The following is a 112,166-nucleotide window of genomic DNA, read 5'->3' as shown; positions in this document are numbered from 1 at the left end:
CAGGTCGCCGAGTTCCTTCTCCAGCCGAACCAGCCGGTCGCGGGAGGCGGAATCGGTCTCCTTCTTGAGCGCCTCGCCCTCGATCTTCAGCCGGACGATCTCGCGGTCGATGTTGTCGAGCTCCTCGGGCTTCGAATCGACCTGCATGCGCAGGCGCGAGCCGGCCTCGTCCACGAGGTCGATCGCCTTGTCGGGAAGGAACCGGTCGGTGATGTAGCGGTTCGACAGCGTCGCGGCCGCGACCAGGGCCGAATCCTGGATGCGCACGCCGTGGTGCTGCTCGTACTTCTCCTTCAAGCCGCGCAGGATCGAGACCGTGTCCTCCACGGTCGGCTCCGACACGAAGACCGGCTGAAAGCGACGGGCGAGCGCCGCGTCCTTCTCGACGTGCTTGCGGTACTCGTCGAGCGTAGTCGCGCCGACGCAGTGCAACTCGCCGCGGGCGAGCGCGGGCTTCAGGAGATTCGAGGCGTCCATGGCGCCGTCCGCCTTCCCGGCGCCGACCAGCGTGTGCATCTCGTCGATGAACAGGATGATGCCGCCCTCGGCCGCCGTGACCTCGGAGAGCACGCCCTTCAGCCGCTCCTCGAACTCGCCGCGATACTTCGCGCCGGCGATCAGCGCACCCATGTCGAGGGCGAGGAGGCTCTTGTCCCGCAGGGATTCGGGCACGTCGCCGTTGACGATGCGCAGGGCCAGACCCTCGACGATCGCGGTCTTGCCGACGCCGGGCTCGCCGATGAGGACCGGGTTGTTCTTGGTCCGCCGGGACAGGACCTGGATGGTCCGCCGGATCTCCTCGTCGCGGCCGATGACCGGGTCGAGCTTGCCCTCTCGGGCGGCCTCGGTGAGGTCGCGGGCATACTTCTTCAGCGCGTCATAGGCGTTCTCGGCCGAGGCATTGTCGGCGGTGCGGCCCTTGCGCAGGGCGTTGATCGCGGCGTTGAGCGAAGCCGGGGTGACGCCTGCCGCCTGGAGCGCGCGGCCGGCCTCGGAATCCTTCTCCACCGCCAGGGCAAGGAGCAGCCGCTCCACCGTCACGTAGGAATCGCCCGCCTTCTCGGCGGCCTTCTCGGCGGTGTCGAACAGGCGCATCAGCTCGCGTGTCGCCTGCGGGGCGGACGCGTTGCCGGAGACCTTCGGCTGCTTGGCGAGCCACTGCTCGGTCTGAGCCAGCGCGACGCGCGACTGGCCGCCCGCGCGGTCGATCAGGCCGGCGCAGAGGCCCTCCGGATCGTCGAGCAGCACCTTGAGCAGGTGGCCCGGCTGAAGCTGGGGATGTCCCTCGCGCATCGCGAGGTTCTGAGCCGCCTGCACGAAGCCGCGGGCGCGCTCGGTGTACTTCTCGAAGTTCATGCACAACCCTCCCGTACCGGCATCCGCCGCCCGATGAGAGGCGCGGCGCCACCGAAACGTCGCCCTCCGGCTATCCGCCGCGCGAGGGCCCCGGCGCCGTGGTGGCCGCCGGTAGACCCGATGTGGTGTTGCAATTGAGCACCACAAGGGGCCGCGAAGCTCTTGCGCGCCGGATCATTTCAGGGCCACGCTCCGCGCATGACCGCATTGATTCATGTCAGCGCCCTGTATCGCTACCCGGTGAAGGGCCTGAGCCCCGAACCCGTCGAGCGGGCGGAGCTCGAGACCAGCGGCCACTTCCCGGGCGACCGGCTCTACGCCATCGAGAACGGTCCGTCGGGCTTCAACGCGGTTGCGCCCCGCCACCAGCCCAAGACCAAGTACCTGATGCTCATGCGCGACGAGGCGCTCGCCCGCCTGCGCACCCGCTACGACGATGCCACGGCGACGCTGACCGTGGAGGGGTACGGCGACCCGCAGGCCTTCCGGCTCGACACCGAGGCGGGTCGCGAGGGCCTCGCGGAGCTGATGCGGCGCTACGTCCCCGAGAGCCTCCGGGGCGAGCCGAAGGTCCTCGCCGCGCCGCCGCAGTACCGGTTCACCGACTCCCCGACCGGCTACGTGTCGCTCATCAACCGAGCGAGCGTGGCCGCGGTGGAGGACTACCTCGGCGCGCCCGTGGACCCGCTGCGCTTCCGCGGCAACCTGCTGGTCGAGGGGCTCGAACCCTTCGCCGAGCTCGAGATGGTTGGGCAGGTGGTCGAGGCGCCGAGCGGGTTGCGGCTCAAGATCACCAAGCGGACCGTGCGCTGCGCCGCCACCAACGTCGACCCGGTCAGTGGCATGCGCGACTGCGACATCCCCTGGACCCTCGACGCGCGCCTCGGGCACCGCGACCTCGGCGTCTACGCGGAGGTGATCGCCGGCGGGCCGCTGGCGCGGGGCGACGCGCTGCGCGTGGTGGGGTGACGCGCGACGGGTGATCCCAGCGCTGCCGTTGTTGCGAGAGCAGCGAAGCGAGCCAGGCAGCGCCACGCTGACAAGCCGCGCGCCGCCCTGGGTCACTTCGCTGCGCTCGTGATGACGGGTGGACGCGGCCAGAGAGACGTCGTGTCAGAGCCGCGACACGTAGGCCGCGAGATCCTTGATATCCGCCTCGCTCAGGCCCTGCGCGACTTCGTTCATGGCGGGATCGTAGCCGGGCCGGGCGTTCGACTTGTAGCCGGCGAGCGCCTTGGCGAGATACTCCTCCCGCTGCGCCCGGATCCGCGGGATCGCGTCCCGGCCCGCGAGATCCGGCCCGTGGCAGGAATTGCACTGGTGCTTCGCCACTAGCGCCTGCGCGCGCGCCGCCAGGGCCGCGTCGGCCGGCGGCCCGGACCAGGCGGGCGGCGGCAGCGTCGCCACCGCGTCGGCGTAGGCGCGCAGGTCGTCGTCGGAGAATCCGGCAGCGACCTCGTTCATCGGCGGCGCCTCCCGCTGCTTCTCCCGGAACTGGAAGAGCTGCGTGACCACGTAGTCCGGGAGCTGCCCGCCGAGCGAGGGCACGCCCTCCGTCGCCGACGTGCCGGCCCCGTGGCAGCCGATGCAGGGGGCGAGGCGCTCCTGCATCGCCGCGTCCGGGGCGGCGAGCGCCGCGCCCGCCAGCAGCAGCCCGCCGAGGGCGGGGACCAGCCCGCGGGCTGCCCGGGTGGGGCGGCGCATCACCGGCCGTAGCTGACGCGGTAGATCGCGCCGTTGTAGTCGTCGGAGACGAGCAGCGATCCGTCCTTGGCGACCAGCACGTCGACGGGCCGGCCGACATACTTGTTGTCCTGGAGGAAGCCGGTCAGGAACGGCTCAACCGCGGCCGTCTTGCCGTCCGGTCCGGGCTTGGCCACGACGACGTCGCCGCCGAGCTTGGTGGTGCGGTTCCACGAGCCGTGCCGGGCGACGAACATCGCGTTCCGGTAGGCCTCCGGGAACTGCGTGCCGGTGTAGAACCGCAGGCCGAGGGAGGCCGTGTGCGGGCCGAGGAGCGCCGCCGGCGCGGTGAATTCCGAGCAGGCATGGCCCCAGCCGTATTCCGGATCCGTGAACGTGCCCTGGTGGCAGTACGGATAGCCGAAATGCTGCTTGCCCGGCTCCGTGAGCACGTTCAGCTCGTCGTTCGGGATGTCCTCCGAGACCCAGTCGCGGCCGTTATCGGTGAACCACAGCTGCTTGGTCTTCGGGTTCCAGTCGAACCCGACGGTGTTGCGCACGCCGCGGGCGATGACCTCGGCGTTCTTGCCGTCGAGGTCCATGCGCCGGATCTGCGCGTGGGTGTCCGGCGGCATCACGATGTTGCCCGGCGCGCCGACCGGGACGTAGAGCTTGTTGTCCGGACCGATGGCGATGAATTTCCAGCCGTGGGCCTCGTCCTTCGGCAGGTCGTCGTAGACCAGGGTCGGCTTCGCCGCGCCGTCGAGATGGTTCGCGATGTCGTCGTAGCGCCAGATCTTCGAGAGTTCGGCGACATAGAGGGCGCCGTCGTGGTACGCGACGCCATTCGGCCGGTGCAGGCCCGTCGCGATGGTCTTCACCTCGCGCTTCCCGTCGCCGTCCGCCTTCGGCAGCACCGCGTAGACCTTCCCCACCGTCCGGGTGCCCACGTACAGCGTGCCGTCCGGCGCCTGGGTCATCTCGCGGGCGTTGGCGAGGCCGCTGGCGTAGACCTCGATCTTGAAACCATCCGGGACCTTCAGCTTGTCGAGCGGCAGCTTGGCGGCCGCGGTCGCCAGAGGCGGTCCGGCCACCGGCGCGAGCTTGGCCGCGGCGCCGCCCTCGGGCCGGCCGTAGAGCGCCGAGCCGCGATCGACCTGGACGCTGGCCGGCGGGGCGGCGGTCGCGGGCGTCTCCTGCGCGACGACCGGGCCGGATCCCATCAGGCCGAGACTGAGTCCGGCGAGGGCGGCGGCGAGGCCGCGGGTCAGGATCGGCTGGCTGATCGGCGTCATGATGTCTCCCGGTGGCGGCGGCCTCGCGGACCGCCCGCTCGCTCTGCACTCTTTATTCAACGGTCTGCCGGGGAGTGCGACCGGCCCGGGCGGCAGGGAGGCGACACTCCGCGGCCGCCGTAACGTCGGCCGGGATTCGGTGCGCCGCCGCGTCCTCCGGGGCCATCTTCGGCTGTCGCGTCGGCTCACCTTGCGTTTTGGGCAATGATCTCCGAAAACGCCCCCCGTCCGGGAAGCTTAGGCTTGGCCGGGGCTGCCGGCCGTCCGCTGGAGCCCGGCCGACGCGGCGTTCCGATCCGGTTCGAGGACACGTATCGATGATCGATTACGCGCAGGCGCGGCGGATGATGGTCGACTGCCAGTTGCGGACCTTCGACGTGAACGACAACACGGTGCTCGACGCGTTCGACACCGTGCCGCGCGAGGCCTTCGTGCCGAAGGGCCGCGAGCCCTTCGCGTATATCGACCAGACCCTGAACCTGGGCGAGGCCGGCGGCGACACCCGCTGCATGCCGGCCCCGATGGTCGTAGCCCGGATGATCCAGGCCCTGCGGATCCGGCCGGGCGTCGCCGCCCTCGACGTCGCCACCGGCTACGGCTACGCCGCCGTCGTCATGGCGGAACTCGGCGCGCAGGTGACGGCGCTGGAATCGGTGCCCGATCTCGCCGCGGCGGCGCGCACCCGGCTCGGCGCCGCCGCCCAGGTGATCGAAGGCCCGATCGCCGACGGTGCGCCCAAGCAGGGCCCCTTCGACGTCATCCTGATCAACGGCCGGGTCGAGGTCCGGCCGCAGGCGCTGCTGAACCAGCTCAAGGACGACGGTCGCCTGGTCTGCGTGTTCGGTCCGCACCGCAACGCCAAGGTCACGCTCTTCGTGCGTGCCGGCGACGCGTTCGGCGCTCGGCCGCTGTTCGACGCGTCGCTGCCCGGTCTCGAGGCCTTCGCGGCGGAGGCCGGCTTCGCGTTCTGACAGCGCGCGCCGGATCGCGTCCGCCCCCGTCGGCGCGGGCGGATCCGTGACTGCGCCGCAGGCCCCGATCAGCCGAGCCTGTAATCCCCCAGCCGGGCCCGGCGGGCGCTCCGGCGATAGGCCATCACCGAGTCGGGCCAGAGGGTGTTGTTGCGCCCGGTCGCGTCGAGGTACCAGCTGCGGCAACCGCCGGCCTGCCAGATGCTGTCGGCCATGCGGCTGTGGATCCGGTCCACGAACCGGGCCTGGGCCTCCGGCCGGACCTCGATGGTCTGCCTCCCGCGGCGCAGCGCCTTCAGGCAGTCGAGGACGTGCTGCACCTGGATCTCGATCATCGAGATGACCGAGTTGTGGCCCAGCCCGGTATTGGGCCCGAGCAGCAGGAAGAAATTGGGGAATCCCGCGACCGTGATGCCCTGGTAGGCGCCCACGCCGCCGGCCCAGGCCTCGGTCAGGCTCCGGCCGTCGCGGCCGACGAGGTGCATCCGCGCGAAGGTCGCGGCCACGTCGAAGCCCGTGGCGTAGACGATCACGTCGAGGTCGTGATGCTGCCCGGCCTCGGTGGTCACGCCGGTCTCGGTGACCCGGGCGATGCCGTCCGTCTCCAGGGTGACGTTCGGACGCTGGAGCGCGGGGTAGTACTCGTCGGAGATCAGCACCCGCTTGCAGCCGAGGCGGTAATTCGGCGTCAGCTTCGCCCGCAGGGCCTTGTCGGGGACCGCCTTGGCGAGATGGTGCCGCGCCAGGGACTCGGCCTGGCCGGTGAGCTTCGAGACCTTGGTGAAGCCGAGCAGCGCCCGCACCTCGTGCAGCCAGAACAGCCGCGCCCGCTCGAGCCGCCGGCTGAGCGGCAGGCGCCGGTAGCGCTCCCGGGCCCGCTCCGTGATGGCGTGGTCGTTCTTGGGCATGATCCAGGGCGGGGTGCGCTGGAACAGCGTCAGGTGCGACGCGACGGCGGCGAGTTCCGGCACCACCTGGATCGCGCTGGCGCCGGTGCCGATCACCCCGACTCGCTTGCCGGCCAGCACCGCGGAGTGGTCCCAGGCCGCCGTGTGGAAGGCGGGGCCGGCGAACGCGTCGCGGCCGGGGATATCCGGGTAGGCCGGATGGTGGAGCCCGCCCATGCCCGCGACGATCGCGCGCGCCGTGATCGGGCCCCGGTCGGTCTCCACGTGCCACAGGGCGCGCGCCGCGTCCCAGGTGGCGCCGGTGAAGGTCGTCCCGAGCTGGATCAGGGGCGTCAGGCCGTTCCGCTCGGCGGTGTCCCGGAGATAGGCCAGGATCTCCGGCTGCGGCGCGTACATCCGGCTCCAGTCGGCCTTCGGCGCGAAGGACAGCGAGTAGAGGTGGGATGGGACGTCGCAGGCCGCCCCCGGGTAGGTGTTGTCGTGCCACGTGCCGCCGATGCCGTCGGCCTTCTCGATCACCCGCAGCGGGCCGATGCCCGCCTGCCGGCAGCGGATCGCCATCGCGAGCCCCGAGAATCCGGCGCCGACGATCAGGACGGCCAGGGTCTCGTCCGCGAGCTCGGTCATCGCTGGGTGCTCCCGGACGGGGCGTGCGGCGCGTGCGCCGTCAGGAAGGCCGCGGCCTCGTCGAGGGAGGTCCGCGCCTCCGGCAGCATGCTGGCAGCGAACTGCCAGGCGTGGGACACGACCGGGAACAGCTTGAGCTCCGTCTCGACGCCGGCCCTGCGGGCCCGCTCCGCCATGCGCACGGAATCGTCGCGCAGGACCTCGCGGGCGCCGACATGGAACAGCAGCGGCGGGAAGCCGGTCGGGTCGCCGTAGAGCGGCGAGACTCGCGGATCGGCCGGATCGGCGGCGCCCAGATACATCGGCCGGATCGCCGCGAGCGCCTGCGGGTCGAACATGGCGTCGCGCCACGCATTGGTCACCCGCGACCCGTCCTCGGACATGAAGTCCGTGGCCGGCGAGAACAGGGCCGCCGCCCAGGGCATCGGCAGGCCGCGGGCGCGGGCCTCGCCCATCAGCACGAGGGCGAGGTTGCCGCCGGCCGACTCGCCAGCCACGCAGGCGGCGCCCTCGGCGCTGAACGCCGCCCAGACGGCGGTCAAGTCGTCGACCGCCGCGGGGAAAGGGTGCTCGGGGGCGAGGCGGTACTCGGGCGCGAAGATCGTGAAGCCCCGGTTCGCCAGCGCGCCGGTGACGGGACGGTGCGTACGGGGCGAGCAGGCGATGAAGCCGCCGCCGTGAATGTAGAGCATCCGCCGGCCGGGGCCCGCTTTCGGCCGGACCCACTCGCCCTTCACGCCACCGACGATGCCCGGCTCGTAGGTGACGCCCTTGGGGTCGGGGAAGGTCGGTGCCTCGAAGATCCGGCGGAACGCGGCCGCGTCCCGCGCCCGGGACAGGGGCCCTCGGACCCGGCTGCGGACCATGTAGGCCCCGAGATACGCGCGCAGGCTCGCCATCTCAGAGCGTCCCGCCGGACAGGCGCACGATCGTCTTCCAGTAGCCCACCGGCATCAGCCGCTGGATCAGCGCGGCGTTCTTCGCGTCCTTGCCGATCACGATCCGGGGCGCCCGGGCCTCGATGCCGCGGATGATGGCGGCGGCCGCGTCGGCGGGCGCCAGGGTCAGGAGCTTGCCGAACGCCTCCCGCGCCTCCTCGTCCTCTACGGCCGCGCGCTTCGCAGCCTCCGGATCGCTCGGCGGCCGCCGGCCGCGGGCGTTGCGGGAGATGGCGGTGGCGACGCCGCCCGGGTGGACCACCGTCACCCCGAGGCCGGTGCCGGCGTACTCGTGCCGCAGCGCCTCCGAGAAGCCGCGCACGCCGAACTTGCTGGTGCAGTAGGCGACCTGGCCCGGCGGCGCGATCAGACCGAACAGGCTCGACAGGTTGACGATCTGCGCCGCCGGCCGGGCGCGGAGCATCGGCAGGAAGGCGTGGCACATCCGCACGACGGCGCGCAGGTTGATGTCGAGCAGCCACTCGAAATCGTCGAGATGCGTCTCGTCGAACCGGCCGCCGAGGGCGACGCCGGCATTGTTGATGAGGAGGTCGAGATGCCCGGACCGCTCCGCGACCCAGGCGGGCAGCGCGCGGATCCCCGCGGCATCCGTGAGGTCGAGGACGCGCGTCTCCACCGTGACGCCGCGGATCTTCGCGGCGACGGAAGCGAGGCCGGTCTCGTCTCGGTCCACCAGGAGAAGGGTGCAGCCCTTCGCGGCGAGGCCCTCGGCCAGCGCCGCGCCGATGCCGCTCGCCGCCCCGGTGATCAGGGCCACCGCGCCCGCGAGTTGGAACCGCTGTGCCAAACCGCGCCCCCCGTGCCGCCGATCTGGATCGGAACGTCCACGGGGGATAGGCCCCGCCGGCCGGATTGTCTAGGGTGGGCACCCTAGACGGGGACGGGATCATGTCGCGGGGCGAGGGTCGGAGGGTCGAGCGCGAGCTGGAGGTCGGCCTGGAGCCCGGTCCCGCGGCCGCGTCGCCCGACACGCGCACCCGGATCCTCGCCGTCAGCCTCGCGCTGTTCAACGTCCGCGGTCTCGGCCACGTCACGACGGCGGAGATCGCGGCCGCGGCGGGGATCCGCGAGGGCAATCTGCAGTACCATTTCCCGCGCAAGCGCGGCCTCGTCGAAGCCCTGTTCGCGGCCTTCGAGACCGAGGCCGTGGCGGTGGCGGGCCGGATGCCCGACGATCCCGCGGCGCCGGAGGCGCTGCTCGCCTACCAGAGGGCATGGTTCGACCTGATATGGCGCTACCGCTGCGTCTACCGCGACGGTATCGCCATGGTGGAGATCGCGCCGGCCCTGCGCGCCCGGGTGCACGCGCTGCGGGCCGAGACCCAGGCGCTGGCCCGCGGGGTCTTCGAGGCGGCCGTGCGGGCGGGACGGCTGCGCGTTTCCCCGGACGCGCTCGGGCGACTCATCGACAACGCCTGGATCGTGTCGAGCCACTGGACGAGCCACCGTCTCCAGGGCGGCACCGCCCTGACGGAAGCGGATCGGGACTGGGGCTTCGCGCAGGTCCGCGACCTCTTCGCGCCCTATCTCGCGCCCGAGAGCCCTACTTGACGGCCACTGGCCCGATCCTTCCATGCGCTCCGGCCAAGCTCGGACCCGAAGGACGCGATGCTCGACCGCCTGACCCATGCCGGCCTCAGCCTGCTCGTGCTGCTCGCGGTCGCGTTCCTGTTCTCGACCAACCGGCGGGCGATCAGTCCCCGCGTGGTCCTCACGGGACTGGCTTTGCAGGTCGGCCTCGGCGCGCTGGTCCTGTTCCTGCCCGCCGGGCAGGCCGCGCTGCGCGCCGCCGCGGACGCGGTCGTGACCGTGCTGTCCTACGGCGACCGCGGCACGGCCTTCCTGTTCGGCGGCCTCGTCGAGCCGAAGATGTTCGAGCTGTTCGGCGGCTCAGGCTTCATCCTGGCGCTGCGGGTCCTGCCGCAGATCCTCTACGTCTCCGCGCTGATCGGCGTGCTCTACCACCTCGGCGTGATGCAGGCGCTCGCCCGCGGGCTCGGCGCCGTGCTCCGGCGGATCCTCGGCACCTCGCCGATCGAGTCGTTCTCGGCGGTGATCACGATCGCTATCGGCCAGAGCGAGATCGCCGTCGCCCTGCGCCCGTTCCTCGCCCTGCTGACCGGCGCCGAGCTGTTCGCCGTCATGTCGAGCGGCGCCGCGTCGACGGCGGGCTCGATCCTGGCCGGCTACGCGGCGCTCGGCGTGCCCATGACCTACCTGCTCGCGGCCTCCGTGATGGCGATCCCGGGGGGCCTCGTCTACGCCAAGATCCTGATGCCCTCGACGGAGCCGACCCGGATCGCCACCACCCGGGTAGAGTTCGGCGAGACACGGGCGGCCAACATCATCGAGGCGGCGGCCGACGGCACTCAGAAGGGGCTCGCGGTGGCGGTCTCGGTGGGGGCCATGCTGATCGCCTTCGTCGGGCTGATCGCGCTGGCGGACGGCCTGTTCGGCACCCTCGGCGGCTGGATCGGCTACCCGTCTGCCTCGTTCGAGGGCGTGCTCGGCTGGGCGCTCGCCCCGCTGGCGTGGCTGCTCGGCGTGCCCTGGGGCCAGGCGACCCTGGTCGGCGGGGCGATCGGCCAGAAGCTCGCCTTCAACGAGTTCCTGGCCTACGCCAACCTGTCGCCGGTCCTGAAAGCCGGAACCCTCGAGCCGCGGGCGCAGGCCATCGTCTGCTTCGCCCTGTGCGGCTTCGCGAATCTCGCGTCGATCGCGATCCAGCTCGCGAGCTTCTCCAGCCTCGTCCCGGAGCGGCGCTCGGAGGTCGCCCGGTACGGCCTGCGGGCCATCCTCGCGGGGACGCTGTCGAACCTCACGAGCGCGGCGATCGCGGGGCTGTTCGTGGCGTGACGGGGCAGGCCGCCTTGCGCGCCGCGAGCAGTAGCGCGTTCGGGCGGGTCCGCTTCGGCACCGGCAGGACGCGGTCGAGGACGGCGCCGACGCCGTACGCGAAGGCGAGCGCCGCCGCCCAGGACCACGTCCGCCGGAAGAAGCGGTCGCGGCAGCGGACGGGGCTGACCTTGGCCATCCAGTGGATCAGCGAATCGTGCCGGTCCATGCCGATGGCGTGGACGGCCTCGGGCGTGCAGCCGAGCGTCCCGGCCAGCGCCTCCAGGGCTCTGGGCGTCCACCACGTCAGGTGGTGGGGCGGCGCGTTGATGACGAAATTCGGGACCGTGGTGTTGGGCGAGGGCCATAGCGGCGTGCCGATCAGGACCACGCCACCCGGCTTGACGCAGGCCGCGAGCGCCCGGGCGAAACCCAGCGGGTCCGCCACGTGCTCGATCACCTGGAACGCGCAGGCGACGTCGTAGACCGGCCCGACGCGCGCCGCGTGCGCCTCCACGGTCTCGTCGAGGATCGCGCCGGTCGGGTCCTCGGCGGAGAAGTTCGGATCGAGGCCGGTATAGGTGGCGTCCGGCACGTAGGCGCGGAACCCGCCGTGGCCGCAACCGACATCGAGCACCCGGGCTCCGGACGGGACGTGCGCGGCGGCCTGGCGGAATTCCAGGCGCTCCGTCTCCGGGCCGGCGAGCTTATCGTGCGCGGCGATCCGGCCGTAAAACGCCCGGTAGAAGGCCGCGTCGCCGGCCACCGGCGGATCGAAGAAGATCAGTCCCGTAGGAGATTCCCAGAGCCGGAACGTGCCGGCGGGGCGGAGCAGCGGCCCGACATCGACGCCGCCGGAATAGTGCCAGAGGAGCGTCAGGAAGCCGGCGTCCAGGCGCTCGACGCAGCGCAGAGCGGGGGCACCGGTGATCGGGCAGGGGGGGATCGACCGATCGGCCGTGTGCGCGCTGTCCGCCAAACTGGTCCTCGCTCGCTCCGCAGGCCCGGCTGGTCCGGGGCGCCGCAGCGGCACAGGTTTGGTGCGGCCCGTCAAGCCGAGGCGCGGCTCGTGTCGAGCGCGCAAAGAAAAAGGCGCCGCTTCGGATGAAGCAGCGCCCGGAAACGTCAGAACGACGTCTTAGTGGAAGGTGTCGATCTCAGCGGACTCGTAGCTGGTGACTTCCATGCCGACGCAGATCTCGGAGACGACGGGGGCGGACCAAGCCATGATTTCCTCCAGGTAAGTTGATGCGATGGATAGAGAGGCCACGAAGGCCGGAGCGAACCGCGCTCCGGACCGCGCGCGACTTAGTTGAACGTGTCGATCTCGGCGGACTCGTAGCTGGTGACTTCCATGCCGACGCAGATCTCGGACACGATCGGGGCAGACCAAGCCATGGCGTTTCTCCTCGCTGTTGCTGCGATCCATATAGGCAATATCTTGGACGCAATACAAGCGAGCACAACACTTATATTTCTCATAGGGAGCCTGGCCGTGGGCGGCGCGGGGTCGTTCCGTGGCCGCGCGGCCACCCGCCGGAGCCCTGTTCGGCATCGGCTGCGGATGGGCGCGGTTTCGGCTTGACGGGCCCCGCGCCCGGGCGCACGACGCACCCGCGCGACGGTGTCCTCGACGGTGTCGCGCTCCCATTCCAGCAGCGACCCGCGAAGCGACGTGCCCGACCGATCGTGCCTGCCGTGCCCGGCCCCGTGCCGTCGTTCCGCCTGAGCCGCTGAGAGGCCCGGCCGCGGGGCGACCGACGCGGCGGCCGGCCACGGCCCAGACCCAGGATGACCGGCGCCGCGTCGCCTCGTAACCCACGAGGCGAGGCCATGAACGAGATCGCCCCCTTCGATACGCGCGTCGATCCCTCCGTGCTGGCCGCCCGCCTGTCGGACGAACGGGCGCCCGACATCGTCGAGGCCCTGAACGACGAGGCACCCGAGGTCGCCGCCGCCATCCTGCTCGGCCTGCCGCTGGAGCGGGCGATCGAGGTGCTGGACCAGCCGGAACTCGACTGCGCCGCCGACATCATCGAGATGCTGCCGCGGGACCGGGTCGCGGGCTACCTGTCGGGCATGTCGGCCGACCGGGTCACGGACGTGTTCCGCGAGATCGAGGAGCCGGGCCGCTCCGACCTGCGTGCCCGCCTCGACGCCGAGACCCGCGGCGCTGTCGATCGCCTGTCGGCCTACGGCGAGGAGACCGTGGGCTCGCTGATGACCACCGAGTTCGTCACCGTGCCGGGGACCTGGACGGTGGGCCAGACGCTGGAGCACATCCGCCACGTCGAGAAGACCCGGGAGACGATCTACGCGATCTTCGTGCTCGACCCGCGCACCCGCGCGCTCACCAAGGCGGTGCCCCTGCGGCGCCTGATCTCGGGGGACCCGGGCGACAACGTGCTCAGCGTCGCGCCGGGACGCCGGCCGCTCGCGGTCTCGCCCACGGCGAGCCGCGAGGAGGCGGCCCGGCTCATCTCCAAGTACGACCTCCTGGCGCTGCCGGTCGTCGACGCGGTCGGCCACGTGATCGGCATCGTCACCGTCGACGACATGATCGACGCGATGATCGAGAAGCAGACGCAGGACGTGCAGCGCTTCGGCGGCATGGAGGCGCTGCCCGAGCCCTACATGGATATCGGCTTCTTCACGATGATCCGGAAGCGGGCCGGCTGGCTGTGCGCGCTGTTCCTGTCGGAGATGCTCACCGCCTCGGCCATGCAGGGCTTCGAGGGCGAGCTGGAGAAGGCGATCGTCCTGACCCTGTTCATCCCGCTCATCATGAGCTCCGGCGGCAATTCCGGCTCGCAGGCGACCTCGCTGCTGATCCGGGCGTTGGCGCTCCACCAGATCCGCCTGCGCGACTGGTGGCGGGTGGCGCTGCGCGAATTGCCGACCGGGATCTTCCTCGGCGCGATCCTCGGCGTGATCGCGGTGATCCGGATCGTCGCGTGGCAGAAGCTCGGCCTCTACGATTACGGCGCGCACTGGCCGCTGGTTGCCGCCACGGTCGGCGCGGCGCTGGTCGGGATCGTGACCTTCGGTTCGCTCGCCGGCTCGATGCTGCCGTTCCTGCTCCAGCGGATCGGCTTCGATCCGGCCACCGCCTCGGCGCCCTTCGTGGCGACGCTGGTCGATGTCACCGGCCTCGTCATCTACTTCTCGGTGGCGCTGCTCATCCTGCGCGGGACGCTGCTGTAGGAAGACCTCCGCGCATCATCCCGTAACCGCCTCGGCCAGCCGCTTCCTCTGGACCTTTCCGTTCGCCGTACGCGGCAGGGCGTCGAGGAAGCGGATCTCCCGCGGGCGCTTATAGGCGGCGAGCCGCTCGGCGCACCACGCGAGCAGGGCCTCCGCGTCGGGCTCGGCGCCCGCCTGCAGCACCACGAAGCCGCAGATGACCGAGACGTCCGCCCGGACCGGCAGCTCGGCGACGCCCACTTCCGCCACGGACGGGTGGGTCGACAGCACCGCCTCCACCTCGTTCGGCGAGACCCGGTAGCCCATCGCCTTCATCAGGTCGTTGTTGCGGCCCTCGAACCAGAGGTAGCCGTCGGCGTCGAGGCGGGCGAGATCGCCGCCGACGAACCAGTCGCCGCGCATGACCTCCGCCTCTTCCTCCGGCCGGTTCCAGTAGCCGAGCATCAGCGCCGGCTCGGTCCGGTGGACGGCGAGGAGCCCGCTCTCTCCGGCCGGGAGCGGCACGGGCTCGCCCGCCACGGGCAGGATCGCCACCCGCCGGCCCGGCTGCGGCTTGCCGGGCGAGCCGGGGCGCACCGGGATGGTCGGGCCGCTGGAGATGTAGGTCGAGATCTCGCTCATCCCCAGCGCCTCGTAGAGGGGCTTGCCGGTGGCCTGCCGCCAAGCCTCCAGCAGCTCCACCGCGAGGGGCTCGCCGGCCGTGCAGCCGTGGCGGAGGCTCGACAGGTCGTGGGCGCCGAGGTCGCCGTATTTGAGGATCTGGCGGTAGAGCGTCGGGACGGCGGCGAACAGGGTCGCGCCGTACGCCGCGATCAGGCGCGGCCAGACCCCGGGATCGCGCGGGCCGTTGTAGAGCACCGCGGTCGCGCCCACCGACCAGGGATCGCTCAGGCCGACGCCCAGCGTGTAGGTCCAGTTCATGGTGCCGGCGTGGAGCATCACGTCGGATTCGGTGAGCCCGAGCCAGTGGTCGAGCATGGGGCGGCGGCCATAGGCGGCGCGGTGGGCGTGCAGCACCCCCTTGGGCCGGCTCGTCGTGCCGGAGGTGTAGATCAGCATCGCCGGGTCGTCGGCGGCGGTGTCGGCGTAGTCGGGCAGGGGCGGGCCAGCCTTCAGGGCAGAGACCGCGGCGGCGTCGAGCAGGAGGCGCCCGCCCAGGGCCTCGGGCGCGACCGTGCAGCCGCTTCCGATCACCACGGCGGCGGCACTGGAATTGTCCATGAGGAACGCCGCCTCGCTCTCGGTGAGCTGTGGCGAGGACGGCAGCGCCACGAGGCCGGCCGCCAGGGCGCCGAAGTAGACGAGGACGTAGTCGGCCTCGTTGCCCATCCGGATCATCACCCGGTCGCCGGGCCTCAGGCCGAGGCCGAGGAGACCCGCCGCGATGCCGCGCACCGCCCGCTCGACTTCGCCGAAGCTGAGGCGGTCCGCGGTGCCGTCGCCGACCATCACCAGGGCGGTCTTGTCGGGACGCAGGCGCGCGTTCTCGGCGAGGCAGTACCGCGCCGCGTTGAAGCGGGCCGGCGGACGGCGGTCATCGTGCTGGCTGTCAGACACCGGGCGCTCCCCGCGGGCGGCTTTTCGCCGGGTGTCCCGCCTGGGCGCGCCTGCGTCAACTGGGGCCGTCGCTCCGCTGGCGAGCGCGGCCCCCGGGCAGTCTGGCCCTCAGGTCCGCCGCTGCGCCTGGCCCTCCTGCTCCTCGAAGCCCTTGAGCATCTTGTCGAGGGTCATCGGGTAGTCGCGGACCCGGATCCCGGTGGCGTTGTAGATCGCGTTGGCGAGCGAGGCGCCGGCGCCGCAGATGCCGAGCTCACCGAGCCCCTTGCTCTTCAGCGGGTTCGCCTTGTCGTCGAGCTCCGGCAGGAACACCGCGTCGATCTCCGGAAGGTCGGCGTGGACCGGCACGTGGTACTCGGCCATGTCGTGGTTGACGAAGTAGCTGTAGCGCGGATCGACCACCGCATCCTCCATCAGAGCCGCGCCGACGCCGAAGGTCATGCCGCCGATCGCCTGGCTGCGCGCGGTCTTGGCGTTGAGGATGCGCCCGCCGGTGAACACGCCGAGCATCCGCCGGAGCCGGATCTCGCCGGTATCGACGTCGACCCCGACCTCGGCGAAGTGCGCTCCGTACGAGTACTGCGAGAACTTCTGCTTCATCTCGCCGGGCTTGATCTCGCCGGAGGCCTCCAGCCCGGACTTGGCGAGATCGGTAAGCGACTCGGTGCGGTTGCCGGATGTGACCGCGCCGTCGCGGAAGGTGGCGCCGTCCGGGTTGAGGTCGCCGGCCTTGAGCAGGGCCTGCCGGAGGTTGTCGCAGGCGACGTAGAGCGCCGAGCCCGCAGAGCCGGCGCCGAAGGATCCCCCGGAGCCGGCCGCGAACGGGAAGTCGGTGTCGCCCATCTCGACCCGCACGCGCTCGGGCGGCAGCCCCAGCATCTCGCCGGCGATCTGGGTCAGGATCGTGTAGGTGCCGGTGCCGGGATCGGTCATCGCCATCCGCACCACCAGCACGCCGTCCGGCCCGAGGCGGACCTTCGCGGCGGACGGCATCAGCGGGTTGAGGCGCGCGGCCGCCGACATGCCCATGCCGACGAGCCAGTTGCCCTCGCGCCGGGAGCCCGCGGCCTGCCGCTTGTCCCAGCCGAACAGGCGCGCGCCCTCGCGCATGCAGGGCACCAGCTTGCGGGTCGAGAACGGGACCTTCTTCTCGGGATCCTCGGCCGGCTCGTTGCGCACCCGGAGTTCGATCGGGTCGATCTTCAGCTGCTCGGCGAGCTCGTCCATGGCGCACTCGAAGGCGAGCTGGCCTACGGCCTCCCCGGGAGCGCGCATCGCCGAGGCGATCGGCATGTTGAGGTTGACCAGCCGATGGCGCGTCACGCGGTTCTGCGCGGCGTACAGAGAGCGGGTGACATTGGCCGAGGTCTCGAAGAACCCGTCGCCCTCGGCGGTGTCGGACCAGGATTCGTGGCTGATCGCGGAGAGCCGGCCGTCGCGGTCGGCGCCGAGTCGGATCCGCTGGATCGTGTCAGTCCGGTGGGTCGCGACGTGGAACTCCTGCTGCCGGGTGAGCGCGACCTTCACGGGACGCTGGATCACCTTCGAGGCCAGGATCGCGAGCGTCGCCTCCGGCTGGACCTGCAGCTTCGCGCCGAATCCGCCGCCGATATAGGGGCTGACGATGCGCACCTTCTCGGGGGGGAGCTTGAGCACCGAGCCGAGGGATTTCTGGCCCCGGTTCGGCATCTGGTTGGCCGTGTAGAGCACGACCCCGTCGCCCTCCCAGGACGCGATGGTGGCGTGCGGCTCCATATGCGCGTGGATCTGGTTCGGCGTGACATACTCCACGTCGAGCTTGACCGGTGCGGCCGCGAAGGCGGCGTCGAAGTCGCCGAGCTTGGAATCCGGCGGCGAGTTGACCGGCTTCGGCTCGTAGGCCGCCGCCAGGCTGTCCTTGAGCAGCCCCTTGGGCTTGGCCGCGTCGTACCGGACCTTGACCAGCATCGCGGCGGCGCGCGCCTGCTCGAAGGTCTCGGCGACCACGAAGGCGACCGGCTGCCCGTAGAACCGGATCTCCGTCCCCTGGAGCTGCGGCCAGACCTGCTCCTTCTTCTCGCCCTGCTCGGGCACGTTCTCGTGGGTCATCACCAGGATCGCGCCGGGCGCCTTGCGGGCGGCCTCCGCGTCGATCGACCGGATCGTGCCGGAAGCGATCGCCGCCGGCACGATGAAGCCGTAGGCGGGGGTCTTCAGGGCCCGGGTCTCGTACGCGTAGGGCGCGTGACCCGTGACCTTGAGCTTGCCTTCGACTCGGTTCAGCGGCTTGCCGACGAGCCCGTCGGGCCGGTCGTCGAGGGGCGTCCGGCCGATCGGCTGGTTCATCTCCATGGGAACGGTCCTTGCCGGGATCTACGCGCGGGTCGCCTGCGCCACGACGGCCCGAAGGGTCCGGCGCGTCAGCGGGATCTTGAAGTCGTTGCTGCCGTAGCCGCGGGCGCCCTTGAGCACCGCGTCGGCGGCAGCGTCGGCCGAGCCGGTCTGCACCAGCGCCGCCTCGGCCTCGGCCACGCGCCAGGGCTTGTGCGCGAGGCCACCGAAGGCGAGCCGCGCGGCCTGAGGCTTGCCGCCCTCGGCGCCCGCGATCACGGCGGCCACCGACACGGTCGCGAAGGCGTAGGACGCCCGGTCGCGGACCTTCCGATAGATGTGCGTGCCGGCCACCGGCTTCGGCAGCGTCACGGCCGTGATGATCTCGCCCTTGCGCAGCTCGGTCTCGATCTGCGGCGTGTCGCCGGGCAGCCGGTGGAAGTCGGCGATCGGGATGCTGCGCGCCTGCCCGTCCGGGTTGACGGTCTCCACGGTCGCGTCGAGGGCCCGCATGGCGACGTTCATGTCGGACGGGTTGGTGGCGATGCAGGCCTCGCTCGCGCCGACCACTGCCATGATGCGGTTGAACCCGCCGATCGCCGAGCAGCCCGAGCCGGGCTCACGCTTATTGCAGGGCATAGCGGTGTCGTAGAAATAGTAGCACCGCGTCCGCTGGAGCAGGTTGCCGGCCGTCGTCGCCTTGTTGCGCAACTGGCCCGAGGCGCCGGCGAGCAGCGCCTTCGCCAGCACGGCGTAGTCCTTCCGGACCCGTGGGTCGGCGGCGAGGTCGGCGTTGCGGACGAGCGCGCCGATGCGCAGGCCGCCATCCTGCGTGGCCTCGACCGTGTCGAGCGGCAGCCGGTTGACGTCGATCAACGTGGCCGGAGTCTCGATCTGGAGCTTCATAAGGTCGAGAAGGTTGGTGCCGCCAGCGATGAACTTGGCGTTCGGCCGCTCGGCCGCGAGCTTCGCGGCGTCCTGCACGGTGGCGGGGCGCTCGTAGGCAAAGGCCTTCATCTGCGCCTCCTCAGAGTTTGGTGGCAGCGGCGTCGCGAATCGCCGCGACGATGTTCGGGTAGGCGCTGCAGCGGCAGATGTTGCCGCTCATCCGCTCGCGGATCTCGGCGTCGCTGAGTGTCGGAGTCGCCGCGACGTCCTCGGTAACGTGGCTCGGCCAGCCGGCCTTGGCCTCGCTCAGCATGCCGACCGACGAGCAGATCTGGCCCGGCGTACAGTAGCCGCACTGGAAGCCGTCATGCTCCAGGAACGCCGCCTGCATCGGGTGGAGCTTGTCCCCGTCCGCCAAGCCCTCGATCGTGGTGATCGGGTCGCCCTCGTGCATCGCCGCGAGCGTCAGGCAGGAATTGATCCGCCGGCCGTCGACCAGGACCGTGCAGGCCCCGCACTGGCCGTGATCGCAGCCCTTCTTGGTGCCGGTGAGCGCGAGGTGCTCGCGCAGGGCGTCGAGGAGCGTCGTGCGGGTGTCGAGGACGAGATCGTGCGGTTGGCCATTGATGGTGAGCCGCACCGGCATGGTCTGCGGAGCCGGATCGCCCGGCGCCGCCGCGGACATCGCGGGACTGGGCCGGAAACCGAGGGCACCGAGTGCGCCGGCCACCGCACAGCCCTCCACCACGGCCCGCCGCGTCAGCGCGAGCGGCTTCGTCGGAGTCGCGTCTGTCATGCTGCCATCCAGCCCGTGCACCGCGCGTGGGACGCCGCGCGCAGCTTGGAATCTGGTGCGCCAACGTCCGGCCGGATGGATTAGATCCTGTCCAGACTGCGCCCGTTCAGCGCGGCTCCGCCGCTACGGGCGCTGGATCCATGTCGTGACCCGATCGCTCCGTCCTTGCTTCGCTGCGCTCGCGAGAACGGTGACGCCTTGGAACGCGTCCCGCTGCGAGCGTTTGGGTTGATCGGACCACGACACCGGAGCCTCGCCTCATGGCCATCCCGACCCTGCCGCTCAACGACGGCCGACACATCCCGCAGATCGGCTACGGCTGCTGGCAGCTATCGGACGCCCAGGCTCCGGATCTCGTCGGACAGGCCCTCCGCGCCGGCTATCGGCTTATCGACACGGCCGCGGCGTACGGCAACGAGGCGGGCGTCGGGCGCGGCATCCGGGACGCGGGGATCCCCCGCGAGGAGATCTTCCTCACCACGAAGCTCTGGAACGATCGCCAGGGCCGCGACGAGGCGAGGCGCGCCTTCGACGAGAGCCTGCGGCAACTCGGTCTCCCCTATGTCGACCTGTACCTGATCCACTGGCCGTGCCCGCAGCGTCGCCTGTTCGTCGAGACCTGGAAGACGCTGATCGAGCTCCGGAAGGAGGGCCGCGCGAAGTCCATCGGCGTGTCGAACTTCTCGCCCGAGCACCTCGCCACGCTGATCGGCGAGACCGACGTGGCCCCGGCCGTCAACCAGATCGAGCTGCACCCCTATTTCCAGCGCAAAGAACCGCGCGCGGAGGACGCCCGTCACGGGATCGTGACCGAGTCGTGGAGCCCGCTCGGCCGGGGCAAGGAGCTGAACGACCCGGTCATCCTCGCAATCGCGGAAGCGCACGGGAAGACGCCCGCCCAGGTGGTGCTCCGCTGGCAGATTTAGATCGGATGCGTGGCGATCCCCAAGACCGCCACCCCGCGGCGCATCGCGGAGAACATCGCGCTGTTCGATTTTGAGCTCGGCGCGGACGAGATGGCGCGGATCGCCGGCCTCGACCGGGCCGACGGCCGGATCGGACCTGACCCGGCGACCTTCTGCTGAGCGCTCGAGCCTTCGGCGGCGCAGCGTAACATCGCACCGCAAAAGATTTATGCTCACAGCTAGCATATCTGGACAGGCGCGTCCGGCCCCCATAAGTTAGACGGCACAATGCTCAAACTGAGCATAATGGAGGACGCCATGACGGCGACCGTTGCACCCGTCTCCCGCACGACGATCCCGGGCCTGCCCCTTCCGGATCTGTACGCACGCGTCAGCCGGCACGTCCCCGCGATCGAGTGGCCGGCGCTCGCACCCGACATCGAGGCGATCCTGCGCCTGAAGCGGGAGCGCAACGCCGTGATCCTGGCGCACAACTACCAGGCGCCCGAGATCTTCCACACGGTGGCCGACATCGTGGGCGACAGCCTCGCGCTGGCCCGCGAGGCGGTGAACGTGAACGCCGACGTGATCGTGCTGGCGGGCGTTCACTTCATGGCCGAGACGGCCAAGCTCCTGAACCCGAGCAAGACCGTGCTCATCCCCGACATGGGCGCCGGCTGCTCGCTGGCCGATTCGATCACCGCAGCAGACGTGCGCGGCCTGCGCGCCAAGTACCCGGGCGTGCCGATCGTGACCTACGTGAACACCTCGGCGGCCGTGAAAGCCGAGTCCGACCTGTGCTGCACCTCCGGCAACGCCGTCGCGGTGGTGAAGTCGCTGAACGCCCCCCGCGTCCTCATGATCCCCGACGAGTTCCTCGCGCAGAACGTCCAGGCCGAGATCCCGGAGGTCGAGATCCTGACCTGGGCCGGCCACTGCGAGGTGCACGAGCGCTTCACCCCGGCCGACATCCGCGACGTCCGCGACAGCTATCCCGGGGTGACCGTGATCGCGCACCCGGAATGCCCGCCGGACGTGGTGGCCGAATCGGACTTCTCAGGCTCCACCGCGATGATGATGGACTTCGTCGTCGAGAAGCGGCCGAAGCAGGTAGTACTCGTCACCGAGTGCTCCATGGCGGACAACATCGCGGCGCAGAACCCGGACATCGAGTTCATCAAGCCCTGCAACATGTGCCCGCACATGAAGCGGATGAGCCTGCGCAACATCCGGCGGTCGCTCGAGACGATGACCCACGAGGTCACGGTCGACCCGGCGCTCGCCGACCGCGCCCGGGCCGCGGTCGAGCGCATGCTCGAGGTGCGCACACGATGAACGCGATCTCCCCGAACAGCGCCGACCGCGTCGTCGTGGTCGGCGGCGGCGTCGCGGGCCTCAGCGTCGCGCTGCGCCTCGCGCCCCGCCCGGTGACGCTGGTCACGGCCTCGGCCCTCGGCCTCGGCACCGCCACCGGCTGGGCCCAGGGCGGCATCGCGGCCGCGGTCGGCGCCGACGACGCGGCGGCGCTCCACGCCGCCGACACGGAGGCCGCCGGCGCCGGGCTCACCGAGCCCGACGTGGCGCTCCGGGTCGCCGCGGAGGGCCCCGCGCTGATCGACTGGCTCGTGCGGATCGGCGTCCCGTTCGACCGCACCGACGACGGCGCGCTGGCCCTCGGGCTCGAGGCGGCCCACGGCCGCCGCCGCATCGTCCGCTCCGGCGGCGACGCCACCGGCGCCCGCGTCCTCGAAGGGCTCGTGCGGGCCGTGCTGGAGGCCCCCTCCGTCGAGGTTGTCACGGCGCGGGCCTGCGACCTGCTCCGGGACACGCGCGGGGCGGTGGCCGGCATCGTCGCCGCGCGCGACGGCGCGCTGTTCCGCATCCCGGCCCGCGCGGTGGTGCTCGCCACCGGCGGCGTCGGCGCCCTCTACGCGGCGACCACCAACCCGCCGGGCGCCGTCGGCCGCGGGCTGGCGCTCGCCGCCCGGGCCGGCGCGGTGATGCGCGACATGGAGTTCGTGCAGTTCCACCCGACGGCCATCGCGGCCGGCGCCGACCCGATGCCGCTCGCGACCGAGGCCCTGCGCGGCGAGGGCGCCCGCCTCATCGACGAGACCGGCGCTGCCGTGATGGCCGGCATCGCGGGCGGCGACCTCGCGCCGCGCGACGTGGTCGCCCGCGGCATCTTCCAGGCGCTGCAGCGGGGCCGCACGGTCTATCTCGACGCCCGCGGCGCGCTCGGCGCCGCGATGCCGACGCGCTTCCCGACCGTGGCGGGGCTCTGCGCCGCCGCCGGCATCGACCCCGCCGTGCAGCCGATCCCGGTCCGCCCGGCGGCGCACTACCACATGGGCGGCGTGAAGGTGGACGCGTACGGCGCCACCTCGGTGCCGGGCCTCTACGCCTGCGGCGAGGTCTCCTCGACGGGCCTCCACGGCGCCAACCGGCTCGCCAGCAACTCCCTGCTGGAGGGCCTCGCCTACGCGCGCTTCATCGCCGACAGGCTCGACACGCCGCCGCCCGCCGCGATCGTGCCCGAGGCCGTGTCTGTCCGTGCCGCCGGCGACCTGCCGGCGATCCGCGCGCTGATGGAGCGCAGGGTCGGCGTCGTGCGCGACGCCGCCGGCCTCGAGGAAGCCGTCGCCGTCCTCGAGGCGGGGGCTGAGACCTGCGACGCCGCCCTCGTGGCGCTGCTCATCGCCCGCGGCGCGCTCGCCCGCCGGGAGAGCCGCGGCGCCCACTGGCGCAGCGACTTCCCCCATCTCGCCCCGGCCGCGCACACCGAGGCGACGCTGGCCGACCTGATCGCCGCGACCCCGTCCGCCGAGGAGGCGCTGACGCCATGACCCAGTCGGTTCTCTCCGATGAGATCCTCCCCCTGCCGCGGCTCCTCGTGGAGCCCGTGGTGCGCGCCGCCCTGCTGGAGGATCTCGGCCGGGCCGGCGACATCACCACCGACGCCATCGTCCCCCCGGGCGAGCGGATGCGCGGCGTGATCGCCTCCCGGCAGGACGGCGTCATCTCGGGCACCGACGCCGCCGCCATCGCCTTCGCGCTGGTGGACCCGGCCGTCAGCGTGACGGTCGAGCGCGGCGACGGCGCCCGCGTGGCGCCGGGCGACGTGGTGCTGCGCCTCGAGGGGCCGGCGCGGGCGATCCTGACGGCCGAGCGCGTGGCGCTGAACCTGCTCTGCCGGATGTCGGGCGTGGCCACCGCCACCCACGGCCTCGTCGAGGCCGCGCGCCCGCACGGCAAGGCCTCGATCGTCTGCACCCGCAAGACGACGCCGGGCCTGCGCGCCCTGGAGAAGCACGCGGTCCGGGCCGGCGGCGGCTCGAACCACCGCTTCGGCCTCGACGACGCGGTGCTGATCAAGGACAACCACGTGGCGGTGGCCGGCGGCATCGTCCCGGCGATCGAGCGCGCCAGGTCCCGGGCCGGCCACTTGGTGAAGATCGAGTGCGAGGTCGACAGCCTGGAGCAGCTGGAGGAGGCCCTGTCGGTCGGGATCGACGCGGTGCTCCTCGACAATATGGGGCCCGACCTGCTCCGCCGCGCCGTGGCGATGATCGACGGGCGCGCCCTGTCCGAGGCGTCGGGCCGGATCACCCGCGAGACGGTCGGGGCCGTCGCGGCCTCGGGGGTCGACCTGATCTCCTGCGGCTGGATCACCCATTCGGCGGCGATCATCGACCTGGGGCTCGACGCCGCCTGATCGGCGGGCCCCGCGCGCCGCCGGCGCGGCGGGGCCGAAGCGGTCGCTCGACTGTCATCACGTTCGGGTGACAAGTCTTCGCCGCGGTCGCTCGGGAGATCTGCCGAGTCTATCGCCGCGCGACCGACTCGCTAAGATTTCGGCCAACCGCGACGCCATCGACCGGACCCGACCGTGAGCCAAGCCCTGCCTTCCGCGGCTGCCCCGGCGGTCGATCGTCCGGCGGCGCCGGTGGCGCGCAAGCCCGGCGCGGTCCGGCACGGGCCCGGCGGCGCGCTGATGCTGGGCGCGCTGGGCGTCGTGTACGGCGACATCGGCACGAGCCCGCTCTACGCGTTCAAGGAGGCCGTGAAGGCGGCGACCGCCGGCGGCGCCTCGGTTGCTGCGGCGGCCACCGGCGCGGTGTCGCTGATCCTGTGGTCGCTGATCCTGATCGTGTCGCTGAAATACGCGGTGCTGATCCTGCGCGCCGACAACCGCGGCGAGGGCGGCATCGTCGCCATGCTGGCGCTGCTCGGCGCGCGGCACGCCCGGCCGGGGACGTGGAAGGCGCTGCTGCTGGTGGTCGGGCTGATCGGCGCGGCCCTGCTCTACGGCGACGGCGCGATCACGCCGGCGATCTCGGTGCTGTCGGCGATCGAGGGGTTGAAGATCGACGCGCCGTCACTCGGGCCGTACGTCGTGCCGATCACCCTCGCCATCCTGGTCGGTCTGTTCCTGGTCCAGCACAAGGGCGTCGCCGCCATCGGTCGGGTGTTCGGACCGGTCATGCTCGTCTGGTTCGTCGTCCTGGTCCTGCTCGCGGTCCCGAGCATCCTGCACGCGCCGGAGATCCTGGCGGCGGCCAACCCGTTCCGGGCGGTGGACTTCCTGATCCATGCCGGCTGGCATGTCAGCTTCCTGATGCTCGGCGCGGCCTTCCTGGCGGTGACCGGCGGCGAGGCGATGTACGCCGATCTCGGCCATTTCGGCGCCCCGGCGATCCGGATCGCGTGGTTCGGCCTCGTGCTGCCGGCGCTGCTGATCCACTATTGCGGCCAGGGCGCGCTGATCATCGCCGACCCGAGCGCGATCGAGAACCCGTTCTACCGGCTCGCGCCGGACTGGGCGCATTACCCGCTGGTGGCGCTCGCCACGATGGCGACCGTCATCGCCTCGCAGGCGGTGATCTCGGGCGTCTACTCGCTCACCCAGCAGTCGATCCAGCTCGGCTTCATGCCAATGATGCGGGTGGTGCACACCGATGAGGACGAGCGCGGCCAGATCTACGTGCCGGCGGTGAACTGGCTGCTCGCCGTGGCGACCCTGACGGCCGTTGTGGTGTTCGGCTCTTCCGACGCCCTGGCCGGCGCCTACGGCATCGCGGTCTCGGCGCTCATGGGCATCACCACGCTGCTCGCCGCGCTGATCGCGCTCCGCTGGGGCTACAACCCGGTCCTGGTCCTCGCGGTCAACGGCTTCTTCCTCGGCATCGACCTCGTGTTCTTCTCCGCCAACAGCGTGAAGCTGTTCGAGGGCGGCTGGTTTCCGCTGCTGCTCGCCGGCGTGGTGGCCTTCCTGATGCTGACCTGGATGAAGGGCAACCACGTCCTCGAATCCGTCCGCCAGACCATGCGCATGTCCGAGGCCTCCTTCCTCTCCAGCCTCGGCTCGCACCCGCCGGTGACGCTGCCCGGCACCGCGGCCTTCCTGACCGCCGCCACCGAGGGCATCCCGATGGCGCTCGGCCGCCTGCTGGAGCGCAGCCGCTGCCTGCACGAGCGGATCCTGCTGATCACCGTCGTCTACGAGGAGGAGCCGGTGATCCCGGCGAGCGAGCGGGCGCAGGTCACGCTGGTGGCGCAGGGGATCCGCAAGGCGATCTCGAAGTACACGCCCGGCATGGAGCGCGTCGTGCTGCGCTACGGCTTCATGCAGACCGCCTCGATCCCCGAGGGGCTGCAATGCGCGGTGGCGAGCGGGCTGCTGCCGCCGGAATACCTGGAGGACATGACGTATTTCGTGGGCCACGAGGTGGTGATCCCGTCGCCGACCCATCCCGGCATGGCGCCGTGGCGGGAGGGCCTGTTCGCCTTCATGAAGCGGAACGCCGAGCGCACCGGCGCCCATTTCGGCCTGCCGACCCGGCAGATCGTCGAGGTGGGCACCGAGATCGAGATCTGACCGGCCGCGGCGCGCGGGGGCACTGCCCGAGGCGCGCGTCGGAGGCCGGGGCCGGCCGTCTTTCGCATTGAAAACGGCCCCGTTCGCCAGCATATCGCCACCGCAATTTCCCCACAGCGGAGGCATCACCCGTGAGCGAGACGATCGAGCGGCACGAATTCGGGGCGGAGGTGGGACGCCTCCTCGACCTCGTCGTGCACGCGCTCTACTCCGACCGCGAGATCTTCCTGCGCGAGCTCGTCGCCAACGCGGCCGACGCCATGGACCGGCGGCGGTTCGAGGCCCTGACCTCGGCGGCGAGCGCGCTGCCGCCGGACGCCAAGGTCCGCATCGCGCCCGACAAGGAGGCGCGGACCCTCACCGTGTCGGACGCCGGCATCGGCATGACCAAGGAGGATCTCGCCACCAACCTCGGCACCATCGCGCGCTCCGGCACGCGGGCCTTCTCGCAGACGCTCGAATCCGCCAAGGCCGAGGACCGGCCGAGCCTGATCGGCCAGTTCGGCGTCGGCTTCTACTCGGCCTTCATGGTCGCCGACCGCGTCACCGTCACGTCGCGCCGCGCCGGCAGCGACGAGGCCTGGACCTGGGCCTCGGAGGGACAGGGCAGCTACACGCTGGAGCCGGCGACGCGGGCCGAGCCCGGCACCGACATCGTGCTGCACCTCAAGGCGGATGCCGACGAGTACCTCGAGCCCTACCGCCTCGACCATCTCGTGCGGAAATGGGCCGACTTCATCACGGTGCCGATCGCCGTCGTGCGCGACGGCAAGGACGAGTCGGCCAACCAGGGCACCGCGCTCTGGCGCAAGGCGAAGTCCGAGGTCACCGAGGAGCAGTACGAGGAATTCTACCACTCCATCGGCATGAACTTCGACAAGCCGTGGGCGACGCTCCACTGGCGCGCCGAGGGGCAGCTCGAGTTCTCCGCGCTTCTGTTCATCCCCGGCTCGAAGCCGTTCCAGGCCCTCGAGAACGAGCGGCAGAGCAAGGTCCGGCTGCATGTCCGGCGGATGTTCATCACCGACGAGGCCGAGCTGCTGCCGCCGTGGCTGCGCTTCGTCCAGGGCGTCGTCGACACCGAGGACCTGCCGCTGAACGTCTCCCGCGAGATGCTGCAATCGACCCCGGCGCTCGCCCGGATCCGCCGCGCGGTCACCGGGCGCGTCGTCTCCGAACTCACCACCCGCGCCAAGGACGCGGAGGGCTACCAGTCCTTCTGGGAGAATTTCGGCCCCGTCCTCAAGGAGGGCATCTACGAGGATTTCGAGCGCCGGGGCGAGATCGCGCCGCTCCTGCGCTTCCGCTCCTCGGCGGTCGAGGGCTGGACCTCGCTGCCCGACTACGTGTCCCGCATGAAGGACGGCCAGGAGGCGATCTACTACCTCGTCGCCGACGACGCCGAGGCGCTCAAGTCGTCGCCGCAGCTGGAGGGCTTCCGGGCCCGCGGCCTCGAGGTGCTGCTCCTCTCCGACCACGTCGACGCCTTCTGGCCCGATCAGCTCGGCACCTTCGACGAGAAGCCGCTCCGCTCGATCACCAAGGGCGGCCTCGACCTGTCGAAGTTCGCGCCGGAGGGCGAGCAGCCGGAGGCGCCGGAGGGCATCGACTCCTTCGTCGCCGCCGTGAAGACGGCCCTCGGCGCCGAGGTCTCGGACGTGCGCACAACCGACCGGCTCGTCGATTCGGCCGTGGTCCTCTCGGCCGGCACCGGCGGACCCGACCTGCAGATGCAGCGGCTCATGCGCCGGGCCGGGCGGGCCGGTGCCGGGCAGCCGGTCCTGGAGATCAACCCGCGCCACCCGCTGATTCGGGCGCTGGCCGCGGCACCCGAATCGGAGGTGCCGCAGGCCGCCGGCACGCTCCTCGACCTCGCCCGCATCCAGGACGGCGACAGCCCCCGCGACCCGGCGGCCTTCGCCCGCACGGTGGCGGCGGCGCTCGCGGCCGCGCGGGGCGCGTAGGACTGCGGAGACCCGCGCCGCGCGCTGCTAGGACGGCGCGCGCGGCGTGTGTCTCCACACACATCCGTTCGGCATGATTGTGGGTTCGGTTGATCATTCGGAAATGGTCGAGCCATAACTTCGCCACCGGTCGGGATCATTGCCCGGCCGAAGGCGCGGGCGCGGTGGGGGCCGCAGGCGTCTGAGCCGAACCCTCTCGCGCGCCTCGGGCGCGCCTCACGGACGCTGCATGAACCCGGTCGAGGCTGAAGCCGGCAACGGACAGGCGGTCGCGGCGGCGCGGACCCGGGCCCACGCCCGGGCGTACCGCCACAGCGGACGCGTGCGCACCATGCGCCGGCTGATTCCGGTGGTCGCCGGCGGCGCGGTAGCGCTGCTGCTGGGCTACCTGTTCAATCCCTTCGCGGCGCAGTTGCCGGGCGTCTCGGTCGGCCCGGTGACGCTGGCCGGCTCCAAGGTCCGCATGGAGAACCCGCGGCTCTCGGGCTTCCGCCAGGGCACGCGCGGCTACGAGGTGACGGCCGACGCCGCCCTCCAGGACGTCCGCAAGCCGAGCCAGATCGAGCTGCAGCAGATGCGCGGCCACATCGCCACCGACGACCAGGGCGGCATCGCCCGCCTCTCGGCGACGTCGGGCCTGTTCGACACCGCCCGCGAGGCGCTCGACCTGAAGGACGACATCCGCATCTGGACCGACAAGGGCGAGGAGGCGCGCCTGCGCTCCGCCGCCGTCGCGTTCAAGACCGGCTCCATCAGCTCGCAGGAGCCCGTCACCGTCTCGAGCGCGCGGGCCAACGTGAAGGCCGACACCCTCGACGTCGTCGAGAACGGCAAGCGGATCTCGTTCGTGGGCAACGTCCACGTGGTCATCGTCAGCGACGCGCCGGGGGAGAAGCCCCAGGCCCGCATCCTGACCTCGGACGCCGAAGCCGCGGACGGTGCCCGATGAGCGCCGCCCGCCTCCTCTGCGCCGCCCTGGCGGCCGGGCTGGTCCTCGCCGGTCCGGCGCTGGCCGAGAAGCCGGCGCGCAAGGATTCGCCCTTCGGCAATATCGGCGGCGGCGGCAAGGATCCGATCAAGATCGACGCCGACCGGCTCGACGTGTTCGACCGGGAGAACAAGGCGGTCTTCGCCGGCAACGTCGTGGCCGTGCAGGGCGACAGCACCATCCGCTGCTCGACCATGACGGTGACCTACAAGCGCGGCAAGGACGCGCCGGGCAAGGGCGCCAAGGGCGGCGACAAGACCGAGGCGCGGGACGAGGGTGCCGACGCGGCGCCGCGGAACCCCGCCGAGAACGGGATCCAGAAGGTCGACTGCGCCGGGCCGGTGACGGTGGTGCAGAAGGACCAGGTCGCCACGGGCGATCACGCGGTGTTCGACCAGGACGCCAAGCGGATCGTGCTGACCGGCAACGTCGTCCTGAGCCAGTGCCAGAACGTCACCCGCGGGCAGCGGCTCGTCTACGACATGAACACCGGGCGCGCGAACATGGACCCGGTGGCGGGCGGCCGCGTCTCGGCCCTGTTCGTGCCCGGCGAGAAGTCCGACGCCAAGGACGGCAAGGCGAAGGGCTGCAGCCAGCCGCCGCCCAGGCCGAAGGCGCAGGTCGATTGAGCGGCGCCGTGGCGTTCCAGGCGGGCCCGCAGGAGCCGGCCCGGACGGGCTGGCTCGGCCGGCTGTTCGGCCGGCGCGCGCGGCAGGCCGAACAGCCGGCCGAGGCCGACGGCTGGTCCGCGGCCGAGGAGGGCGGTCTCGGCATCCTCAGCGTGCGCGGCCTGCGCAAGAGCTACGGCGCCCGCACGGTCGTCCACGAGGCCGGCCTCACCGTGCGCACCGGCGAGGCCGTCGGGCTGCTCGGGCCGAACGGCGCCGGCAAGACCACGATCTTCTACATGATCACCGGGCTGGTGGCGGCCGATCGCGGCCACATCACCCTGGACGGCCTGCCGATCACGCACCTGCCCATGTACCAGCGGGCGCGGCTCGGGATCGGCTACCTGCCGCAGGAGGCCTCGATCTTCCGCGGGCTCACCGTGGAGGACAACATCCGGGCGGTGCTGGAGGTGGTCGAGCCGGACCGCAAGGCGCGCGCGCGCAAGCTCGACTCGCTGCTCGAGGAGTTCGACATCGCGCGCCTGCGCAAGTCGCCCTCGATCGCGCTCTCGGGCGGCGAGCGGCGGCGCTGCGAGATCGCCCGGGCGCTCGCCTCGTCGCCAACCTTCATGCTGCTGGACGAGCCCTTCGCGGGCATCGACCCGATCGCGGTCGGCGACATCCAGGACCTCGTGAAGCACCTGAAGCAGCGCGGCATCGGCGTGCTGATCACCGACCACAACGTCCGCGAGACGCTGGGCCTGATCGACCGCGCCTACATCGCCCATTCCGGCCGCATCCTCACCGAGGGCACGCCCGAGGAGATCGTGGCGAACCCGGACGCGCGCCGGCTCTATCTCGGCGAGGATTTCCGGCTCTAGGCCGGCCGCTCAGCCCTTCCAGTTCTTCAGCGCCGCGAACGGGCTGTCCGAGCCGGCCGGCTTCTCCGGGTTCAGCACCGGCTCCACCTGGGCGATCGCGTCCGCCATCGAGAAGGCCGAGCCGCTCTGGAGCCGGCCGCCCGCCGCGTCGCGGTGGCCGCCGCCGCGGAACAGGCGGGCGCCGTCGAGCGCCGTGCCGTCGTTGGACCGGAACGACAGCGTGCCCATCCGCTGGACGTTGACCACGCGCTTGGCCCGGCCCGCGTCCATGATCAGGTCGGAGACCCGCTGGAAGGTGCCCGAATCGAGGGCGAAGGACAGGAGCGTGCCGTCCTTCAGCGAGCGGAACAGGGAATCCGAGCGGGCGAGCGCCCGGGCGAGCCGCATGCGCGTCGTCAGCGCCGGGTCGTCGTCCGGCGCGTCGCGCAGCAGGGTGTCGACCACGCCGGCGCGCAGCGCCGAGGCGCGGCGCTCCAGCTCGGCCGGGCTCGCCCCGTCCCGCAGGGCGGCGGCGGCGGCGAGCAGGATCTCGGACACGAACCGGTCGTGCCAGGGATGCCCGACCGGCACGTAGCTCGACACGACCTCCCAGAACAGCTCGTCCAGGGCCAGGCCGCCCCGGAAGGCGGGGCTCTCCTTGCGCCACAGGTCGAGGGCATCGACCGCGGTGAGCAGGCTCGACAGGTCGGTCGCGGGCTCGTGCGCGGCGAACAGGGACCGGTGCTCGAAGGCCATCCGCGTGGCGCAGATGTCGTCCTCGATCAGCACGGCGATCTCGGGGTCGCCCAGGTCGATCCGGTGGAGCGCCGGCCGCTCGGCGTCGGGCGCCGCGTCCAGGCCCAGGCGCCGCATCTGGTCGAGGGAGGAGGCGTGGTGGTCGAGGACCACGAGGCGGTGCTTCTGCCCGTCCTCGCGGCGCCGGTTCATCGCGGCGAACTTCTTCAGGCCCGCGATGGTCTGCTCCTCCAGGCCGAGGTCGGTCATCAGCAGGATCTCGCGCTCCGCCGCGCGGCCGAGGCGCTTGATCTCGTCCTCGAAGACCGGGCCGACATCGCTGTAGCGGGGCACGTGGACGACGCGCTCGACCGGGGCGCAGGCGGCGGCGACCGTCGAGGCGCCGTAGCCGTCGAGGTCGTGGTGGGTGATCTGGATCAGGCGCAACGGGCGGACTCGAAGGGTGACGGAGCGGCCCGTCTACGACGCCCGGCGCCGCGAGGCGAGGGGCGGCGGCCCTTCCGTCCGGCGGCGTTCGGTGCAGAATGCTCCGCGGCCGCTACGAGTCGCGAAGGACCGGCCGGCCGCGGAGACCCCCAAGGGGCCCGTCATTCGGGGAGGACACGATGGCCCTGGCCGCAACGCCGCGCGTGCGCCGCATCCAGACGATCTCGCTCGCCCTGCTGGTGACGGCGGGCGTCGTCAACTACGTCGACCGGGCCACCCTGGCGGTGGCCAACCCGCTGATCCGCGAGGATCTCGGCCTCTCGATCCCCGACATGGGATTGCTGCTCTCGGCCTTCCTCTGGGCCTACGCCTTCGCGCAGCTGCCGGCCGGGGCGCTCGCCGACCGGCTCGGCCCGCGCCTGACGCTGACGCTCGGCCTGACCTGCTGGTCGTTCGGCCAGATGCTCGGCGGCGCGGTGACGTCGTTCTGGCAGTTCGTGAGCGCCCGGATCGTCCTCGGAATCGGCGAGGCGCCGCATTTCCCGACCTGCGCCCGCGTCTCCCGCGACTGGTTCAACATCCGCCAGCGCGGCACCGCCACGGGGATCTGGAACTGCGCCTCCTCGCTCGGGACCTTCCTGGCCCTGCCGCTGCTCACCTTCCTGATGGTGAGCTTCGGCTGGCGGGCGATGTTCGTCATCATGGGCGCGGCCGGCCTCGTCCTCGCCGCGATCGTCTACCTCGTGTTCCGCAACCCGCGCGAGACCGACCTCACGCCGGGGGAGCGGGCCTTCCTGGAGGAGGGCGATGCCCCGAACGCCGGCCGCGCGGTCACCTGGAGCGCGTGGCGGCGGCTCTTCGGGTTCCGCACCAGCTGGGGGATGATCGTCGGCTATTTCGGCTGCATCTACATGACGTGGCTCTACACCGCGTGGCTGCCGAGCTACCTCGAGATCGAGCGGCACTTCACCCTGCAGAAGACCGGCCTCGTCGGCTCGATCCCCTTCGCCTTCGGCGTGCTGGGCGGGATCCTGGGCGGTCGCGTCGTCGATGTCCTCGTCCGCCGCGGCGTCGACCCGATCCGCAGCCGCAAGATCCCGATGGTCGGCTCCCTGGTGGCGACCGCCGCGTTCACGGTGGTGGCGGCGCTGACGCCGAGCGACACCCTCGCGATCGCCTGCATCTCGGCCTCGCTGTTCCTGGTCTACATGAGCTCGTCGTCGGCCTGGGCGATGGCCTCCGTGGCGGCGCCGGCCAGCTGCACGGCGTCGCTCGGCGCCATGCAGAATTTCGGCGGCTACATCGGCGGCGCCCTGGCGCCGACCGTGACAGGCTTCATCGTCGGCGGCACGGGCCATTTCTCCATGGCCTTCATCACCGGCGCCGTGATCGCCCTGGTGGCGGCCCTGGGCTACTGGACGCTGATCCAGGATCCCATCGCCGACGCGGATCCGGAGAGCCCCGCCGTCGGCGCGCTCGGGGCCGCGCGCTAGAGCGGCCGACGGCGCCCTCTCGCGTCACCCTCTCGCGTCACCCGCGCAGGTTCGGCGCGGCCAGGATCAGGTCGCGCAGATGCGTGCGGGCCGTGAAGCTCCGGCGCATCAGGTCGACGAAGGTGGCGGCCGGCCCGTCCCAGTCGTGGCGCGCCGCGTGGGCCCGCGCGGCGCAGGCGTCGAAGGGCAGCCGCCCCTCGACCGCCGCGCCCATCAGCTCCGCGAGACGGTCGACCCGGTCGGGCGCGTCCGGGTCGAAGTAGCTCGCCGCGCTGCCGCCGGCTTCCGGGATGGCCGTCAGGCTCGAGGCGATGACGGGGGTTCCCCGGGCGAGGCTGTCGAGCACCGGGATGCCCCAGCCCTCGCCGCGGCTCGGGAAGACCAGGGCGGCGGCCCGGGCGTAGAGGTCGGACAGGCCCCGGTCGTCGATGCCGGCGATGTGCACCGCGTCCGGCGTCCGGGCGAGGCGGTCGAGGGTCTCGGGCCGCTCGCCGTCGCCCTTGCCGACCACGATCAGCCGGGCCGCGCCCTGCGGCAGCCGCGCGAAGGCGTCGAGGACGAGGCCGAGATTCTTCCGCGGCTCCAGCCGGCCGACCATCAGCAGGTAGGGGCGCCCGTCGGCGAGCGGCGTCCGCTCCGTGACCGCCTGCGGCGGCGTGGAGCCGCAGCGCACCTCGGCGATGCGCTCCCGCGCGATGCCGTAGACGTTGGCGATGGAGTCGCGGCTGTAGTCGGAGATGGTCAGGACCAGCTTGGCGCGCCGCGCCGAGAGCCGGGTCAGGATCTTGTTCCGCCAGCGCATCGACCAGGGGAAGAACTCGGGATGCGTCTCGAACAGGATGTCGTGGACCACCACCACCTGCCGGTCGCCCGGCACCAGCGGCGGGGCGATGTAGGTGGTCAGCAGCGTGTCCAGACGGTCGCGCAGGAACAGCCACGGCCAGACCAGGGTCAGCCGCACGGTCGCGGGCACGCGCGGCAGCCGTTGGTGCTCGATGTTGTCGCCCGAGACGATGCGGGCGCAGGCCTCCGGGTCGACGGAATAGACCACGTAGGTGGCGTCCGGGTGGCGCGCGGCGGCGCGCCCGATGATGTTCACGAGCCAGGTCCGGCTGCCCTGCGGCTTGCCGGTGAGCACGTGCGCGTCGATGCCGATGCGAAGCATGTTACGGGCTCCTGTAGGCGCCGAAGGTCGGGGCCTCGCCGGGGGCGTAGGCTTGGCCGGCGATGTCGCGGGTGGCGCCGAGCGGGATGCCGGCGCGGGCCGGGGACGCCGTCAGGGCGAGCCCGCCGGCCATGGGGTTCGCGGGATCGCGGAAGGCTGGCGTGCCGGTGAGGTCGGGACCCTGACCGTTGAGCGGCAGGCTCGCCCCGTCGCCGGTGGCCTGCGTGCCCCAGCGGTAGAGCGGGGCGCCGACGGCGCTGCCGAGGAAGTTCGGCCCGATCGCGTTGTTGTTGTCGGTGGTGGTCGCCTCGACCACGATCGCGGCCACGTTCGGCCGGGTCGCGTAGGCGATGTTGTTGAGCACCCGGTTGTTCGACGTGCGGTCGACCCGCTTGGTGTAGTCGGAGGCCAGCACGATCTCGCCGCGATAGACGTGCTTGCCGCCGGAATCGCGCATGTTGCCGGTGGTCGTGTTGTTGACCACCGTGTTGGAGCCGGCGTCGAACAGGTTGATCCCGGCGCCGTCGTTGTCGGCCGCGACGTTGAACGCGACGATGTTGCCGTCGCACCACTGGTCGATCTGGATGCCGTTGCCGTCCTGGCCGGTGGTCTCCTTCTGGCCGGTGACGATGTTGTACCGGATGATGTTGCGGTCGCCGGCGTCCTGGGCGGCGTCCTTGGCGTAGACGTGGATGCCCGAGGTGCCCGACATCCCCACGCCGTTGCCCGAGACGCGGTTGCCCTCCACGACGTAGCCGGAGCCGTTGATCTCCATCCCGTGGATGCCGTTGCCGGTCACGGTGTTGTCGAGGATGTAGCTCGGATCCTCCGCGGGCGCGTTGATCACGTCGACGGCCACGCCGTGGGTCTGGTTGTCGGCGAGGGTGTTGCCGGTGATGCGGTGACCCGCCCCGGCACCGTCGCCGATCCAGATCCCCAGGCCGGAGCGGGACACGGTCGAGCCCGCGACCGTGACGTGGCTCGATCCCCGGCGGATGATGAAGCCGGAATTGACCGCGCCCTGGACGCTCAGTCCCGTGACCGTGACGTAGGCGGCGTTCTCGAACACCACGGAGTTGGACAGCCGCGGCTGCGTGCCGGGTTCTGCCGCCACCGTCACGGGCGCCGCCGCGGTCCCGCGGGACCCGACGAACACGACGTCGCCGTAGCTGCCGCCGCGGACCAGCACGCTCGATCCGGGACCGAGACTGGCGAAGGGCACGTCGGCGAGCCGCGCCACCGTGGTGTAGCCGGGCTTCGCGCCGCCGGCGGGATCGACCAGGATGTTCTGCTGCACCTGCGCGTCGGCCGGCCCGCAGGCGGACAGGACCGGCAGGAGCAGGGCCGACAGGGCGCCGCCGAGGACCGTGCGGGGCCACCTCATGCCGCGAGCGCCCGGGCGATGGCGAGGCGCTTGCGCCGCTGGAACAGCCGCCGCCACACGCTGCGGCCGGCCTCGGGGCTGATCCGCGTCAGCGCGCGCGCCGCCATCTGCCAGCCGGGCAGGAGCGCCTGCGGCATGGCGAGGTCGGCGACCCGGTGGCGCGCCGCCGCGCCCAGCGGCGGCGGCCCGACGAGGCCGAGCCGGCCGAGATCCGCCACGAGGTCCGGGCGCTTGCGGTACCACAGCACCAGCGCCGCGCCCTCGCGCTCGGCGATCCGCAGGTAGGCCGCCTCGTCCAGGAGGTGGTGGTGGTAGCCCAGCGCCTCGGGCGCGTAGAACAGGCGCATGCCGCGCCGGGCCAGCCGCTCGCCGAGCTCGATGTCCTCGTGCCAGAACAGCTTCGGGTCGAAGCCGCCCGCCTCCTCCAGGAAGCGCCGGTCGACGCTGACGTTGCAGGTCAGGAACGCGTCCCACCCGACCGCGTCGCGGCCCGCCAGCGCGTCGTAGGAGGCGTCGTGGTGGAGCGCCGAGAAGGGCGAGAAGGGCAGGGCGGGGTCGATCGTCATCCGTCCGAGGATCGCGGTCTCACGACCGCCCCGCCGGGCGTGGGCGAGGCGGTGCGCCTCGACGAGGCTCGGGACCGGGATCGTGTCGTCGTTGACGATCAGGAGGCGCTCGCCCCGCGCCGCCGCGATGGCGCGGTTGCGGGCGGCGTTCGCCCCGGCATTCTCCTGGCGCAGGTGCACCACGGGGATCCGGGCCGTGGCGACGGCGCGGCTGACGACCGTCCCGGTGTGGTCGGTCGAGCCGTCGTCGCAGACGACGATCTCGAAGGGCGCGTCCGTCTCCTGCCGGTCGAAGGCCCTCAGGCACAGGCGCAGCGTGTCGGCGCGGTTGTAGGTCGGGATGATGACCGAGAGCACGGGTCGATCGCTCATGAGGAGGCTTCCGGGAGCGGGAGGTCGAGGGGATCGGTCGGGGCGCGGCGCAGGCACAGCCACCCCGCGAGGGCGGCCGAGAGGGCCGCGGCGGCGGGCACCGCCGCGGGCGCCAGGGCGGCGGGACCGGCGGCCCAGGCGAGGGCGGTCAGGAGGGCCGGCGCTGCGAGGATCGGCACGTCGGCCAGGGCGAGGGGCGGTCCGGCCACCCGCCAGAAGGCCTGGGCCAGGATGCCGAGCATCGCGGCCTCGGCGAGCAGCGCGGCGATGCCCGCGCCGAGGAGCGGATCCCAGGGGATCAGCAGCGTGCAGGCGAAGAGGTTCGTGGCGCAGGCCGCCGCGCTCCCGCGCACCGCGAAGCCGGTCCGGCCCAGCGGGACGAGGCCCGCGAACAGGATCGTGGCGGCGATCAGCAGGACGCTCATCCCGGTGGCGATGCGCAGCACCGGGACGGCGCGGCCGAAATCCGGGCCGAAGGCGAGGCGCACCAAGGGCTCCGCGAGGGCGCAGGTCGCCACCGCTCCGGCGCAGGACGCGGCGAGGATCGGGACCAGCGCGCCGCGGACCCGCGCGCGCAGGGCGGTCGTGCCGGCGCGCGACCGTCCGTCGACCAGGGGCCCGACGGCGCGCCCGAAGACCGGCACCAGCGGGGCGCACAGGGTGATCGCCACCGCGGCGCCCAGCTCGAAGAACCGGAAGCCGGCCGTGAACTGGCCGAGCTCGGCCGCGCCCGCGAAGGCGGCCAGCATCATCAGGCTGATCCGGCCGTTGAGCGAGCCGAGGGCGTTCGAGACGCCCACCCCCGCCGCGGCCCGGATCGTCGCGAGCGCGTGCGGCAGCGAGGCGGGGCGGGCGGGCACGAGGCGCAGCGCCAGCGCCAGCCCGACCGCGCCGTACGCGATGCCGGCGGCCACCGCCACGAGGCTGAGCGCCACCTCCGGAAGCTGCAGCCAGAGCGCGAGTGCCGTCCCGCCGACCAGCAGGGCGGCGTTGGCGAGCGACGGCCAGACGGACCAGCCCGGCCGCCCGCAGACCTGGAACAGGGCGTCGAGGAAGCGGGCGGCCGCGAGCGGCATGAGGAGAGCGGCCAGCGCCACGGCGGGCCGGATCGCGTCCGGCAGCATCGGCAGGACACCGAGGAGTGCGGCGCCGGTCCCGAGACCGAGGACGAGGCGCGCCGACAGCATTCGGCCGAATTCGGCCGCCCGCATCTCCGGCCCGATCGCGCCGAGCCGCGCCCCGAAGGTCAGCGTGGTGCCGAAATCCGCCGCGATCAGCGCGACCGCGAGGATCGCCAGGGCGAGGCCGTAGCGGCCCAGTGCCGCCGGGCCGGCGAAATGGCCGACCATCACGAAGGCCGTGAAGCCGGCCGCGAGGTAGACGCCGCGCCCCGCCGCCTGACCGAGCAGGTTCGCGCCGTAGCGCAGCCCGCCGGCGCGCCTCCGTCCCGACAATCGGTTTACCAAGCGAAGCATCTCTCGGTGAAGCCTGACTGAAAACTGCGACCTACGATTGCATCGTGGCAGGCTGCGTATGGCTTGCAACCGCAAGCTCAATTTATGGTTGCAGAGTTGTCGCGTTGGGAAAAACCGGAGGACTGCGTATGTCCGAGACAGCCGCTGGACCGGATCTGCGTCTCTCGCGCGGAGTGGACGCGGAGGCGGGGCGACTCCGGTGGGCCGAGGTGCGGGCTGCCCTGTCCGCCGACCGCGATCACTGGCGCCGCCGCGGCGGCGGACCTGCCCGCCTGCGGCGGGGCTACCACGCGGTCTGGCTCTACCGCCTGTCCCGCTACGCCCACGAGCGCGGCTGGCGGACGGCGGCGTGGCTGCTGTGGCTGGTGAACGGCTGGTGGACGGGCGCCGACATCCCGCCCTCCAGCCGCATCGCCGGCGGCCTGTTCCTGCCGCAGCCCTACGGGACGGTCATCGCCGGCGCCGTGGGCCGCGACGCCGCCTTCGGGATCCAGGCCTCCATCGGCGGCCTGCTGAAGGAGCCCGACCAGGACATCGGCGGCGGCCCCGGCCTGCCGGTGCTGGGCGACGACGTCGTCCTGGAGGCGGGCGCCATCGTTCTCGGCGCCGTCCCGATCGGTGACCGGGCCCGGATCGGCCCGCGGACCACCATCCTCAAGCCCGTCCAGGCCGACGAGGAGGTCATGCCGCAGCCCTGGCGGCCGCTTCCCGGCCGGGGGGTCACGGCGTGAGCGGCCCGATGACCGACCACGTCACCCTGCCGGGCCTGCGGCGCCTCCTGGCGGCCGACTTCGCCCGCGTCCTGCGTCAGACGACGGGGGGCAAGCCGACCTCGCGGCTGCGGCGCGCGATGCACCTCACGCTGCCGGCCATGCAGGTGGCGATCCTCCACCGGACCGCGCACCTGCTGCACGGCCGGGGCTGGCGCCGCTGCGCCGCCCTGGTGGCGGACCTGTCCCTGCGGCTCACGGGCGCCTGCCTGCATCCGGGCTCGCGCCTCGGGCCCGGGCTGTTCGTGCCGCACCCGGCGCGGGTCGCCTTCTGCGGCACCGGGGGCGCCGACCTGACGCTCCTGCCCGGCACCCTGGTCGGGCCGCGGGACTGGGTCTTCCCGAGCCAGCCGTTCCCCGCCGACGGCCCCCATCTCGGCGACGGCGCCGTGGTCGGCGCGCACGCCGCCGTGCAGGGGGCGGTCGCCATCGGCGCGGGCGCGACGATCGGGATCGGGGTCTGCAGCCTTCGGGACGTCCCGGCCGGCACCGTGACGATGCTGGTCCAGCGGCAGCTCCGCAGCGGCGGGCGCGGCCCGGAGGCGGGCCGTGGGCGCTAGATCCGGAGGCGCCGGGCCGGTGCCCGGCTCACGCGCGCCCGTGCTCCCGGCGGACGGCCGGCCGCGCCTCCCGGCCCTGGCGCCTGGGCGCCAGCTGGCGGCGCAGCACGCGCTCGTATGCGTCGAAGATGCCGCGCCACGTGAACGCCTCGGCGTGGCGGCGACGGGACGCCTCGCCCATGACCTCGAGGCGGCGCGGCCCGGCCCGGACCAGGCCGAGGATGCCCCGCCGCAGCTCGGTCTCGTCACCGAAGTACAGCGCCTGCGGCCCCGCCACCCAGCGGTTGAACGGGTTGTCGTGGGCGAGGATCGGCGAGCCCGCCCCCAGCGCCTCGACCAGCGACGGGTTGGTCCCGCCCACGGTGTGACCGTGGATGTGGAAGCGGGCGTGGAAGCGGAGCGCGGCCACGCGCTCGGCCTCGTAGATCGCGCCGGCGAAGATCACGTCCGGCCCGCCCGCCGCCCGGACGGCGCGGTGGTACGGGTCGGACTCCGCGAGCTTGCCCAGCACGAGCAGCGGCAGGCCCGGCCGGACCTCGCTCCAGGCCCGGACGATCTGGAGCACGAGGTTCTCGGGCACCACCCGGGCGATCAGCAGGCCGTAATCCCGCGGGCGCAGGCCGAACGTCGCCAGCGGCTCGGTCGAGGCCTCCAGCACCGGGTCGGCGCCGTACGCGATGGTGGTGATCCGGGCGGCCGAGGTCCTGCGGGCGAGGTGCCGGGCGATCTCCGGGTGGTCCGCCACGAGGTGGGTCGAGAACAGGCTGCCGAGCCGCTCGTTCAGCCAGAACCACGCCTTGGCGGGCTTCGACCAGCGGTCGCGCTTCCACTCGATGCCGTCCATGTTCATCACGCTGCGCTTGGCGGTCAGCCGGTAGAGCAGCGAGAACACCGCGGTGTTGTAGCCGAGCACGAGGGGCAGGGCCGGCCGGAAGGCCGCCCGCAGGGTGCATTTCAGGTCGAACACGATCGTCGAGACGGCGCCGTCGCCCCGGACCGCGACCGGGATCAGCAGGATCCCGCGCCAGACCATCGGCGGCGCCGGCTCGCGCACTTGGCAATAGACCTCGACCCGCCAGCCGCGCGCCACGAGCTCCAGCGCGAGGCGCTCCGCCAGCGTCTCGAACCCCCCGTGCGCCGCCGGCACCCCGCGGGTGCCGAGGATCGCCACCGTCGGGCGCCCGTCCGATCCCCCGGATTTCATATGCGCCGTCGGCGCAGCACGTTCAGAGGAGCCTGAGGCATGGTCACGGTCGAACAACGTCTGTTCCGGGAGATGGGAGCCGGGGGCTATTCCCGGCACGACCACCGGATGGAGTACATCGTGCGCGTCAACGCGCTGCTCCGCTCCGACATGCGGGTCATGGAGTTCGGCGCGGGGCGCGGCAAGTGGAGCGATGACCCGGTCCCACTGCGGCGGCACCTCGGCGACTTCCGGGGGCGCTGCGCCCAGGTCGTCGCCTGCGACGTCGACGAGGCGGTCCTCGGCAACCGGTCGGCCGACGAGGTCCGGCTGATCGGTCACGACGGGGTGCTGCCATTTCCGGACGGGAGCTTCGACCTGATCTCGGCCTTCTCGGTCCTCGAGCATATCGAGCACCCCGAGGTCACCGCGGCGGAGCTCGGCCGGGTGCTCGCCCCGGGCGGCTGGCTCTGCGCCTGGACGCCGAACCGCTGGGGCTATGTCGGGATCGGGGCGCGGCTCGTGCCGAAGCGGCTGCACGCCCGGGTGCTGCGCCTCGTCGAGCCGCGGCGGGTCGAGATCGACTCGTTCGTGCCGCTCTACACGATGAACACGGAGGCGGCGCGGAAGCGGCTTTTCCCAACTGACCGGTTCGAGCACTTCACCTACAGTTTCGACGGGCAGCCGTTCTATCATGGCGAGAACATCGTCCTGGGCAAGTTCTGGGAGCTGCTGTTCCGGCTCACGCCGGGTCCCTTCAAGGGCTACCACATGGTGTTCATCCGCAAACGGCCGTGACGGTTCATCGCGGTCGGAGACGAAGACTGCGCAGGTGCCCGGAGAACCTGCGCATGTCCTCGGCCTTGCGGGCCAGGTCCGGCTGCCGGCGCAGCCGGGCCGCGACACCGTAGGCCACGGCCCGCAGGGTGAAGCCGAGCCGGAGCGGGCCGGAGAAGAAGGCGGGCGACGACAGGAGCCGCCCGGCATTGCGCAGGCTGTAGATGGCTGCCAGGCCGTCGAGCCAGCGGGCCGAGCGGGCGCTTCCCGAGCCGCCCTGGAGATGGGTGACGGCGATGTCCGGGCGGTAGGCGACGCGCAGGCCGGCATCGCGCAGGCGGCAGCCCCAGTCCACGTCCTCGCCGTAGAGGAACATCGGGCTCTCCAGGCCGCCGATCGCGGCGATCGCCGAGCGGCGCAGGAGCAGGCAGGCCCCGCAGATCCAGTCGACGTCGAGCGCCCGCGCTCCCCTGGCCTGGCGGCTCGCGAGGTAGAGGCCGCGCAGCCCGAGGCGGCCCGACAGGCCGGCGGCGTGCACCAGGATCGAGAGCGGGCGCGGCTCGTAGCCGGCGTCACCGACCTGATGCGTCCCGTCCGGGAAGGTCAGGCGCGGGCCGACCGCCCCGACATCCGGATGCGCGTCGAGATGGTCCAGGAGGCCCGCGAGCGCGTCCGGGTCGTGCAGGAACGCATCGGGGTTGAGGAGCAGGATCGCGGTGCCGCGCGCGTGCTCCAGCGCGCGCGCGTTGCCGCCCGCGAAGCCGTGATTGGTCGGCTCGGCGATGACCCGAACCCAGGGAAACGCCCGCGCGACGCGCTCCGGCGTCCCGTCGGTGGAGGCGTTGTCGACCAGGATCACCTCGTAGGGGCGTCTCACCCGGCTCGCCGCCAGCAGGTCCAGGCAGGTCTCGATGTCCCGGCCGGCATTGTAGGTGACGATCAGGACGCTGAGGCTGACGGCGCTCACGGACGGTCTCCGTACGCTGCGAGGGATGGGCGACGCCGAGGCGGCTCCGCGCGCGAAGGGCCGCGCGGCGAGGGGACCCGCTCCGGTCGGGCGCGCGCCGCGCCGATCGGGCCCGTCGACGCCACCGCCCGGGACGCCGCGACGGCCCTGCGCCGCTGCGCCGCCCGTACCCCGGCGATCAGCCCGAGGCCGGTGTAGAGCAGCTCGGCGATGCCGAGATTCAGGCGGAAGCCCGGATCGACCAGCCCGTGCAGCAGGTGCGCGATCAGGCCGACCGCGCAGGCGGCCGCGATCGCCGCGAGCGGATCGCCCACCGGCGCGCGGCGGGCGGCGCGGAAGCCCCGGGCGATGCCGATGCCGAAGACCAGCGCGAAGGCCGCGTAGCCGACGACCCCGACCTCGGTGAGGATCAGGATGTGCAGGTTGTGCACCACGTGGTTCGACCGGTCGAACAATCCGGCGAGCCGGGACAGGCCGGTCCTGTCGAGGACCGCGAACTGGTTGCCGAAGTTGTTCAGGCCGACGCCGAAGATCGGGAACTGCTCGAACAGGGCGAGGGCCGCGGCGTTCAGCGGGCCGCGCTGGGCGGCCGAGCCGCCGTCGTCGGCGGTGAGCCGCTCCCAGATCAGCGGGCCGGCGTAGAGCGCCGCGACGGCGCCGACGACCGCCAGCAGGCCGAAGACGATCAGGCTCGTCCGGGAGAACAGGCGGTCGCGATAGACCAGCAGGATCAGGAGGGCGGCCGAGATCGGGAAGGTCAGCCATGACGCGCGCGACAGGGTCAGGACCACGCCGACCAGGGCCGAGACGGCGCCCGCCGCCCCCGCGAGGCGCAGGAGCAGCGGGCCGCGCGACAGGGCCAGCGCCAGGGCGAGCGGCCAGACGAACTCGTAGTAGTAGCCGAGGATGTTCGGGTGGACCTTCAGTCCGCCGGCGCGGCGCTGGGCCGAGAAGTTGATGTTCTCCTCGACGATCTGTTCCTCGCCCAGCACCGACAGGCCGAGTTCCGAGCCCGAGACGTATTGCAGGCCTGCCACCGCGGTCTGGACGAGGCAGAGGGCGCAGATCGCCAGCGCGAGGGTCCGGATGTCGGATTCGGACAGGTTCGAGACCGCGACCGAGACCAGGAAGAGGCCGGCGAAGCGCCACGTGTCGAACCAGAGATAGGCCGGGTCGGTGGCGTTGGAGAGCGAGAGCAGCCCCGCGATCAGGAAGCCGAGCTGCGTCAGCACGAGGGGCCGGTCGAGCCGCAGGCCCGGGGCGTCCTCCCCGAGTCCGGTGAGCTTGGCGACGATCAGCGCCGCGGCCACCAGCAGGGCGACGCTCACCGTCAGGCCGGCGCCGCCGCCGATGCTCGGCAGGTACTGCCCGACGGCCTCGAAATGCTGGAGGAAGCTGACGTCGAGCTTGACCGTCAGCCCGACCGCGAGGGCGACGAGCAGGAGCGGCGTGAGGCGATAGAGCCGCCCGACGATCAGGGCGCCGACCCCGCCGAAGGCCGCCGCGAGGCCTACGACGGCGAATTTGAGCGGCGCCGCGCTCAGGGCGATCGCCCCGGCCGCGGCCGCGAAGCCGATCCCGGCGAGCGGCAGGACCCGCAGCGCGCGGACGGGCGCCGCGCTCATCCGAGCCACCGGTAGAGCCATCGCGGGATCGGCCGCCGCGTGCGGTTCAGGACGACGCCGAGCGGCGCCCCGCCGGCGGCCTTGAGGTCGGCCAGGGCGCGCTGCGCCACGGCCCGACGGGTGCGCTCGGCGCCGATCACCACGATGAAGCCGTCCACGAAGGGGGAGAGCGCGGCGGCGTCGCCGATCTCGGTGATCGGCTCGCAATCCACGATCGCGAGCTCGAAGCGGTCGTCGACGAGCGCCAGGAAATCCTCCACGCGGCCGTCGTCCAGGGTCGCCTGGCGGATGGCCGACGGGCTGCCCGCGGGCACGACGCTGAGGTGGTCGGCGACCGGGTGGACGCCGCGGCTCGGGGCGACCGTGCCGGCGACGATGTCGGCGAAGCCCGGCTGGCCGGTCAGGCCGTAGGCCTCCGCCAGCGACGGGCGGGACCAGTTCGCCTCGATCAGCACGGCGCTGCGGCCCCGCCGGGCGTAGGCGCCGGCGAGTTCACGCGCGAGGGTGCTCACGCCCTCGCCGGGCTGGACCGCGGTGACGCCGACCCGGCGCACGCGCGCCTCGTGCCGGGTGAGCTGGACGAGGGCCGGCTCTAGGATCGCCGGATCGATCTTCGGCGCGATGGCGGCGGCGATCATGCGGCGGCTCCCGTCTGCAGCGGCACCGCGGCCAGCACCGGCACCCGCAGCGAGCGGGCGACCTCCGACGCGCTGCGGTAGGTCTGGGCCAGGATCTCCGCGAGGGCGACGTAGGCCAGGGCGGCGAGCAGGCCGAGACCGGCCGCGAGCCCGAGGATCAGCGGCCGGTTCGGGCCGGAGGGCAGCCGCGGCGGCACGGCGCGCGCCACGAGGGCCGAGGAGGTGACGGCCTGCGCGTCGAGACCCGTGCCGGTCTTCAGAGCGTCGATCCGCTTCTGGGTCTCGGTGATCTCGTCGGTGAGCAGGCCCTTCTGCTGGGTCAGCCGGCCGTAGGCCAGCGCCGCGTCGCTCTGGCCGATGGCCGCCCGGCGGCGACTCTGCTCGATCCCCGTGATGCTCTGGATCTTCTCGGCGAGGATGGCGAGCTTCGCCGTGTCGGCGGCGAGGAGCGCCTGGTACTTCTGCCGGGCCAGGGCCGCGAGGTCCCGATCGAGGCTCACGAACTCGGGAGCGGTCGGCCGGAACCGCACCGCCAGCTCGGCGCGCTTCGTCCGCAGGTCCGCCCAGCGCTGGTCGAAGGCCGTGACCGTCGGGTCCGCGTCGGGCGGCGTTGGCTGCCAGCGGTCGGGTCCGGCCTCGCGGGTGCGCTTGAGCCGGGTCTCGACCACCTCGCGCTCGATCTGCGCCGCCGATTTCTGCTTGGCGAGGTCAGCGAGGGTGCCGAGGTCGTTCTGCTGCTCGATCTCGAAGCTCGCGGTGTTGTTGCCCTTGAGGTAGGTCGAGAGCTGCGCGTCGATGGCGGCGAGGTCGGCCCGGGCGCGCTCCAGCTTGCTCTGGTAGAACGAGGCGGGAGTCTCGTCGGCGTAGACCTCCACGTGGCGGCGCTTGTAGGCGTCGAGCAGCCGGTTCAGCGCCTGGGCGGCGAAGTGCGGGTCCGTCCAGGTGAAGCCCGTGAGGATCACGTCCGTCTCCTTCACGAAGACGACCTTGAACGCCGCGAGGTACGCCTCGTAGAGCTTCTCGTCCGGGGTCAGGTGGCGCAGCAGGCCCACCGCCTCGAACGGGATCCGCACCGTGTCGACGATCCAGGTCTTGACCGCCTTCGCGCTCCGCACGGCCTGACGGCCCTGGTAGATCAGCCAGTCGGTCCAGTCCGCCGGGGGCGGTCCGAGGTCGCCGGTCGGGGTGATCGCCTTCAGCGCCGCGAACTCGTCGCGCACGATGCTGGGATCGCGCAGGATCTCGATCTCGTTGTTCACGTTCTGCGCGCGCTCCGAGAACATGTAGTTCTGGTTCGCGCCGCCCTGGAGCGGGGCGCCCGCCTTCTCGCGGCCGAGACGGATGATCAGCTTGGCGTCGGCCGTGTACTCGGCCGGCGTCAGCAGGAGGTAGATCCCGGCGCCGAGGATCGCCGCGACCAGGATCAGCAGCGCCGGCCGGATGTGCCGGAACAGGGCCGCGAGGGCATCGCGGAGGTCGAAGGCCGGGCCCTCGACCGCGTCGGCGGCGGTCAGGTCGCTCTGCCTCACGTGCCGGACCTCACGGTGGCGCTGGTGGAGGTGCTGGCGGACGGGCCGGTGATGTAGTTCACGCCGAAGCCGGTCCCGTTGAAGAGCAGGATCTGGCGCACCACCAGGTCCACCGCGCGGGCGGTCTTGGCCAGCAGCGAGGGCGGTACGTAGACGGTGGCGTTGGGCGGCACCACGATCGAGTCCGCCAAGCCCGGCTGGCCGATGTCGACGATGCGCACGCTGCCGGCCGCCTCGGCGTCGAAGCGGATGATCCGCACGGCCTCGCCGGCCGCGGTCGGCAGGACGCCGCCGGCCGAGCCCAGGACCTGCGCCAGCGTCCGCGGCCCCTGCAGGGTGACGGGACCCGGCGCGCGGACCTCGCCGAACACCATGGTGTTGGCCGGGACGAGGCTCGCGAGCCGGACGCTGGTCGTCACCGAGGCCAGCTGGTGCTTGTAGGCGGCGTTCAGGCTGCCCATGACCTCGTGGACGGTCCGGCCCGCCGCCTGCACCGGGGGCACCATCGGCAGGTTGATCTTGCCGTCCGGCTCGATCGCCAGGACCTTCACGCGGCCCATGTCGGCCCGCTGGGTGAGGTCGCGGAAATCGTCGGTGACGGTGCGGAACCGGCGCAGCATCAGGGTGACGACCGGATCGATCAGCACGTCGTCGTAGGTGCTCTTGATCAGCGCGGCGGCCGCCTCCGGCGACAGGCCCGCGACCTTGATGCCGTTCTTGCCCGGCAGCGAGATCCGGCCGTCCGGCCGGACGATCACCGTACGGTTGTATTCCGGGTGCGTGCGGAAATCGACGTCGAACTCGTCGTTCGGGTTCAGGCGGTAGGTCGGCTGGACGACGCTGGAATCGATCAGGAACGAGACTTCCAGGTTGTCGCCGACGTTGAGCCGGTAGTTCGCCAGCCCGAGGCGCATGGTCCGCCCGACCTCCTCCTGCGCGGCCGCGACGAGCGCCGCCGGGAGGCCCTCGGTGACCGAGCCGGTCTGAGCCACGTCGAGGCCGGAGCGCGCCGCGCTCTGCGGGCGCCCGGAACTGCAGCCGGCGAGCAGCGGCGCGCAGGCGACGAGCGCGAGCGCGACCGCCGCGGCACCGGATGGCCGGCCTGGCCGCCGTCGCGCGACACCGAGGAACGCAGACAGGGTAAACGCCATCGACCTTCAGCCGCATCCTGCTCGAGTGCGCTCGTCCCATCACAACTCGTGATCGAACCGCGCACCGCGATACAATCGCCAAGCTTGGTTAACGAGGCTTGAACCCGGCTCTCGGCAACTCTATCAGAAGTTGTGTCTGGCAAGCCGTGGCAAAGTGCTGAGCCTCGCCCGCCCCGTAGAGGGGGGCGGGTTCCGGCGCAGGCCGAACGCGTGTGCGCGGCCGGGGCGCCGTCGTTCCCGCCGCCGGCGGGTCGACGCGCGGATCCCGCCGCGGCGGTGCCGTCTCCCGACAAGTCCCGCGCACGCTCCCGCCGATCTAAACCTGTAATCAGAGGGATGCTTGCCCGGATTTAAGAACGTGATCTATAGTTCGACGGTATGGAGCCGTACCGAGCGAGGACGAGAGTTCGGCGAGCCGGCGCTGGGCGCCAGTATCCGGCGCGGCGGAGGCGCGTCACATGTCGGGCGTGAGGCCGGATCTCTTCGCCCGCCTGCACGACGACCTGGAGTCCGGCTTCCGGGAGGACCTCGAGGAGGCCGTGATCGATCCCGCGCGCTGGCCTGACTTGGCCGAGCGCGTCGTGCGGGCGTCCGGCAGCGAGGGCGCCCTCCTTCTGCGCTCCGACCGGACCGGCCTCGAATCGCTCTGCACCGCCTCCCTCGCCGACGCCTCGCGCCGCTACTTCGACGAGGGCTGGCACCGCGACGACCATCGCCTCCGCGGCATCCCGCTCATGCGGACGCGCGGGATCGCGGTCGATCAGGACTTCACCACGCCGGAGGAGATCGCGCGCCTGCCCTTCTACCAGGACCTGCTGGCCTCCCGCGGCCTGCGCTGGTTCGCCGGGATCGGCTTCTCCGTGAAGGGACGCCTGTGGTGCCTCTCCCTGCAACGGACCGTGGAGCAGGGACCGTACGAGTTGCACGAGCAGCGGCGCCTCGCGACCCTGTCGCCGCTCCTGCAGCGCGCGGGCCTGCTGACGTCGATGGTCGAGCGGGCCCGGCTCGCGGGGCTGACGCAGGCCTTCGAGCTGATCGACCGCGCCGCCCTGATCCTCGACGCCGACGGACGGGCGCTCCGCTGGAACGACGCGTTCGGCGCCCTCCTCGGGCGCGACCTGAAGCTCTCGGGCGGCCGCCTCACCGCGGAGGATCCGGACGCCGCGCGGCAGCTCGAAGCCCTGGCGCGGCCCTCCGGCCGCCCGCCGATCTCGGCGGTCGTCGCCGCGCGACGGGACGGGCCGCCGCTCGTGATCCACGTCGTGCCGCTGGTCGGGCCGAGCCGCAGCCTGTTCGCCGGGGCGAGCACGCTGCTCCTCGGGAGCGTGCCCGGGGCCCCGGCCGCGCCCGCGACCGCGATCCTCCAGGCGGCCTATCGGCTGACCCCGGCGGAGGCGCGCCTCGCCCAGGCGCTGTCGAGCGGAATCTCGCTGGCCGAAGCCGCTTCGCGATTCGCGATCACCGCGGCGACCGCGCGCTCGCAGCTGAAGGCGATCTTCGCCAAGACCGGAGCGACGCGCCAGTCGGATCTCGTGCGGCTCGTGGCCGGGCTCGCGCGCTGAGGGATCACGGTTCCGAGAGGCGCGCGGCCCTGCCGCGTCGGCGCCGGAACGGGTGGGGCCGGCCGCCGGTTGCCGCAGGAACGACAGGAGATGTCTCGATGACGAATCGGATCGCACTCGTTTCCGCCCTGGCCGTCGCGGGCCTGCTGGCCGGCGCGCCCGCCCAGGCGAAGGGCTGCCTCAAGGGCGCCGTGGTCGGCGGCGTCGCCGGGCACATGGCCGGACACGGCAAGATGGGCGCGGCCGCGGGCTGCGCGATCGGTCACCACAACGCCAACAAGAAGGCCAAGCAGGGCTGACTGTTCCGACGCCGTCTACTTTGACGGCGATCGGATCGGCCAAAGGGTGATGACCAAGTCATCGCCGCTTCTCCGAAGCCGGATTCCCAGCGGAATCCGGCTTCGCTGCGTTCTGGGCCATGGCGCCAGCGAGATCGGTTCGCGCGGCACCTGACCTTCTCACCCAGATGACGGGACCGTCGGCGCGGCGTCCGCCGACCCGGACCGCCCGCGCGTCCACGTCTCCAGTCGCTCTCGCTCCACCCTTTCGCACCGCGTCGCGCTCGGCCCCCCGCCCGCAAGCCCCGCGCAAGCCGGCCGTTGACCTTACTTTCGAGCTATTCTAATTAAGAACTGTGGAGGGCGCGCCGCCGAGGCGGTCCCCTCCCTCCGAGATGCCCGATGGAGAGACCCGATGGCCGGTTCCGCGAACGCCGCTTGCGAAAGCTGCCGCTTCTTCGACGATCACAAGCTCAACGGTGCCCAGGCGCAGGGTGACGAGGGCCTCTGCCGCTTCAATCCGCCGGTCAGCCAGCCGGCCCCCGAGTCGAAGGGCCTCTGGCCGGTCGTGGCCTCGAAGGACTGGTGCGGCCACTTCACGGCCGAGATGTCCGCCGCCGAGTAAGTCATCGCATCCTCGAGCCGTGCGGGATCTGCGCCGAGGCGCCGGTCCCGCCGAGGCTCCGCCACCCTCCGCGGGATCGAGCCGCGCCCGGCTCGTGCGGGCAGATTGCCGGAGCCGCGCCGCCTCGCGTAACCTGCGGCCGTGACAGACGTGATACGCCCGGCCACGGAGGCCGACCTTCCCGCCATCGCGGCGATCTACGGCGACGCCGTCGCCTCCAGCACGGCCAGCTTCGAGACGGAGCCGCCGACGCTGGCCGAGATGACGCGCCGCTTCGAGGTGCTGCGCGCGGGCGGCTTTCCCTACCTCGTGGCCGAACGGGACGGCGCGGTCGCGGGCTACGCCTATGCCGGCCCCTATCACCAGCGCGCCGCCTATCGCTCGACCCTCGAGGATTCGATTTACGTCGCCCGGACGGCCCGCGGCGGCGGGGTCGGCCGGCGCCTGCTCGCCGCCCTGATCGCGGCGAGCGAGCAGATCGACTGCCGGACCCTGGTCGCCATCATCGCCGAGAGCGGCTCACCCGCCTCGATCGCGCTGCACGCGAGCCTCGGCTTCACGCCCGTCGGAACGCTCGCGGGAGTCGGCCACAAGCACGGGCGCTGGCTCGACGTGACGCTCATGCAGCGCAGCCTCGGACCCGGCCGCAGCCTTCCGCCGACCCGGATCTGACCGTCCAACGCGCACCGATCCCAGTATCGCCGGGTCGATTCCCGTCCAGAGTCCCGGCTGAGTTGTCATGATGCGGACAACTTCGCGCGGGAGAGGGCGGGCATGACGCGCACGCCGTCCGGTTCTCGGCGCGGGCGCGATGACGCGGAGGGAGCGATCCTTCCTGCGCGGAAGCGGCACACGCGAGGACGGGCGGTCAAGGCTCCATCACGACTCGCGAGGGATGGGAGTTCGGGTATGCGGTTTACATCGATCGGTCGCCGGGTTGCGCCGCTCGCGATCCTGGCGCTCTCGGCGCTGGCGGGCACGGCCCAGGCCAAGACGCCGACCGATCCCAGCGGCACCTATCTCACCGAGGACGGCCGCGCGCGCGTGCGCCTCGAGAAGTGCGGGACCGCGGGTGACCGGCTGTGCGGATACGTGGTCTGGCTGAAGGTCCCGCTAAACGACAAGGGCGAGCCGCGGATCGACTTCAAGAACCCCGATCCCAAGAAGCAGGCCCGGCCGTCCCTCGGACACCAGCTGATCCTGGGCCTGAAGCCGAATGCCGACGCCCATTACGAGGGCAAGATCTACAATTCCGAGGACGGCAAGTCCTACGACGTCACCATCTGGACCGAGACGGCCGGCGAGCTGACGGTGCGCGGCTGCCTGATCGCGTTCCTGTGCAAGTCGCAGACCTGGACCAAGGTGACCGATCTCGCGCCGGGCCAGCTCCCCGGCCCGACCAACGGTGCGAACGGTCCGCGCAGCGATCCCGAATACGCCACCGCCGCCCCGAAGCCGACCGCCAAGGCCGGCGCGAAGCCGACTCAGAAGCCGGCCGCCGAGGCGCCCAAGGAGGAGTGACCGGCGCGGACCCGCGCGTGGCCGGCCCTCACTCGGCCAGGGCCGCGTAGGTCAAGACGCGCAGCTCGCGCCGGATCGGCAGGGCCGAGGACGGGACGAGCTGCGTCATGAGCACCACCGACAGGTCCTCGGCCGGGTCGATCCAGAACGCCGTCGAGGCGAGGCCGCCCCAGGCGACCTCGCCGGGCGTGCCGAGGATCTGGGCCCGGGCGGGGTCGAGCATCACCGAGAAGCCCAGGCCGAAGCCGATGCCGGTGTAGGAGGTCTCGGCGAAGCGCGGCGTGCCCATCGCGGCCAGGTCGCTCGGCAGGTGGTTCGCCAGCATCAGGTCGACCGTCTTGCGGCCCAGCAGGCGCGCGCCGTCGAGGGTGCCCCGGTTGAGGATCATCCGGCAGAAGCGCTGATAGTCCGCCGCCGTCGAGACGAGGCCGCCGCCGCCCGACGCGATGGCGGGCGGGCGCGCGAAGGCCGTGTCCACGGAATCGTCGAACAGGCGCAGCTGCCGCGCGCGGTCGTACGCGTAGGTGGCGCAGAAGCGCGGCATCAGCTCGGGCCGCACGTGGAAGTCGGTATCGACCATGCCGAGAGGCCCGATCACCGCTTCGCGGAGGTGGTCGGCGAACGGGCGGCCGGTCAGCGCGGCCACGTACTGGCCGAGCACGTCGGTGGCGACGCTGTAGTTCCAGGCGCTGCCCGGCTGGGCGAGGAGCGGCAGCTTCGCGACCCGCGCGGTCATCTCGGCGAGGGAGCCCTCGCGCGCCAGGAAGTCGACGCCCTGCTCGCGGTACTGCGCGTCGACCAGGGTCGCCTCCATGAAGCCGTAGGTCAGCCCGGCCGTGTGGGTCAGCAGGTCCCGCACGGTGATCGCCCGGCGGGCCGGCTCGGTCTCGAGCTTCGCCCGGTTGCCGCCCACGGCGACGCGCATCTCGGCGAACTCGGGCAGGACCCGGGAGATCGGATCGTCGAGCTGGAACAGGCCCTGCTCGTAGAGCTGCATCACCGCCACCGAGGTCAGCGGCTTGGTCATCGAGTAGATCCGGGTGACCGTGTCGAGGGTGAACGGCGTTGCCCGGGCGAGGTCGGCCTGCCCGCAGGCGCGCGCGAAGGCGATGCGCCCGCGCCGCGCCACGGTGACCGACAGTCCGGCCAGCCGGCCGTCGCCGACGAGGCGGTCCATCCACGGCACGATCCGGGCGAGCCCCTCCGGGCTGAACCCGGCGCCGGTCGGATCGGTCTCGGTCAGCGCGGTCATGCGGTCTCCTCGTGGTGGCTTTCCGCGAACGTAGAAGCGGCGGGGGACGAAATCACCAGCCCATCGTTCCGGGACCGCCCTTGAACGGGCCGACGATGCCGGGCGTGATCCAGCCACCGTAGAAGTTTCCCGGTTGCGGGGTCACCGGGTCCGCCCCGACGAAGCAGGCGTCCATGGGGCCGGCGTAGAACGCGACGTAGCCGGCGATCGCGCGGAAATCCGGGGTCGGATCCGGGTAGGCCCAGGCCGCCCCGGGCACGAGACGGTCGCCGCCGCGCACGTCGAACAGGACCGCCTGTCCCTTCCACTCGCAGATCCCGCCGCGCCGCCGGTTCACGAGCGTCCCGTCCGCGATGTCGGCGGGCGGCAGGTAGTAGGTCGGCGGGTGCGAGGTCTCGAGCACCCGGAACCCGGAGCCCGTCTCGGCGATGACGCGGCCGCCGAGCACGACCCGCAGCCGGTCCGGGACGGATTCGAGCCGGGGCGGCCGCGGATAGTCCCAGACGCTCTCCTCGCCGGGTCTGACCGGATCGGGGACGGGCCGGAAGGGCGATCCGCGCATGGAGAACCTCGTGCTGTGCCGCTTCGGATCCAGATAGGGCAGTGCTGCCGGCGTTTGTCGTCCGGCGCGCCCGTGCTAGCCCGTCGCCGACACTCGAGCCCGGGATCGCCCGCGATGGACATCGCCCTCTTCCTCGACTTCGACGGCACGCTCGCCGAGATCGCGCCGCGTCCGGACGCCGTGCGGGTCGAGCCCGGCCTCGTGGAGGATCTGGAGCGGCTCCGGGCGCGACTCGACGGCGCCCTCGCCATCGTCACCGGCCGGCCGGTCACGGTGATCGACGGCTTCCTGGCGCCGTCCCGGTTGGATGCGGCCGGTCTCCACGGCGTCGAGCGTCGGGTCGCCGGCGCGCTCACGGGCGGCCGCGCGGAGGACCATCCGGATCTGCGCCGGCAGGTCGCGCGACTGCAGGCCGAGACCGCCGCGCTCGCGCAGGTCCTGATCGAGGACAAGGGCGCCTCGGTGGCGGTCCACTGGCGGCTCGCGAACCCGGACGATGCCCTGCGGGCCGAGACGCTGGTGAAGGGCGCGGCCGAGGCGCTCGGCGCCGAGTACCGCCTGCAGCTCGGCAAGGCGGTCGGCGAGATCGTCCCCGCGCAGGCCACCAAGGCCCACGCGATCCGCGCCTTCATGGCGCAGGCGCCCTACGCCGGACGGGTCCCCGTCTTCTTCGGTGACGACCGCACCGACGAGATCGCCTTCGCGTCGATCAACGAGGACGGCGGCGTCGCGGTGCGCGTCGGTGACGGCGAGACCGTCGCCCGGCGGCGCCTGCCCGACCCCGCCGCCGTCCGTGCCCTGCTCAGCAACTGGGCTGCCGGTGGCGCGATCGACCCGGACGCGCTGCCGCCGGCCTGACGCGCCGCGCCGTTCAGGGGAGGTCGCGATGTCGGGGCGTTCCGTCACGGGCTGGCCGCGCCTGCTGCTGCGGCTGGAGGGGGGCTGCATCCTGGTCGCCGCCCTGCTCGCCTATGGCTGGCTCGGGCCGTCGTGGTGGCTCTTCGCGGCGCTGCTCTTCGTCCCCGACCTGAGCATGCTGGGCTACGCGGCCGGTCCCGTGGTCGGCGCTGTGCTCTACAACGCGGCCCACACGCTCGCGCTGCCGCTCGTCGGCCTGTCCCTGGCGATCGCTTCGGGCCGCCCCGAGGCCGTCGGGCCGGTCCTCATCTGGCTGGCCCATATCGGCCTCGACCGCGCCCTCGGTTACGGTCTCAAATACGGCAGCGGCTTCGGAGATACCCATCTCGGCGTGATCGGCCGGGCGCGTGACAAGACGATCGCGCAATCCTGAGCGGCGGATGCCGCCGATTGGGACTTGCCCGCGCGGTGTCGCGCGGCCGATGAATCGCCGGAGCCGTGCTGGACCCGAGTCCCGTCGCGGCGGGCCAGAGAGCAGGGGCAAGTTGCGATGTTCGAGTTTCCGGTTCTGGTCGGCGACATCGGCGGGACGAACGCGCGGTTCGGTCTGATCGAGACGTCCGGCGACCAGCCCCGCCTCCTCGCCCACGAGGCGACCGCCGACCATCCCGATCCGTCGAGCGCCATCAAGGCGTCGCTCGCCAAGGGTGGCGGCCCGGCACCGCGCTCGGCGATCCTGGCGATCGCCGGCCGGGTCGACGGGCCGGAGATCCAGCTGACGAACGCGCACTGGAAGATCGCGGGCCAGCGCATCGCCGAGGATTTCGGGCTCTCCTCGGCGACGGTGGTCAACGACTACGTGCCGGTGGCGGCCGGCGCCGCCGATATCGAGCCCCACGACCTCACGCCGGTCGGCCCCTGTCCCCCCGTGCCCGGCGGCGCCCGCGTGGTGCTGGGCCCCGGCACCGGGTTCGGCGCGGCCGCGCTGGTCCCCTATGCGGCGCATCTCGCCATCGTCTCCACCGAGGTCGGCCACACCGATATCGGCCCGGCCGACGCCTTCGAGGAGAAGGTCTGGCACGCGCTGGAGCGGGTCGAGGACCGGATCACCGTGGAGACGGTGCTGTCGGGACCGGGCCTGTCGCGGCTCCACGCGGCCGTCGCCCATGTCCGGACCGGGCAGCCGCACGAGAAGATCGAGCCGGCCGCGGTCACCGAGGCCGGTCTGAACGCCACCGATCCGCACGCCGCGGAGACGCTCGCGCTGTTCGGCCGGGTGCTCGGACGCGTCTGCGGCGACCTCGCTCTGACCTTCCTGGCGACGAGCGGGGTCTATATCGGCGGGGGCATCGCGCCCCGGATCCTCAAGGTGCTGGAGGAGAGCGGCTTCCGCACCGCCTTCGAGAAGAAGGCGCCCTTCGCCGCCATGATGCGCCAGATCCCGACCAGCGTGATCACCGTCCACGACCCCGCTTTCCGGGGCCTGGCGGCCCTGGCGAACGAGGGCGCCAAGTTCGTCTACCACGGGCAGGTGTGGCGGAAGGGGGCGTGAGCGCCCGCGGCGGCGTCGGCCGGGCGCGGAGCGAGGCCGGACGGCTCCGCTCCGCGCGCGTCCCGCTGTCGCGCCGGGCCCGCCCTCAGGCCGCCGCCAGCGGCTTCGAGACCTCCTCCAGGGACTTGCCCTCCGCGGCGGTGCCCCAGATGCCTCCGACGACCGCCGCGATGAGCATCAGCACCGCGCCGAGGCCGTAGCCGAACAGCACCCAGTCGCGCGAGCCGGTCTCGACCAGCGTGCCGAACAGGAGCGGGCCCGAGACGCCGCCGATGCCGGTGCCGACCGCGTAGAAGGCCGCGATGGCGAGCGCCCGGATCTCCAGCGGGAACGTCTCGGAGACCGTGAGATAGGCCGAGCTCGCCGCCGCCGAGGCGAAGAAGAACACCACCATCCAGGCCGCGGTCTGGCCGACCGACCCGAGCAGTTCGAGGCGGAACAGCAGTCCGACCGCGGCGAGCAGCAGCGCCGAGATGCCGTACGTGAAGGCGATCATCTTGCGCCGACCGATCGTGTCGAACAGCCGCCCGAGCAGCAGCGGGCCGAGGAACGAGCCGAGCGCGAAGGGCAGCAGGTACCAGCCGACATGGTTGCCGGGCACCTGATAGAAGCGCTCCAGCACCAGCGCGTAGGTGAAGAACAGCGCGTTGTAGAAGAAGGCCTGCGCGATCATCAGCGCGAGGCCGACCATGGTCTCCTTGCGGCTCGTCACGAACAGCGCCTTGAACACCTCGGAGAGCGGGGTGTGGTCGCGGGTGCGGACCTTCATGCGCTTGCTCTCGTCCACCGGCGGCAGGGTCACGCCCTCGTCGGTGAAGCGCTTCTCGATGTTGGTGACGACGCGGTCGGCCTCCGCCGCGTAGCCGTGGGTCGCGAGCCAGCGCGGGCTCTCGGGGATCCAGGTGCGCAGCAGCAGGATCACGAGGCCGATGGCGCCGCCGGTGAAGAAGGCGACGCGCCAGCCCCAGGCCGGGTCGATCACCTCGGGCTTGAGGAGCACGATCGACATGAACGAGCCGAGCGCCGCGCCGATCCAGAACGAGCCGTTGATGACGAGGTTGGTCCAGCCGCGGACGCGGGCCGGGACCAGCTCCTGGATGGTCGAGTTGATCGCCGTGTACTCGCCGCCGATCCCTGCGCCCGTGAGGAAGCGGAAGAAGCAGAAGCTCCAGATGTTCCAAGACAGGCCGGTGGCCGCCGTGGCGACGAGGTAGAGGGCGAGCGTGACGAAGAACAGCTTCTTCCGGCCGATCCGGTCGGTGAGCCAGCCGAAGCCGATCGCGCCGGTCACGGCGCCCACGAGATAGCAGGAGGCGGCGAGCCCGACGTCGAACTCCGAGAACGACATCGGCGGCTGGCGCAGCGCGCCCACCAGGGAGCCGGCGAGCGTCACCTCGAGGCCGTCCAGCACCCAGGTGATGCCGAGCGCCACGATCACGAGGACGTGGAAGCGGCCCCAGGGCAGCCGGTCCAGGCGCGCGGAGATGTCGGTGTCGATCACGCGGCCGATCTCCGCGCGCTCCGGCGTCCCGGATCCCCCCTCGACCTTGCTCGCCATGTCCGCGTGTCCTCCCAATTCACCTGTTTAACCGTGCCTGGACAGCGGGCATTTACCGCGACTGTAGGCAGGTGTTGGGAACGGGTTGGAAATCGATTCGGTTCGATTTCGTCTTCACGTGCGCGGCGCAGAACAGGGAGGTCCACGCGGTGCCCCTCCCATGCCTTCCAGTCCCGCCCGTCCCCGCCGATCCTGGCCCCGCTACGCCCTGCTGGCCGCGATGACGCTCGGCGGCCTCGCGACCGTCCCCACCGAGGGCGCGGACCGGCACCTCGAACGGCCCAAGCCCCGCGTCGCGATCCAGGCGGCCGAGCGCTGGCGCCTGCGGCCGACCGAGCCCGTCGTGGCGGCGACGACCGGCAGCATCCGCAAGCGGGCGGAGACCGCGATCCCTGAGGATCGGCGCAACGTCCGCCTCGTCTACCCGGCGCTGATCGAGGCGCGCTGACCGAGCCGGCGCCCGACCCATCTCGACGATCCGGATCCCGTCAGGCACAGCGCCTGCTTCGCCCGCGCGTGGACGGGCGAAGCGGTACGGTGCGGAGGATGCTGATGGCGGAGGCGATCGCCCTGGTCGGGTGCAAGGGGCCGGATCAGGAGGCGGAGTACCTGCGGATCCTCTCGGCGGCCATGCCCGAGGAGCGCCTGATCCCGTTCCGCTCGATGGACGACGCGGCCCGGGCGGCGGCACGGGTCGCCGTCGTGGCCAACCCCGATCCGGCCGAGGTCGCGGCGCTGCCGGGGCTCGTCTGGGTGCAGAGCCTCTGGGCCGGGGTCGAGAAGCTCGTCGGCGCCTTCGACCGGCCGCTGCCGATCGTCCGCCTCGTCGACCGCGAGATGGCCCGCACCATGGCCGAGGCCGTGCTGGCCTGGACCTACTATCTCCAGCGCGACATGCCGGCCTACGCCCGCCAGCAGAGGGACCGGGTCTGGCGCCCGCACGCCTACCGCAAGCCGTCCGACACCACGGTCGGCCTGCTCGGCCTCGGGGCGCTCGGGACCGCGGCGGCGGAGCGGCTCACCGGAGCCGGCTTCCGCGTCGTCGGCTGGAGCCGCAGCCCCAAGGCGGTGCCGGACCTCGAGACGTTCCACGGCGCCGACGGCCTCCCGGCGATGCTCGGCCGGTGCGACATCCTCGTCTGCCTCGTGCCGCTGACGCCGGAGACGCGGGGCCTCGTGAACGCCGAGCGCCTCGCCGCCCTGAAGCCCGGCGCCGCGCTGATCAACTTCGCCCGCGGACCGATCGTCGTCACCGAGGACCTGATCGCCGCCCTGGACAAGGGCCACCTCGCCCACGCCGTGCTCGACGTCTTCGCGGTCGAGCCCCTGCCGGCGGAGTCGCCGCTGTGGTCGCATCCCGGCGTGACGGTGCTGCCGCACGTCTCGGGGCCGACCGACATGGATTCGGCGGCCGCCACGGTGGCGGCCAACCTGCGGGCCTACCGGCGGACCGGCCAGGTGCCGGACGGCGTCGACGCAGCGCGCGGATACTAGGGCGCGTGCCTCACAGCTTCGGGAATGTCGCCGCGAGGTGGTCGATCAGCACCCGCACGGCCGGCGGCAGCCCGCGCCGGGTCGTGAAGACGATGTGCACGATGCCGGGCTGACCCTGCCAGTCCGGGTAGACGGGCACGAGCCGGCCGGCCGCGACGGCATCGGTGCAGGCGTGGTCGGGCAGGAACGCGACCCCGAGGCCGTCGGCCGCCGCGTCGCACAGCGCGGCGAAGTCGCCGCAGGTCAGGCGCGGCTCGTGGCGCAGGGTGAAGATCGTGCCGTCCCGGTGCTCCAGCCGCCACTCCGCCTCGCCGGGATCGTCGCGGGTGCCGAGGGTCGGGACCGCGCCGAGCGCGGCGATGTCGGGGCCGAGGCCGCGCGCGATCCGCGGCGCGGCGACCAGGATCCACCGCGAGGTTCCGAGCGTGCGCATGGTCAGCGACGCGTCGCTCGTCAGGTCCCGTCGGACCCGCAGCGCCACGTCGATCCGCTCCTCGATCAGGTCGACGGGCCGATCGGTCACGACCAGCTGCAGCCGCACCTTCGGGTATCGGACGAGGAAGCCGCGGACGCGCGCCGCGACGATGTCGGCGAGCCCCGTCGGACAGCTCATGCGGATCCGCCCGTGCGGCTCGATCTGCGCCTCCGCGACGAGCGCCTCGGCCCGCTCCGCCTCGAGCATCATCGCCCGGCAGCGCTCGTAGAACCCCTGGCCGACCTCGGTCACGCGGAAGCGCCGGCTCGACCGCTCGATCAGGCGGGCGCCCAGGCGCGCCTCCAGGGCCGCGATGCGGCGGCTCAGCTTCGACTTCGGCTGGTGCAGCGCCCGGCCGGCCGCGGCGAAGCCGCCGTGCGCGACGACCTCGGCGAAGTAGACGTAGTCGTTGAGATCGGCGCGGACCATCGTTCCTCCTGTGGAACGCTGGGTGCCACAATCGCCGACTACCCGCACCATCGTTCCGGCGGCATCTCTCCGACCAGCGGCGCGCACGGCGCCGAACAGCGGAGAACGACGATGACCGGCAGGTTTCAGGACAAGGTGGTGGTGGTGACCGGCGGCACCAGCGGCATCGGCCTCGCGACCGCCCAGGCCTTCGTGGACGAGGGGGCCTCGGTGTTCATCACCGGTCGCCGCCAGGAGGCGCTCGACGCGGCGGTGAAGCGGATCGGCGGCCGGATCACGGGCGTGCGGGGCGACATGGCGAACCTCGCCGACATCGACCGCCTGTACGACGCGGTCCAGCAGAAGCACGCGCAGATCGACGTGGTCTTCGCCAATGCCGGCGGCGGCAGCTTCGCGCCGCTCGGCGCGATCACCGAGGCGCATTATCAGAGCATCTTCGACACCAACGTGAAGGGCGTGCTCTTCACCGTGCAGAAGGCGCTGCCGCTCCTGCGGGACGGAGCCGCGATCGTCCTCACCGGATCGACCACCGGCAGTTCGGGCACGCCGGCCTTCAGCGTCTACTCGGCCACCAAGGCGGCCGTGCGCAACTTCGCCCGGAACTGGATCCTCGACCTGAAGGACCGGCGCATCCGGGTGAACACGATCAGCCCGGGCGTGACCGAGACCGCCGGCCTCGACGAGCTCTTCGGCGGCGGCGATCAGGCGGCGGCCACCAAGGATGTCCTCGCCGGCCAGATCCCGGCCGGCCGCGTCGGCCGGCCCGAGGAGATCGCCCAGGCGGTGCTGTTCCTCGCCTCGGACGCGGCGAGCTTCGTCAACGGCGTCGAGCTGTTCGCCGACGGCGGGCAGGTCCAGATCTGAGGGTTCGGGGCGGCCGGGACGCGACACCCGGTCCCGGCCGCCCCCGTGAACCCTGGCAATGGCCGGCGGTTAAAGGCCCGGCCCTCCGGTCCCGCTTCCTCGCGGGCGGGCGCCGGGAAGGACAAACGGTTTCCATGGGCTGGCCGCGCCGCATCCTGATCACCGCCGGACTCGTGACCGTCGCGGCCGGCGTCGCCCTGGGCGTCGGCCGCTTCAGCTACGCGCCGATGCCCGACCGGGCGGACCTGCTCAACCCGGACCGCTACCCGATCGAGACCGCCTTCGACATCCTCGGCCGCCGCGTCTCGCGCGCGGAGGCCGACCGGCTCAGCGGCACCGAGGCCGGACGGAAGGAACTCTCGCCGAAGACCGGTGCGGTCGCGATCGATCCCGCCATGGTCGAGCGCGGCCGGCAGGCCTTCTATCAGGAGACGTTCGGCAACGAGGTCTTCCTCACCGACGTCATGGGCATGCTCGACGGCGGCCTGACTCCCACGCAGGTCGCCCTGGCGGTGGCCAAGCTCGGTGGCCAGGGCACCACCGATCTCAAAGTTGCCATGGCCAGGGACGTGCGCGTCGGCGACCGCGTCTACCGGGCGGGCGAGCTGGTCCCGACCGGGCTCGACGTGCCGAAGGGCGGCGCCTTCATCATCGGGATCAAGACCTTCTACGACCGCGGCCACCTGCGCATGGGGATCACCTGCGCCCTGTGCCACGCGGCGGTCGATCCCGGCACCGGCAGGGTCGTAGAGGGCGCGCCCAACACCGACCTCAATGCCGGCCTGCTGATGGCACTCTCGAAGAACTCCTCGGCCTACTTCATGCACGCCAGCGTGCCGGAGGCCGATGCCAAGCCCCCCGCCGATCCGCAGCGTTCCGGCTCGACCGGCTCGACCGGCACCGGGCCGGCGCTCCCGGACGCCGCTTCCGTCGAGGCGGCCACGAAGGTGCAGGTGGCGAGCTGGCCGCCGGGCAGCTTCGACTCGTCCGCCGACCGGGTCACCAACCCGACCTCGATCCCGTCGAGCTTCTCGGCCCACGGCGAGCCCTACAGCTGGAGCGGGCGCGAGGCGATCGGGCCCTTCGCGGGCCTGTCCTCGCTCAACAACAACGTCCACGCGGCCAATTCCGACACGACCCAGCTCGCCGCCGCCGCGCCCTGGCTGTTCGGCATGGATCCCGAGACGTATCTCGGGATCGTGCTGCGCGGCTCGGCCACGGAGGCGTTCCGCTACAGGCCCGACGGCGGCCGGAGCCCGTCGGAGGTGCTGCGCAGCGTCGATCCGACCCCGGCCTCGCCGGGGCTGAACAGCTACGCGGTCCTGCCGACCTATCCGGCGACCAACTACGTCACCGACAACGGACTGTTCACGTCCGTGCCCGGGGAGCCGGTCAACCACGCCAACAACGCCATGTCGGCCTTCCAGAACCTGCTGCACCCGCCGGTCGCCGGGCAGGATCCCGACCGGGTCCGCGCGGGCCGCGCGGTGTTCGAGAAGGCCGGCTGCGGCAGCTGCCATTCCGGCCCGGCGCTCACCAACCACCGGGTCGTCCCGGAGGCCGAGATCGGCACCGAGCCGACCCGGGCGCGGGCGGGCGCCAAGATGGAGGCGCGCCTGTCGGCGCCGGCGATGTTCGCCGCCGACACGCCGTTCCCGACCCCAGCCGACCCGGTCATCGTCCCGGTGCCGCTCGCGGGCGACGCCCTCGCCCAGGTGCAGCTCGCCTGGGGGCAGGGGGGCACGGAGGGCGGCTACAAGGTGCCGAACCTCGTGGGCCTCGCCTGGACGGCGCCGTACCTGCACGATTCCGGCGTCGCGGTCGGTCCCGATGCCGAGGACCAGCTCGGCGTCCCGGGCACGCTGTACCGGGGCGTCACCCCCGATCCCGCCAACAGCCTGCGCGCCCTGGTCGACCGGGATCTCCGGGCGAAGGTGATCGCCGCCAACGCGGCCTCGGACACGGCGCGGATCGCCCGCGTGACCGGCAAGGGGCACGCCTACTGGGCGGATGCCGGCTCGGGCGTCTCGCGCGAAGAGCAGACGGCGCTGATCGCGTACCTGCTCTCGGTCGATCGCCTGACGGAGCCGGCCGCGACGCCCTGACCGCGCCGCCCGCGAGCCGGATCTCCCATGTCGCGGACCTTCAACCCGGTCTGGTTCAGCCTCGGGGCCTGTTACCCAGAGTTGTGAAACCTCGCCGTCCGCGCGAACGAGGCGAAGCGATCCAGCAACGCCGCGCGCGCCGGTGTCGCGTTGCCCTGGGTTGCTTCACTGCGTTCGCAAAGACGCGGCTCAGATCACCGCCTCGATCAGGCCGCGCCGCTTGGCCTCCTCGGCCTCGAGGTACCAGTTCGACGGTGCCTTCTCGAGCACCTCGTCGAGGGTGACGTCAGAGCCCTGGATCAGGTTGGCGAAGCCCTCGTTCTGGATCTCGATCGAGCACAGGATCTCGTTGAGCGTCGCCTTCACGGAGGCGATGCAGGTGGTGAGCGGTCCCTCGACCTGGAGCTGCTTGTTCATCTTGCGCTCGTGGATCATCAGCCGCGTCCCGCAGGTGAGATACCGGTTGGGCCGGGCGAAGAAGCTCATGAAGGTCGTGCCGGCCGAGTAGATCGCGGCCTTGCCGAGGAAGACGAATCGCCGGTTCGGATCCATCGCGCTGTTGAAGCGGATGTCCTCGCCCATCATCCGGGCGACCTCCGGGTCGCCGCCGAGCGTCGTCAGCTCGACGACGACGAGGTCGCGGTCCCCCGCCGCGTCGAGCTGGCGGCGGAAGTCCTTGTACATGTCGTAGTCGACCGGTCCGGAGAGCAGGACGGCCGGGGCCCGGAAGGCGGTGGGGCCGAGGGGAGTCGTGTCCATGGTCCTCCTCATCGATCGAGCGGCCCAGACCCACTCCTCCCGCGGCTCCGGCCCGGCGTCAGCGCGCCGGGTCGGGCGCACCCTGGCCCTTGCCCACGAAGGGGATGCCCTCGATCGGGCATTCCTCCGTGCCGACGCTCTGACGGGTAATGGCCCGGACGGCGTCGCGGGTCCCGTCGGGATCCTCGATCCAGCGCCGGTAGAAGTCGTAGGGGCATTCCGACATCCCGTGCCGGTTCTCCTTCGAGTTGATCATGCCCGTGTAGCCGCGATGCAGCAGCTTGAAGAGGTGGTTCTCCGACTGGCCGTGGGCGCGGAAGTCCCGGATCAGGAACTTCGACAGGGCGGCGTACTGGATGCCCATCTCCTCCTCGCCGCACTCGCCAAGCGTGCGGCCGTCGAAGCCGATGATCGCGGAGTGGCCGAAATAGGTGTAGACGCCGTCGAAGCCGGCCGCGTTGGCCACCGCCACGTATGTGTTGTTGGCGAAGGCCATCGCCTTCGAGATGACGACCTGCTGCTCCTTGGCCGGATACATGTAGCCCTGGCAGCGGATGATCAGCTCGGCGCCCCGCATGGCGCAGTCGCGCCAGATCTCGGGATAGTTGCCGTCGTCGCAGATGATCAGGCTGATCTTCAGCCCCTTCGGCCCGTCCGACACGTAGGTGCGGTCGCCCGGATACCAGCCCTCGATCGGGGTCCAGGGCATGATCTTGCGGTACTTCTGCACGATCTCGCCCTGGTCGTTCATCAGGATCAGGGTGTTGTAGGGCGCCTTGTGCGGGTGGTCCTCGTGGCGCTCGCCGGTGAGCGAGAACACGCCCCAGACCTTGGCCTCCCGGCAGGCGGCGGCGAACACCTCGGTCTCCGCGCCCGGGACCGTCGAGGCGGTCTCGTACATCTCGGCGGCGTCGTACATGATGCCGTGGGTCGAGTATTCGGGGAAGATCACGAGGTCGAGGCCGGGCAGTCCGGTCTTCATGCCGACGATCATCTTGCCGATCGCCTTGGCGTTCTCCAGCACCTCCGCGCGGGTGTGCAGGCGCGGCATCTTGTAGTTCACGACGGCGACGCCGACGCTGTCTTGGCTGGACGAGATGTCTCCGTGCATCATGGCGTGATGTCCTCCTGACCTTGATCGTCCCCCCGGTTGAGGGCGGCTCAGTGGCTGATCATCCAGGGCCGCGCCTTCGGGAAGCTCTTGGCGGCGGCCGGAGCGGCGCTCGCTTTCTTGGGTGAGCAGCAGCCGCACCCGGCCCCGTGACTGCCCGAGCGCCTGGGCGCGTGGCGGCTGCGCTCGTTGGTGGCGTAGGCGGTCCTGAGGCCCGCATCCATGCCGGCGATGCGCGGCGCGGTGAGGAAGGCGCGCTGGCTCTCCCCGCCGCAATCCGGGCAGGCATGCGGCTCGCGGAACTCCGCCATCGGCCGCATCACCGTGAAGGGCCCGCAGGCCTCGCAGGCGTAGTCGTAGACGGGCATGGGAGGCTCCCGGAATGAACTTGAGAGGTACGAACGGTGCCGAAGGATCGCGGGCCCCCTCTCCCGCACGGGAGAGGAGGCCTGTCGCGTCAGCCGCGACCAACAGGGAAACGAACCATCACAGATCCGGCGAGAGCGGCATCTGGATCGAGCCGTCGAGGAACTTGGTCGGTCCGTCGGCGCCCGGATTGATGTCGAACTCGAAGATCTTGGTCGGGATCCAGAGGGTCGCGCAGGCGTTCGGGATGTCGACGACGCCCGAGATGTGGCCCTGGACCGGCGCCGTGCCGAGGATCGAGTAGGCCTGCGCACCCGAGTAGCCGAACTTCTTCAGGTACTCGATCGCGTTCAGGCAGGCCTGCCGGTAGGCGATGTGCACGTCGAGGTAGTGCTGGCCGCCGCTCTCGTCGACCGAGATGCCCTCGAAGATCAGATGATCGTCGTATTTCGGCGTGATCGGCGACGGCTTGAAGATCGGGTTCTTGATCCCATACTTGGCCATGCCGTCCTTGATCAGCTCGACCTTGAGATGCACCCAGCCGGCCATCTCGATGGCGCCGCAGAAGGTGATCTCGCCGTCGCCCTGGCTGAAATGCAGGTCGCCCATGGAGAGGCCGGCGCCCGGCACGTAGACCGGGAAGTAGATCTTCGAGCCGCGCGACAGATCCTTGATGTCGCAATTGCCGCCGTGCTCGCGGGGCGGGACCGTGCGGGCGCCGGTGGCGGCGGCCGCATCCTTCGCGTCGCCCTTCAGGCGGCCCATATGGGCGGTCGGGCCGAAGGGCAGGGTGGCGAGCGCCGGCACCCGCTCCGGGTCGGTGTCGTAGAGCGCCTTCTCGCGGGTGTTCCAGGTCTCCAGCATCTTGGGATCGGGCAGGCAGCCGATCAGGCCGGGATGGATCAGGCCGGGGAAGCGCACGCCCGGGACGTGGCGGGATTTCGTGAACATGCCCTCGAAGTCCCAGATCGACTTCTGGGCCTGCGGGAAGTGCTCGGTGAGGAAGCCGCCGCCGTTCTTCTTCGAGAAGAAGCCGTTGAAGCCCCACTGGCTCTCGGGCTTGGCGCCGATGTCGAGGAGATCGACAACCAGCAGGTCGCCGGGCTCAGCGCCCTCGACGCCGATGGGACCCGAGAGGAAGTGCACGATCGACAGGTCGATGTCGCGCACGTCGTCGGCGGAATCGTTGTTCTTGATGAAGCCGCCGGTCCAGTCGTAGGTCTCGACGATGAAGTCGGCGCCGGGTTTCACATACGCGACCATCGGGATGTCGGGGTGCCAGCGGTTGTGCACCATGTCGTTGTCGTAGGCCGATTGCGTGAGATCGACCTTGATCAGCGTCTCGGGCATCTCGTGTCTCCAGCTCCCTGACTTAACCGGGGCACAGGCCCCGTCCGCGCGCCGCTGCGCGTCTCTCACCCGCTCGCGAGCAGCTCTTTCAGCGCGTCGTCGAGGACCTTGATGTCGTCCGGGCTTGTGCCCGGCCCGCCCGCGAAGTGGCCCCACCACGTGTCGATCACGCGCAGCTCCGCGTTCGGCATGGCGGCCGCCTCGATGGCGTTGTCCTCGGGCGGGAAATACAGGTCGGTCGAGGCGGGCATCAGGATCGCCTTGGCGCGGATGGCGCCGAGCGCGGCCTTGAAGTCGCCCTTGAAGGTATCGTTGGCGCTGATGTCGCCGTGCTGCCACGTCCACAGCATGGTGAGCAGGTTGTTGGCGTCGCGCTCGTAGAACAGGCCTTCCCAGAACCCGATCAGGAAGTCCTCCAGCGAGGCGTAGCCCATGTGGGTAATGTCGGCCTCGAGCCGGTAGAAGGTCTGCGAGAGGCCCCAGCCCGCGTAGACCCGGCCGAAGGCGCGCAGGCCCCGGGTCGGCGGGCTCGTGTACCAGCCCTCCGCCCAGGCGGCGTCGGCCTGGAGCGCCGCCTTGGCGCCTTCCAAGAAGACGTAGTTGTGCCGGGAGCACTTGGCCGAGCCCTGAAACGGCAGGATCCTCGGCACCATGTCGGGGTACATCGACGCCCAGTGGTAGGTCTGGAGCGCGCCCATCGACCACCCGGTGACCAGAACCAGTTTCTCGATGCCGAAATGCTCGGTGACGAGGCGGTGCTGCGCGCGGACGTTGTCGTAGGCGGTGACGTTGGGGAAGCGCGGCCCGTTCCAGGGCGCCGGCGTGTTGCTCGGCGAGGACGAGAGCCCGTTGCCGAACATGTTCGGGATGATGATGAAGTACTTGTCCGGGTCGAGCGCCTTGCCGGGGCCGATCAGCCACTCGTTCTCGGTGTGCTGGCCCGAGTACCAGGTCGGGTAGACGATGGCGTTGTCCTTGGCCGGGCTCAGCGTGCCGAAGGTCTTGAAGGCGAGCTTGGCCGCGCGCAGCGTCTTGCCGCACTGGAGCACGAAGTCGCCGAGTTCGAAGATCTCGTGATCGGCCATGCTGCGCCCCTAGACCGACAGGAACCGGGCGACGGCGGCCTCGTCGATGCCGTCGCGCGGGGCCTCGTGGACGATGGCGCCGTTCTCCAGCACGATCACCCGGTCGGCGACGTCGAGGGCGAAGCTCAGGACCTGCTCGGAGACGACGATGGACAGGCCGCGCTGGTCGCGGATCTTCTTCAGCGTCCGGCCCATCTCGCGGATGATCGAGGGCTGGATGCCCTCGGTCGGCTCGTCGAGCAGCAGGACCTTCGGCCGGCTCGCCAGCGCCCGGGCGATGGCGAGCTGCTGCTGCTGCCCGCCCGAGAGGTTGCCGCCGCGCCGTCCCTTCATCTCCAGCAGGACCGGGAACATGTCGTAGAGGTCCTGCGGCACCTCGCGGGCGCCGGTGACCGTCAGGCCGGTCTCGATGTTCTCCTGCACCGTCATGGTCGAGAAGATCATGCGGCCCTGCGGCACGTAGGCGAGGCCCCTGGCGACCCGGGCGTGGCTCTTGAGCCCGGCGATGTCCGCGCCCTCGACCTGGATCGAGCCGGCCTTGACGGGAACGAGCCCCATCAGGGTCTTCATCAGCGTGGTCTTGCCCATGCCGTTGCGGCCCATCACGGCGACGATCTCGCCGGGCGCCACCGAGAAGGTCAGCCCGTGCAGGACCTCGCTCTGGCCGTAGGCGGCGTGCAGGTCCTCGACGGCGAGCGCCGGCGTCGCGGACGGGATCGCGGCGAGCGGGGGGGCCTGGACGGGGGCCGCGTGCGCGGTCTGGAGCGAGGCCATCGTCAATGTCCCAGATACACTTCGATGACCTTCGGGTCGTTCTTGACCCGCTCCATCGAACCCTCAGACAGCACCTTGCCCTGGTGCAGGACCGTCACCCGGTGGGCGATGTCCTCGACGAACTTCATGTCGTGCTCGATCACCAGCACCGAGCGGCCCTTGATGATCTGGTTGAGGAGCTCCGCGGTCTTGATCCGCTCGCCGACGCTCATCCCGGCCACCGGCTCGTCGAGCATCAGCAGCTCCGGGTCCTGGATCAGCAGCATGCCGATCTCCAGCCACTGCTTCTGACCGTGGCTCAGGAACTCGGCCCGCTCCCTGAGCTGGTCCTTCAGGAAGATCGTCTCGGCGATGGCGTGGATGCGGTTGCGGACCTCGGCGTCCCGCTTGAACGTCAGCGCGCCGAAGACCGAGCGGCCGCGGGGAAACGAGATCTCCAGGTTCTCGAACACCGTCAGGTCGTCGTAGATCGACGGCGTCTGGAACTTGCGGCCGACGCCGGCCTGCACGATCGCGCTCTCGGAGAGCCGGGTCAGCTCCTGGCCCTTGTACTTGATCGAGCCGGCGCTGGCCCGGGTGCGGCCGCAGATCAGGTCGAGGACCGTGGTCTTGCCGGCGCCGTTCGGGCCGATGATCACCCGGATCTCGTCCGGATCGACGTAGAACGACACGTCGTTCACCGCCTTGAACCCGTCGAACGAGACCGTGAGCGCCTCGACGGCGAGGAGGTAGTCGGGCGGGGCCGCCTCGGCGCCGACCACGGGGGAGGAGAGGATCGCGGCGTTCATGGGGGACTCACTCGGCCGGGGCGCCGTGGGGGGCGATGGCGGGCGCGGGCGCCTGCAGGCTCTTGGCGCGGCGGGTGAGGCGGGGCTCGATGTGCTCCCGCCAGATCCCCGCGAGGCCGTTCGGGAAGGCCAGCACCACGGCGATGAACAGGGCGCCGAGGCCGAACAGCCAGAGGTCCGGGAAGCTCTCCGAGAAGCTGGTCTTGGCCCAGTTGACCAAGAGCGTGCCCCAGACCGCGCCGAACAGCGACAGGCGCCCGCCGACCGCGGCGTAGATCACCATCTCGATCGAGGGGACGATGCCCACGAAGGAGGGCGACATGAACCCGACCTGCAGGGTGAACATCGCGCCGCCGATCGCCGCCAACCCGGCGGCGAAGCAGAAGGCGAAGACCTTGAAGCCCGCCACCGAGTAGCCGGAGAACCGGACCCGGTCCTCCTTGTCGCGCATGGCGACGAGGATGCGGCCGAGCTTCGACTTCTTCACGTACTGCGCCGCCAGGATGCAGGCGAACAGCAGGCCGCCGTTGACGAAGTACAGGATGAACTTCGCCGAGTCGGTGCGGATGTCCCAGCCGTGGAGGGTGCGCAGGTCGGTGATGCCGTTGATGCCGCCGGTGTAGCCCTGCTGGCCGACGATCAGGATGGTCAGGATCGCGGCGATCGCCTGGGTGATGATGGCGAAGTAGGTGCCGCCGACCCGGCGCTTGAACATCGCGAAGGAGATCAGCATCGCGAACAGGACCGGGACGGCGACCGCCAGGATCAGCGTCAGCGGCAGGCTCTTGAACGGCTGCCAGAACCAGGGGAGGGCGGTGATCTGGTTCCAGTCCATGAAGTCCGGGATGCCGGGAGTCGACTGGATTTTCGTATTCTCGATGCTCGAAGCTTCGAGCTTCAAGTACATCGCCATGCAGTAGCCGCCGAGGCCGAAGAACACGCCCTGGCCGAGGGAGAGGATGCCCGCGTAGCCCCAGCAGATCACCAGCCCGAGGGCGACGAAGGCGTAGGTGAGGTACTTGCCGACGAGGTTGAGGCGGAAGCTGTCGAGCACCAGCGGCAGGACGACCAGGATCACCCCGGCCAGGAGGAGCAGGCTCAGCCACTCCACCGGCTTCATGAACGGGTTGTCGTTGACGGTGACGGATTTGGTGAGAGTCTGGACCGGGTTCGTCATCGGGAAAACATCCTCAGCGCCGGACCTTGAGGGTGAAGAGGCCCTGCGGCCTCAGCATCAGGATGCCGACCACCGCGAGCAGGGTGATGACCTTGGCCATCGAGCCGGAGAGGAAGAACTCCAGGGTCGACTGCGTCTGGGAGATCGAGAAGGCCGACGCGATGGTGCCGAGCAGGCTCGCGGCCCCGCCGAACACGACGATCAGGAAGGTGTCGACGATGTAGAGCTGGCCCGAGGTCGGCCCGGTCGAGCCGATCATCGTGAAGGCCGAGCCGGCGATGCCCGCGATGCCGCAGCCGAGGCCGAACGTGTAGCGATCGACCTTCTCGGTATCGATGCCGACCGCCCCCGCCATGGCGCGGTTCGACATCACGGCGCGGACCTGCTGGCCGAAGCGCGACCGGAAGATCAGCAGCGCGACGCTGACGGTGATCAGGATGGTGACGGCCATGACGAACAGGCCGTTGATCGGGATCTCGATCGTGTCGGTGACCTGCACCGAGCCGATCAGCCAGGACGGCAGCTCGACGCCGACCTCGCGGGCGCCGAAGATCGACCGGTAGGCCTGCTGGAGGATCAGCGACAGGCCCCAGGTGGCGAGCAGCGTGTCGAGCGGGCGCTTGTAGAGGAACCGGATCAGGCCCCATTCCACCAGCATGCCCAGAGCCCCGGAGGCGAGGAACGCCAAGCCCATCGCGATGAAGAAGTAGATCGGGAACAGCGCCGGGAGGTAGGTCTGGAAGAAGGTCGAGCAGAGATAGGTGACGTAGGCGCCGAGGATCATGAACTCCCCGTGGGCCATGTTGATCACGCCCATCTGGCCGAAGATGATCGCGAGTCCCAGCGCCATCAGCAGGTAGACGGAGAACAGGATCAGGCCGGCGAAGCCCTGCATGGCGAAGATCGCGCCGAGGTCGCCGAGGGAGTAGTCGCCGAGCATGGTTTCGGTCTTCCGCAAAGCGAGTTCGATTGGTGCCGGCTCGTCACGGCCTTCGGGCCGGGCCGTCTTTGCGAGCGGAGCGAAGCAAGCCAGGGACGCGCGACGTCTCGGGAAGTCCCGCTGCCCTGGGTCGCTTCGCTGCGCTCGCGATGACGGGGAGGGGTGATTTCACCCCTCCTGACAACGGATTACTGGTAGCCCTTCGGGAAGGGATCGGGCTTGATCAGCTCGGGGCTGGTGTAGACGATCTCGAACTGGCCGTCGGGCTTGGCCCGGCCGACCCGGGTCTTCGACCAGAGATGGTGGTTCTCGTCGATCTTGACGTAGCCTTCCGGCGCGCCCTTGAACTCGATCCCGGGCGAGGCCGCCACGACCTTGTCGACGTCGAACGAGCCGGCCTTCTCGCAGGCCATCTTCCACAGGAACGGGCCGAGATAGGCCGCCTGCGTTACGTCGCCGATGACGGTCTTCTCGCCCCACATCTTCTTGAATGCAGCCACGAACGCCTTGTTGTTCTCGTTCTGGATCGACTCGAAGTACTTCATGCAAGCGTAGGCCCCGGCGATGTTCTCGCCGCCGATGCCGTCGATCTCGTCCTCGGTGACCGAGATCGTCATCAGCACCTGCTTCGACAGGTCGATGCCCGCCGCCTTGAGCTGCTTGTAGAACGCCACGTTCGAGCCGCCGACCACGTCGGCGAAGATCACCTTGGGCTTGGTGAGCTTGATCTTGTTGATGACCGAGTTGAACTGCGTGTGGCCGAGGGGGAAGTACTCCTCGCCGACGACCTTGCCCTTGAGCACGTTCTCCACGTGCTTGCGGGCGATCTTGTTGGAGGTGCGCGGCCAGATGTAGTCGGAGCCGATGAAGTAGAAGCTGTCGCCGCCCTTCTCCTTGTGGACCCAGTCGAGGCCGGCGAGGATCTGCTGCGTGGCCTCCTGGCCGGTGTAGAAGACGTTCTTCGACTGCTCCAGGCCCTCGTAGAAGGTCGGGTAGTACAGCAGGCCGTTGTACTGCTCGAAGACCGGCAGCACCGCCTTGCGCGAGGCCGAGGTCCAGCAGCCCATCACGGCGGCGCAGTGGTCGTTGACGAGGAGCTTCTTGGCCTTCTCGGCGAAGGTCGGCCAGTCGGAGGCGCCGTCCTCCTGGATGATCTTGATCTTGCGGCCGAGCACGCCGCCGGCGTCGTTGATCTGCTGGATCGCCAGCTTCTCCGCTTCCTGCGCGCCCGTCTCCGAGATCGCCATCGTGCCGGTGACCGAGTGCAGGATGCCGACCGTCACCTCGCTGTCGGTCACCGCGAGGCCCGTGGTGTTGACCGCCGCGGTCGGCGGCGCCGCCCAGGCGGTGCGCGGCAACAGCGCCAGCGCCGGGGCGCCGGCCAATCCCATGAGCAGCCTGCGCCGCAGCGGGGAGCGCAAGCCGTGATCGGCGCCGGTCTCGGTGTCGTCTGCCATGTGCCTGACCCTGTTCGCGTCCGGGCCTTGAGAGGCGGCCCGGATCGACGAGCGCAGGCTAGGTCCTGGGTTGCAGTGCGGCCTATACGCGATTTTGCGTATGGCCGTGGTCTTGCATGCGCCGCACCATCGCGGCGGAATACTTTGAGGTCGGGGTGGCTGAGAGCGCGAATAGTGGGAGCACCGCTCCGGTGCCCGGTCTTTCGCGCGCGCGTGCGTCGCGCGGTCGCCCGTGCGCGACGCTGCCCGGGCACGACGGGCTGATCGTCCCGGCCGGGGCCCGATGAGCGGTCCGCAGCGCATCATCCCCATCCGCCGGGACTACAACCGCTTCGTCGCCGACGAGACGCTGGAGGATTACGCCCTCCGCTTCACCGCCAAGAAGGCGCGGCGCTGGTCGAGCCTCGAGGTGGCGCAGACGGCCCTCGGCTCGATCTCTTTCCTCGCGCTGGAGGCGATCGGCGGGACGCTGGCGCTCACAGCGGGATTTCCCAACACGGTGGCGGCCGTGCTGGTCGTCGGTTTGATCATCTTCGCCACGGCGGCGCCGATCACGGTCTACGCCGCCCGCTACGGCGTCGACATGGACCTGCTCACCCGGGGTGCCGGCTTCGGCTATCTCGGCTCGACCGTCACATCGCTGATCTACGCGAGCTTCACCTTCCTGTTCTTCGCCATCGAGGCGGCGATCATGGCGCTGGCGCTGCAGCTCTGCTTCGGGCTGCCGCTCGGCGTCGGCTACCTGCTCTGCGCCGGGGCGGTGATTCCCCTCGTCGTCTACGGGATCCGGCTGATCAGCCGGTTCCAGATCTGGACGCAGCCGATCTGGATCGGGTTGAGCCTGCTGCCGCTGATCTTCGTGGCGGCGCAGGGCGCGGGGCCGCTGCGGGCGCTCGCCGGCTACCCGGGCCTCGACGGCGCCGGGGGCGGCTTCGACCTCGCGCGCTTCGGCCTCGCCACCGGCGTCCTGCTGGCGCTGCTCGCCCAGGTCGGCGAGCAGGTCGACTTCCTGCGCTTCGTGCCGGAGCCGCGGGGCCCGCGCGACCGCCGCTGGTGGCTCGCCGTCCTCTCGGGCGGCGCTGGCTGGATCCTGCCCGGGATGCTGAAGATCCTGCTCGGCGCCGCGCTGGCGGTCCTGGCGCTGGGGCACGGCGTCCCCGCCGAGCACGCCGCCGAGCCGACCCGCATGTACGCGGTGGCCTTCGGCTACCTGACGGGGGAGGGGAGCCGGGCGGCGCTGCTGCTGACCGGGCTGTTCGTCCTCGTGTCGCAGCTCAAGATCAACCTGACCAACGCCTATGCCGGCTCGATCGCGTGGTCGAACTTCTTCTCGCGCCTGACCCACAGCCATCCGGGACGGGTGGTCTGGCTCGTGTTCAACGTCGCCATCGCGGTGCTCCTGATGGAGCTCGGCATCGACAAGACCATCGAGAGCACCCTGCCACTCTACGCCTCCGTGGTCTCGGCCTGGGTCGGCGCGCTCGCCGCCGACCTCGCGGTCAACAAGCCGCTCGGACTCTCGCCCCCGGGCATCGAGTTCAAGCGCGCCCATCTCTACGCGGTGAATCCCGTGGGGACCGGCGCCATGGCGCTATCCCTCGCGGCCGGGGGCGCGGCCTATGTCGGCTGGCTCGGCGCGACCCTGCAGCCCTTCGCGCCATTGCTGACCCTGGCGATCGCGTTCTGCGCCGCGCCGGCGATCGCCTGGGCGACGGCGGGGCGCTGGTACCTGGCGCGGGTCCCGAAGCGGGATTGGGGCGCGGCCGAGGTGGTCTGCCGGGTCTGCGAATTGCCCTTCGAGGGCGAGGACATGGCCCATTGCCCGGCCTACGACGCCCCGATCTGCTCCCTCTGCTGCTCGCTCGACGCCCGCTGCGGCGACCTGTGCAAGCCCCACGGGCGCCTGGAGGTGCAGGCGCAGGCCGCCGTCGCGCGGATCCTGCCGGGCCGCACCGCTGCCTGGATCGGCGCGCCACTGGGCCGCTACCTCGCGGTGATGCTGACGCTCTGCGCGGTGATCGGCCTGATCCTCGGCATCGTGCACGCGGGCGCGACGATCGCCCACCCGGAGAATCGCGAGTTCCTGCGCACGGCGCTGACCAGCGTGTTCTTCACCCTGGTGGTGATCCTCGGCGTCGTGGCGTGGCTGTTCGTGCTCGCCCAGGAGAGCCGGCGCGTCGCCCAGGCCGAGACGATGCGCCAGACCGCGCTCTACCAGGCCGAGATCGCCGCCCATAAGGTCACTGACGCCAAGTTGCAGGAGGCCAAGGAGCGGGCCGAGGCCGCCAACCAGGCCAAGAGCCGCTACGTGGTCGGGATCAGCCACGAGCTGCGCACGCCGCTCTCCACCGTGCTCGGCTACGCCCAGCTCCTCGAATCCGACCCCGCGATCCCGGCGCATCGCGTCAACGGCCTGCGGGTGATCCGGCGCAGTGCCCAGCACCTGTCGGGCCTGATCGACGGCCTCCTCGACATCTCGCGCATGGAGGCCGGGCGCCTCCAGATCCACCGCGACGAGGTCCGGCTGACCGACTTCCTCGACCAGCTGGTCGACATGGTCCGCCTCCAGGCGCGGGAGGCCGGACTGGAATTCCGGTTCTCACGGCCCGAGATCCTGCCCGCGGTGGTCGCCACCGACGAGAAGCGCCTGCGGCAGGTGCTGCTCAACCTGCTGTCGAACGCCATCAAGTTCACGGAAGCCGGCACCGTCTCGCTGGACCTCAGCTACCGGAGCCAGATCGCGGTGTTCACGATCCGCGATACCGGGCCGGGCATCCCGGAGGCGGACCTCGCGCGGATCTTCGAGCCGTTCGAGCGCGGCTCGACCCCGGCCGCCCGCAGCACGCCGGGGACCGGGCTCGGGCTCACCATCGCCAACCTGCTGGCGCAGCTCCTGGGCGGCGAGATCACCGTGACTGCCGCCCCCGGCGGCGGCACGCAGGCGCGGCTGCGCCTGATGCTGGCCTCCGTGGCCCAGCCCGCGCCGATCGCCCCGGCCGCGCCGGCCGCACCCCCGGAGCGGGCCTACGCGGGCGCGCGCCGCACCGTCCTGGTCGCCGACGACGACAGCGCTCACCGCGCGCTGATGCGGGCGATCCTGGAGCCGCAGGGCATCTCCGTGCGGGAGGCCGGCTCCGGATCCGAGTGCCTCGCGACGGTCGCGCAAGGCGGCGTCGACCTCGTCCTCCTCGACATCGCGATGCCCGGGATGAGCGGCTGGGCGGCGGCGGCGGCCCTGAGGCAGGCCGGGCATACCGGCCCGATCGCCATGATGTCCGCCAACGTCCACGAGATCAGCCCGACCCGGGGCGACGACGCCCCGCACGACGCGATCTTCGCCAAGCCCTTCGACCTGCGCGACGTGATGGAGCGGATCGGCAAGCTCCTGCACCTCGAATGGACCGAGGGCGCCGCGCCGGGGCGGTCCGGGGCGGCCGCGGCCGCGGCGGACGTCCCGGGGCCGGGGCCCGAGCATGTCGGCGAGCTCCTGCGCCTCGGCCGGATCGGGCATATCCGCGCCATAGAGGCCAAGCTGACCCAGATGGAGCAGGACGCGACCGTGCCGCCCGCTTTCGTCGCCCGGATGCGCGGGCTCGTCGAGGGATACGACCTTCGCCGCTACCTCGCGGTCCTGCAGGAACTCGCCCGCCATGACTGAGGCGCCGAAGGTCCAGCCGCACCGGGACATCGTCCTGGTGATCGACGATTCGCCCGACACGCTGAGCTTCCTCACCGAGGCGATCGAGCGGTCCGGCGCCACCGTGCTGGTCGCGGTCGGCGGCGACCTCGCCCTGACCCTAGTTGACGAGATCACCCCCGACGTGATCCTCCTCGACGCGGTGATGCCGGGCCTCGACGGGTTCGAGACCTGCCGGCGGCTCAAGGCCAAGCCGCAGCTCGCCGGCGTGCCGGTGATCTTCATGACCGGGCTGAGCGAGACCGAGCACATCGTGAAGGGGCTCTCCGCCGGCGGGATCGACTACGTCACGAAGCCCATCGCCCCCGACGAGATCCTGGCCCGGATCCGCGTGCATCTCGCGAGCGCCCGCGCCGCGCAGAGCGCCCGGACCGCCCTCGACACGGCCGGGCGGACCCTGTTCGCGGTCGCCGAGGATGGCACGATCCTGTGGTCGACCCCGCAGGCCGGACGCCTGCTCGCCGGGCTCGGCGCGGTACCCTCCGGCGCCCCCGCGCTGCCCGCCGGCGCCCGCGAATGGCTGCGCGGTTGCCTCGCCGGCGCCGCCCAGCCCCTCGCGCTGACCGATCGCGACGGCGTCGCCTACGCCCTGACCTTCATCGGCCGCACCCCGGACGAGATCCTGCTCCGCCTGTCGCGCGACGCGCTGTCGGCGGGGGTCGAGCGGCTGCGGGTGCGCCTGCCGGTCACCGGGCGCGAGGCAGAGGTCCTCCTCTGGCTGTCCCGGGGCAAGTCGAGCCGCGACATCGGCGAGATCCTCGGGCTCAGCCACCGGACCGTGACGAAGCACCTCGAGAGCATCTACGCGAAGCTCGGCGTGGAGAACCGCACGGCCGCCTCGATCATCGCGGCGCGGCACTTGCAGGATTGAGCCCGCGCGGAAGCCGGTCGGCAGGGTTGCGCCGGCCGCGGATCCCCAAGCTTGTCCACAGGCGTCGATCCCCGGCGAAACGCCTTGGTAAGCCCCGCCGCCCCACGGTCCCGGCTCAGCCCGACAAGCCGAGTCCGGATGCGATGATGACCAGCCAGCAGCTCGCCGACGAACTGAAGCGGATCGCCACCACCCAGGTCAGCGACATCACGCGGGCGGTGAAGGAAGGCCAGAAGTCGATCGCCCTCAACGAGGTGCGGGACATGGCGCGGCGCCTCGGCCTGCTCGCGGACGCCTTCGATCCGAAATCCGCGGCCGAAAGATCCGAGGCCGACGGCGCGAGCGTCGCCGAAGCGGTCGACGACGCCCAGGCCGCCTGACACCCGTTGCCGGCGGCGTCCCGCCGGTCCCCTCCCAGGAGCGCTCCATGGTCCGCGCGCACTTCACCATCCGCCTCGGCAACGCCTCGCTCCCGGCCTCGGCGGCCCAGTGGGTCGAGGATGTCGAGGCCGCCCGGTCGACCGCGCGCACGATCGTGCAGGGGCTGATGCGTCAGCACGGCGGCGACCCGCGCCTCATGGAGGCCGCGATGGTGATCACCGACGACGACGGCGCCGTGCTGCTCGAGATGTCCTTCTTCGACACGCTGTACCTGCCGGTCGAGCCGGTGCCCGACGCCGACCGGCGCCGGCCGCGCGCGCCCCGCGGGGCCGCGCCGCGGGGACTGACGGCCGCCCTCGGCCCGGTCCGGCGCCTCGCCGGCGCGCTGGGCATGCGCGCGCAGCCGCAGCCGCGACCGCTGCCCGGGCGCTGAGACGCTTCAGCCGTAGAGATCGCTGACCACGAAGCCCCGCGGCGCGAGGCGCTCGGCCAGCACGCGCCGGTGGCAGCCGGCCGGATCGCGCTCGAAGCAGAGCAGGCAGATCGGCGACGCCTCGGCGAGCGCGGCGAGTTCGTCGAGCGCCGCGATCCCGGCAGCGGTGTCCAGCACTTCCTCGCAGTAGATCCGGCGCATCAGCGCCGCGTCCCCGGCCCGCGCCGCCTGCCGGCCGGATTTCGGGGTGCCGAGGCTGCGCAGATGCGCGTAGCCGAGCCCGGCCTCGCGCAGGGAGGTGCCGAGCGCGCCCTTCGAGAAGCCGCGCTTGCGCGAGTTCGCCACCGCCCGGACATCCGCCAGCACCGCGACCCCGGCCGAGCGCAGGACGCCGACGAGGCGCTCCGAGTCGAGGCCTTCGTAGCCTATGGTAAAGAGTTGCTTACTCACGGTGCCCCGTCCGGACTCGCGTTGCGGGACCGCGACTTAGCCGTATGCGGCCCTGTGAACCAGCCGGGGATCGACGCCGTATGTCGCGGGGATGCAACGCGTCCCGGAATTCCGCCGCAATGATCGCAAAGCTCCGTTAACCGCGCCAGGGCCATCGAATACGCCTGTCTGTGGCGCATCTTCGGTGGCGGGCTAAACACTGATGTCGCGGATCTACACGCCTTCGCGGTCACCGACCGAAGATCTCGCTCGGGGCCTGATCAGTCGCCTCAAGCCGGCCCGGCGTCTCGCCGGGCGCTTCGCCGCCGCCGCGATCCTGGCCGGCCTCGCTGCCTGCGCGTCGAACAACGACTTCTATCCGACGAAGGGCGACGCCAAGCCCCATCCGGGCGTGGCCAAGGCCAAGCTTCACCCGATCCAGGGCATCGATATCTCGAAGTGGCAGGGCAACGTCGACTGGGCCTCGGTCCGCGCCGCCGGCACCCAGTTCGCCTTCATCAAGGCCACCGAGGGCGGCGACCACGTCGACGAGCGCTTCCGGACCAACTGGGACGGCGCGGCCCGGGCCGGCGTGCCGCGCGGGGCCTACCACTTCGTGTTCTGGTGCCGCTCCGCCCGGGAGCAGATGGACTGGTTCAAGAAGAACGTCCCCAACGACCCCACCGCCCTGCCGCCGGTCCTCGACGTCGAGTGGAACGGCCACTCGCAGACCTGCCCGAAGAAGCTGCCCAAGGCCCAGGCCCTGGCGATGGTCACCGAGATGCTGGAGGAGATGGAGCGCTACACCGGCAAGCGCCCGATCATCTACACCGACATCACGTTCCACAAGGACGTCCTGGAGGGCGAGCTCCCCGATTATCCGCACTGGCTGCGCTCCACCGCGGCCGAGCCGGAGCAGCGCTTCGTCAACCGCAAGTGGATGCTGTGGCAGTTCACGTCCACGGGCCGGGTTCCGGGCGTGCGCGGCGACGTCGACCGCAACGCCTTCTACGGCACCCCGTCCGAATGGGCCTCGTTCCTGACGACCGACTGCGACCCGCGCGAGCACAAGCGGCTCTCCGAGCAGGGGCTCTGCACGGACAAGTAGATGAAAGGCGTCGGCGAAACCTAGGTTAGTTCAAGGACGTAGAGCGCGGGGTATGGCTGACGGGTCCGCGCACCGGCGGGCGAGCCCGAGAGGATCCTGACGGGAGACTCTCCTCCCGCACCTCTCCGTCCCCCATGCCGATCGACTCTGCCGCCTCCACCGGCAACCTGCTCCTCGACGCGCTGCCGGGTTCGGATCGCGCCCTGATCGCCCCCCACCTGGAGCCGGTGACCTTCGCCAAGGGGGATACGGCGCTGGCGGCGGGCGCTGCGGCGAGCCACGTCATCTTCCCCCGCGACCAGACCGTCGTGGCGCTGATCGTCGCCACGCGGGACGGCCGGACGGCCGAGATCGCGAGCGTCGGGCACGAGGGCGCGATCGGCGGGATCATCGGCGCGGGGCGGCTGCCGCCCGCGGTCAGCGGGCTGGCGCAGATCGGCGGCGCGGCTTTGCGCCTCGACGCGGCGCGGCTCCGGCAGGCCGAGCTCGATTCATCGACGCTCCGCGACCTGTTCGCGCGCTACGCCGACTGCTTCCTGGCTCAGCTGTTCCAGATCGCGGCCTGCAACGCCCTGCACCCGATCGAGCAGCGCTGCCTGCGCTGGCTGCTGTCGCTGCAGGACCGGACGGGCGGCGACACCCTCCCGATCACGCACGAGGTCCTGGCCTCCATGCTGGGGGTCCAGCGGACCTACCTCACGCGGATCCTGCGGGTGCTGCAGGAGCAGGGCCTCATCCGGGTCGGCCGCGGGCGCATCACGATCCTCGACCGCCGGGCGGTCTCGAACGCCGCCTGCGAGTGCCACGCCCGCGTCCGGATGCAGTGCGAGGCGGTGCTCGGCGCGGTTTTCCGGGCTGAGGAGCCCCGCCGCACCGAGCCGGTCGAGACGCTGTCGCGCGCCGGGTGAGGGACCGGCCCGCGATCCGTCGACCACGTCAGGCAACGACCGGCACGCAGACCGGCGCCGCGAGGCCAGGCACCGGCGCCACCACCACGTCGATCCCGTAGATCAGGCGCAGCAGCTCCGGCGTGACCGTCGCGGCGGCGGGCCCGTCGGCGACGAGGCGGCCCGCGTGCAGGGCGATGAGGCGGTCGGCGCAGAGCAGGGCGTGCCCGGGATCGTGCGTCGAGAACAGCACGGCGATGCCGGCCTGGGCGAGGCGGCGGACCTGCCCGAGGACGCGGGCCTGGTTGCCGAAATCGAGGCTCGCGGTCGGCTCGTCCATGACGAGGAGCCGCGGCTCGCCGCTGAGCGCCCGCGCGATCAGCGCGAGCTGGCGCTCGCCGCCGCTGATCTCGGTGTAGACCTGATCGGCGAGATGCCCGATCCCGAGCGCGGCCAGCGCCCGCTCGGCGGCCGCGACGTCCGACGGCCCGGGGGCGGCGAACGGGCCGAGCCGGCTCGCCCGGCCCATCACGACGACCTCGCGCACCGTGAACGGGAAGTACGCCGCGTGCGCCTGCGGCACGGCGGCGATGGTGCGGGCGACGGCTTTCCGCGACAGGCGCGACAGGTCGGCCCCGTCGAGGATCACCCGCCCGGCGCGGGCGGGCAGCAGGCCGAGCAGCGTCTGGAACAGCGTGGTCTTGCCGCCGCCGTTCGGCCCGACGAGGCACAGCACCTCGCCGGCGGCGAGGTCGAACGACACGTCGTGGCCGACGATCCGGCTGCCGTAGCCGAAGGCGAGGTCCCGGACCCGGAGCAGCATCAGCTGAAGCCCCGGCGCCCGGACGCCAGCAGCCAGAGGAAGAACGGCGCCCCGACCAGGGCCGTCAGGATGCCGAGGGGCACCTCGACGGTGCCGAGATTGCGGGCGATCAGGTCGACCAGCACGAGGTAGCCCGCCCCGAGGACGAGCGAGGCGGGCAGCAGGCGGCGGTAATCCGGCCCGACCAGCAGCCGGGCGACGTGCGGCACGATCAGCCCGATCCAGCCGATGACCCCGGTCATCGCCACGGCCGCCGCCGTGATCAGGGTCGCGCCGGCGATCAGGACGGGCCGCAGCACCCGCGTCTCCACGCCGAGGGCCCGCGCCTCCGCGTCGCCGAGGCTCATCAGGTTCATGCGCCAGCGCAGCAGCACCAGCGGCACGAGGCCGAGAAGCAGCATCGGCAGGGTGGCGGCGACGTCGCCGAGGGTGACCGAGGACAGGCTGCCGAGGAGCCAGAAGGTGATCGCCGGCAGCTGGTTGTAGGGATCGGCCAGCACCTTGAGGAGCGAGATGCCCGCCCCGAGCACCGCGCCGACCGCGACGCCGGCGAGGACCAGCGTCAGGACCGGGTCGTGCCGCCGCACGGCGAGGCCGACGCCGTAGACCGCCGCGACGGCGCCGAGCCCGCCCAGGAAGGCCAGGGCCTGGATCGGCGCCACCGGCAGGCCGAGATAGATCCCCAGGACGGCGCCGAGCCCGGCGCCGGCCGAGACGCCGAGGATGTCGGGCGAGACCAGCGGGTTGCGGAACAGGCCCTGGTAGGTCGCCCCCGCGGCCGACAGGGCCGCGCCGACGACCAGCGCGGCGATCACCCTGGGCAGGCGCACCTGCATCACGACCGTCTCCGCCGTTGCCGGAACCCGGAGGGGCAGCCCGAGCAAGCGGTGGCCGAGGATCGCGGCGAGGTCGGCGGGCGCGACCGGGTACTTGCCGACAGCCAGCGCCACGGCGGTCAGCGCCAGCAGGGCGAGACCGGCCAGCAGCGCCGCGGGCAGGCGGAGGCGGCTGCGCGCCCGGATCGTCTCGGCGGCGGCCGGGACGCGACTCACCGCGCCGGGCCCGGGGGGGCGCCCGGCGGCGTCGGGCCGAGGAGGGCGTCGGCCTGACCGGCATCGAGGTCAATATGGTAGAAGCGGCCGTAGAAGGCGCGCACCACCTCGGGCATCGGTTGCGGGAACAGGTCCGGATGAAGTCGGGCCGCCAGCCAGCGCAGGCCGATCAGCCGGTTGACCCCCGGCGGGGCGTCGAACCACGGGAAAGGCTGGAGCGGCGCCACGTAGACCCGCCCGGTCCGCACGGCCCGGACGTCCCGCCACAGCGGGTCGGCGCGCAGCCCGGCCGCGAAGGCCGGGTCGAGGGTGACGATCACGTCGGGGTTCCAGGCGAGCACCTGCTCGGGCGAGACGTTGCCGAGGCGGCCGCCCCCGTCCTGCGCGACGTTGCGGCCGCCGGCGGCCTCGACCAGCTCGGTGTTGATCGAGCCGGCGAACCCCGTCTCCAGCCCGCGCGGCCCGCGCGCGTAGTAGACCCGCGGCCGCTTGTCCTCCGGGACCGTCGCGACGGCGCGGTCCACCGTGTCGGCGAGGCTCTGGGCCTCCGCCGCCAGGGCGTCCGCGTCGGACTGACGGCCCAGGGCCGCGCCGAGCTGCCGATACGCCTCCGGGGTCTTCGCGAAGCTGCCGTCGAGCAGGATGTAGGGGATCCCGGTTTGGGCCTGGACCCGGTCGGCGAGCGACGCGTAGGTCGGCCCGAGGCTGCCCGAATCCACGATCAGGTCCGGCTTGGCGGCCAGCACCGCCTCGACGTTCGCCGTGCCGCCGCGCCCGGTCAGGCGGCCGTAGGCGGGGAGGGCCCGGGTCCGGGGCGCGAGGAACGGCAGCGCCTCGGGATGCGGGGCGCTCACCCAGCCGGCCATGAGGTCGGGCGCCAGCGTGTAGAGCAGCACCGCGGCCGGCGGTCCCGCGGCGAGCACCCGCCCGACCCGTTCGGGAAGTTCGACCGTGCGGCCGGCCGCGTCCGTGAACGGGCGCGCCGCCGCCCCGCCGGACGCCGCCAGCAGCAGGATCAGCGCCGCGGTGAGGGCGCGGCGGCGCGCGGGTCGCGGCGCCATCAGGCGGATTTCCGCTCCAGGATCTCGATCAGCGCCCCGTCGGGGCCCTCCACGAAGGCGATCCGCAGGCCGGGGCCGCGCTCCGTGATGCCGGTCCGCACGGGCACGCCCCGGGCGGTGAGATCGGCCATCGCGGCCTCGATGTCGGCGACGCGCAGCCCGAAATGCTCGATCCCGAGGCAGGGCGTGGCGGTCGCCGGCGCGATCTCGTCCGGGGCCTGCTCGATGAAGACGGCCAGGCCGCCGAGGTCGAGCACGACGCGCTGCACCGGGTCCGCGCCGACGCGCTTCACCTCCCGGGCCCCGAAGGTGTCGACGTAGAAGGTGGCGGCCGCGACAGCGTCGCGGCTGCGCAGGTGGAGGTGGTCGCAGGCGTAGTGCATCGGCTCTCCGGTTTCAGGTGATCCAGACGGGCGCGGCGCCCGGCCCGGAGGCGCCGTTCCGCGCCGTGTCCGACGATAGGGCCGGCGCGGAGCGGCGGCGAGATCGGCCGCTTGACGTTCGGCCCGAACCCGCAGACTTTCGCCGCCAGAACCGTTGCAGGGATGCAACATCCATCCCACATCCCGGTTGCGAACCCACATCGCACAGCCAACCGCACAGCCAAGAGATCCATGCGCAATCCCTACGACGTGCTGGGCGTGGCCAAGGGGGCGAGCGAGGCCGAGATCAAGAAGGCCTATCGCAAGCTCGCCAAGGACTTCCACCCCGATCGCAACAAGAACGACGCCAAGGCCAAGGACCGGTTCGCCGAGGCGAATTCGGCCTACGAGATCCTGGGCGATTCCGAGAAGCGCAAGCAGTTCGACCGCGGCGAGATCGACGCCGAGGGCAAGCCGCGCGCGACCGGCTTCGAGGGGTTCGGCGGCTTCGGCGGCGGGCGCGGGGGCAATTTCGATTTCGAGAACATGGCGCGCGCGCAGCGCGGCGGCGGCGGCGGGATGGGCGAGGACATCTTCTCGCACATCTTCGGGGAGGCTTTCCGCGCCGGCGGGGCCGGTCCGGGCGGCCAGCGTCAAGCGGCCAGGGGCGAGGACGTCGCCGCGGAACTGCTGGTGACGCTGGAGCAGGTCGCCAGCGAGGAGAAGCTGCGCCTCGCCCTGCCCACGGGCCGTGAGGTCGACGTCGTGATTCCCCGCGGCGTGGTCGACGGCCAGACCATCCGGCTTCGCGGCCTCGGCCAGAGTGGCGGCCTCCGGGCCGAGCCGGGCGACGCCCTCCTCACCATCCGGATCCGGCCGCACCAGCGCTTCACCGTCGAGGGGGCCGACCTGCGCACCAGCGTCGACGTTCCGCTGGAGGATGCCGTGCTCGGCGGCACGATCCGCGTGCCGACGCTCACCGGCGCCGTCGAGATGAAGATCCCGGCGATGACGAGTTCCGGCCGCACCTTCCGCCTGCGCGGCAAGGGACTTCCGAAGAAGGACGGCACCCGCGGCGACCTGTTCGCCACGACGGCGATCGTCCTGCCGGAGGGCGAGGACGCGGCACTGACCGAATTCGCCCGCGGCCGCCGGGCGGCCAACGCGGCCTGACGCGCCGGCGTAGCCACCGAGGCGCGCATGAAGGTGCTCGGCGGCGTCCCGGACTTCCGTCGCCGGGCCGCCTCCGCTAAGGAGGCCCCCCGGCCCCGAGAGGGGTCGCGCGGCTTCGGGATCGATCATGGCGGAACACGGGCAGGGCCTTCTGGCGGGCAAGCGGGGCATCGTCCTCGGGGTCGCCAACAACCGCTCGATCGCCTGGGGCATCGCCCGCAGCGCCCGCGCCCACGGGGCCGAACTGGCCTTCACCTACCAGGGCGACGCCCTGCGCAAGCGTGTCGAGCCCCTGGCCAAGGAACTCGACGCCCACGTGATCGGGCACTGCGACGTCACCGAGTCGGCCACGATCGACGCGGTCTTCGCGGAGGCCGCGAAGGTCTTCCCCGACGGCATCGACTTCGTCGTCCACTGCGTCGCCTTCTCCGACAAGGACGAGCTGACCGGCCGCTACATCGAGACCTCCGAGGACAACTTCACCAAGTCGCTCCTGGTCTCCTGCTACTCGTTCACCGCCGTGGCCCAGCGCGCCGAGAAGATCATGCGCCCGGGCGGCTCGCTGGTGACGCTGACCTATTACGGCGCCGAGAAGTGGATGCCCCACTACAACGTGATGGGCGTCGCCAAGGCGGCCCTGGAGGCGTCGGTGCGCTACCTCGCGGCCGATCTCGGCCCGAAGAACATCCGGGTCAACGCCATCTCGGCCGGCCCGATCAAGACCCTCGCGGCCTCCGGGATCGGCGATTTCCGCTACATCCTGAAGTGGAACGAGTACAACGCGCCCCTGCGTCGGACCGTGACGATCGGGGAGGTCGGGGAGACCGCGTCTTACCTCGTCTCCGACATGGCGGCCGGCATGACCGGCGAGATCCTCCACGTGGATGCCGGCTACCACGTCGTCGGCATGAAGAATCCCGAGGCGCCGGATCTCACCCTCGACAAGGACTGAGACGGGTCGGTCGTCGCGTCGGCCCGGACCTGAGGCGTGAGCGGCCCGGCGTGGCTCACGCGTCCTCCGCCTCGTCGAACTCTCCCGAGAACTTGAGCCCGTCGATCCAGGTCTCGCCGTCGCGCTTGATGACGGTGCGCGGCCGGACCTTCCCGTGCTCCGCGATGCCGGCCGCCAGCCGCTCCGAGTGCGTGACGAGCCAGACCTGCGTCCGCTCCGCGGCCCGCGCGATCAGCCGCGCCAGCGGATCCATGAGATCGGGATGCAGGCTGGTCTCGGGCTCGTTCAGCGCGATGAACGGCGGCAGCCGGTAGCCGAGCAGCGCGCCGGCCAGGGCGAGGTAGCGCAGGGTGCCGTCCGACAGTTCCGGCGGATCGAAGGTCCGGCCCGGGAAGTCGGGGAAGCGCAGGCCGAAGCGCGCGTGACGGCCCGGCTCCGGCAGCACGAGCGCCGCGCCCGGGAAGGCGCCGTCGACGGCCTCGTCGATCTCGGTCGTGTCCTCCCGGATATGCGCCAGGGTCGCGAAGACGGCGGCGAGGTCCGCGCCGTCGGACGCGAGGGTCGGCGTCGTCACCGCGAGGCAGGGCCGGCGCAGGGGCGACTCGGCATCCGTCCGGAAATCGTGGTGGAAGCGCCACCCCGCCAGGGCGAAGCGGACCACGGCGATCTCGGGATGGCCGGTGGCGTCGAGGAGGCTGCCGAGGGCGGTCTCCGTGGGCAGCAGGTCACCGCCGAGGGTGCGCTTGCGGCCCTCCGCGTCCCGGACGAAGCCGCTCCGCCCGTCGCGATCGAGGATCACGGCCGCGCGGCCGCGGGTGCGGACCGTCAGGCGCTCGGCCTTGACCTGCGGCTCCTTCCGGAAGGCGGCGCCGAAGGTCGTCCCGCCGACCTGCTACACCAGCCCGATCTCGACGGCGTAGACGAATTCCTGCCCGATCGTGTCGTGGCGCAGGGTTGCCGACAGGCGGATCCGTGCGGCCTCGCCCTGCCGCCGGCGGCCGGCCCAGAGGGCGGAGTCCATGCCGCCCTCGGCGGCGAGGTCGCGGGTGAGGGTGCCCCGGGCGGCGGCCTGCAGCAGCTCCAGGGCCCGGTAGAGGTTGGTCTTGCCGGTGCCGTTGCCGCCGACGAAGACCGATAGCGCGTCGACCGGGAAGCCGATCCGCCGCAGCGAGCGGTAGCCCGAGACCGCGACCTCTCGAACCACCAGCATCCCGGATTCTCCCGCGTCAGTCGGGGACCGTCAGATCCGCGATGCCTTTGGCGGCCTCGGGGAATCGCGGGTCCATGGCCTCCAGCGTATCCGCCACGGTCCGGGCAATCACGTAGTTGCGGAACCACTTGTGGTTGGCCGGCACCACCAGCCAGGGCGCCTCGGGCGTCGAGCAGCGGCCGAGGGCGTCCGCGAAGGCCTGCTGGTAGGCGTCCCAGGATTTCCGCTCGACCAGGTCGGCCGGGTCGAACTTCCAGTGCTTCTCGGGGTCGGCGATCCGGGCCTCCAGGCGCCGCTTCTGCTCCGCCTTGGAGATGTGCAGGAAGAACTTCACGACCGTCGTGCCCGATTCTGTGAGCAGGCGCTCGAAATCGTTGATCCGGCCGTAGCGGCTCTGCCAGACCGCGTCCGGCACGAGGCCTTTCACCCGGACGACGAGCACGTCCTCGTAGTGGCTGCGGTTGAACACACCGATCGTGCCGCGCCCCGGCACCCGGGCGTGGTAGCGCCACAGGAAGTCGTGATCGAGCTCCTCGCTCGAGGGCACCTTGAACGAGGCCACCGCGCAGCCCTGGGGGTTCACCCCCTTGAGCACCGACCGGATCGTGCCGTCCTTGCCGCCCGTGTCGATCGCCTGGAACACCAGCAGGAGGCTCCGGGCGCGCTCCGCGTAGAGGCGCTCCTGGAGGGCGACGATGCGCGCCCGCTCCTGGGCGAGGGCGTCCTTGGCCCAGTCCTTCTCAAGGCCGCCGACGTCGTCGGGATCGACCGAGCCGAGATCGAAGGGCGCCCCCGGTTCGACCGCCACGATGCCGGGCGCCGGGCGGATCGGTACCGGTCCGTGCCGGCCGAGCGCCGCCGGGACGGATTCGGCCACGCTGTCGACGCTGCCGGCCCAGCGGGCCGTCGACGGGCGGTGATCCACGGTGGCGCCATGCAGATCGGCCTCACCTGTCATGCCGTCACCGCGTTTGTGGCCGCGATGATGCTTGCCGTGCTTCTTGGACATGGGGCAGGACCTAGTTCCGGATATTGCCGACCGCCGGCGAGAACGGCCGGTAGTCCAGGCTGTTCCGGACGCCTGTGCAGGACGGGGTTGAGACGGTTGGGTACGATCTACTTCATCCGGCACGGCCAGACCGCCTGGAACGCCGAGGGGCGCCTCCAGGGCGGGCGCGACACCGACCTCAATGCCCAGGGGGAGGCACAGGCCGCGGCCGTGGCGGAGCGCCTCGCCGCCGCGGCGGGGCCGGCCCTGGCAGAGGCCGATTTCGTCGCGAGCCCGCTCAAGCGCACCCGGCGCACCATGGAGATCCTGCGGGGCGCCCTCGGCCTGCCGGCCGAGGCGTACCGCGTCGACCCGCGCCTGCGGGAGATCGGTTTCGGCAGCTGGGAAGGCTCCACCTGGGCGGAGATCCGCCGCCGCGACCCGGCCGGGGCCGCCGGCCGCGACCGGGACCGCTGGCACTACCGCCCGCCCGGCCTCGGCGCGGAGAGCTATGCCGGCCTCGTCGAGCGCGTCGGGCCGATGATCGCGGGGCTGGAGCGGGACACGGTCATCGTCGCCCATGGCGGCGTCGCGCGGGCCGCGCTGGTCGCCCTCGGCCACCTCGACGTCTACGCGGCGCCCCGCCTGGGCATCCGCCAGGGCGAGGTCCTGATCCTCGAGCCCGGTGGCTGGCGCTGGGCTTGATCCCGTGCGCCGGCGCAGTGCAAAGCCGCCTCGATAACGGCATGATCGGCAGGCTATAGGGCGGCGGCCAGGACAGGCGCCGGCCCGAGCGGGCGGCCAGCGGAGCAGCGGATGAGCGACGTCGCCGAGAAGACCCGGCCCGGACCGACGGCCGGGGAGCCCGCGCCTCTCGAAGCCGCGGCGGCGATCCTGCGCGGCGACCACCGGCCCGACCTCATCCGCGACGAGGTCCTGGCCGAGATCTTCCTGCACGCGGCCGAGACCCGGCCCGATCATCCCTGCCTGGTCGACGGCGCCGGCGTCGGCGCCGGGGGCGTCCACCCGCACCTGACCTACGCGGAGGTCGCCGCCCGGGCCGGCCGGATCGCCGCCGGCCTCGCCCATCGCGGCATCGGGCCGGGTGACATCGTCGGCCTGTGGATGGCCCGTGGCCCGGACCTCCTCGTGGCGCAGATCGGCATCACGATGGCGGGCGCGGCCTGGCTGCCCTTCGACGCCGAGGCGCCGGCGGACCGGGTGGGCGTGTGCCTCGCCGACGCGGGCGCGAAGGCGCTGCTGGTCTCCCCGGCGCTCGCCGCGGGGGCGCCCGACGTCGCCCCGGCCCTGACGCCCGCCGATCTCGACTCCGGGACGCCCGCCGGCGCGCCGCTGCCCGATCCGCGCGCGGCCGGGCTGACGCCCGAGCACCCCGCCTACCTGATCTACACCTCGGGCTCGACCGGCGTGCCCAAGGGCATCGTCATCAGCCACGCCAACATCTGCCACTTCCTGCGGTCCGGGAACGCCCTCTACGGGATGCGCGCCGACGACGTGGTCTTCCAGGGCGCCTCGGTGGCCTTCGATCTCTCCATGGAGGAGATCTGGGTGCCGTATCTCGTGGGCGCGACCCTGTTCGTGGCGAGCCCCGCCATGATGGGCGACCTGGAATCGCTCCCCGGCATCCTGGAGGCCGAGGGGATCACGGTGCTCGACACCGTCCCGACGCTCCTGGCGATGATCTCCGGCGACCTGCCGCGGGTGCGCCTCGTCCTGCTCGGCGGCGAGGCGCTGCCCGAGCCGCTGATCGCCCGCTGGGCGACCGGCGGCCGCCAGCTGTTCAACACCTACGGCCCGACGGAGGCCACCGTGGTGGCCACCGCGGCCGAGATGCGGCCCGGCGAGCCGGTGACCATCGGCGGCCCGATCCCGAACTACTCCGTCTACGTCGCCGGCGAGGATCTGACCCTGCTCGGCCGAGACCAGCAGGGCGAGCTGCTGATCGGCGGTCCCGGCGTGGCGCGGGGCTACCTCGCCCGTCCCGAGCTGACGGCGGAGAAGTTCATCGCCAACCCGTTCGCGTCGGACGGGACCGACCCGGTGCTCTACCGCTCGGGCGACGCGGTCTCCCTCGACGCCGCCGGCCGGATCGTGTTCCACGGCCGGATCGACGACCAGGTGAAGATCCGCGGCTTCCGCGTGGAACTCGGCGAGATCGAGTCCCGGATCCGGGCGGTGCCCGACGTCAACCAAGCCGCCGTCGTGCTGCGGAACGACGACGGCGTCGACCGCCTCGTCGCCTTCCTGATCCCGGAGCGCGGCCGGTCCATCGACGCCGCCGCCCTGCGCCGGACCCTCTCCGGGCAGATGCCGCCCTACATGGTGCCCGGGCATTTCGAGGTGGCCGAGACGCTACCGCGGCTCACGTCCGGCAAGGTCGACCGCAAGGCACTCAAGGTCGCCCCGCTCACGGTGGTCGCCGCCGACGGCGAGCAGGAGACGCCCGCCAACGAGACCGAGGCGGCCCTGGTCGCCGCGGCCAAGCAGATCTTCGGCAACCAGCCGATCGCCCTCGAGGGCGACTTCTTCGCCGATCTCGGCGGCCACTCGCTGCTCGCCGCGCGCTTCGTCTCGGCGGTGCGCGAGAACCCGCCGCTGGCCGGGATCACGCTGCCGGACGTCTACGCCCTGCGCACCGTGCGGGCGATGGCCGACGCGCTCATCGCCCGCACGGGCGGCATGGGCGCCGGGGCCGCGATCCGCGACCTGAGCTTCGCGCCGCCGCCGCTGCTGCGCCGGGCGCTGTGCGGCCTCGCGCAGCTCGTCGCGCTGCCCTTCGTGATCGCGCTGGCCACCGCGCAGTGGCTCGGCATGTTCGTGACCTACCTGCTGCTCACCGGCGGAGGCCTGAGCTTCTTCGCCGAACTCGGCGTGCTGCTCCTCGTCTACGTGGCGATCAACGGCGTGACCGCGGTCGCGGCGGTCGCCGGCAAGTGGCTGATCCTCGGCCGGACCAAGCCGGGCCGGTACCCGCTCTGGGGCACCTACTATTATCGCTGGTGGCTCGCGCAGCGGCTGGCGCCCCTCGTCCACGTGAAGTGGCTCCAGGGCTCGCCCGCGATCGCCGTCTATCTCCGGCTGATGGGCGCGAAGGTCGGGCGCGACACGCTCATCTCCGACATCGAGATCGGCGCGGCCGACCTCCTGACCATCGGGGACGGCGCGTCCCTGGGCGGCCGCCTCGTCATCGCCAACGCGGAGATCGTCGGCAACGAGCTGGTCATCGGCAGGGTCGAGATCGGCGCGGACGCGGCGGTCGGCACCTCCTGCGTGATCAGCCACGACGCGGTGATCGGGCCGCAGGCGGAGATCGCCGACCTCACCACGATCCCCACGGGCTCGCGGGTGGGCGCGGCCGAGCGGTGGGACGGCTCGCCCGGCCGCAAGGTCGGGATGGCCGACCCCGCGGAACTGCCCGCGCCCGCCGAGGCCTCCTTCGCGCGCCGCGCGGCGTTCATGGCGGCCTACGTGGTGCTGCTCGGCGCGATCCCCGCGGTGGGTCTGCTGCCGATCTTCCCGGCCTTCTTCATCTTCGACCAGATCTCGGACTCGCTCTCCGACATCACCGACATCGACTACCACTGGTACCTGCCGATCCTCACCTGGCCGACCGCCATGCTGATGACCGCCGGCACGGTGCTGCTGATCGCCGGCATCCGCTGGGTGGTGCTGCCGCGGACCCGCTCCGGCACCTACTCGGTCCACTCGCTGTTCTACCTGCGGAAATGGTCGCTGGCGCTCGCCGTCGAGGTCACCCTGGAGACGCTCTCGTCGCTGTTCGCGACCGTCTACATGCGGGCCTGGTACCGGCTGATGGGCGCCAATATGGGCCACGGCGCCGAGATCTCGACCAACCTCGCGGGCCGCTACGACCTCGCCGAGGTCGGCGCGAAGAACTTCATCGCCGACGAGGTGGTGTACGGCGAGGAGGAGATCCGGCGCGGCTGGATGCACCTGGAGCCGGTGCGCACCGGCGCCCGGGTCTTCGTCGGCAACGACGCCGTGGTGCCGCCCGGCGCCGTCATCCCCGACGACGTTCTCATCGGCATCAAGTCGAAGCCGCCCGAGAACGCCGCGATGAGCCCCGGCGAGACGTGGTTCGGCTCGCCGCCGATCCGGCTGCCGGCCCGCCAGAAGGTCGATCTCGGCTCGACCGCCCAGACCTACGAGCCCGGCGCGTGGCCGAAGATCCGGCGCGGCGTCTTCGAGGCCTTCGCGACCTCGTTCTCGCCGATGCTCTACATCACCCTCGCGATCACGGTGATCGACTGGTACTTTTACCCGGCCATCCTGGAGCAGGACTGGTCGGGGCTCGCCTACAGCTTCGTCGTGGCGAGCGTCGCTATCGCGCTGATCCAGTCCTCGGCGGTCATCGCGATGAAGTGGCTGCTGATGGGCGTCTACAAGCCCGGCATGCAGCCGATGTGGTCGTGGTGGGCGATGCGCACTGAGGCGATCGCGGTGGCCTACTGGGGGCTCGCCGGCAAGGTGCTGCTCGAGCACCTCCAGGGCACGCCCTTCCTGCCCTGGGTGCTCCGGCTGTTCGGCGTGAAGGTCGGCAAGGGCGTCTGCATGCTCACCACCGACATCACCGAGTTCGACTGCGTCACCATCGGCGACTACGCCACCATCAACCGCGTCTCGGCACTGCAGACGCACCTCTACGAGGACCGGATCATGAAGATCGGCCGCGTCGTCGTCGGGCGCGGTGTCTCGGTGGGTGCGTTCTCGACCGTGCTCTACGACACCAAGGTGGGCGATTTCGCCCGGCTGCGCCCGCTCACCATCGTCATGAAGGGCGAGTCGATCCCCGCCAACACCGAGTGGGAGGGCGCGCCCGCGGTCCCGGTGATCCACCGCGCCTGACGGGCGGGCCGCACCGCGCGTTCCGGCCCCGGCGTTCCGGGGCCGTGCGGGGGCGGGCCCGCGCCGAGGTCAGAGTCGGCAACTCTGCGGCACTCAGCACGAGAGACCCGGCAGGCTCAGGGACTAATATGCCGGTGTACTAGCACCTTCGTCCCGGTTGGCCGTTCTAATCTAGCTTACTGTGGCTTCCGGCAAGATAGAGCGATATACTCTGCCGGCTCGTATCGTTGCTCGGCCATAGTGCGGCGCGACGCGGGGGCGGGGGCGGCTCAACGTCCGGGTCGAGGATAGACAGGCGTCCGTGCAACTCGATCCCGCCACCCTGCTGGTCGTCAGCGCGGCGACGACCTTCCTGGTCGGCACGCTCTTCATGGCCTCGTGGCGGCAGGCGCCCGAATCCAGGGTGCTCGCCTACTGGGGCGCGGCGCATCTCGTGGGCGCGGCCGGATCGGCCGGCCTCGCGCTGCGCAACCAGATCCCCGACCTGATCTCGGTGGGCTTGGCCAATGCCGTGGTGCTCGCCGCCTACGGCCTCATCTGGAGCGGCGTCCGCTCCTTCGAGCATCGGGAGCCGCGGGTGGGCATCGCCATGGCCGGCGCCCTCGGCTGGTGCGTCCTGTGCCTGATCCCGACCTTCTACGCGTCGATCGAGGCCCGCATCATCTACGCCTCGGGGACCGCGGCGCTCTATTGCTGCGCCGCGGCCGCGGAGATCTGGCGCGGTCGCGCCGAGCGGCTCGCCTCCCGGATCGCCGCCGCCACCATCCTGGGACTGCACGGCAGCTTCTACATCGTGCGGATCCCCGCGACGCTGGTGGCGCCCCCGCAGCCGGGTCTCAGCCCGCTCGCGTCGCACTGGGTGGCGATCCTGTGCTTCGTCACCCTGATGTTCTCGATCGCCTCGGCCTTCACGTTCATGGCGCTGGTCAAGGAGCGGGCGGAGCGGGAGCAGCGCATCGCCGCCTCCACCGACGCGCTGACGGGTGTGCGCAACCGCCGGGCCTTCGCCAGGGCCGCCGCGGACGCGATGGCGCGGCACGGCGACGCCGCCCTGCTGCTGTTCGACCTCGACCGGTTCAAGGCCGTCAACGACCGCTTCGGCCACGGGGTCGGCGACGCGGTGCTCATCGGCTTCTGCACCATGGCGTCGACCTTGCTGCCGCGGGAGGCCCTGCTGGGCCGCCTCGGCGGTGAGGAGTTCGCATGCCTCCTGCCGGACGTCTCGCCCGCCGAGGCCCTGGCCCGAGCCGAGGAGCTGCGCCAGACCTTCGCGCAACTCGCGGTTCCCGAGCTTCCGGCCCTGCGCGTCAGCGTCAGTATCGGGATCGCGCAGGCGCGCCCCGGCATCGCGTTCGACCTGCTGATGCAGCGGGCTGACGCCGCTCTCTACGCCGCCAAGAATGGCGGACGAGACCGGATCTCCGTGGCCGATCCGGTCGCCACCCGCGCGGCCTGAGGCCCTGCCGGGCCGGCTCACGCGAGGGCGCGCGCCGCCTCCGAGACCTTGCGCACCGAGGTGTCGACGACGCTCGCCGAGGAGGCGATCTCCGCCATGGCGGTGTGGATCGCCGCGACGCCCTGCGCCGCCGACTGCATGTTCTCGGTCATGTCGCGGGTCACCGCGGCCTGCTCGGTCACGGCCGACGAGACGCTGAGCGAGATCGCGCTGAGTTGCTCGATCGTGGCGCCGATCCCGTCGATCGCCGAGACGGCCCGGGAGGTCTCGGCCTGCACGGCGGCGATCTGGGTTCCGATCTCGCCGGTGGCCTTGGCGGTCTGCTCGGCGAGCGCCTTCACCTCGGCGGCGACGACCGCGAAGCCCTTGCCGGCCGCTCCGGCCCGGGCCGCCTCGATCGTGGCGTTCAGCGCCAGCAGGTTCGTCTGATCGGCGATGGACCGGATCAGGCTGACCGCCGCCCCGATCCGGTCCGCGGCGCCGGTCAGCCCCACGACGATCGCCCCCGCCTCCTCGGCGCGGGAAACGACCAGATCGACGGAGGATTTCGCCTGCATCGCGTGACGGCTGAGTTCCTCGATCGAGGCGGCGAACTCCTCCGAACCCGCAGCGACCGCATCGACGTTGCGGCTTGTCCGGCTCGAGGCCTCCGCGGTCTCGTCCGCCTGCCGGACCACCCGGCTCATCGAATCGCGGATCGCCGCGATGTCGGCGTCGATCGCGCGCTGCCCCTCGGCCCGGCGCTGGCGGTCTTCGACCTGCCGGGTCACGTCGGTAGCGAACTTCACCACCGCGCAGGGCTTGCCGTCGGCGTCGAGGATCGGATTGTACGCGCCGAAGATCCAGACGATGCGGCCGTCCTTCCCGACGCGCCGGAACTCGCCGGCCTGGTACTGGCCGTTGCCGAGCGCGGCCCAGAACGCCGTGTAGTCCGGGCTGGCCGCCTCCGCCGGCGCCATGAACATGCGATGATGCCGCCCGCGGATCTCCTCCAGCGTGTAGCCCATCGTGGACAGGAAGTTGCTGTTGGCATCCGTGATCGTCCCGTCGAGGGCGAAGCAGATCACCGCCTGCGAACGGTTGAGCGCTTCGACCTGACCGGCGTGGAGCGCGTTGCGGGCGCGTTCCGCGGTGATGTCGGTGGCGAGCTTGACCACCTTGGTGGGCTTGCCGCGGCGGTCGAGGATCGGGTTGTAGGAGCCCTGGATCCACACGGTGTGGCCGGCTTTCGTCACCCGCGGAAAGGCACGCGCCTCGTGCTGACCGGCGCGCAACCGGTCCCAGAAGGCGCTGTAGTTCGGACCGGACCTGTCGGCCTCAGGCACGAACATTCTGTGATGCTGGCCCCGGACTTCGTCGAGCGTGTAGCCGACGAGGTCGAGGAATACGGCGTTCGCGTCGGTGACGGTGCCGTCGAGGTCGAATTCCACCCGCGCCATCGTCCGGTCTATCGCCGCGAGGAGGGCGTCGTCGCGTGAACCAAACATCGCCATCGGAGCCCGTGCCCGCCTGATCTGTAAAGTTCGGACGATCATGAGGAGACGCGCTTAAAAAACCGTCAATGGCGTGCTCTCGTCATGAAACAGGCTCAATGAGAGCGCGAGAAAGTTGTAGGAGCGCAGTCGATCATCGCAAAATGCATTTATTCAGGCTGCAAAGACACGCGAGATATAAATCAATTTCGCGCAATTATCGGTCTTCGAGTCTATACATCGACTGATGGACGTTCTCGACTGGTCATGGCTGGAGGCGGTCCGTCGGGTTGTTCGGCGCGCGGCCTGCGTTAGGAGGAGCGTCGAGCGCCGGCGGTCCGAGACGATTGGGTCGGGGACAGCTCGCGACACGGCACTGCCTGGAGACCCGACATGGACGAGGCGACACGGATCGATCGCCTGGAGATGCGCCTGACCGAGCAGGACGCGACGATCGAGGATCTGAACCGGACCGTGACCGAGCAGTGGCGGGTGATCGACCGGCTCGTCCGGCAGCTCGACGCGCTGCGGGAGCAGGTGGAGGAGGCGGCCGCCCGCGCGGCGCCGCGCGGGCCGGAACCGCCGCCGCCGCATTACTGAGGGGAGGGGCCGGCGCGCCGCGGCGCGCCGGCCGGTGCGTCAGAAATTCGCCTGCGTGACGAACTTGGTGACCAGGTAGGCGTCGAGGGCCTCCGGGCCGCCCTCGCTGCCGTAGCCCGAATCCTTGACGCCGCCGAACGGCGTTTCGGGCAGGGCGAGGCCGTGGTGGTTGATCGAGATCATGCCGCTCTCGACCGCGTTCGACACCCGCGCCGCGCGCTCGGCGGAGCGGGTGTAGGCGTAGGCCGCGAGCCCGTAGGGCAGGCGGTTGGCCTCGGTGAGCGCCTCCTCGTCGTCGGAGAACCGGTTGATCATCGCCAGAGGGCCGAAGGGCTCCTCGTTCATGATCCGCGCGGTCAGCGGCACCTCGGTGAAGACCGTCGGCTCGAAGAAGTTGCCCTGGTTGCCGATGCGCTTGCCGCCGGCGCGCAGCGTCGCGCCGCTCGACTCGGCGTCCGCCGCCAGCGCCGTGACGGCGTCGAGGCGCCGCCCGTGGACCAGCGGTCCCATCTTGGTCTCGGGATCGAGCCCGTCGCCGACCTTCACCGACTTGGCGAAGGTCGTGAAGCCCTCGACGAAGCGGTCGAAGACCGAATCGTGCACGAGGAAGCGGGTCGGCGAGACGCAGACCTGGCCGGCATTGCGGAACTTCGAGGGGGCCAGGACGGCCACCGCCTTCTCCACGTCGGCGTCGCCGAACACGATCGCGGGGGCGTGGCCGCCGAGTTCCATCGTGGCGCGCTTCATGTGCTCGCCCGCGAGCGCCGCGAGCTTCTTGCCGACCACAGTCGAGCCGGTGAACGAGATCTTCCGGATGACCGGGTGCGGGATCAGGTAGGCCGAGATGGCTTCGGGATCGCCGTAGACCAGCGAGAGCGCGTCGCCCGGGACGCCCGCATCCAGGAAGGCGCGGACCAGGGCGGCGCAGCTCGCCGGCGTGTCCTCAGGACCCTTCAGGATCACCGTGCAGCCGGTGCAGAGCGCCGCCGATATCTTGCGGACCGCCTGGTTGATCGGGAAGTTCCAGGGCGTGAAGCAGGCCACCGGCCCGACGGCCTCGCGGACCACCGCCTGCAGCACGCCGTCGGCGCGGCCCGGGATGACGCGGCCGTAGGCGCGCTTACCCTCCTCGGCGAACCAGTCGATGATGTCGGCCGCCGCCATTGTCTCGACCCGCGATTCGGCCAGTGGCTTGCCCTGCTCCAGGGTCATGATCCGGGCGATCTCGTCGACCCGGGCGCGCAGCAGGTCGGCCGCCTTGCGCATCACCTTGGCGCGCTCGAAGGGCGCGACTTTGCGCCAGGTCGGGAAGGCGCGGGCGGCGGCCGCCAGGGCCTCGTCGAGATCCGCCGTGGTGGCGACCGCGCACTGGCCGATCGTCTCGCCCGTGGCGGGGTTCAGGACCCCCAGGGTGTCCCGGTCGGCACCCGCGCGCCAGCGCCCGGCGATGTGAAGCTCGGTATCCGGATACATCGGTCGATTCCCGCTCGGCCGCACCATCGGCCGCAGGCGGAATGTGGCGATGTGGCGCGCCCCGGCAATCCCCGCGGCGGCATGGCTGGGGCCGTCTGTATTCAGGCGGCGGCGCGCGCGGGCTCCGGCGCCTCGACGAGCGTCGCGCTCCCGTGGCGGGCGCGCAGGGTCGCGCCCTTCGGAACCACCCGCCAGCCCTCGCGGCAGCCGTCGATCGGCTCCGACACCACCACGATGCCGCCCGGCCCCTCGCGGTAGTACAGGCTCGGCGGCCGGCCGTCGCAGGCCCAGCGATAGGCGGTCAGCGTCTCGCCGTCCGTGAGCAGCGCGGTGAAGCGCAGCGGCTCGCAGACATTCGCCGACTCCATCAACTCGCGGACGGTCTTCAGCGTCCGCGCCATCGCGCCGACGGGGTCCGCCTCGAGGCCGTTGGCGAGCGCCAGGAGGAAGATCGCCTCCGAGTCGGTGCTGCCGCGGCGATGGTCGTAGTAGGAATCCGGGATCAGCGCCTCAAGGCGCCGCTTGATCCGGTGGTAGCCGCCGATCTGGCCGTTGTGCATGAACAGGTGGCGGCCGAACACGAAGGGGTGGCAGTTGGCCCGGGCGGTGGCCGTCCCGGTCGAGGCGCGCACGTGCGCGAAGAACGTCCGCGCCCGCACCTGCCCGCAGAGGTTCACGAGGTTCTCGTCCGACCACGCCGGGGAGATGTCGCGGTAGACACCCGGCTCGGGCCGCTCGGCGTACCAGCCGATGCCGAAACCGTCGCCGTTGGTCTCGGTCTTCCCCTCGTCGGCGTGCAGCGACTGGTGCACCAGCGAGTGGGTCGGCGCGCAGACGAGGTCGGAGAGGAAGACCGGCTCACCGCTGTAGGCGAGGAAACGGCACATGTCGGACGATGATCCTTCAGCTCTGGGCCGCGTTCGATCCGGCGAAACGCCCCGCGCGGGTGGAGACGTTCCGCCGCAGGACGTTAACAGTCGGTCCACTCCGGTGAACAGTTTCTTAACCGCCCGGAAACTGCGCCATTTTCGTGCGTTCCGCATGAAAATGGCGCCGCCTGTCCGCAGGGCAGGCATTCGCCTCCGGAGCGACGCGACTCTTGTGAGCCGCCTCATGAAGGATCAGCATGGCCGAATCGGGGAATCAGAAGCTCGCCGTACAGGCGGCCACCCGACGCGGGGCAAGGCACCGGCAGCAGGAGACTTTGATGGATCGCGCAACGCCCGATAGTTCCGCCCCCGTGGCGCTCGTCGTGGAGGACGATGCGGCTGTGCGCGATCTCGCGACGGCGGTGCTCGAGGAGACCGATCTCGGCGTGATCGCCTGCGAGAGCGCCGAGGCGGCCCTCTCGGTGCTGGAGCGGTCCGACGTGACCGTGGCGCTGCTCTTCGCGGACGTGCGCCTGCCGGGCGCCATGGACGGCGTGTCGCTGGCGCAGGCGGTCAAGCGGCGGTGGCCGGACGTGCGCGTGGTCGTCACCTCGGGCGCGAGCCGGGACGCGCGGCTCCCCGATCAGGCAGTCTACATGCAGAAGCCCTGGCGGGCCCTCGACGTGCTGGTCCAGGCCGAGCACGCCACCATGGCCGCCAAGGCGGCCTGAGCTGGCGGCCTGAGCGCCCGGCGCTCGAAGCTCTTCACGTCATCGCGAGCGCCGAGCCCCGGCTCGGCGCTACAGGCGCGACCTTCCTCCTCTCCCGACGGATCTCGGGCCTGCCCGAGATCCGCCCCGAGAAGCCCGGCTCGGGGCAAGCTCGACTCGGGTGGAGAGGGGACCCGCGCCACGTGCGGCTCGCGTGCCCGGGCGCCTTCATCCGGACGCGACGCAAAGAAAAAGCCCGGCCTGCGCGCGCAGGCCGGGATCTCTCATGACTGACGTGGTGTCGCTCAGGCGGCGGGAGCCGGGCTGACCGGGGTCTGACCGGCGGCGTTGCCGCCCTGGCCCTGCGCGGCGGACGGCGACGGGAAGCCGGGACGACGGCCGCCGGCGGGGAAGCGGGGCTTCGGCTTCGGCGCGGCGATCAGGCCCTCGCGGATCGCGGTCTTGCGGGCCTGCTTGCGGGCGCGCCGGACGGCCTCGGCCTTCTCGCGAGCCTTGCGCACGGACGGCTTCTCATAAGCCTTGCGCTGCTTCATCTCGCGGAAGATGCCCTCGCGCTGCATCTTCTTCTTGAGGACGCGGAGCGCTTGATCGACGTTGTTGTCGCGAACGAGTACCTGCAACGGACTTGATCCTCTGGACCTGAAGTTCTGGGTTCACGCGGCCCGCCGCCGATCTGGAAACCGGCAACGTCCCTCGCCCGGTTTGAACCCGGGAGGGACGGGAACGTCGGTTTCCGAATCGGCGTGGAGCTCACGCCTTGACGGGGCTATTACACCAAGCGCGCACCAGTTCCAACCTGTCCGCGCGATCCATCCGCGCCTGCGCCGTGCTAGGTTGCGCGGATGAGACACGACGACTCGCAGCAATTCGCCAGCGACAACTATTCCGGCATCTGCCCGGAGGCCTGGGCTGCGATGGAGGCGGCCAATCGCGGCCACGCCCCGGCCTACGGCGAGGACGCCTGGACCGCCCGGGCGGCCGACGCCTTCCGGAACCTGTTCGAGACCCCGTGCGAGGTGTTCTTCGCCTTCAACGGCACGGCCGCCAACGCGCTGGCGCTGGCCGCGCTGTGCCAGTCCTACCACAGCGTGATCTGCGCCGACTCGGCCCATGTCGAGACCGACGAGTGCGGCGCGCCGGAATTCTTCTCGAACGGCTCGAAGCTGCTGACCGTCCGGACCGAGGGCGGCAAGCTGACGCCGGAGGCGATCCGCGGGCTGGCGCAGAACCGCAGCGACATCCACTTCCCGCGGCCGCGCGTGGTGACGATCACGCAGCCCACCGAGACCGGGCAGGTCTACAGCCTCGCCGAGCTGCGGGCCCTGTCGGCGACCTGCCGCGAGCTGGGCCTCGCCCTGCACATGGACGGGTCGCGCTTCGCCAATGCCTGCGCGAGCCTCGGGTGCAGCCCCGCCGACATGACGTGGCGCTCGGGCATCGACGTCCTGTGCTTCGGCGGCACCAAGAACGGCATGCATGCCGGCGAGGCGGTGGTGTTCTTCGACGCCAGGCTCGCGGAGGATTTCGGCTACCGCTGCAAGCAGGCCGGCCAGCTCGCCTCGAAGATGCGCTTCCTCGCGGCCCCCTGGGTCGGCATGCTGGAGAGCGGCGCGTGGCTGCGGAACGCGGCCCACGGCAACGCCTGCGCTCGCCGCTTCGCCGAGGCGGTCGGCGGGCTGCCGGGGGTGCGGGCTCTGTTTCCCGTCGAGGCGAACGCGGTCTTCCTGACAATGCCGGCGGCCACGATGGAGGGCCTGCGCGCCCGGGGCTGGCGGTTCTACACCTTCATCGGCGGCGGGGCGCGCTTCATGTTCGCCTGGGATGCCCGGACGGAGCGGGTCGACGAGCTGGTCGGCGACCTGCGCGCCCTGGCGGCCGCCGCGGCCTGAGCGCGCGGACAGAGGGGCGCGGAGCCAACCCGTCGAAGGTGTTTCGCGCGCTGATGTCGGGATCCGCTGAGGAGCATCGATACGTCGGCACGACATGCGCTTGGTCGTCCTTGCGAGCGCAGCGAAGCGACCCAGCGTCGCGCGACGCCTGCCGAACTCGTGCGGCCCTGGGTCGCTTCGCTGCGCTCGCGATGACGGAGGGGCTGAGAGCCCGGGCTCGCGAGTGCTGGGACGGCGCGACGCTGCGACGGCCCGCTCCCTACAGCAGCGCGAGATCCGCCGGGTCCGCGCTGGGGAAGATCCGCCGCAGGCTCGCTTGGTCGAGCCCGTAGAGCCGCCGGAACAGGCCGCCCAGCAGGCCGCGATAGTCGGTGAGCACCGGATAGTCCCGGTTCTGGAACAGGTGCGCCTCGTCGGCCCGCACCTGCGGTCCCGCGATCCGGCCTCCCCGGACGCCGCCGCCGAGAATCCAGTAGACGCTGCCGTGGCCGTGATCGGTGCCGCGGCTCCCGTTCTCCCGGAAGGTGCGTCCGAACTCCGACAGCACCACCACCACCGTGTCGGACCAGCCCGGCCCGATCTCCTCGACGAAGCCCGAGAGTCCGCGCCCCAGCTCGCCGAGTCGGTCGGCGAGGTAGCCGGTGCCCGCGCCCTGGTTCACGTGCGTGTCCCAGCCGCCGACATCGACGAAGCCGAGGTTGAAGTTCTCGCGCATCAGGCGGCCGATGCGCCGGGCCGACAGCTCGAAGCCCTTGGGCGAGACCGCCCCGCGGTCGGCCTGCCCGGCATGATCGGAGATCGTGTGGTAGACCGCGTCGCGCACCCGGAACCCCTCGGTCACGGCGGCGGCCAGCTTGGTGTCGCTGTACATCGCCGCGATGAGGCGGGCCTGCCGGTCGTCGATGCCGGGCTTGCCGACCCCGTTGATGGCGATGTTGGGCACCGTCTCGCCGCCCCGGAAGATGAGCGGCATCTGGTCGGTGAAGGCGATCGGCCGGACCCGGGTCAGCTCCGCGGCGAGCCGGGCCATGAAGCCGGAATTGTAGTCGCGGGCCGCGCCGACCGTCTGGCCCATCTCGATCGTGTCCTGGGTCTCGAAATGGCTCCGGGTCAGGTCGTCGGTGCCGGCGAACGGCACGAGGGCGGCCTGACCCTTGGCGTAGAGCGGCAGGATCGTGTCGCGCAAAGCCGGGTGCAGGCTCCAGTCGGTGTCGAGCGCCAGCGCCGCCTTCGGGTCCGACGCGTCGGGCTTCGGGATCGCGAGGTTCGGCCGCGACCGGTAATAGAAATCGCTGCCGGTCGGGATCACCACGTTGGCGGCGTCGTAGGCGCCGCGCAGGAACACCACGAGGAGGCGCGCGTCGGCCTTCGGGGCGGCCCAGACGCGGCCGGCCACCGTGGACAGGCCGAGCGCCGCCGAGGCGCGGATCAGGTCGCGACGGTTCATCGCATGAACTCCGGCGAGGCGAGGTAGAGGGTGTTCCAGTCCTGCGGCGAGACCGCCTGGGCGAGGGCCGCGCGCGTCGCCGCCGACAGGGTGCCGGACAGCGCCGAGAAATAGAGCCCGTTGGCGAGCACCGGAAAGGCCGGCTCCTCGGCCTGATCGGGCAGCGCCGGCTTGAACAGGCCGGCCGAGCCTGACCCGATCTGCCGGGCGATCTCGAACCGCGTCGCGAGCTGCCCGGGCCCGTTCCAGGCGGCCGCGTCGAGGGGGTAGCCGTCCGGCGTCGAGCGGTTGAACAGGCCCTCGCCGAGGCGGTTCAGCCAGCCGAGCACCGGGCCGGCGTTGCGGATCACGCGCCCGTCGTAGGCCATGCGCAGGGCCGAGAAGACATAGCGCACCGGGTCCTTGAAGGCGCCGCCGCGCTCGGCCGTGAAGGCCGGCTCACGCACCAGCGCCTCCATCACCACGGCGATGTCGCCGTCGGTCCGCGTGAAGACGGCGGCGAGTCGGGCGACGAGGGCGTCGTCGGGTGCCTGCCCGAGGAAATAGGTCGCCAGCGCCCGGGAGACGTTGGTCGCGGTGGCGGGGTTGCGAGCGATCAGGTCGACCGCCTCCTCGACCTCGGGCCAGCCGCGGCCCCGGATGCGCGTGCCGAGGAAGTCCTTGTCGCCGTAATCGTGCCGGTTCGGGTTGAACGCGAACAGGCCGTCCCGGCGGAAGTCGGCGGCGCGCTCGGGGCGGAGCTTCGGGTTCTCGGGCTTCAGGTCGATGCCGACCCCGCTCAGGATCCGGGCCAGCGCCTCGACGTCGCCCTGCGTGTAGCCGGAGCCGACACCCATCGTGTGCAGCTCCATGATCTCCCGGGCGTAGTTCTCGTTCGGGCGGCCGGCGGCGTTGGCGTCGTTGTCGAGGTAGCGCAGCATCGCCGGGTGGCGCAGGCTCGCCATCAGCAGGTCACGGAAGCGGCCGAGCACGTGCGGGCGGATCGCCGTCTCGACGTAGTCGCCCACGGCGGCGCGCAGGGTCGACTTTCCCTGGTGGACGTTGAGTCGGTTGACCCAGAACCACGTCAGCCGCTCGCGCAGCTGGCCGGGGCTGTAGAGCGCCCGCAGTACCCAAACGGAGGCGGCGTTCCGCGCGGCCGTGTTGAGCGCCGCCTGGAAAGCCTGCTGCGCAACCTTCCTGGCCTCGGGATCGGCGATGTCCTTCGCCGCCTTGGCCTGCGCGTCCAGGGCCTGGGCCCGCTCGAACAGGCTGCCCGGCGGGGTCAGCGCGTCGACCTGCGCCTGGGCGTCGGGGGGCAGGCGCATTTCGGCGGGCGGGTGAAGCTGATCGTGTAGCCAGCGCGTCCGCCCCTCCGAGGTGAGCTGCGCGAAGGCCGAGGGCGTGGCGCCCCAGGTCAGGGCATCGAGGAAGGCGGCGTCGGCCGCTGCGGCGCGCTGCGGCGCCTCGCCCGCGCAGGGCCCGGGGCCCGCGGAGGCGAACAGCAGAGCGGTGACCATACAGCAGCGTGCTGCGGCGCGCGACATCGGGGCCTCGCGAAGCGTGGATCGACCGGGGAAGCGTGGTGTCACGCCCCTGTACGGTGCCTGAAAGGAGGCCCCATTCTGCCGCCGTCTTTGCCAATATCGGGGCTTGCCGCTACACGATCCCGAGACCGCGCGAGTGCTGCGCCGCGCACCACCACGTTCCGCCGACCCAGGGCGTTCGCTCCATGCTGATGCAGACCAAGACCGAGGCGAGGCCGGCCGATCCGGTGTCGCGGCGGCGCACCTTCGCGATCATCTCCCACCCCGACGCGGGCAAGACCACGCTCACCGAGAAGCTTCTGCTGTTCGGAGGCGCGATCCAGCTCGCCGGCGAGGTGAAGGCCAAGCGCAACCGGGTCTCGACCCGCTCCGACTGGATGGGCATCGAGAAGGAGCGCGGCATCTCGGTGGTCACCTCGGTGATGACCTTCGAGTACGGCGACTGCGTCTTCAACCTCCTCGACACGCCCGGCCACGAGGACTTCTCCGAGGACACCTACCGGACGCTGACGGCGGTCGATTCGGCCGTCATGGTGATCGACGCTGCGAAGGGCATCGAGGCGCGCACGCGCAAGCTGTTCGAGGTCTGCCGCCTGCGCGACATCCCGATCGTCACGTTCGTCAACAAGCTCGACCGCGAGGCGCGCGACCCGTTCGAGCTGCTCGACGAGATCGAGAAGACGCTCGCGCTCGACGTCGCCCCGGTCACGTGGCCGATCGGCACCGGCCGCAACTTCTCCGGTACCTACGAGCTCGGCGGCAACCGTGTCCGCCGCCTCGACGCCGCCGAGGATGCGGGGATGGTCCCGGTCTCGGGTCCCGGCGACAAGCTGTTCGACGAATTGCTCACCGAGGACGGCGCGGCCGACGCGTGGCGCGAGGAGGTCGAACTCGCCGAGGGCGGGCTGAAGCCGTTCGACCTCGACGCGTTCCGCGAGGGGCACCTGACGCCGGTCTTCTTCGGCTCGGCGCTGCGCAATTTCGGCGTGCGCGACCTGATCGACGGTCTCGCCAAGGTGGCGCCGCCACCCCGCGGCCAGGACGCCGACAAGCGCCTCGTCGAGCCGACCGAGCCGCGCATGACCGGCTTCGTGTTCAAGATCCAGGCGAACATGGACCCGAATCACCGGGACCGGATCGCGTTCATGCGGGTCTGCTCGGGCAAGCTCAACCGGGGCATGAAGGCCCGGCTGGTGCGCACCGGCAAGCCGATCTCGCTCTCGGCGCCGCAATTCTTCTTCGCCCAGGACCGTGCCATCGCCGACGAGGCCTACGCGGGCGACGTGGTCGGCATCCCGAACCACGGCACGCTGCGCATCGGCGACACGCTCACCGAGGGCGAGGATATCGTGTTCCGCGGCGTCCCGAGCTTCGCGCCGGAGATCCTGCGCCGGATCAAGCTCACCGACGCCATGAAGGCCAAGAAGCTGCGCGAGGCGCTCCAGCAGATGGGCGAGGAGGGGGTCGTCCAGGTGTTCGTGCCGCAGGACGGAAGCCAGGCGATCGTCGGCGTGGTCGGCGCGCTGCAGCTCGACGTGCTGAAGGAGCGGCTCCAGGCCGAGTACGGCCTGCCGGTGGATTACGAGACCTCGCGATTCTCGGTCTGCCGCTGGGTGTCGTCTGATTCGGAGGCCGAGCTCGACAAGTTCATCGACTCGCACGGCTCGGCCATGGCCAAGGACCTCGACGGTGCCCCGGTCTTCATGGCGACCACGGCCTTCTCGCTCCGCTACGAGGAGGAGCGCTACCCGGCCGTGCGCTTCACCGACGTGAAGGATTACCAGAAGCGGGCGGCGTGACGCGCTTCGGCGGCGCCTCCGCGTCGCCGGGCCCGCGAGGGGTGCGCGGCGTCAGAACTTGCCGAGCATCGGGAATTCGACGCTCAGGGTCGATTCGGACGCGATCGGCGCCTCGCGCTTGCGCGGCTTGCGGTTGAGGACCTGCTTCAGCTTGGTCTTCAGCACCGCCATGTCGAACGGCTTGAGGATGAAGGCGTCCGCGCCCGCCTGGTGGGCGAGGTTGATGTCCTCGAAGTCGAAGGACGACTCGGTGAGCATGAAGGGCGTGTTCATCAGCGCGTCGTCGGCGCGGATCTCGCGCAGCAGGGTGAGCCCGTCCATGGGCTCCATGTCGAGATCGGAGATCACCAGGGCGTAGCGGCGCTGCCGCATCCGCTCCAGCGCCTCGGGCGCGTTGGTGACGCCCTCGACGTCTGGGAAGCCGATGCGGGTCATCAGCATCACGATCAGCCGCAGGAGCTTCTCCTGATCGTCGACGATGAGAATCGGGGGCGTATCGCTCTCGGACATCGGCGGCTCAGATGAAGAGGTGGTCGATGCCCTGACGGGACATCGCGTCGGACTGCAGCGACAGGCACAGCCCGTGTATCGCGGACGCCTTCGGCGTTCCGCGCTGGAGCATCGGGAGCAGGTTGGCCTTGGCGAACAGCGTGTCGTTCCCGGCCGTGCGCTGCGCGCTCTTGAACGAGTGGACGAACTCGCGCTTGGTGATCTCCCGCCACTCGCTGATCTGGACCTCGCGGTGCCGGCTGTCGGCACTCACCCGGTCAAAGGTCTCGTGCACGGATGTGCGCTCGCCCTCGATGACTTGGCAGGCGAAGTTGCCCTCGATGACCAGAAAGCTCGTGATCACCGCGAACTCGTTCTTCTTCTGAGCGATGCGACCGATATCGCTGATCTGCTCGGACCTCTTCGCCGCGTCCGACGACAGGTTGAGACGCGAGAAGTAGATGATGTGGACGAGGCTTGTCCGTTTCGCCCGCATGATCCCGAGATCCGCAATCCGTACCCGTTCAGCGCTTCCGGACAGGACGCACCGCGCGTGGCCCCGGCCCGGCGGCATCTTCGCGCGTGTCGAATAACACCGCGTAAACGCGGCGGACGGGACTTCCGGTCCGGATCTCCGCGCCCGCGGGTCCGACCCGGCAGGATCTGCCGGGCGCGCGGCCATGACCGGTCAACCCTGCCGGGTCGTCGACGGTCCGGTCCAGGATTCTCAAGGACTTAGCCATGGCACGCCGGTTGCGGCCGGTCCGGCCTGCGGGCCAGTGCGGCGCGCATCGGGATCGTTCGCCATGGATCTTTTCACCGCCCTGCAGACCTCGGTCTCCGGACTCCAGGCGCAGTCCTACGCCATCAGCAACATCTCCGGGAACATCGCGAACTCGCAGACGACCGGCTACAAGCGCATCGACACCAGCTTCGTCGACCTGATGTCCGAGAAGACGCCGGGCCGCGAGGTCGCGGGTTCGGTGCTGCCCCAGTCGCAGCTCACCAACACCCTGGCCGGCAACGTGGTCTCGTCGAGCGTGCCCACCAACATGGCCATCAACGGCCAGGGCTTCTTCACCGTCGTGCAGAAGACCGGCGACGCGAACGGCGCCACATCCTTCGGCGGCACGAGCCTGTACACGCGCCGGGGCGATTTCGCCCAGGACAAGGACGGCTATCTCGTCAACGGCGCCGGCGGATACCTGACCGGATCCAACCTCGATCCGATCACCGGTCAGACGACCAGCATCGGTCCGATCAAGATCGGCAACTCGGCGCTGCCGGCGCAGGCCACCACGACGATCACCTACGCCGCCAACCTGCCCTCGACGCCGAGCACGTCGGCCTCGGCGACGTCGGGATCCGATCTCTACAATCAGAATACCGCGGCCGTCGTGACCTCCGGATCGGGGCAGACCGGCGTCAAGGTCGATTCGACCCAGACCGGTGCCGTCTCGACCTTCATGAGCAACAGCATCGCCGGCCCGTCGCTGCCGGTCTACACGTCGACCGGCGCGCCGCTCACGCTGACGACCCGCTGGGCCAAGGTCCAGGACGCGACGACCACGCCGGCTCAGCCGGCCGTGTGGAACCTGTACTACTCCACCAACCCGAGCGCGCTCACGACGTCCGACTGGAACAACGTGGGCACGGCCTTCACCTTCGATTCCACCGGGAAGCTCACCTCGCCCTCGACGAACCCGATCCCGCTGGGGCCGATCACCATGGGTGACTACACGTTCCCCAGCCTCAACATGAATCTCAGCGCCTCAGGCCTGACGCAGTATGCCGACACGACCGGTGCGGCGACGACCAACGCGCTGACGCAGAACGGCAACAGCTCCGGGACGCTCACGAGCGTGGCCGTCGGTCCGGACGGCAAGGTCAACGGCACCTTCTCCAACGGTTCGGTCGTGGCTCTCGCCTCTGTCGGCGTCGTCCAGTTCGCCAATGCCGACGGTCTGAAAGCCGATACGAACGGGAACTATCTCCAGACGGTCGATTCGGGGCCTCCGCTCGCGGGCCTCAACGGCAGCACGATCTCGGGCGCGAGCAACGAGCAATCGAACACCGACATTGCGACCGAATTCTCTAAGATGATCGTAACCCAGCAGGCTTACTCTGCGAACACGCGCGTCATGTCGACGGCCCAGACGATGATGTCTGATCTGCTCAACGTGATCCGCTGAGTGAGGGTGCGATTTGAGCCGCGGAGGCCGTGACATGTCGCTGAATGCGATCTCCACCTCGAGCGCAGGCCTCGCCGCCACCCAGGCGGCGATCAACATCGTCTCGCAGAACGTCGCCAATGCCGGGACGGCGGGCTACGTCAAGCGCACGCTCACGACGGTCGCCACCGGGACGAACAATTCCGGCGTGGCCGCCGGAACGATCACCCGCAGCTTCGACGCCGCGGCGCTGAACCAGCTCCGGCTGGAGACCTCGGGCGCCGCCTACACGGGCACCAAGTCCGGCATCGCCGCCCAGCTCGACGCCCTCTACGGCGTGCCCGGCAGCTCCACCTCCCTCGACGGGACGCTGAACACCTTCACCCAATCTCTCCAGGAGCTCGCCGCCAACCCGACCTCGGCGGCCGCCCGTACGACCGTGCTGGGCAACGCCGCGGCCGTCGCGAGCCTCATCAACAGTGCCGCCGGCACGGTGCAGAATCTGCGCACCGGTCTCGAGTCGCAGCTCGGAACCGACACGAGCGCGGCGAGCACGATCCTGTCCAACATCGCGACGCTCAACGGCAAGATCCAGAACACCACTGACAGCACTTCGCTGACCGATCTTCAGGACCAGCGCGACCAGGCGATCAACAACCTGTCGAGCTACATGGACGTGCAGACGGTCCCGCAGCGCGACGGGACGGTCTCCGTCATGACCCGTTCGGGCGTGACGCTGGTCGACCGCGGGAACGCCGCGACCCTGACCTTCGACGGGCGCGGCGTGCTCAGCCCTACCGCGAGCTACGCGACCGATCCCACGCAGCGGACGGTCGGGACCATCACGGCGACTCTGCCGGGCGGCGGCAAGATCGACCTCGGCGCCCCCGGCGTGCTGCGCTCCGGCAGTCTGGCCGCCGAGATCGAGATGCGCGACCAGACCCTGCCGCAGGCGCAGCGGCAGCTCGACGATCTCGCGGCCGGCCTCTCGACGGCGCTCACGAATACCGCGACCACCGGGACGTACAGCGGGACCGACACGCAGATCAGCGTGTCGACCATGCAGCCCGGCAACACGATCACCTTCCCGGTCACCGACAACACCGGGGCCGTGCGCAACGTGACGCTGGTGGCGTCCGCGACCTCCAGCGGCGCGGTCGTGCCCGCCGCGCAGACCACGGATGCCAGCGGCCTCACGCTGACCTTCAACGCCAGCGGCGGGCCCGGCACATACGCGGCGGCCATCCAGTCCGCCTTCGCCACGTTCAACGCCTCCGGCAGCGCCTACAAGCTGCCGGCGCTGTCGGCGAATCCGGTCTCCTCGACCGCCACCAGCGCGACGCTGACGCTGGGGGCGGCCGGCAAGGTCGCCGGCGCGGCGAGCGCCAGCGTCACGGCCGTCTCGGCGTCGGACCTGAACACCGGCAACCCGTCGATCGCGATGTTCGTCGACGGTACGGGCAACAAGCTCTACACCGGCACGTTCGACGGCGGCTCGCAGCTCACCGGTTTCGCCCAGCGCATCACGGTCAACAGCGCGCTGGCGGGCAACACCGCCGCGCTGACGGCGACGAGCGCCACGGACACGAGCACGTCGGGCGCCCGCGCCCAGAAGCTGTTCACGGCGCTCACCGCGAACCAGCAGACCTTCTCGTCGTCGAGCGGTATCGGCGGCGTCTCGGCCCCCTACAGCGCCACCGTGATCGGTTTCGCGCAGGACATCGTGTCCACGCAGGGGGCCAACGCGTCGAACGCCGCGGCCCTCGACGCCACCCAGCAGACGGCGCTCTCCACGGCGCAGAGCCGGTTCTCCGCCGGGGCGGGCGTCAACATCGACCAGGAGATGTCGAACCTGATCGCCCTGCAGACCGCGTACGGTGCCAACGCCCGCGTGCTCACCGCGGCCCGCGACATGCTCAACCAGCTGCTGCAGATCTGATCATGACGACGATCACGCCCTTCGCGGCCGGCTCCTACATCACCAACCGCAACGCCTCGCAGCTCCAGGCGCTGAAGAGCCAGCTCAACGACCTGACCAACCAGCTCTCGAGCGGTCAGGTCTCGCAGACCTATGGCGGCCTCGGCTCCGGGCGGTCGACGGCTCTGTCCGCGCAGGCCACCCTGAGCGCGCTCTCCGGCTACGCCGCCGGCATCACCGCCGCGCAGACCCGGACCGACCTCGCGGTCACGAGCCTGACGCAGGTGGCGACCCTCGGCACCTCCACCGGGACGATGCTCCAGAACGGCCTGCAGAGCGTGGCGGCGAACTCGGTCTCCGGCCGGTCGACGGCGCTGGCCAACCTGCAGACGGCGCTCGACACGCTCAACGAATCGGCGGCGGGCAACTACCTGTTCGGCGGCACCGACACCACGACCCAGCCGGTGGTCGATTCGAGCAAGATCCTCAACGGCACGACCGACGCGAGCGGCAACACGCTCGACGGCCTCTCGACCCTGATCTCGCAGCGGGTCACCGCCGAGCTCGGCGCGGGGGGCAACGGCCGCCTGACGCAGACTCTGGCCAGCCCGGCAACGAGCGTGCAGGTCACCGAAGAGTCGAACAACCTGACCCGAGGGCAATTCGGCTTCACCCTGGCGGGCGCGCCGACCACGACCGGCTCGGCGATCGGCGCGACCTACACGGCGGGCACGGCTACGAGCCCGGGCAGCTTCAGCCTCAGCATGACGACGCAGCCGAGCGCCGGCGATACCGTGTCGTTCGCGCTGAAGATGGCCGACGGCACCTCCACGACGATCACGCTCACGGCCGCGACGAGCGCGGACCCGAAATCGATCACCAACTTCGCCATCGGCTTGACGCCCGCCCAGACGATGGCCAACTTGTCGGCGACGCTGAGCAACGCGCTCACCGGTGCGGCCAACAGCACGCTGGCGGTGAACGCCACCGCGGCGACCGCGTCGAACTTCTTCTCGGGCGCGGCGGAAGGCGGCCCGTCGGGGTCCGGCGTGATGCCGCAGCGCATCCTGTACGACGGCACCACCCCGGTCGGCTACAGGGCGGCCACGCCTCAGGACACGGTGCTGTGGTACCAGGGCGAGAACACCTACACGCAGCCCGCGCCGCCGGCAGTGCCGCAGCCGACCTCGGCGATCGACACGCAGTCGGTCCAGGTGAGCGCGACCGGGAGCGTCGGGACGGGCGCCCGCGCCAACGATCCCGCCGTCCAGAACGTGCTCGCCGGCCTGGCGACCATGGCCTTCGGCCTGCCCACCACGAACGACGCCAACACCTACAACACCTACCAGACGGTGGCGACGAAGGCCGGCAGCCTGCTCTCGTCCGCCAACCAGACCCCCAGCGTCCAGGACACGGTCACGCAGCTCACCGTCGCGTCGACGCGGCTCTCGAATGCCGGCACGACCAACAAGGCGCTCCAGAACACCGTCCAGAACACCCTGGACGGGATCGAGCAGATCTCCCCCGAGGAGGTCATCACCAAGCTGCTCGACGTGCAGAACCGGCTCCAGGCCAGCTATCAGGTGACCGCGACGCTCTCGAAGCTCTCCCTCGTGAACTACATCAGCTGAGCTGATCGCC

At 71.4% G+C, this 112,166-nt stretch carries 99 protein-coding genes and 2 pseudogenes (1 of these 101 only partly in view); 48 read left to right on the top strand and 53 right to left on the bottom strand.

Annotated elements, in window-relative coordinates:
• Positions 1 to 1,356 carry the 5' portion of an ATP-dependent chaperone ClpB gene (gene clpB, locus BM419_RS05635; RefSeq protein WP_091925350.1) on the bottom strand. 1,269 nt of this gene lie to the left of the window's left edge, so the window shows 1,356 of its 2,625 coding nt (coding positions 1-1,356); its start codon is at positions 1,354 to 1,356; its stop codon lies off the left edge, out of view.
• A 198-nt stretch (positions 1,357 to 1,554) separates the two neighbouring features.
• Here clpB and BM419_RS05630 point away from each other — a divergent pair, with 198 nt between their 5' ends.
• Positions 1,555 to 2,325 carry an MOSC domain-containing protein gene (locus BM419_RS05630; RefSeq protein ID WP_091925347.1) on the top strand — a complete coding sequence of 257 codons (771 nt, stop codon included), beginning with the start codon at positions 1,555 to 1,557 and terminating at the stop codon, positions 2,323 to 2,325.
• A 144-nt stretch (positions 2,326 to 2,469) separates the two neighbouring features.
• Here the strand turns inward: BM419_RS05630 and BM419_RS05625 are convergent, their stop codons facing one another.
• Complete coding sequence (locus BM419_RS05625; protein ID WP_091925344.1) at positions 2,470 to 3,060, bottom strand: c-type cytochrome; 591 nt, start codon at positions 3,058 to 3,060, stop codon at positions 2,470 to 2,472.
• Positions 3,060 to 4,334, bottom strand: coding sequence for a PQQ-dependent sugar dehydrogenase (locus BM419_RS05620; protein WP_175556271.1), 1,275 nt, complete (start codon positions 4,332 to 4,334; stop codon positions 3,060 to 3,062). Before BM419_RS05620 ends, BM419_RS05625 begins: the two co-directional genes overlap by 1 nt.
• A 317-nt stretch (positions 4,335 to 4,651) precedes the next feature.
• Between BM419_RS05620 and BM419_RS05615 the strand changes: the two genes are divergently transcribed.
• Positions 4,652 to 5,305 (top strand): protein-L-isoaspartate O-methyltransferase family protein, encoded by a 654-nt coding sequence (locus BM419_RS05615; protein WP_091925341.1) that lies wholly within the window; start codon positions 4,652 to 4,654, stop codon positions 5,303 to 5,305.
• Between the two features lie 68 nt (positions 5,306 to 5,373).
• Here the strand turns inward: BM419_RS05615 and BM419_RS05610 are convergent, their stop codons facing one another.
• The 3 genes from BM419_RS05610 to BM419_RS05600 are packed head-to-tail and all read right to left on the bottom strand — an operon-like array spanning position 5,374 to position 8,586.
• Complete coding sequence (locus BM419_RS05610) at positions 5,374 to 6,840, bottom strand: flavin-containing monooxygenase (RefSeq protein ID WP_091925338.1); 1,467 nt, start codon at positions 6,838 to 6,840, stop codon at positions 5,374 to 5,376.
• Complete coding sequence (locus BM419_RS05605) at positions 6,837 to 7,739, bottom strand: alpha/beta hydrolase (protein ID WP_091925336.1); 903 nt, start codon at positions 7,737 to 7,739, stop codon at positions 6,837 to 6,839. The genes BM419_RS05610 and BM419_RS05605 overlap by 4 nt, the downstream gene beginning before the upstream one ends.
• 1 nt (position 7,740) lies before the next feature.
• Complete coding sequence (locus BM419_RS05600; protein ID WP_091925332.1) at positions 7,741 to 8,586, bottom strand: SDR family NAD(P)-dependent oxidoreductase; 846 nt, start codon at positions 8,584 to 8,586, stop codon at positions 7,741 to 7,743.
• 74 nt (positions 8,587 to 8,660) lie between these two features.
• On the opposite strand from BM419_RS05600, the gene BM419_RS05595 reads away from it, so the two are divergent.
• Positions 8,661 to 9,350: a TetR/AcrR family transcriptional regulator gene (locus tag BM419_RS05595; protein ID WP_244540704.1), complete on the top strand. Its 690-nt coding sequence runs from the start codon at positions 8,661 to 8,663 to the stop codon at positions 9,348 to 9,350.
• Positions 9,351 to 9,407: 57 nt separating this feature from the next.
• A complete protein-coding gene (locus BM419_RS05590; protein ID WP_091925326.1) occupies positions 9,408 to 10,655 on the top strand; it encodes a NupC/NupG family nucleoside CNT transporter in 1,248 nt (415 codons plus the stop codon).
• Here the strand turns inward: BM419_RS05590 and BM419_RS05585 are convergent.
• The 3 genes from BM419_RS05585 to pqqA (BM419_RS05575) form a co-directional block, all read right to left on the bottom strand.
• Positions 10,618 to 11,613 carry a class I SAM-dependent methyltransferase gene (locus BM419_RS05585; RefSeq protein WP_091925324.1) on the bottom strand — a complete coding sequence of 332 codons (996 nt, stop codon included), beginning with the start codon at positions 11,611 to 11,613 and terminating at the stop codon, positions 10,618 to 10,620. The genes BM419_RS05590 and BM419_RS05585 overlap by 38 nt on opposite strands.
• A gap of 159 nt (positions 11,614 to 11,772) precedes the next feature.
• Positions 11,773 to 11,862: a pyrroloquinoline quinone precursor peptide PqqA gene (pqqA, locus tag BM419_RS05580; RefSeq protein WP_020090597.1), complete on the bottom strand. Its 90-nt coding sequence runs from the start codon at positions 11,860 to 11,862 to the stop codon at positions 11,773 to 11,775.
• Positions 11,863 to 11,942: 80 nt separating this feature from the next.
• Positions 11,943 to 12,032 carry a pyrroloquinoline quinone precursor peptide PqqA gene (gene pqqA, locus BM419_RS05575; protein WP_007559223.1) on the bottom strand — a complete coding sequence of 30 codons (90 nt, stop codon included), beginning with the start codon at positions 12,030 to 12,032 and terminating at the stop codon, positions 11,943 to 11,945.
• A 435-nt stretch (positions 12,033 to 12,467) separates the two neighbouring features.
• On the opposite strand from pqqA (BM419_RS05575), the gene mgtE reads away from it, so the two are divergent.
• Complete coding sequence (mgtE, locus tag BM419_RS05570) at positions 12,468 to 13,838, top strand: magnesium transporter (RefSeq protein WP_020090596.1); 1,371 nt, start codon at positions 12,468 to 12,470, stop codon at positions 13,836 to 13,838.
• Positions 13,839 to 13,853: 15 nt separating this feature from the next.
• Here mgtE and BM419_RS05565 read toward each other — a convergent pair whose 3' ends face one another.
• From BM419_RS05565 to paoA, 4 genes are all read right to left on the bottom strand, one after another.
• Positions 13,854 to 15,395 (bottom strand): acetate--CoA ligase, encoded by a 1,542-nt coding sequence (locus tag BM419_RS05565; RefSeq protein ID WP_091925321.1) that lies wholly within the window; start codon positions 15,393 to 15,395, stop codon positions 13,854 to 13,856.
• 108 nt (positions 15,396 to 15,503) lie between these two features.
• A complete protein-coding gene (locus tag BM419_RS05560; protein WP_091925319.1) occupies positions 15,504 to 17,726 on the bottom strand; it encodes a xanthine dehydrogenase family protein molybdopterin-binding subunit in 2,223 nt (740 codons plus the stop codon).
• Between the two features lie 21 nt (positions 17,727 to 17,747).
• Positions 17,748 to 18,722: an FAD binding domain-containing protein gene (locus tag BM419_RS05555; protein ID WP_020090593.1), complete on the bottom strand. Its 975-nt coding sequence runs from the start codon at positions 18,720 to 18,722 to the stop codon at positions 17,748 to 17,750.
• Between the two features lie 10 nt (positions 18,723 to 18,732).
• Complete coding sequence (paoA, locus tag BM419_RS05550) at positions 18,733 to 19,389, bottom strand: aldehyde dehydrogenase iron-sulfur subunit PaoA (RefSeq protein ID WP_091679074.1); 657 nt, start codon at positions 19,387 to 19,389, stop codon at positions 18,733 to 18,735.
• A 260-nt stretch (positions 19,390 to 19,649) separates the two neighbouring features.
• Here paoA and BM419_RS05545 point away from each other — a divergent pair.
• The 9 genes and pseudogenes from BM419_RS05545 (at position 19,650) to lptB (ending at position 30,613) form a co-directional block, all read left to right on the top strand.
• Positions 19,650 to 20,474 (top strand): annotated as a pseudogene (locus BM419_RS05545) (aldo/keto reductase).
• A 138-nt stretch (positions 20,475 to 20,612) separates the two neighbouring features.
• Entirely contained in the window at positions 20,613 to 21,629 is a 1,017-nt protein-coding gene (gene nadA / locus BM419_RS05540; protein WP_091679341.1) for a quinolinate synthase NadA, read from the top strand.
• A complete protein-coding gene (locus tag BM419_RS05535) occupies positions 21,626 to 23,140 on the top strand; it encodes an L-aspartate oxidase (protein ID WP_091925316.1) in 1,515 nt (504 codons plus the stop codon). The genes nadA and BM419_RS05535 overlap by 4 nt, the downstream gene beginning before the upstream one ends.
• Positions 23,137 to 24,009, top strand: a complete 873-nt coding sequence (nadC, locus tag BM419_RS05530; RefSeq protein WP_042671249.1) for a carboxylating nicotinate-nucleotide diphosphorylase — start codon at positions 23,137 to 23,139, stop codon at positions 24,007 to 24,009. The genes BM419_RS05535 and nadC overlap by 4 nt, the downstream gene beginning before the upstream one ends.
• A gap of 279 nt (positions 24,010 to 24,288) precedes the next feature.
• Positions 24,289 to 26,172, top strand: a complete 1,884-nt coding sequence (locus BM419_RS05525; RefSeq protein WP_244540712.1) for a potassium transporter Kup — start codon at positions 24,289 to 24,291, stop codon at positions 26,170 to 26,172.
• A gap of 131 nt (positions 26,173 to 26,303) precedes the next feature.
• Positions 26,304 to 28,136: a molecular chaperone HtpG gene (gene htpG, locus BM419_RS05520; protein WP_091925310.1), complete on the top strand. Its 1,833-nt coding sequence runs from the start codon at positions 26,304 to 26,306 to the stop codon at positions 28,134 to 28,136.
• A gap of 229 nt (positions 28,137 to 28,365) precedes the next feature.
• The gene (gene lptC / locus BM419_RS05515; protein WP_042671243.1) at positions 28,366 to 29,085 is read left to right on the top strand and encodes an LPS export ABC transporter periplasmic protein LptC; all 720 of its coding nucleotides are present in this window, start codon (positions 28,366 to 28,368) and stop codon (positions 29,083 to 29,085) included.
• On the top strand, positions 29,082 to 29,753 hold the full coding sequence (locus BM419_RS05510; RefSeq protein WP_091925307.1) for an LptA/OstA family protein: 672 nt from the start codon (positions 29,082 to 29,084) through the stop codon (positions 29,751 to 29,753). The genes lptC and BM419_RS05510 overlap by 4 nt, the downstream gene beginning before the upstream one ends.
• Before the next feature lie 62 nt (positions 29,754 to 29,815).
• Complete coding sequence (lptB, locus tag BM419_RS05505; RefSeq protein ID WP_234082960.1) at positions 29,816 to 30,613, top strand: LPS export ABC transporter ATP-binding protein; 798 nt, start codon at positions 29,816 to 29,818, stop codon at positions 30,611 to 30,613.
• Between the two features lie 9 nt (positions 30,614 to 30,622).
• Here lptB and BM419_RS05500 read toward each other — a convergent pair whose 3' ends face one another.
• Positions 30,623 to 31,774 (bottom strand): dimethylmenaquinone methyltransferase, encoded by a 1,152-nt coding sequence (locus BM419_RS05500; RefSeq protein ID WP_091925304.1) that lies wholly within the window; start codon positions 31,772 to 31,774, stop codon positions 30,623 to 30,625.
• 179 nt (positions 31,775 to 31,953) lie between these two features.
• On the opposite strand from BM419_RS05500, the gene BM419_RS05495 reads away from it, so the two are divergent.
• A complete protein-coding gene (locus BM419_RS05495) occupies positions 31,954 to 33,267 on the top strand; it encodes an MFS transporter (protein ID WP_091925300.1) in 1,314 nt (437 codons plus the stop codon).
• A 37-nt stretch (positions 33,268 to 33,304) separates the two neighbouring features.
• On the opposite strand, the gene BM419_RS05490 is transcribed toward BM419_RS05495, so the two are convergent.
• From BM419_RS05490 to BM419_RS05475, 4 genes are read right to left on the bottom strand one after another with little or no spacing between them, the layout of a single operon-like run.
• Complete coding sequence (locus tag BM419_RS05490; RefSeq protein ID WP_091925297.1) at positions 33,305 to 34,432, bottom strand: glycosyltransferase family 4 protein; 1,128 nt, start codon at positions 34,430 to 34,432, stop codon at positions 33,305 to 33,307.
• Position 34,433: 1 nt separating this feature from the next.
• The gene (locus BM419_RS05485; protein WP_091925295.1) at positions 34,434 to 35,816 is read right to left on the bottom strand and encodes a right-handed parallel beta-helix repeat-containing protein; all 1,383 of its coding nucleotides are present in this window, start codon (positions 35,814 to 35,816) and stop codon (positions 34,434 to 34,436) included.
• Positions 35,813 to 36,754, bottom strand: a complete 942-nt coding sequence (locus tag BM419_RS05480) for a glycosyltransferase family 2 protein (RefSeq protein ID WP_026604531.1) — start codon at positions 36,752 to 36,754, stop codon at positions 35,813 to 35,815. Before BM419_RS05480 ends, BM419_RS05485 begins: the two co-directional genes overlap by 4 nt.
• Positions 36,751 to 38,229, bottom strand: a complete 1,479-nt coding sequence (locus BM419_RS05475) for a lipopolysaccharide biosynthesis protein (RefSeq protein WP_091925292.1) — start codon at positions 38,227 to 38,229, stop codon at positions 36,751 to 36,753. The genes BM419_RS05480 and BM419_RS05475 overlap by 4 nt, the downstream gene beginning before the upstream one ends.
• A 128-nt stretch (positions 38,230 to 38,357) precedes the next feature.
• Here BM419_RS05475 and BM419_RS05470 point away from each other — a divergent pair, with 128 nt between their 5' ends.
• Positions 38,358 to 38,960: a serine acetyltransferase gene (locus BM419_RS05470; protein ID WP_091925289.1), complete on the top strand. Its 603-nt coding sequence runs from the start codon at positions 38,358 to 38,360 to the stop codon at positions 38,958 to 38,960.
• Positions 38,961 to 38,968: 8 nt separating this feature from the next.
• Positions 38,969 to 39,559: a hypothetical protein gene (locus tag BM419_RS05465; RefSeq protein WP_056531827.1), complete on the top strand. Its 591-nt coding sequence runs from the start codon at positions 38,969 to 38,971 to the stop codon at positions 39,557 to 39,559.
• A gap of 28 nt (positions 39,560 to 39,587) precedes the next feature.
• On the opposite strand, the gene BM419_RS05460 is transcribed toward BM419_RS05465, so the two are convergent.
• Positions 39,588 to 40,763, bottom strand: a complete 1,176-nt coding sequence (locus tag BM419_RS05460; protein ID WP_244540703.1) for a DUF1972 domain-containing protein — start codon at positions 40,761 to 40,763, stop codon at positions 39,588 to 39,590.
• A gap of 39 nt (positions 40,764 to 40,802) precedes the next feature.
• Here BM419_RS05460 and BM419_RS05455 point away from each other — a divergent pair, with 39 nt between their 5' ends.
• Positions 40,803 to 41,540 carry a class I SAM-dependent methyltransferase gene (locus tag BM419_RS05455; RefSeq protein ID WP_020090574.1) on the top strand — a complete coding sequence of 246 codons (738 nt, stop codon included), beginning with the start codon at positions 40,803 to 40,805 and terminating at the stop codon, positions 41,538 to 41,540.
• 4 nt (positions 41,541 to 41,544) lie between these two features.
• Here BM419_RS05455 and BM419_RS05450 read toward each other — a convergent pair whose 3' ends face one another.
• From BM419_RS05450 to BM419_RS05430, 5 genes are read right to left on the bottom strand one after another with little or no spacing between them, the layout of a single operon-like run.
• Positions 41,545 to 42,486, bottom strand: coding sequence for a glycosyltransferase family 2 protein (locus BM419_RS05450; protein ID WP_091925287.1), 942 nt, complete (start codon positions 42,484 to 42,486; stop codon positions 41,545 to 41,547).
• On the bottom strand, positions 42,483 to 44,111 hold the full coding sequence (locus BM419_RS05445; RefSeq protein ID WP_091925284.1) for an O-antigen ligase family protein: 1,629 nt from the start codon (positions 44,109 to 44,111) through the stop codon (positions 42,483 to 42,485). Before BM419_RS05445 ends, BM419_RS05450 begins: the two co-directional genes overlap by 4 nt.
• Positions 44,108 to 44,749, bottom strand: coding sequence for a CpsD/CapB family tyrosine-protein kinase (locus tag BM419_RS05440; RefSeq protein ID WP_091925281.1), 642 nt, complete (start codon positions 44,747 to 44,749; stop codon positions 44,108 to 44,110). Before BM419_RS05440 ends, BM419_RS05445 begins: the two co-directional genes overlap by 4 nt.
• Complete coding sequence (locus tag BM419_RS05435; RefSeq protein WP_091925278.1) at positions 44,746 to 46,278, bottom strand: GumC family protein; 1,533 nt, start codon at positions 46,276 to 46,278, stop codon at positions 44,746 to 44,748. Before BM419_RS05435 ends, BM419_RS05440 begins: the two co-directional genes overlap by 4 nt.
• Positions 46,275 to 47,429: a polysaccharide biosynthesis/export family protein gene (locus BM419_RS05430; RefSeq protein ID WP_091679028.1), complete on the bottom strand. Its 1,155-nt coding sequence runs from the start codon at positions 47,427 to 47,429 to the stop codon at positions 46,275 to 46,277. The genes BM419_RS05435 and BM419_RS05430 overlap by 4 nt, the downstream gene beginning before the upstream one ends.
• 458 nt (positions 47,430 to 47,887) lie before the next feature.
• On the opposite strand from BM419_RS05430, the gene BM419_RS05425 reads away from it, so the two are divergent.
• The 5 genes from BM419_RS05425 (at position 47,888) to BM419_RS05405 (ending at position 51,415) form a co-directional block, all read left to right on the top strand.
• A complete protein-coding gene (locus BM419_RS05425; protein WP_091925275.1) occupies positions 47,888 to 48,991 on the top strand; it encodes a helix-turn-helix transcriptional regulator in 1,104 nt (367 codons plus the stop codon).
• Between the two features lie 98 nt (positions 48,992 to 49,089).
• Positions 49,090 to 49,290: a hypothetical protein gene (locus tag BM419_RS05420; RefSeq protein WP_012322375.1), complete on the top strand. Its 201-nt coding sequence runs from the start codon at positions 49,090 to 49,092 to the stop codon at positions 49,288 to 49,290.
• Between the two features lie 394 nt (positions 49,291 to 49,684).
• A complete protein-coding gene (locus BM419_RS05415) occupies positions 49,685 to 49,894 on the top strand; it encodes a hypothetical protein (protein WP_020090567.1) in 210 nt (69 codons plus the stop codon).
• Positions 49,895 to 50,035: 141 nt separating this feature from the next.
• Complete coding sequence (locus tag BM419_RS05410; protein WP_020090566.1) at positions 50,036 to 50,566, top strand: GNAT family N-acetyltransferase; 531 nt, start codon at positions 50,036 to 50,038, stop codon at positions 50,564 to 50,566.
• 237 nt (positions 50,567 to 50,803) lie between these two features.
• Entirely contained in the window at positions 50,804 to 51,415 is a 612-nt protein-coding gene (locus BM419_RS05405; RefSeq protein ID WP_091925272.1) for a DUF2147 domain-containing protein, read from the top strand.
• Positions 51,416 to 51,443: 28 nt separating this feature from the next.
• Here BM419_RS05405 and BM419_RS05400 read toward each other — a convergent pair whose 3' ends face one another.
• A complete protein-coding gene (locus BM419_RS05400) occupies positions 51,444 to 52,667 on the bottom strand; it encodes a serine hydrolase domain-containing protein (protein ID WP_091925269.1) in 1,224 nt (407 codons plus the stop codon).
• Positions 52,668 to 52,719: 52 nt separating this feature from the next.
• Entirely contained in the window at positions 52,720 to 53,229 is a 510-nt protein-coding gene (locus BM419_RS05395) for a DUF427 domain-containing protein (RefSeq protein ID WP_091679018.1), read from the bottom strand.
• 114 nt (positions 53,230 to 53,343) lie between these two features.
• On the opposite strand from BM419_RS05395, the gene otsB reads away from it, so the two are divergent.
• The 3 genes from otsB to BM419_RS05380 all read left to right on the top strand — a co-directional run bounded on the left by otsB (position 53,344) and on the right by BM419_RS05380 (position 55,639).
• Complete coding sequence (gene otsB, locus BM419_RS05390; protein ID WP_091925265.1) at positions 53,344 to 54,087, top strand: trehalose-phosphatase; 744 nt, start codon at positions 53,344 to 53,346, stop codon at positions 54,085 to 54,087.
• 28 nt (positions 54,088 to 54,115) lie between these two features.
• Positions 54,116 to 54,520, top strand: a complete 405-nt coding sequence (locus tag BM419_RS05385; RefSeq protein ID WP_056531849.1) for a DUF4260 domain-containing protein — start codon at positions 54,116 to 54,118, stop codon at positions 54,518 to 54,520.
• Between the two features lie 117 nt (positions 54,521 to 54,637).
• Entirely contained in the window at positions 54,638 to 55,639 is a 1,002-nt protein-coding gene (locus tag BM419_RS05380; RefSeq protein ID WP_020090560.1) for a glucokinase, read from the top strand.
• A gap of 85 nt (positions 55,640 to 55,724) precedes the next feature.
• Here the strand turns inward: BM419_RS05380 and BM419_RS05375 are convergent, their stop codons facing one another.
• Entirely contained in the window at positions 55,725 to 57,197 is a 1,473-nt protein-coding gene (locus BM419_RS05375; RefSeq protein WP_091925262.1) for an MFS transporter, read from the bottom strand.
• A gap of 160 nt (positions 57,198 to 57,357) precedes the next feature.
• On the opposite strand from BM419_RS05375, the gene BM419_RS05370 reads away from it, so the two are divergent.
• Positions 57,358 to 57,645, top strand: coding sequence for a hypothetical protein (locus tag BM419_RS05370; protein ID WP_244540702.1), 288 nt, complete (start codon positions 57,358 to 57,360; stop codon positions 57,643 to 57,645).
• 104 nt (positions 57,646 to 57,749) lie between these two features.
• A complete protein-coding gene (locus tag BM419_RS05365) occupies positions 57,750 to 58,691 on the top strand; it encodes a 2-hydroxyacid dehydrogenase (RefSeq protein WP_091679008.1) in 942 nt (313 codons plus the stop codon).
• A gap of 10 nt (positions 58,692 to 58,701) precedes the next feature.
• On the opposite strand, the gene BM419_RS05360 is transcribed toward BM419_RS05365, so the two are convergent.
• On the bottom strand, positions 58,702 to 59,595 hold the full coding sequence (locus BM419_RS05360) for a LysR substrate-binding domain-containing protein (protein WP_029358057.1): 894 nt from the start codon (positions 59,593 to 59,595) through the stop codon (positions 58,702 to 58,704).
• 111 nt (positions 59,596 to 59,706) lie between these two features.
• On the opposite strand from BM419_RS05360, the gene BM419_RS05355 reads away from it, so the two are divergent.
• A complete protein-coding gene (locus tag BM419_RS05355) occupies positions 59,707 to 60,459 on the top strand; it encodes an SDR family NAD(P)-dependent oxidoreductase (RefSeq protein WP_020090555.1) in 753 nt (250 codons plus the stop codon).
• 134 nt (positions 60,460 to 60,593) lie between these two features.
• A complete protein-coding gene (locus tag BM419_RS05350) occupies positions 60,594 to 62,564 on the top strand; it encodes a cytochrome C oxidase Cbb3 (protein ID WP_091925256.1) in 1,971 nt (656 codons plus the stop codon).
• A gap of 189 nt (positions 62,565 to 62,753) precedes the next feature.
• On the opposite strand, the gene BM419_RS05345 is transcribed toward BM419_RS05350, so the two are convergent.
• The 10 genes from BM419_RS05345 to urtA form a co-directional block, all read right to left on the bottom strand.
• Complete coding sequence (locus BM419_RS05345; protein WP_020090553.1) at positions 62,754 to 63,323, bottom strand: ClpP family protease; 570 nt, start codon at positions 63,321 to 63,323, stop codon at positions 62,754 to 62,756.
• 58 nt (positions 63,324 to 63,381) lie between these two features.
• Complete coding sequence (locus BM419_RS05340) at positions 63,382 to 64,437, bottom strand: aliphatic amidase (protein WP_091925253.1); 1,056 nt, start codon at positions 64,435 to 64,437, stop codon at positions 63,382 to 63,384.
• A gap of 47 nt (positions 64,438 to 64,484) precedes the next feature.
• Positions 64,485 to 64,802, bottom strand: coding sequence for an FmdB family zinc ribbon protein (locus BM419_RS05335; RefSeq protein ID WP_091925250.1), 318 nt, complete (start codon positions 64,800 to 64,802; stop codon positions 64,485 to 64,487).
• A gap of 118 nt (positions 64,803 to 64,920) precedes the next feature.
• Positions 64,921 to 66,150, bottom strand: coding sequence for a formamidase (fmdA, locus tag BM419_RS05330; RefSeq protein ID WP_012322394.1), 1,230 nt, complete (start codon positions 66,148 to 66,150; stop codon positions 64,921 to 64,923).
• Positions 66,151 to 66,215: 65 nt separating this feature from the next.
• Complete coding sequence (locus BM419_RS05325) at positions 66,216 to 67,235, bottom strand: alpha/beta fold hydrolase (protein WP_091925247.1); 1,020 nt, start codon at positions 67,233 to 67,235, stop codon at positions 66,216 to 66,218.
• Positions 67,236 to 67,244: 9 nt separating this feature from the next.
• The gene (gene urtE, locus BM419_RS05320; protein WP_244539876.1) at positions 67,245 to 68,009 is read right to left on the bottom strand and encodes an urea ABC transporter ATP-binding subunit UrtE; all 765 of its coding nucleotides are present in this window, start codon (positions 68,007 to 68,009) and stop codon (positions 67,245 to 67,247) included.
• A 2-nt stretch (positions 68,010 to 68,011) separates the two neighbouring features.
• A complete protein-coding gene (gene urtD, locus BM419_RS05315) occupies positions 68,012 to 68,797 on the bottom strand; it encodes an urea ABC transporter ATP-binding protein UrtD (RefSeq protein WP_091925243.1) in 786 nt (261 codons plus the stop codon).
• Between the two features lie 7 nt (positions 68,798 to 68,804).
• Positions 68,805 to 69,974 (bottom strand): urea ABC transporter permease subunit UrtC, encoded by a 1,170-nt coding sequence (gene urtC, locus BM419_RS05310; protein WP_091925240.1) that lies wholly within the window; start codon positions 69,972 to 69,974, stop codon positions 68,805 to 68,807.
• Positions 69,975 to 69,987: 13 nt separating this feature from the next.
• Positions 69,988 to 70,914 carry an urea ABC transporter permease subunit UrtB gene (urtB, locus tag BM419_RS05305; protein WP_012322399.1) on the bottom strand — a complete coding sequence of 309 codons (927 nt, stop codon included), beginning with the start codon at positions 70,912 to 70,914 and terminating at the stop codon, positions 69,988 to 69,990.
• Positions 70,915 to 71,102: 188 nt separating this feature from the next.
• On the bottom strand, positions 71,103 to 72,371 hold the full coding sequence (gene urtA / locus BM419_RS05300; RefSeq protein WP_042669481.1) for an urea ABC transporter substrate-binding protein: 1,269 nt from the start codon (positions 72,369 to 72,371) through the stop codon (positions 71,103 to 71,105).
• A 283-nt stretch (positions 72,372 to 72,654) separates the two neighbouring features.
• Between urtA and BM419_RS05295 the strand changes: the two genes are divergently transcribed.
• The 4 genes from BM419_RS05295 (at position 72,655) to BM419_RS05280 (ending at position 77,753) form a co-directional block, all read left to right on the top strand.
• Positions 72,655 to 76,029, top strand: coding sequence for a hybrid sensor histidine kinase/response regulator (locus tag BM419_RS05295; RefSeq protein WP_091925236.1), 3,375 nt, complete (start codon positions 72,655 to 72,657; stop codon positions 76,027 to 76,029).
• Positions 76,022 to 76,939, top strand: coding sequence for a response regulator transcription factor (locus BM419_RS05290; protein WP_091925233.1), 918 nt, complete (start codon positions 76,022 to 76,024; stop codon positions 76,937 to 76,939). Before BM419_RS05295 ends, BM419_RS05290 begins: the two co-directional genes overlap by 8 nt.
• A 143-nt stretch (positions 76,940 to 77,082) precedes the next feature.
• On the top strand, positions 77,083 to 77,319 hold the full coding sequence (locus BM419_RS05285; protein ID WP_020092961.1) for a hypothetical protein: 237 nt from the start codon (positions 77,083 to 77,085) through the stop codon (positions 77,317 to 77,319).
• 47 nt (positions 77,320 to 77,366) lie between these two features.
• Entirely contained in the window at positions 77,367 to 77,753 is a 387-nt protein-coding gene (locus BM419_RS05280) for a DUF6894 family protein (protein WP_056531876.1), read from the top strand.
• 6 nt (positions 77,754 to 77,759) lie between these two features.
• Here BM419_RS05280 and BM419_RS05275 read toward each other — a convergent pair whose 3' ends face one another.
• Positions 77,760 to 78,203 carry a DUF488 domain-containing protein gene (locus tag BM419_RS05275; protein WP_020092959.1) on the bottom strand — a complete coding sequence of 148 codons (444 nt, stop codon included), beginning with the start codon at positions 78,201 to 78,203 and terminating at the stop codon, positions 77,760 to 77,762.
• 202 nt (positions 78,204 to 78,405) lie between these two features.
• Between BM419_RS05275 and BM419_RS05270 the strand changes: the two genes are divergently transcribed.
• On the top strand, positions 78,406 to 79,290 hold the full coding sequence (locus tag BM419_RS05270; protein WP_091925231.1) for a glycoside hydrolase family 25 protein: 885 nt from the start codon (positions 78,406 to 78,408) through the stop codon (positions 79,288 to 79,290).
• 134 nt (positions 79,291 to 79,424) lie between these two features.
• The gene (locus BM419_RS05265) at positions 79,425 to 80,198 is read left to right on the top strand and encodes a Crp/Fnr family transcriptional regulator (protein WP_091925227.1); all 774 of its coding nucleotides are present in this window, start codon (positions 79,425 to 79,427) and stop codon (positions 80,196 to 80,198) included.
• A gap of 28 nt (positions 80,199 to 80,226) precedes the next feature.
• Here the strand turns inward: BM419_RS05265 and BM419_RS05260 are convergent, their stop codons facing one another.
• The 4 genes from BM419_RS05260 to BM419_RS05245 are packed head-to-tail and all read right to left on the bottom strand — an operon-like array spanning position 80,227 to position 83,496.
• Entirely contained in the window at positions 80,227 to 81,000 is a 774-nt protein-coding gene (locus tag BM419_RS05260) for an ABC transporter ATP-binding protein (RefSeq protein ID WP_091925224.1), read from the bottom strand.
• Entirely contained in the window at positions 81,000 to 82,052 is a 1,053-nt protein-coding gene (locus BM419_RS05255) for a FecCD family ABC transporter permease (protein ID WP_091925221.1), read from the bottom strand. Before BM419_RS05255 ends, BM419_RS05260 begins: the two co-directional genes overlap by 1 nt.
• Positions 82,049 to 83,113, bottom strand: a complete 1,065-nt coding sequence (locus BM419_RS05250) for an iron ABC transporter substrate-binding protein (protein WP_091925218.1) — start codon at positions 83,111 to 83,113, stop codon at positions 82,049 to 82,051. Before BM419_RS05250 ends, BM419_RS05255 begins: the two co-directional genes overlap by 4 nt.
• Positions 83,113 to 83,496, bottom strand: coding sequence for a VOC family protein (locus BM419_RS05245; RefSeq protein WP_091925215.1), 384 nt, complete (start codon positions 83,494 to 83,496; stop codon positions 83,113 to 83,115). The genes BM419_RS05250 and BM419_RS05245 overlap by 1 nt, the downstream gene beginning before the upstream one ends.
• A 231-nt stretch (positions 83,497 to 83,727) precedes the next feature.
• Between BM419_RS05245 and BM419_RS05240 the strand changes: the two genes are divergently transcribed.
• Together BM419_RS05240 and fabI are read left to right on the top strand one after the other, a co-directional pair.
• On the top strand, positions 83,728 to 84,648 hold the full coding sequence (locus tag BM419_RS05240; protein WP_091925212.1) for a DnaJ C-terminal domain-containing protein: 921 nt from the start codon (positions 83,728 to 83,730) through the stop codon (positions 84,646 to 84,648).
• A 127-nt stretch (positions 84,649 to 84,775) separates the two neighbouring features.
• On the top strand, positions 84,776 to 85,600 hold the full coding sequence (gene fabI, locus BM419_RS05235; RefSeq protein ID WP_012322413.1) for an enoyl-ACP reductase FabI: 825 nt from the start codon (positions 84,776 to 84,778) through the stop codon (positions 85,598 to 85,600).
• Between the two features lie 55 nt (positions 85,601 to 85,655).
• On the opposite strand, the pseudogene BM419_RS05230 reads toward fabI, so the two are convergent.
• Both BM419_RS05230 and BM419_RS05225 read right to left on the bottom strand, forming a co-directional pair.
• Positions 85,656 to 86,810: pseudogene (locus BM419_RS05230) on the bottom strand (AAA family ATPase).
• A 16-nt stretch (positions 86,811 to 86,826) separates the two neighbouring features.
• Positions 86,827 to 87,819 carry a polyphosphate kinase 2 family protein gene (locus tag BM419_RS05225; RefSeq protein ID WP_091925209.1) on the bottom strand — a complete coding sequence of 331 codons (993 nt, stop codon included), beginning with the start codon at positions 87,817 to 87,819 and terminating at the stop codon, positions 86,827 to 86,829.
• Between the two features lie 96 nt (positions 87,820 to 87,915).
• Between BM419_RS05225 and BM419_RS05220 the strand changes: the two genes are divergently transcribed.
• From BM419_RS05220 to BM419_RS05210, 3 genes are all read left to right on the top strand, one after another.
• Positions 87,916 to 88,503 carry a histidine phosphatase family protein gene (locus tag BM419_RS05220; RefSeq protein ID WP_091925206.1) on the top strand — a complete coding sequence of 196 codons (588 nt, stop codon included), beginning with the start codon at positions 87,916 to 87,918 and terminating at the stop codon, positions 88,501 to 88,503.
• A gap of 111 nt (positions 88,504 to 88,614) precedes the next feature.
• Entirely contained in the window at positions 88,615 to 92,685 is a 4,071-nt protein-coding gene (locus BM419_RS05215; RefSeq protein ID WP_091925203.1) for a Pls/PosA family non-ribosomal peptide synthetase, read from the top strand.
• Between the two features lie 301 nt (positions 92,686 to 92,986).
• Entirely contained in the window at positions 92,987 to 94,141 is a 1,155-nt protein-coding gene (locus BM419_RS05210; RefSeq protein ID WP_020092946.1) for a GGDEF domain-containing protein, read from the top strand.
• A 17-nt stretch (positions 94,142 to 94,158) separates the two neighbouring features.
• On the opposite strand, the gene BM419_RS05205 is transcribed toward BM419_RS05210, so the two are convergent.
• Positions 94,159 to 95,634, bottom strand: a complete 1,476-nt coding sequence (locus BM419_RS05205; protein ID WP_091925200.1) for a methyl-accepting chemotaxis protein — start codon at positions 95,632 to 95,634, stop codon at positions 94,159 to 94,161.
• A 372-nt stretch (positions 95,635 to 96,006) separates the two neighbouring features.
• On the opposite strand from BM419_RS05205, the gene BM419_RS05200 reads away from it, so the two are divergent.
• Entirely contained in the window at positions 96,007 to 96,213 is a 207-nt protein-coding gene (locus BM419_RS05200; protein WP_020092944.1) for a SlyX family protein, read from the top strand.
• Positions 96,214 to 96,252: 39 nt separating this feature from the next.
• Here the strand turns inward: BM419_RS05200 and BM419_RS05195 are convergent, their stop codons facing one another.
• Both BM419_RS05195 and BM419_RS05190 read right to left on the bottom strand, forming a co-directional pair.
• Positions 96,253 to 97,686 carry an NAD-dependent succinate-semialdehyde dehydrogenase gene (locus BM419_RS05195; protein WP_091925196.1) on the bottom strand — a complete coding sequence of 478 codons (1,434 nt, stop codon included), beginning with the start codon at positions 97,684 to 97,686 and terminating at the stop codon, positions 96,253 to 96,255.
• Positions 97,687 to 97,787: 101 nt separating this feature from the next.
• Positions 97,788 to 98,573: a class II glutamine amidotransferase gene (locus BM419_RS05190; RefSeq protein ID WP_056531902.1), complete on the bottom strand. Its 786-nt coding sequence runs from the start codon at positions 98,571 to 98,573 to the stop codon at positions 97,788 to 97,790.
• 320 nt (positions 98,574 to 98,893) lie between these two features.
• On the opposite strand from BM419_RS05190, the gene BM419_RS05185 reads away from it, so the two are divergent.
• Positions 98,894 to 99,286 (top strand): response regulator, encoded by a 393-nt coding sequence (locus tag BM419_RS05185; protein WP_026604893.1) that lies wholly within the window; start codon positions 98,894 to 98,896, stop codon positions 99,284 to 99,286.
• A 284-nt stretch (positions 99,287 to 99,570) separates the two neighbouring features.
• On the opposite strand, the gene rpsU is transcribed toward BM419_RS05185, so the two are convergent.
• Positions 99,571 to 99,906 carry a 30S ribosomal protein S21 gene (gene rpsU / locus BM419_RS05180; RefSeq protein ID WP_012322424.1) on the bottom strand — a complete coding sequence of 112 codons (336 nt, stop codon included), beginning with the start codon at positions 99,904 to 99,906 and terminating at the stop codon, positions 99,571 to 99,573.
• 222 nt (positions 99,907 to 100,128) lie between these two features.
• On the opposite strand from rpsU, the gene BM419_RS05175 reads away from it, so the two are divergent.
• Complete coding sequence (locus BM419_RS05175; RefSeq protein WP_091925192.1) at positions 100,129 to 101,175, top strand: threonine aldolase family protein; 1,047 nt, start codon at positions 100,129 to 100,131, stop codon at positions 101,173 to 101,175.
• 259 nt (positions 101,176 to 101,434) lie between these two features.
• Here the strand turns inward: BM419_RS05175 and BM419_RS05170 are convergent, their stop codons facing one another.
• Positions 101,435 to 102,622, bottom strand: a complete 1,188-nt coding sequence (locus BM419_RS05170; protein ID WP_091925189.1) for a DUF1501 domain-containing protein — start codon at positions 102,620 to 102,622, stop codon at positions 101,435 to 101,437.
• A complete protein-coding gene (locus BM419_RS05165) occupies positions 102,619 to 104,121 on the bottom strand; it encodes a DUF1800 domain-containing protein (RefSeq protein WP_244540701.1) in 1,503 nt (500 codons plus the stop codon). Before BM419_RS05165 ends, BM419_RS05170 begins: the two co-directional genes overlap by 4 nt.
• 212 nt (positions 104,122 to 104,333) lie before the next feature.
• Between BM419_RS05165 and BM419_RS05160 the strand changes: the two genes are divergently transcribed.
• Complete coding sequence (locus BM419_RS05160) at positions 104,334 to 105,947, top strand: peptide chain release factor 3 (RefSeq protein ID WP_056531911.1); 1,614 nt, start codon at positions 104,334 to 104,336, stop codon at positions 105,945 to 105,947.
• Between the two features lie 51 nt (positions 105,948 to 105,998).
• On the opposite strand, the gene BM419_RS05155 is transcribed toward BM419_RS05160, so the two are convergent.
• Positions 105,999 to 106,457, bottom strand: a complete 459-nt coding sequence (locus BM419_RS05155; protein ID WP_020092936.1) for a response regulator — start codon at positions 106,455 to 106,457, stop codon at positions 105,999 to 106,001.
• A gap of 7 nt (positions 106,458 to 106,464) precedes the next feature.
• The gene (locus BM419_RS05150; RefSeq protein ID WP_020092935.1) at positions 106,465 to 106,932 is read right to left on the bottom strand and encodes a BLUF domain-containing protein; all 468 of its coding nucleotides are present in this window, start codon (positions 106,930 to 106,932) and stop codon (positions 106,465 to 106,467) included.
• Positions 106,933 to 107,242: 310 nt separating this feature from the next.
• Here BM419_RS05150 and BM419_RS05145 point away from each other — a divergent pair, with 310 nt between their 5' ends.
• From BM419_RS05145 to BM419_RS05135, 3 genes are read left to right on the top strand one after another with little or no spacing between them, the layout of a single operon-like run.
• Positions 107,243 to 108,628, top strand: a complete 1,386-nt coding sequence (locus tag BM419_RS05145; protein WP_020092934.1) for a flagellar hook protein FlgE — start codon at positions 107,243 to 107,245, stop codon at positions 108,626 to 108,628.
• Positions 108,629 to 108,662: 34 nt separating this feature from the next.
• Entirely contained in the window at positions 108,663 to 110,546 is a 1,884-nt protein-coding gene (gene flgK, locus BM419_RS05140; RefSeq protein WP_091925182.1) for a flagellar hook-associated protein FlgK, read from the top strand.
• A gap of 2 nt (positions 110,547 to 110,548) precedes the next feature.
• Entirely contained in the window at positions 110,549 to 112,156 is a 1,608-nt protein-coding gene (locus tag BM419_RS05135; RefSeq protein WP_091925179.1) for a flagellin, read from the top strand.
• Positions 112,157 to 112,166: the final 10 nt, after the last annotated feature.

The organism is Methylobacterium sp. yr668 (assembly GCF_900116245.1).
Classification (GTDB): Bacteria; Pseudomonadota; Alphaproteobacteria; order Rhizobiales; family Beijerinckiaceae; genus Methylobacterium.
The sequence above is the reverse complement of the archived record's forward strand: the minus strand, read 5'-3'. Positions and strand labels throughout refer to the sequence as shown.

What these genes read in the sequence shown, in the direction of transcription:
- pqqA (WP_020090597.1), bottom strand. Translation starts at nt 11,862, where the DNA reads ATGGCTTGGTCCGCCCCCGTCGTCTCCGAGATCTGCGTCGGCATGGAA.
- BM419_RS05420 (WP_012322375.1), top strand. Translation starts at nt 49,090, where the DNA reads ATGACGAATCGGATCGCACTCGTTTCCGCCCTGGCCGTCGCGGGCCTG.
- paoA (WP_091679074.1), bottom strand. Translation starts at nt 19,389, where the DNA reads ATGACAGACGCGACTCCGACGAAGCCGCTCGCGCTGACGCGGCGGGCC.
- BM419_RS05470 (WP_091925289.1), top strand. Translation starts at nt 38,358, where the DNA reads ATGTCCGAGACAGCCGCTGGACCGGATCTGCGTCTCTCGCGCGGAGTG.
- BM419_RS05375 (WP_091925262.1), bottom strand. Translation starts at nt 57,197, where the DNA reads ATGGCGAGCAAGGTCGAGGGGGGATCCGGGACGCCGGAGCGCGCGGAG.
- BM419_RS05360 (WP_029358057.1), bottom strand. Translation starts at nt 59,595, where the DNA reads ATGGTCCGCGCCGATCTCAACGACTACGTCTACTTCGCCGAGGTCGTC.
- BM419_RS05440 (WP_091925281.1), bottom strand. Translation starts at nt 44,749, where the DNA reads ATGATCGCCGCCGCCATCGCGCCGAAGATCGATCCGGCGATCCTAGAG.
- fabI (WP_012322413.1), top strand. Translation starts at nt 84,776, where the DNA reads ATGGCGGAACACGGGCAGGGCCTTCTGGCGGGCAAGCGGGGCATCGTC.
- BM419_RS05525 (WP_244540712.1), top strand. Translation starts at nt 24,289, where the DNA reads ATGCTGGGCGCGCTGGGCGTCGTGTACGGCGACATCGGCACGAGCCCG.
- BM419_RS05245 (WP_091925215.1), bottom strand. Translation starts at nt 83,496, where the DNA reads ATGCACTACGCCTGCGACCACCTCCACCTGCGCAGCCGCGACGCTGTC.
- mgtE (WP_020090596.1), top strand. Translation starts at nt 12,468, where the DNA reads ATGAACGAGATCGCCCCCTTCGATACGCGCGTCGATCCCTCCGTGCTG.
- BM419_RS05555 (WP_020090593.1), bottom strand. Translation starts at nt 18,722, where the DNA reads ATGAAGGCCTTTGCCTACGAGCGCCCCGCCACCGTGCAGGACGCCGCG.
- BM419_RS05490 (WP_091925297.1), bottom strand. Translation starts at nt 34,432, where the DNA reads ATGCTTCGCATCGGCATCGACGCGCACGTGCTCACCGGCAAGCCGCAG.
- BM419_RS05370 (WP_244540702.1), top strand. Translation starts at nt 57,358, where the DNA reads ATGCCTTCCAGTCCCGCCCGTCCCCGCCGATCCTGGCCCCGCTACGCC.
- BM419_RS05610 (WP_091925338.1), bottom strand. Translation starts at nt 6,840, where the DNA reads ATGACCGAGCTCGCGGACGAGACCCTGGCCGTCCTGATCGTCGGCGCC.
- BM419_RS05295 (WP_091925236.1), top strand. Translation starts at nt 72,655, where the DNA reads ATGAGCGGTCCGCAGCGCATCATCCCCATCCGCCGGGACTACAACCGC.
- BM419_RS05485 (WP_091925295.1), bottom strand. Translation starts at nt 35,816, where the DNA reads ATGAGGTGGCCCCGCACGGTCCTCGGCGGCGCCCTGTCGGCCCTGCTC.
- BM419_RS05400 (WP_091925269.1), bottom strand. Translation starts at nt 52,667, where the DNA reads ATGACCGCGCTGACCGAGACCGATCCGACCGGCGCCGGGTTCAGCCCG.
- urtA (WP_042669481.1), bottom strand. Translation starts at nt 72,371, where the DNA reads ATGGCAGACGACACCGAGACCGGCGCCGATCACGGCTTGCGCTCCCCG.
- BM419_RS05270 (WP_091925231.1), top strand. Translation starts at nt 78,406, where the DNA reads ATGTCGCGGATCTACACGCCTTCGCGGTCACCGACCGAAGATCTCGCT.
- BM419_RS05195 (WP_091925196.1), bottom strand. Translation starts at nt 97,686, where the DNA reads ATGTATCCGGATACCGAGCTTCACATCGCCGGGCGCTGGCGCGCGGGT.
- BM419_RS05335 (WP_091925250.1), bottom strand. Translation starts at nt 64,802, where the DNA reads ATGCCCGTCTACGACTACGCCTGCGAGGCCTGCGGGCCCTTCACGGTG.
- BM419_RS05630 (WP_091925347.1), top strand. Translation starts at nt 1,555, where the DNA reads ATGACCGCATTGATTCATGTCAGCGCCCTGTATCGCTACCCGGTGAAG.
- urtE (WP_244539876.1), bottom strand. Translation starts at nt 68,009, where the DNA reads ATGGCCTCGCTCCAGACCGCGCACGCGGCCCCCGTCCAGGCCCCCCCG.
- BM419_RS05625 (WP_091925344.1), bottom strand. Translation starts at nt 3,060, where the DNA reads ATGCGCCGCCCCACCCGGGCAGCCCGCGGGCTGGTCCCCGCCCTCGGC.
- BM419_RS05265 (WP_091925227.1), top strand. Translation starts at nt 79,425, where the DNA reads ATGCCGATCGACTCTGCCGCCTCCACCGGCAACCTGCTCCTCGACGCG.
- BM419_RS05590 (WP_091925326.1), top strand. Translation starts at nt 9,408, where the DNA reads ATGCTCGACCGCCTGACCCATGCCGGCCTCAGCCTGCTCGTGCTGCTC.
- BM419_RS05560 (WP_091925319.1), bottom strand. Translation starts at nt 17,726, where the DNA reads ATGGAGATGAACCAGCCGATCGGCCGGACGCCCCTCGACGACCGGCCC.
- nadA (WP_091679341.1), top strand. Translation starts at nt 20,613, where the DNA reads ATGACGGCGACCGTTGCACCCGTCTCCCGCACGACGATCCCGGGCCTG.
- BM419_RS05145 (WP_020092934.1), top strand. Translation starts at nt 107,243, where the DNA reads ATGGATCTTTTCACCGCCCTGCAGACCTCGGTCTCCGGACTCCAGGCG.
- BM419_RS05280 (WP_056531876.1), top strand. Translation starts at nt 77,367, where the DNA reads ATGGTCCGCGCGCACTTCACCATCCGCCTCGGCAACGCCTCGCTCCCG.
- flgK (WP_091925182.1), top strand. Translation starts at nt 108,663, where the DNA reads ATGTCGCTGAATGCGATCTCCACCTCGAGCGCAGGCCTCGCCGCCACC.
- BM419_RS05290 (WP_091925233.1), top strand. Translation starts at nt 76,022, where the DNA reads ATGACTGAGGCGCCGAAGGTCCAGCCGCACCGGGACATCGTCCTGGTG.
- otsB (WP_091925265.1), top strand. Translation starts at nt 53,344, where the DNA reads ATGGACATCGCCCTCTTCCTCGACTTCGACGGCACGCTCGCCGAGATC.
- BM419_RS05460 (WP_244540703.1), bottom strand. Translation starts at nt 40,763, where the DNA reads ATGAAATCCGGGGGATCGGACGGGCGCCCGACGGTGGCGATCCTCGGC.
- BM419_RS05475 (WP_091925292.1), bottom strand. Translation starts at nt 38,229, where the DNA reads ATGCTTCGCTTGGTAAACCGATTGTCGGGACGGAGGCGCGCCGGCGGG.
- BM419_RS05190 (WP_056531902.1), bottom strand. Translation starts at nt 98,573, where the DNA reads ATGTGCCGTTTCCTCGCCTACAGCGGTGAGCCGGTCTTCCTCTCCGAC.
- pqqA (WP_007559223.1), bottom strand. Translation starts at nt 12,032, where the DNA reads ATGGCTTGGTCTGCCCCGATCGTGTCCGAGATCTGCGTCGGCATGGAA.
- BM419_RS05535 (WP_091925316.1), top strand. Translation starts at nt 21,626, where the DNA reads ATGAACGCGATCTCCCCGAACAGCGCCGACCGCGTCGTCGTGGTCGGC.
- fmdA (WP_012322394.1), bottom strand. Translation starts at nt 66,150, where the DNA reads ATGCCCGAGACGCTGATCAAGGTCGATCTCACGCAATCGGCCTACGAC.
- BM419_RS05260 (WP_091925224.1), bottom strand. Translation starts at nt 81,000, where the DNA reads ATGCTGCTCCGGGTCCGGGACCTCGCCTTCGGCTACGGCAGCCGGATC.
- BM419_RS05250 (WP_091925218.1), bottom strand. Translation starts at nt 83,113, where the DNA reads ATGGCGCCGCGACCCGCGCGCCGCCGCGCCCTCACCGCGGCGCTGATC.
- BM419_RS05215 (WP_091925203.1), top strand. Translation starts at nt 88,615, where the DNA reads ATGAGCGACGTCGCCGAGAAGACCCGGCCCGGACCGACGGCCGGGGAG.
- BM419_RS05325 (WP_091925247.1), bottom strand. Translation starts at nt 67,235, where the DNA reads ATGGCCGATCACGAGATCTTCGAACTCGGCGACTTCGTGCTCCAGTGC.
- BM419_RS05350 (WP_091925256.1), top strand. Translation starts at nt 60,594, where the DNA reads ATGGGCTGGCCGCGCCGCATCCTGATCACCGCCGGACTCGTGACCGTC.
- BM419_RS05160 (WP_056531911.1), top strand. Translation starts at nt 104,334, where the DNA reads ATGCTGATGCAGACCAAGACCGAGGCGAGGCCGGCCGATCCGGTGTCG.
- BM419_RS05405 (WP_091925272.1), top strand. Translation starts at nt 50,804, where the DNA reads ATGCGGTTTACATCGATCGGTCGCCGGGTTGCGCCGCTCGCGATCCTG.
- BM419_RS05445 (WP_091925284.1), bottom strand. Translation starts at nt 44,111, where the DNA reads ATGAGCGCGGCGCCCGTCCGCGCGCTGCGGGTCCTGCCGCTCGCCGGG.
- urtC (WP_091925240.1), bottom strand. Translation starts at nt 69,974, where the DNA reads ATGACGAACCCGGTCCAGACTCTCACCAAATCCGTCACCGTCAACGAC.
- BM419_RS05355 (WP_020090555.1), top strand. Translation starts at nt 59,707, where the DNA reads ATGACCGGCAGGTTTCAGGACAAGGTGGTGGTGGTGACCGGCGGCACC.
- nadC (WP_042671249.1), top strand. Translation starts at nt 23,137, where the DNA reads ATGACCCAGTCGGTTCTCTCCGATGAGATCCTCCCCCTGCCGCGGCTC.
- lptC (WP_042671243.1), top strand. Translation starts at nt 28,366, where the DNA reads ATGAACCCGGTCGAGGCTGAAGCCGGCAACGGACAGGCGGTCGCGGCG.
- BM419_RS05225 (WP_091925209.1), bottom strand. Translation starts at nt 87,819, where the DNA reads ATGTCCAAGAAGCACGGCAAGCATCATCGCGGCCACAAACGCGGTGAC.
- BM419_RS05365 (WP_091679008.1), top strand. Translation starts at nt 57,750, where the DNA reads ATGGCGGAGGCGATCGCCCTGGTCGGGTGCAAGGGGCCGGATCAGGAG.
- BM419_RS05425 (WP_091925275.1), top strand. Translation starts at nt 47,888, where the DNA reads ATGTCGGGCGTGAGGCCGGATCTCTTCGCCCGCCTGCACGACGACCTG.
- BM419_RS05165 (WP_244540701.1), bottom strand. Translation starts at nt 104,121, where the DNA reads ATGGTCACCGCTCTGCTGTTCGCCTCCGCGGGCCCCGGGCCCTGCGCG.
- BM419_RS05185 (WP_026604893.1), top strand. Translation starts at nt 98,894, where the DNA reads ATGGATCGCGCAACGCCCGATAGTTCCGCCCCCGTGGCGCTCGTCGTG.
- BM419_RS05285 (WP_020092961.1), top strand. Translation starts at nt 77,083, where the DNA reads ATGATGACCAGCCAGCAGCTCGCCGACGAACTGAAGCGGATCGCCACC.
- BM419_RS05170 (WP_091925189.1), bottom strand. Translation starts at nt 102,622, where the DNA reads ATGAACCGTCGCGACCTGATCCGCGCCTCGGCGGCGCTCGGCCTGTCC.
- BM419_RS05620 (WP_175556271.1), bottom strand. Translation starts at nt 4,334, where the DNA reads ATGACGCCGATCAGCCAGCCGATCCTGACCCGCGGCCTCGCCGCCGCC.
- BM419_RS05465 (WP_056531827.1), top strand. Translation starts at nt 38,969, where the DNA reads ATGACCGACCACGTCACCCTGCCGGGCCTGCGGCGCCTCCTGGCGGCC.
- BM419_RS05240 (WP_091925212.1), top strand. Translation starts at nt 83,728, where the DNA reads ATGCGCAATCCCTACGACGTGCTGGGCGTGGCCAAGGGGGCGAGCGAG.
- BM419_RS05385 (WP_056531849.1), top strand. Translation starts at nt 54,116, where the DNA reads ATGTCGGGGCGTTCCGTCACGGGCTGGCCGCGCCTGCTGCTGCGGCTG.
- BM419_RS05615 (WP_091925341.1), top strand. Translation starts at nt 4,652, where the DNA reads ATGATCGATTACGCGCAGGCGCGGCGGATGATGGTCGACTGCCAGTTG.
- BM419_RS05205 (WP_091925200.1), bottom strand. Translation starts at nt 95,634, where the DNA reads ATGGCGATGTTTGGTTCACGCGACGACGCCCTCCTCGCGGCGATAGAC.
- BM419_RS05135 (WP_091925179.1), top strand. Translation starts at nt 110,549, where the DNA reads ATGACGACGATCACGCCCTTCGCGGCCGGCTCCTACATCACCAACCGC.
- BM419_RS05510 (WP_091925307.1), top strand. Translation starts at nt 29,082, where the DNA reads ATGAGCGCCGCCCGCCTCCTCTGCGCCGCCCTGGCGGCCGGGCTGGTC.
- BM419_RS05395 (WP_091679018.1), bottom strand. Translation starts at nt 53,229, where the DNA reads ATGCGCGGATCGCCCTTCCGGCCCGTCCCCGATCCGGTCAGACCCGGC.
- BM419_RS05455 (WP_020090574.1), top strand. Translation starts at nt 40,803, where the DNA reads ATGGTCACGGTCGAACAACGTCTGTTCCGGGAGATGGGAGCCGGGGGC.
- BM419_RS05175 (WP_091925192.1), top strand. Translation starts at nt 100,129, where the DNA reads ATGAGACACGACGACTCGCAGCAATTCGCCAGCGACAACTATTCCGGC.
- BM419_RS05415 (WP_020090567.1), top strand. Translation starts at nt 49,685, where the DNA reads ATGGCCGGTTCCGCGAACGCCGCTTGCGAAAGCTGCCGCTTCTTCGAC.
- BM419_RS05430 (WP_091679028.1), bottom strand. Translation starts at nt 47,429, where the DNA reads ATGGCGTTTACCCTGTCTGCGTTCCTCGGTGTCGCGCGACGGCGGCCA.
- BM419_RS05155 (WP_020092936.1), bottom strand. Translation starts at nt 106,457, where the DNA reads ATGTCCGAGAGCGATACGCCCCCGATTCTCATCGTCGACGATCAGGAG.
- BM419_RS05495 (WP_091925300.1), top strand. Translation starts at nt 31,954, where the DNA reads ATGGCCCTGGCCGCAACGCCGCGCGTGCGCCGCATCCAGACGATCTCG.
- BM419_RS05480 (WP_026604531.1), bottom strand. Translation starts at nt 36,754, where the DNA reads ATGAGCGATCGACCCGTGCTCTCGGTCATCATCCCGACCTACAACCGC.
- urtB (WP_012322399.1), bottom strand. Translation starts at nt 70,914, where the DNA reads ATGCTCGGCGACTACTCCCTCGGCGACCTCGGCGCGATCTTCGCCATG.
- urtD (WP_091925243.1), bottom strand. Translation starts at nt 68,797, where the DNA reads ATGAACGCCGCGATCCTCTCCTCCCCCGTGGTCGGCGCCGAGGCGGCC.
- BM419_RS05150 (WP_020092935.1), bottom strand. Translation starts at nt 106,932, where the DNA reads ATGCGGGCGAAACGGACAAGCCTCGTCCACATCATCTACTTCTCGCGT.
- BM419_RS05605 (WP_091925336.1), bottom strand. Translation starts at nt 7,739, where the DNA reads ATGGCGAGCCTGCGCGCGTATCTCGGGGCCTACATGGTCCGCAGCCGG.
- BM419_RS05200 (WP_020092944.1), top strand. Translation starts at nt 96,007, where the DNA reads ATGGACGAGGCGACACGGATCGATCGCCTGGAGATGCGCCTGACCGAG.
- BM419_RS05345 (WP_020090553.1), bottom strand. Translation starts at nt 63,323, where the DNA reads ATGGACACGACTCCCCTCGGCCCCACCGCCTTCCGGGCCCCGGCCGTC.
- BM419_RS05340 (WP_091925253.1), bottom strand. Translation starts at nt 64,437, where the DNA reads ATGATGCACGGAGACATCTCGTCCAGCCAAGACAGCGTCGGCGTCGCC.
- BM419_RS05380 (WP_020090560.1), top strand. Translation starts at nt 54,638, where the DNA reads ATGTTCGAGTTTCCGGTTCTGGTCGGCGACATCGGCGGGACGAACGCG.